The sequence below is a fragment of the Salinisphaera orenii subsp. orenii MK-B5 genome (assembly GCF_003788635.1).
Lineage (GTDB): Bacteria > Pseudomonadota > Gammaproteobacteria > Nevskiales > Salinisphaeraceae > Salinisphaera > Salinisphaera orenii.
In genome coordinates, this window is record NZ_AYKH01000034.1 from 55,471 (window position 1) to 170,813 (window position 115,343).

Annotated in this window: 92 protein-coding genes, 1 tRNA gene, 1 pseudogene, 1 CRISPR repeat array and 1 riboswitch (2 of these 96 only partly in view); of the genes and pseudogenes, 39 read left to right on the forward strand and 55 right to left on the reverse strand. The window is 67.6% G+C overall.

Annotated elements, in window-relative coordinates; genetic code table 11:
* The 12 genes from uca (SAOR_RS12425) to SAOR_RS12480 all read right to left on the reverse strand — a co-directional run.
* Nucleotides 1-1,702: the start of an urea carboxylase gene (gene uca / locus SAOR_RS12425; RefSeq protein ID WP_123631713.1), read on the reverse strand. The gene continues 1,901 nt to the left of window position 1, outside the view; only the first 1,702 of its 3,603 coding nucleotides appear in the window; its start codon is at nucleotides 1,700-1,702; its stop codon lies off the left edge, out of view.
* Between the two features lie 88 nt (nucleotides 1,703-1,790).
* Entirely contained in the window at nucleotides 1,791-2,429 is a 639-nt protein-coding gene (locus SAOR_RS12430) for an urea amidolyase associated protein UAAP2 (protein WP_123631714.1), read from the reverse strand.
* A gap of 26 nt (nucleotides 2,430-2,455) precedes the next feature.
* Complete coding sequence (locus SAOR_RS12435) at nucleotides 2,456-3,178, reverse strand: urea amidolyase associated protein UAAP1 (protein ID WP_123631715.1); 723 nt, start codon at nucleotides 3,176-3,178, stop codon at nucleotides 2,456-2,458.
* Entirely contained in the window at nucleotides 3,175-3,948 is a 774-nt protein-coding gene (locus tag SAOR_RS12440; RefSeq protein ID WP_123631716.1) for an ABC transporter ATP-binding protein, read from the reverse strand. Before SAOR_RS12440 ends, SAOR_RS12435 begins: the two co-directional genes overlap by 4 nt.
* Nucleotides 3,945-4,772, reverse strand: coding sequence for an ABC transporter permease (locus tag SAOR_RS12445; protein ID WP_123631717.1), 828 nt, complete (start codon nucleotides 4,770-4,772; stop codon nucleotides 3,945-3,947). Before SAOR_RS12445 ends, SAOR_RS12440 begins: the two co-directional genes overlap by 4 nt.
* Before the next feature lie 63 nt (nucleotides 4,773-4,835).
* Complete coding sequence (locus SAOR_RS12450; protein ID WP_123631718.1) at nucleotides 4,836-5,897, reverse strand: putative urea ABC transporter substrate-binding protein; 1,062 nt, start codon at nucleotides 5,895-5,897, stop codon at nucleotides 4,836-4,838.
* 60 nt (nucleotides 5,898-5,957) lie between these two features.
* A riboswitch (guanidine-I (ykkC/yxkD leader) is annotated at nucleotides 5,958-6,076 on the reverse strand.
* 212 nt (nucleotides 6,077-6,288) lie between these two features.
* Nucleotides 6,289-7,131 carry an HAD family hydrolase gene (locus tag SAOR_RS12455; protein ID WP_123631719.1) on the reverse strand — a complete coding sequence of 281 codons (843 nt, stop codon included), beginning with the start codon at nucleotides 7,129-7,131 and terminating at the stop codon, nucleotides 6,289-6,291.
* Nucleotides 7,132-7,274: 143 nt separating this feature from the next.
* A complete protein-coding gene (gene gfa / locus SAOR_RS12460; protein ID WP_123631720.1) occupies nucleotides 7,275-7,964 on the reverse strand; it encodes an S-(hydroxymethyl)glutathione synthase in 690 nt (229 codons plus the stop codon).
* Nucleotides 7,965-8,175: 211 nt separating this feature from the next.
* A complete protein-coding gene (locus SAOR_RS12465; protein WP_123631721.1) occupies nucleotides 8,176-10,275 on the reverse strand; it encodes a carboxy terminal-processing peptidase in 2,100 nt (699 codons plus the stop codon).
* A 271-nt stretch (nucleotides 10,276-10,546) separates the two neighbouring features.
* Complete coding sequence (locus SAOR_RS12470; protein ID WP_123631722.1) at nucleotides 10,547-11,530, reverse strand: SAM-dependent methyltransferase; 984 nt, start codon at nucleotides 11,528-11,530, stop codon at nucleotides 10,547-10,549.
* A 2-nt stretch (nucleotides 11,531-11,532) separates the two neighbouring features.
* Complete coding sequence (locus SAOR_RS12475; protein ID WP_123631723.1) at nucleotides 11,533-12,261, reverse strand: sulfite exporter TauE/SafE family protein; 729 nt, start codon at nucleotides 12,259-12,261, stop codon at nucleotides 11,533-11,535.
* Nucleotides 12,262-12,531: 270 nt separating this feature from the next.
* On the reverse strand, nucleotides 12,532-12,939 hold the full coding sequence (locus SAOR_RS12480) for a hypothetical protein (protein WP_123631724.1): 408 nt from the start codon (nucleotides 12,937-12,939) through the stop codon (nucleotides 12,532-12,534).
* 180 nt (nucleotides 12,940-13,119) lie between these two features.
* Between SAOR_RS12480 and yccS the strand changes: the two genes are divergently transcribed.
* On the forward strand, nucleotides 13,120-15,267 hold the full coding sequence (gene yccS, locus SAOR_RS12485) for a YccS family putative transporter (RefSeq protein WP_123631725.1): 2,148 nt from the start codon (nucleotides 13,120-13,122) through the stop codon (nucleotides 15,265-15,267).
* Nucleotides 15,268-15,270: 3 nt separating this feature from the next.
* Here yccS and SAOR_RS12490 read toward each other — a convergent pair whose 3' ends face one another.
* The 7 genes from SAOR_RS12490 to SAOR_RS12520 form a co-directional block, all read right to left on the reverse strand.
* Entirely contained in the window at nucleotides 15,271-15,555 is a 285-nt protein-coding gene (locus SAOR_RS12490; RefSeq protein ID WP_123631726.1) for a YrhK family protein, read from the reverse strand.
* Nucleotides 15,556-16,099: 544 nt separating this feature from the next.
* Nucleotides 16,100-16,175: transfer RNA gene (locus SAOR_RS12495), tRNA-Glu, on the reverse strand.
* Between the two features lie 69 nt (nucleotides 16,176-16,244).
* A complete protein-coding gene (locus tag SAOR_RS12500) occupies nucleotides 16,245-17,375 on the reverse strand; it encodes an FAD-dependent oxidoreductase (RefSeq protein WP_123631727.1) in 1,131 nt (376 codons plus the stop codon).
* A 19-nt stretch (nucleotides 17,376-17,394) separates the two neighbouring features.
* Entirely contained in the window at nucleotides 17,395-17,607 is a 213-nt protein-coding gene (locus SAOR_RS12505) for a hypothetical protein (RefSeq protein WP_123590000.1), read from the reverse strand.
* A gap of 6 nt (nucleotides 17,608-17,613) precedes the next feature.
* On the reverse strand, nucleotides 17,614-18,222 hold the full coding sequence (locus SAOR_RS12510) for a rhomboid family intramembrane serine protease (RefSeq protein WP_123590001.1): 609 nt from the start codon (nucleotides 18,220-18,222) through the stop codon (nucleotides 17,614-17,616).
* Nucleotides 18,223-18,430: 208 nt separating this feature from the next.
* Nucleotides 18,431-19,753, reverse strand: coding sequence for an MFS transporter (locus SAOR_RS12515; protein WP_123631728.1), 1,323 nt, complete (start codon nucleotides 19,751-19,753; stop codon nucleotides 18,431-18,433).
* Nucleotides 19,754-19,855: 102 nt separating this feature from the next.
* Nucleotides 19,856-20,218 (reverse strand): DUF427 domain-containing protein, encoded by a 363-nt coding sequence (locus SAOR_RS12520; protein WP_123631729.1) that lies wholly within the window; start codon nucleotides 20,216-20,218, stop codon nucleotides 19,856-19,858.
* Between the two features lie 220 nt (nucleotides 20,219-20,438).
* Between SAOR_RS12520 and SAOR_RS12525 the strand changes: the two genes are divergently transcribed.
* From SAOR_RS12525 to SAOR_RS12535, 3 genes are all read left to right on the forward strand, one after another.
* Nucleotides 20,439-22,070: a dihydroxyacetone kinase subunit DhaK gene (locus tag SAOR_RS12525; RefSeq protein WP_123631730.1), complete on the forward strand. Its 1,632-nt coding sequence runs from the start codon at nucleotides 20,439-20,441 to the stop codon at nucleotides 22,068-22,070.
* A gap of 370 nt (nucleotides 22,071-22,440) precedes the next feature.
* Complete coding sequence (aldA, locus tag SAOR_RS12530) at nucleotides 22,441-23,883, forward strand: aldehyde dehydrogenase (RefSeq protein WP_123631731.1); 1,443 nt, start codon at nucleotides 22,441-22,443, stop codon at nucleotides 23,881-23,883.
* Nucleotides 23,884-23,906: 23 nt separating this feature from the next.
* A complete protein-coding gene (locus tag SAOR_RS12535) occupies nucleotides 23,907-26,072 on the forward strand; it encodes a PQQ-dependent dehydrogenase, methanol/ethanol family (protein ID WP_123631732.1) in 2,166 nt (721 codons plus the stop codon).
* Nucleotides 26,073-26,141: 69 nt separating this feature from the next.
* Here SAOR_RS12535 and SAOR_RS12540 read toward each other — a convergent pair whose 3' ends face one another.
* Nucleotides 26,142-28,076 (reverse strand): sigma-54-dependent Fis family transcriptional regulator, encoded by a 1,935-nt coding sequence (locus SAOR_RS12540; protein WP_123631733.1) that lies wholly within the window; start codon nucleotides 28,074-28,076, stop codon nucleotides 26,142-26,144.
* 733 nt (nucleotides 28,077-28,809) lie between these two features.
* Nucleotides 28,810-29,295 carry a DUF6314 family protein gene (locus SAOR_RS12545; protein ID WP_123631734.1) on the reverse strand — a complete coding sequence of 162 codons (486 nt, stop codon included), beginning with the start codon at nucleotides 29,293-29,295 and terminating at the stop codon, nucleotides 28,810-28,812.
* Here SAOR_RS12545 and SAOR_RS12550 point away from each other — a divergent pair.
* The gene (locus SAOR_RS12550; RefSeq protein ID WP_123631735.1) at nucleotides 29,294-30,178 is read left to right on the forward strand and encodes an EamA/DMT transporter family protein; all 885 of its coding nucleotides are present in this window, start codon (nucleotides 29,294-29,296) and stop codon (nucleotides 30,176-30,178) included. The genes SAOR_RS12545 and SAOR_RS12550 overlap by 2 nt on opposite strands.
* Here the strand turns inward: SAOR_RS12550 and SAOR_RS12555 are convergent.
* Complete coding sequence (locus SAOR_RS12555) at nucleotides 30,151-30,606, reverse strand: MarR family winged helix-turn-helix transcriptional regulator (protein WP_123631736.1); 456 nt, start codon at nucleotides 30,604-30,606, stop codon at nucleotides 30,151-30,153. The genes SAOR_RS12550 and SAOR_RS12555 overlap by 28 nt on opposite strands.
* Before the next feature lie 109 nt (nucleotides 30,607-30,715).
* The gene (locus SAOR_RS12560; RefSeq protein WP_123631737.1) at nucleotides 30,716-31,810 is read right to left on the reverse strand and encodes a hypothetical protein; all 1,095 of its coding nucleotides are present in this window, start codon (nucleotides 31,808-31,810) and stop codon (nucleotides 30,716-30,718) included.
* 749 nt (nucleotides 31,811-32,559) lie between these two features.
* On the opposite strand from SAOR_RS12560, the gene SAOR_RS12565 reads away from it, so the two are divergent.
* The 3 genes from SAOR_RS12565 (at nucleotide 32,560) to SAOR_RS12575 (ending at nucleotide 35,609) form a co-directional block, all read left to right on the forward strand.
* The gene (locus SAOR_RS12565) at nucleotides 32,560-33,567 is read left to right on the forward strand and encodes a zinc-dependent alcohol dehydrogenase family protein (protein WP_123631738.1); all 1,008 of its coding nucleotides are present in this window, start codon (nucleotides 32,560-32,562) and stop codon (nucleotides 33,565-33,567) included.
* A complete protein-coding gene (locus SAOR_RS12570; protein ID WP_123631739.1) occupies nucleotides 33,564-34,109 on the forward strand; it encodes an asparaginase in 546 nt (181 codons plus the stop codon). The genes SAOR_RS12565 and SAOR_RS12570 overlap by 4 nt, the downstream gene beginning before the upstream one ends.
* A gap of 72 nt (nucleotides 34,110-34,181) precedes the next feature.
* A complete protein-coding gene (locus SAOR_RS12575; protein ID WP_123631740.1) occupies nucleotides 34,182-35,609 on the forward strand; it encodes an MATE family efflux transporter in 1,428 nt (475 codons plus the stop codon).
* A gap of 7 nt (nucleotides 35,610-35,616) precedes the next feature.
* On the opposite strand, the gene SAOR_RS12580 is transcribed toward SAOR_RS12575, so the two are convergent.
* Entirely contained in the window at nucleotides 35,617-35,940 is a 324-nt protein-coding gene (locus tag SAOR_RS12580) for a ribbon-helix-helix domain-containing protein (RefSeq protein ID WP_123590014.1), read from the reverse strand.
* 181 nt (nucleotides 35,941-36,121) lie between these two features.
* Between SAOR_RS12580 and SAOR_RS12585 the strand changes: the two genes are divergently transcribed.
* Together SAOR_RS12585 and SAOR_RS12590 are read left to right on the forward strand one after the other, a co-directional pair.
* Nucleotides 36,122-36,685, forward strand: coding sequence for a tat (twin-arginine translocation) pathway signal sequence (locus tag SAOR_RS12585; RefSeq protein ID WP_123631741.1), 564 nt, complete (start codon nucleotides 36,122-36,124; stop codon nucleotides 36,683-36,685).
* A gap of 10 nt (nucleotides 36,686-36,695) precedes the next feature.
* On the forward strand, nucleotides 36,696-38,282 hold the full coding sequence (locus tag SAOR_RS12590; protein WP_123631742.1) for a GMC family oxidoreductase: 1,587 nt from the start codon (nucleotides 36,696-36,698) through the stop codon (nucleotides 38,280-38,282).
* A gap of 129 nt (nucleotides 38,283-38,411) precedes the next feature.
* Here SAOR_RS12590 and SAOR_RS12595 read toward each other — a convergent pair whose 3' ends face one another.
* Nucleotides 38,412-38,672 (reverse strand): DUF7218 family protein, encoded by a 261-nt coding sequence (locus SAOR_RS12595; protein WP_123631743.1) that lies wholly within the window; start codon nucleotides 38,670-38,672, stop codon nucleotides 38,412-38,414.
* Nucleotides 38,673-38,775: 103 nt separating this feature from the next.
* Between SAOR_RS12595 and SAOR_RS12600 the strand changes: the two genes are divergently transcribed.
* Nucleotides 38,776-39,546, forward strand: coding sequence for a metallophosphoesterase (locus SAOR_RS12600; protein ID WP_123631744.1), 771 nt, complete (start codon nucleotides 38,776-38,778; stop codon nucleotides 39,544-39,546).
* Nucleotides 39,547-39,581: 35 nt separating this feature from the next.
* On the opposite strand, the gene SAOR_RS12605 is transcribed toward SAOR_RS12600, so the two are convergent.
* The 9 genes from SAOR_RS12605 to atzF form a co-directional block, all read right to left on the reverse strand.
* Nucleotides 39,582-40,880, reverse strand: a complete 1,299-nt coding sequence (locus tag SAOR_RS12605; protein WP_123631745.1) for a lipase family protein — start codon at nucleotides 40,878-40,880, stop codon at nucleotides 39,582-39,584.
* 50 nt (nucleotides 40,881-40,930) lie between these two features.
* Nucleotides 40,931-41,662, reverse strand: a complete 732-nt coding sequence (gene urtE, locus SAOR_RS12610; protein ID WP_221177811.1) for an urea ABC transporter ATP-binding subunit UrtE — start codon at nucleotides 41,660-41,662, stop codon at nucleotides 40,931-40,933.
* Complete coding sequence (urtD, locus tag SAOR_RS12615) at nucleotides 41,655-42,488, reverse strand: urea ABC transporter ATP-binding protein UrtD (protein WP_123631746.1); 834 nt, start codon at nucleotides 42,486-42,488, stop codon at nucleotides 41,655-41,657. The genes urtE and urtD overlap by 8 nt, the downstream gene beginning before the upstream one ends.
* Nucleotides 42,485-43,609 (reverse strand): urea ABC transporter permease subunit UrtC, encoded by a 1,125-nt coding sequence (gene urtC, locus SAOR_RS12620; RefSeq protein WP_123631747.1) that lies wholly within the window; start codon nucleotides 43,607-43,609, stop codon nucleotides 42,485-42,487. The genes urtD and urtC overlap by 4 nt, the downstream gene beginning before the upstream one ends.
* Nucleotides 43,609-45,429 (reverse strand): urea ABC transporter permease subunit UrtB, encoded by a 1,821-nt coding sequence (gene urtB / locus SAOR_RS12625; RefSeq protein WP_245965472.1) that lies wholly within the window; start codon nucleotides 45,427-45,429, stop codon nucleotides 43,609-43,611. Before urtB ends, urtC begins: the two co-directional genes overlap by 1 nt.
* A 126-nt stretch (nucleotides 45,430-45,555) precedes the next feature.
* Nucleotides 45,556-46,899, reverse strand: coding sequence for an urea ABC transporter substrate-binding protein (gene urtA / locus SAOR_RS12630; protein WP_123631749.1), 1,344 nt, complete (start codon nucleotides 46,897-46,899; stop codon nucleotides 45,556-45,558).
* A 57-nt stretch (nucleotides 46,900-46,956) separates the two neighbouring features.
* Nucleotides 46,957-47,631, reverse strand: coding sequence for an FCD domain-containing protein (locus tag SAOR_RS12635; protein ID WP_123631806.1), 675 nt, complete (start codon nucleotides 47,629-47,631; stop codon nucleotides 46,957-46,959).
* Between the two features lie 59 nt (nucleotides 47,632-47,690).
* The gene (gene uca, locus SAOR_RS12640) at nucleotides 47,691-51,329 is read right to left on the reverse strand and encodes an urea carboxylase (protein ID WP_123631750.1); all 3,639 of its coding nucleotides are present in this window, start codon (nucleotides 51,327-51,329) and stop codon (nucleotides 47,691-47,693) included.
* Entirely contained in the window at nucleotides 51,322-53,154 is a 1,833-nt protein-coding gene (gene atzF, locus SAOR_RS12645; protein ID WP_123631751.1) for an allophanate hydrolase, read from the reverse strand. The genes uca (SAOR_RS12640) and atzF overlap by 8 nt, the downstream gene beginning before the upstream one ends.
* A 354-nt stretch (nucleotides 53,155-53,508) precedes the next feature.
* Here atzF and SAOR_RS12650 point away from each other — a divergent pair, with 354 nt between their 5' ends.
* Nucleotides 53,509-53,985 carry a hypothetical protein gene (locus SAOR_RS12650; RefSeq protein WP_123631752.1) on the forward strand — a complete coding sequence of 159 codons (477 nt, stop codon included), beginning with the start codon at nucleotides 53,509-53,511 and terminating at the stop codon, nucleotides 53,983-53,985.
* 841 nt (nucleotides 53,986-54,826) lie between these two features.
* On the opposite strand, the gene SAOR_RS12655 is transcribed toward SAOR_RS12650, so the two are convergent.
* Nucleotides 54,827-55,288 (reverse strand): flavodoxin family protein, encoded by a 462-nt coding sequence (locus SAOR_RS12655; RefSeq protein WP_123631753.1) that lies wholly within the window; start codon nucleotides 55,286-55,288, stop codon nucleotides 54,827-54,829.
* A 380-nt stretch (nucleotides 55,289-55,668) separates the two neighbouring features.
* Here SAOR_RS12655 and SAOR_RS12660 point away from each other — a divergent pair, with 380 nt between their 5' ends.
* From SAOR_RS12660 to SAOR_RS12700, 9 genes are all read left to right on the forward strand, one after another.
* Nucleotides 55,669-56,604 (forward strand): LysR family transcriptional regulator, encoded by a 936-nt coding sequence (locus SAOR_RS12660; RefSeq protein WP_123631754.1) that lies wholly within the window; start codon nucleotides 55,669-55,671, stop codon nucleotides 56,602-56,604.
* Nucleotides 56,605-57,010: 406 nt separating this feature from the next.
* Complete coding sequence (locus SAOR_RS12665) at nucleotides 57,011-57,790, forward strand: SDR family NAD(P)-dependent oxidoreductase (protein ID WP_123631755.1); 780 nt, start codon at nucleotides 57,011-57,013, stop codon at nucleotides 57,788-57,790.
* A 10-nt stretch (nucleotides 57,791-57,800) separates the two neighbouring features.
* Nucleotides 57,801-58,997 (forward strand): acyl-CoA dehydrogenase family protein, encoded by a 1,197-nt coding sequence (locus SAOR_RS12670; protein WP_123631756.1) that lies wholly within the window; start codon nucleotides 57,801-57,803, stop codon nucleotides 58,995-58,997.
* Between the two features lie 105 nt (nucleotides 58,998-59,102).
* A complete protein-coding gene (locus SAOR_RS12675) occupies nucleotides 59,103-60,710 on the forward strand; it encodes a long-chain-fatty-acid--CoA ligase (protein WP_123631757.1) in 1,608 nt (535 codons plus the stop codon).
* Between the two features lie 172 nt (nucleotides 60,711-60,882).
* Complete coding sequence (locus SAOR_RS12680; RefSeq protein WP_123631758.1) at nucleotides 60,883-62,109, forward strand: ABC transporter substrate-binding protein; 1,227 nt, start codon at nucleotides 60,883-60,885, stop codon at nucleotides 62,107-62,109.
* Nucleotides 62,110-62,197: 88 nt separating this feature from the next.
* Nucleotides 62,198-63,067: a branched-chain amino acid ABC transporter permease gene (locus SAOR_RS12685; RefSeq protein WP_123631759.1), complete on the forward strand. Its 870-nt coding sequence runs from the start codon at nucleotides 62,198-62,200 to the stop codon at nucleotides 63,065-63,067.
* Nucleotides 63,067-64,014: a branched-chain amino acid ABC transporter permease gene (locus tag SAOR_RS12690; protein ID WP_123631760.1), complete on the forward strand. Its 948-nt coding sequence runs from the start codon at nucleotides 63,067-63,069 to the stop codon at nucleotides 64,012-64,014. The genes SAOR_RS12685 and SAOR_RS12690 overlap by 1 nt, the downstream gene beginning before the upstream one ends.
* Nucleotides 64,007-64,813 carry an ABC transporter ATP-binding protein gene (locus SAOR_RS12695; protein ID WP_123631761.1) on the forward strand — a complete coding sequence of 269 codons (807 nt, stop codon included), beginning with the start codon at nucleotides 64,007-64,009 and terminating at the stop codon, nucleotides 64,811-64,813. Before SAOR_RS12690 ends, SAOR_RS12695 begins: the two co-directional genes overlap by 8 nt.
* Entirely contained in the window at nucleotides 64,810-65,514 is a 705-nt protein-coding gene (locus SAOR_RS12700; RefSeq protein ID WP_123631762.1) for an ABC transporter ATP-binding protein, read from the forward strand. Before SAOR_RS12695 ends, SAOR_RS12700 begins: the two co-directional genes overlap by 4 nt.
* A 149-nt stretch (nucleotides 65,515-65,663) precedes the next feature.
* Here SAOR_RS12700 and SAOR_RS12705 read toward each other — a convergent pair whose 3' ends face one another.
* Genes SAOR_RS12705 through SAOR_RS12720 form a run of 4 tightly spaced genes read right to left on the reverse strand, consistent with a single transcriptional unit; the run spans nucleotide 65,664 to nucleotide 69,173 of the window.
* Nucleotides 65,664-66,305: an SAM-dependent methyltransferase gene (locus tag SAOR_RS12705; protein WP_123631763.1), complete on the reverse strand. Its 642-nt coding sequence runs from the start codon at nucleotides 66,303-66,305 to the stop codon at nucleotides 65,664-65,666.
* The gene (locus tag SAOR_RS12710) at nucleotides 66,302-66,970 is read right to left on the reverse strand and encodes a PIG-L deacetylase family protein (protein ID WP_123631764.1); all 669 of its coding nucleotides are present in this window, start codon (nucleotides 66,968-66,970) and stop codon (nucleotides 66,302-66,304) included. The genes SAOR_RS12705 and SAOR_RS12710 overlap by 4 nt, the downstream gene beginning before the upstream one ends.
* A complete protein-coding gene (locus SAOR_RS12715; RefSeq protein WP_185015676.1) occupies nucleotides 66,967-68,025 on the reverse strand; it encodes an acyl-CoA dehydrogenase in 1,059 nt (352 codons plus the stop codon). The genes SAOR_RS12710 and SAOR_RS12715 overlap by 4 nt, the downstream gene beginning before the upstream one ends.
* Entirely contained in the window at nucleotides 68,022-69,173 is a 1,152-nt protein-coding gene (locus tag SAOR_RS12720) for a glycosyltransferase family 2 protein (protein ID WP_123631765.1), read from the reverse strand. Before SAOR_RS12720 ends, SAOR_RS12715 begins: the two co-directional genes overlap by 4 nt.
* Nucleotides 69,174-70,133: 960 nt before the next feature.
* On the opposite strand from SAOR_RS12720, the gene SAOR_RS12725 reads away from it, so the two are divergent.
* Nucleotides 70,134-72,251 carry an HAD-IIB family hydrolase gene (locus SAOR_RS12725; protein WP_123631766.1) on the forward strand — a complete coding sequence of 706 codons (2,118 nt, stop codon included), beginning with the start codon at nucleotides 70,134-70,136 and terminating at the stop codon, nucleotides 72,249-72,251.
* A gap of 105 nt (nucleotides 72,252-72,356) precedes the next feature.
* Nucleotides 72,357-77,360: direct repeats of the CRISPR family, unit length 28 nt; unit sequence TTTCTTAGCTGCCTACGCGGCAGCGAAC.
* A gap of 130 nt (nucleotides 77,361-77,490) precedes the next feature.
* Here SAOR_RS12725 and cas6f read toward each other — a convergent pair.
* The 7 genes and pseudogenes from cas6f to SAOR_RS12760 all read right to left on the reverse strand — a co-directional run bounded on the left by cas6f (nucleotide 77,491) and on the right by SAOR_RS12760 (nucleotide 86,690).
* A complete protein-coding gene (cas6f, locus tag SAOR_RS12730) occupies nucleotides 77,491-78,057 on the reverse strand; it encodes a type I-F CRISPR-associated endoribonuclease Cas6/Csy4 (RefSeq protein WP_123631767.1) in 567 nt (188 codons plus the stop codon).
* A pseudogene (csy3, locus tag SAOR_RS12735) lies at nucleotides 78,057-79,097 on the reverse strand (type I-F CRISPR-associated protein Csy3). Before csy3 ends, cas6f begins: the two are co-directional and overlap by 1 nt.
* Before the next feature lie 13 nt (nucleotides 79,098-79,110).
* Nucleotides 79,111-80,061: a type I-F CRISPR-associated protein Csy2 gene (csy2, locus tag SAOR_RS12740; protein WP_123631768.1), complete on the reverse strand. Its 951-nt coding sequence runs from the start codon at nucleotides 80,059-80,061 to the stop codon at nucleotides 79,111-79,113.
* Nucleotides 80,054-81,418 carry a type I-F CRISPR-associated protein Csy1 gene (csy1, locus tag SAOR_RS12745; RefSeq protein ID WP_123631769.1) on the reverse strand — a complete coding sequence of 455 codons (1,365 nt, stop codon included), beginning with the start codon at nucleotides 81,416-81,418 and terminating at the stop codon, nucleotides 80,054-80,056. Before csy1 ends, csy2 begins: the two co-directional genes overlap by 8 nt.
* A gap of 92 nt (nucleotides 81,419-81,510) precedes the next feature.
* Nucleotides 81,511-84,873, reverse strand: a complete 3,363-nt coding sequence (cas3f, locus tag SAOR_RS12750) for a type I-F CRISPR-associated helicase Cas3f (protein ID WP_123631770.1) — start codon at nucleotides 84,871-84,873, stop codon at nucleotides 81,511-81,513.
* On the reverse strand, nucleotides 84,870-85,853 hold the full coding sequence (gene cas1f, locus SAOR_RS12755; RefSeq protein ID WP_123631771.1) for a type I-F CRISPR-associated endonuclease Cas1f: 984 nt from the start codon (nucleotides 85,851-85,853) through the stop codon (nucleotides 84,870-84,872). The genes cas3f and cas1f overlap by 4 nt, the downstream gene beginning before the upstream one ends.
* A gap of 243 nt (nucleotides 85,854-86,096) precedes the next feature.
* The gene (locus SAOR_RS12760) at nucleotides 86,097-86,690 is read right to left on the reverse strand and encodes a cupin domain-containing protein (protein ID WP_221179984.1); all 594 of its coding nucleotides are present in this window, start codon (nucleotides 86,688-86,690) and stop codon (nucleotides 86,097-86,099) included.
* Between the two features lie 242 nt (nucleotides 86,691-86,932).
* On the opposite strand from SAOR_RS12760, the gene SAOR_RS12765 reads away from it, so the two are divergent.
* The 7 genes from SAOR_RS12765 to SAOR_RS12795 all read left to right on the forward strand — a co-directional run bounded on the left by SAOR_RS12765 (nucleotide 86,933) and on the right by SAOR_RS12795 (nucleotide 94,278).
* Nucleotides 86,933-88,102, forward strand: coding sequence for a branched-chain amino acid ABC transporter substrate-binding protein (locus SAOR_RS12765; RefSeq protein ID WP_123631773.1), 1,170 nt, complete (start codon nucleotides 86,933-86,935; stop codon nucleotides 88,100-88,102).
* Between the two features lie 162 nt (nucleotides 88,103-88,264).
* Complete coding sequence (locus SAOR_RS12770) at nucleotides 88,265-89,134, forward strand: branched-chain amino acid ABC transporter permease (RefSeq protein WP_425472111.1); 870 nt, start codon at nucleotides 88,265-88,267, stop codon at nucleotides 89,132-89,134.
* Between the two features lie 56 nt (nucleotides 89,135-89,190).
* A complete protein-coding gene (locus SAOR_RS12775) occupies nucleotides 89,191-90,339 on the forward strand; it encodes a branched-chain amino acid ABC transporter permease (RefSeq protein WP_221179986.1) in 1,149 nt (382 codons plus the stop codon).
* A complete protein-coding gene (locus SAOR_RS12780) occupies nucleotides 90,336-91,118 on the forward strand; it encodes an ABC transporter ATP-binding protein (RefSeq protein WP_123631774.1) in 783 nt (260 codons plus the stop codon). Before SAOR_RS12775 ends, SAOR_RS12780 begins: the two co-directional genes overlap by 4 nt.
* A 4-nt stretch (nucleotides 91,119-91,122) precedes the next feature.
* Nucleotides 91,123-91,836: an ABC transporter ATP-binding protein gene (locus SAOR_RS12785; RefSeq protein WP_123631775.1), complete on the forward strand. Its 714-nt coding sequence runs from the start codon at nucleotides 91,123-91,125 to the stop codon at nucleotides 91,834-91,836.
* Nucleotides 91,837-91,861: 25 nt separating this feature from the next.
* The gene (locus SAOR_RS12790) at nucleotides 91,862-92,989 is read left to right on the forward strand and encodes a M20 family metallopeptidase (protein ID WP_123631776.1); all 1,128 of its coding nucleotides are present in this window, start codon (nucleotides 91,862-91,864) and stop codon (nucleotides 92,987-92,989) included.
* Nucleotides 92,986-94,278: an amidase gene (locus tag SAOR_RS12795; protein ID WP_221179987.1), complete on the forward strand. Its 1,293-nt coding sequence runs from the start codon at nucleotides 92,986-92,988 to the stop codon at nucleotides 94,276-94,278. Before SAOR_RS12790 ends, SAOR_RS12795 begins: the two co-directional genes overlap by 4 nt.
* 184 nt (nucleotides 94,279-94,462) lie before the next feature.
* Here the strand turns inward: SAOR_RS12795 and SAOR_RS12800 are convergent, their stop codons facing one another.
* Nucleotides 94,463-95,161 carry a TetR/AcrR family transcriptional regulator gene (locus tag SAOR_RS12800; protein ID WP_221179988.1) on the reverse strand — a complete coding sequence of 233 codons (699 nt, stop codon included), beginning with the start codon at nucleotides 95,159-95,161 and terminating at the stop codon, nucleotides 94,463-94,465.
* Between the two features lie 199 nt (nucleotides 95,162-95,360).
* Here SAOR_RS12800 and SAOR_RS12805 point away from each other — a divergent pair, with 199 nt between their 5' ends.
* Complete coding sequence (locus SAOR_RS12805; protein WP_123631778.1) at nucleotides 95,361-96,323, forward strand: NAD(P)H-dependent flavin oxidoreductase; 963 nt, start codon at nucleotides 95,361-95,363, stop codon at nucleotides 96,321-96,323.
* 714 nt (nucleotides 96,324-97,037) lie between these two features.
* Nucleotides 97,038-97,436, forward strand: a complete 399-nt coding sequence (locus SAOR_RS12810) for a four-helix bundle copper-binding protein (protein WP_123631779.1) — start codon at nucleotides 97,038-97,040, stop codon at nucleotides 97,434-97,436.
* A gap of 112 nt (nucleotides 97,437-97,548) precedes the next feature.
* Here the strand turns inward: SAOR_RS12810 and SAOR_RS12815 are convergent, their stop codons facing one another.
* From SAOR_RS12815 to SAOR_RS12840, 6 genes are all read right to left on the reverse strand, one after another.
* The gene (locus SAOR_RS12815) at nucleotides 97,549-98,331 is read right to left on the reverse strand and encodes an enoyl-CoA hydratase-related protein (RefSeq protein WP_123631780.1); all 783 of its coding nucleotides are present in this window, start codon (nucleotides 98,329-98,331) and stop codon (nucleotides 97,549-97,551) included.
* A 20-nt stretch (nucleotides 98,332-98,351) separates the two neighbouring features.
* Nucleotides 98,352-98,810: a MaoC family dehydratase gene (locus SAOR_RS12820; RefSeq protein WP_123631781.1), complete on the reverse strand. Its 459-nt coding sequence runs from the start codon at nucleotides 98,808-98,810 to the stop codon at nucleotides 98,352-98,354.
* A 133-nt stretch (nucleotides 98,811-98,943) separates the two neighbouring features.
* A complete protein-coding gene (locus SAOR_RS12825) occupies nucleotides 98,944-99,894 on the reverse strand; it encodes an electron transfer flavoprotein subunit alpha/FixB family protein (protein WP_123631782.1) in 951 nt (316 codons plus the stop codon).
* Nucleotides 99,891-100,637, reverse strand: a complete 747-nt coding sequence (locus SAOR_RS12830) for an electron transfer flavoprotein subunit beta/FixA family protein (protein WP_123631783.1) — start codon at nucleotides 100,635-100,637, stop codon at nucleotides 99,891-99,893. Before SAOR_RS12830 ends, SAOR_RS12825 begins: the two co-directional genes overlap by 4 nt.
* A gap of 45 nt (nucleotides 100,638-100,682) precedes the next feature.
* On the reverse strand, nucleotides 100,683-102,320 hold the full coding sequence (locus tag SAOR_RS12835) for an electron transfer flavoprotein-ubiquinone oxidoreductase (protein ID WP_342782592.1): 1,638 nt from the start codon (nucleotides 102,318-102,320) through the stop codon (nucleotides 100,683-100,685).
* 195 nt (nucleotides 102,321-102,515) lie between these two features.
* Nucleotides 102,516-103,301 carry an SDR family NAD(P)-dependent oxidoreductase gene (locus SAOR_RS12840; protein WP_123631785.1) on the reverse strand — a complete coding sequence of 262 codons (786 nt, stop codon included), beginning with the start codon at nucleotides 103,299-103,301 and terminating at the stop codon, nucleotides 102,516-102,518.
* A 598-nt stretch (nucleotides 103,302-103,899) separates the two neighbouring features.
* On the opposite strand from SAOR_RS12840, the gene SAOR_RS12845 reads away from it, so the two are divergent.
* From SAOR_RS12845 to SAOR_RS12880, 8 genes are all read left to right on the forward strand, one after another.
* Nucleotides 103,900-105,576, forward strand: a complete 1,677-nt coding sequence (locus tag SAOR_RS12845) for a long-chain fatty acid--CoA ligase (protein ID WP_123631786.1) — start codon at nucleotides 103,900-103,902, stop codon at nucleotides 105,574-105,576.
* 86 nt (nucleotides 105,577-105,662) lie between these two features.
* The gene (locus tag SAOR_RS12850; protein WP_123631787.1) at nucleotides 105,663-106,526 is read left to right on the forward strand and encodes a branched-chain amino acid ABC transporter permease; all 864 of its coding nucleotides are present in this window, start codon (nucleotides 105,663-105,665) and stop codon (nucleotides 106,524-106,526) included.
* Nucleotides 106,526-107,569, forward strand: coding sequence for a branched-chain amino acid ABC transporter permease (locus SAOR_RS12855; RefSeq protein WP_185015678.1), 1,044 nt, complete (start codon nucleotides 106,526-106,528; stop codon nucleotides 107,567-107,569). The genes SAOR_RS12850 and SAOR_RS12855 overlap by 1 nt, the downstream gene beginning before the upstream one ends.
* On the forward strand, nucleotides 107,562-108,326 hold the full coding sequence (locus SAOR_RS12860) for an ABC transporter ATP-binding protein (RefSeq protein ID WP_123590798.1): 765 nt from the start codon (nucleotides 107,562-107,564) through the stop codon (nucleotides 108,324-108,326). The genes SAOR_RS12855 and SAOR_RS12860 overlap by 8 nt, the downstream gene beginning before the upstream one ends.
* A complete protein-coding gene (locus SAOR_RS12865; RefSeq protein ID WP_123631788.1) occupies nucleotides 108,313-109,020 on the forward strand; it encodes an ABC transporter ATP-binding protein in 708 nt (235 codons plus the stop codon). The genes SAOR_RS12860 and SAOR_RS12865 overlap by 14 nt, the downstream gene beginning before the upstream one ends.
* A 76-nt stretch (nucleotides 109,021-109,096) precedes the next feature.
* Nucleotides 109,097-110,269 carry an ABC transporter substrate-binding protein gene (locus SAOR_RS12870; protein WP_123631789.1) on the forward strand — a complete coding sequence of 391 codons (1,173 nt, stop codon included), beginning with the start codon at nucleotides 109,097-109,099 and terminating at the stop codon, nucleotides 110,267-110,269.
* Nucleotides 110,270-110,378: 109 nt separating this feature from the next.
* Complete coding sequence (locus SAOR_RS12875) at nucleotides 110,379-111,410, forward strand: NADP-dependent oxidoreductase (RefSeq protein WP_123631790.1); 1,032 nt, start codon at nucleotides 110,379-110,381, stop codon at nucleotides 111,408-111,410.
* A gap of 13 nt (nucleotides 111,411-111,423) precedes the next feature.
* A complete protein-coding gene (locus SAOR_RS12880) occupies nucleotides 111,424-112,863 on the forward strand; it encodes a DHA2 family efflux MFS transporter permease subunit (RefSeq protein WP_245965474.1) in 1,440 nt (479 codons plus the stop codon).
* Nucleotides 112,864-112,904: 41 nt separating this feature from the next.
* Here SAOR_RS12880 and SAOR_RS12885 read toward each other — a convergent pair whose 3' ends face one another.
* A complete protein-coding gene (locus SAOR_RS12885; RefSeq protein ID WP_123631791.1) occupies nucleotides 112,905-114,107 on the reverse strand; it encodes an acetyl-CoA C-acyltransferase in 1,203 nt (400 codons plus the stop codon).
* Nucleotides 114,108-114,335: 228 nt separating this feature from the next.
* Nucleotides 114,336-115,343, reverse strand: the 3' portion of a protein-coding gene (locus SAOR_RS12890) for an acyl-CoA dehydrogenase family protein (protein ID WP_123631792.1). It continues 105 nt past the right edge of the window; the window shows 1,008 of its 1,113 coding nt (coding positions 106-1,113); its start codon lies beyond the right edge, outside the window; it ends in the stop codon at nucleotides 114,336-114,338.

Sequence of the window (115,343 nt, forward strand, 5' to 3'; positions counted from 1 at the left end):
CGACCAGCAGGTAGCAGCGCGCGCCGCCCGTGATCTTGCCGAGCTTGAGCTTCGTCCCCGCGGGCACGTCGAGCACGCGCCAGAGCTCGACGGGCTCGTCGTCGAGCGTGGCGGCAATCGGCGCGCCGGCGAGCACGATCTGGGTGGCGCGGTTGAAGCGCAGCGTCGGCCCGGTCAGCGTTAGTTCGAGTCCGGCGGCGTCGTCGGCGTTGTCGAGCAGCCGGTTGCCGAGCCGGAACGACCAGTCGTCGAACGGCCCCGACGGCGGCACGCCCACGTCCCAGTGGCCGGTACGCCCGGGCACGTCCTGGATCGTGGTCATCGTGCCGGGGGCCAGCACTTCGATGGTCGGCGGCGCCCATTCCAGGTCGGCCAGCCAGCGGGTATGGAAATCCGCGCGTTCGAAACGGGCGTCGCGCAGCACTTGCGACAGCCAGGTACGGTTGGTCTCGATGCCGTAGACCCGCGAGGCCTCGAGCGTGGCGGCCAGGCGCTCGACGGCCTGCGCGCGATCGTCGGCGTGGACGATGACCTTCGCCAGCATCGGATCGAACAGCGGCGATATCTCCAGCCCGGCCTCGATCGAATGATCGATGCGCAGGCCGTCGCCGGTCGGGAACGTCACCTCGGTGAGCAGGCCGGCAGAGGGGCGGAAATCCTGGTGCGGGTCCTCGGCGTAAAGACGCGCCTGTACGGCATGGCCGCTCGGGGCGAGCTCGGCGCGCAGGGCGGACAGATCCATGGCCTCACCGGCGCCCAGGCGCAGCATCCAGTCGACGATATCCACGCCCCAGACGGCCTCGGTCACGCCGTGTTCGACCTGCAGGCGCGTGTTTACTTCCAGAAAGAAGAAGCGCTCGCGTACGGCATCAAAGATGAACTCCACCGTGCCCGCGCTGCGATAATTCACCGCTTCGCCGAGGGCGACGGCGGTTGCGTGCAGTTCGGCGCGTACGGCCTCCGGCAACGCCGGTGCCGGGCATTCCTCGATGACCTTCTGATTGCGGCGCTGGGTCGAGCAGTCGCGCTCGCCGAGGGCGACGACTGTGCCCGCGCCGTCGCCGAAGATCTGGACTTCTAGATGCCGGGCGGTGGCGATATAGGCCTCGACGAACACGCCGGCATCGCCGAAGTTGCGCTCGCCCAGTCCGCGTACGGAATCGAAGGCGTGCGCGAGCTCCGCCTCGGTCTCGCAGACCTGCATGCCGATCCCGCCGCCGCCCGCGGTGGATTTGAGCATCACCGGATAGCCGATACGGGCAGCTTCGGCGGTGGCGGCATCAACGTCGTGGAGCAGCGCCGAGCCGGGTACCAGCGGCACCCCGGCGTCCTCGGCGATCGCACGCGCCTCGTGCTTGAGGCCGAAGTCCCGGATCTGGTCGGCCGTCGGCCCGAGAAACACCAGGCCGGCCTGTTCGCAGGCGGCGATGAACTGCTCGTTCTCCGATAGAAAGCCGTAGCCGGGATGGATGGCCTGGGCGCCCGATTCGCGCGCGATGGCGATCAGCTTGTCGATCGCCAGATAGGTGTCCGCCGCGCCGCCCTCGCCGAGTGAGTAGGCGGCATCGGCGGTGGTCACGAACGGCGCGTCGCGGTCGGCCTCGGCATAGACGGCGACGCTTGCGATGTCACGGGCGCGCAGGGTGCGCTGGATACGGGTGGCGATGGCGCCGCGATTGGCGATCAGCACGGTGTCGAACATGGATGACGATCCAAAGGTCGATGCGGGTCGTCCCGCCGGGGTTCGCAGCGCCGCGGGGTCGTCCCCGCGCGCGGTCAATAGCGGGCGCTCAGTCCCAGATCAGCACTTCCAGCGGCGTCGGGTTGAAGCCGCTGCAGGGATTGTTGAGCTGCGGGCAATTGGAGATCAGCACGACCACATCCATCGCGGCCACCATCTCCACGTACTTGCCGGGCCCGGAGATGCCGTCGTCGAAGTACAGCTCGCCGTTGGCGGTGACCGGCACGTTCATGAAGAAGTTGATGTTGTGGGCGATGTCGCGCTTGGTGATGCCGTACTCGGGGTGGTTGGCGATCGCCAGCATCCAGTTGTCGCGGCAGGAATGCATATGCCGCTTCTCCAGGTCGTAGCGCACGGTGTTGGACTCGCTGGCGCAGGCGCCGCCGAGGGTGTCGTGGCGCCCGCAGGTATCGGCGCTGATCGTGAGCATCACGTTGGTCAGGTTCGAGCGCAGCTCGCTGCCGGTGGTCAGGTAGACCTTGCCCTGTTCGCGCACGGTATCCATGGCGCTGTAGCGCTCGGATGGATCGGCGGCGTTGAAGAACAGGGTATCGGCGGCCTCGTTGCCCTCGACGTCGACGATACGAATCGTCTGGCCGGCCTTGACCGTGCCGATGTAATGGTCGCCGGCATCGATCAACTGGCGAAAGACCGCGTTTTCCTCGCGTTGCTGGCTTGCGATGGTCATGAGTGCTCCTTGTCGTATCGTCGGCTTCAGGCCGCGCCGAGGTAGTACAGGCGGTTGTTCTCGAAGCCACGGGCGTTTTCTTCGCAGTGGTTCAGGCAGACATCGTCTGCGGCCACGGGGGCGGCTTCGCCGAGGGCGATATCCACACCGCGCCTGGGGTATTCGGCGGCTGGATCGAGCGGGTGCGGGCAGGTATGCAGGGCCACGAGCGTGTCCATCTCGAAGCGCAGGGTTACGCTCGCGCCGGCCTGGCAGTGGCCGGCGACATAGCTCAGGTTGCCGTCGTCGTCGGCGACCACCTTGCTGAACAGATTGAGATTGGCCGCCAGATCGCGCGCGCCCAGGCCGTACTTCGCCAGTTCGATGAGGAAGCTGTCGTGGCCGGTCTGGGTGCGGTCATTGAGCGCGGCCTGGAAGCTGACCGGCTGCCAGCCCTTGTCGATCATGTGGCGAGCGTGCAGGTTGCCGCCGACGCTGTCGTGCCAGCCGAGATCGTCTTCGATAATCGAGGCGAATATGCGGCCCATATCGGAATACAGGCAGTTGCCACGGGTGAGCTTGAAGGTGTGCTGGCACTTGAGCGTGTCCGGCAGGTTGAGCCGCTCCAGCAGGTTTTCCGGGTTGTACATGAGCAGGCCGACGTTGGTGTCGGGCTCGTGCGCGGTAAGCCGCATGGTGGTGCCGCGGCGCAGGCGCAGCGACCAGTGTTGGCCGCCGGGCAGATGGGTGGTGTAGGCGGGTTCGCTCATGAGTGCATGTCCTCCTCGATTTGCTTGGCCTGGGAAGGCGCGTCCTCGCGGTTGCGTTCCACGTCCAGGTCGTAGGTGATGGTGGCGCCGTACGCCTCGGGGGCGTGCGGGTCGTCCCGCCACTTGTCGAACACCCAGACCCGCGTCCCCAGCGCGAAGGCTTCGTCGATGTCGTGGGTGATCATGAAGATGGTGAGCTGCTGCTCGCGCCAGAGGCGGGTGACCAGCTCATGCATGTCCTGGCGGATGCCGGGATCGAGCGCGCCGAAGGGTTCGTCGAGCAGCAGGATGCGCGGGCGCATCATCAGCGCCTGGGCGATCGCCAGGCGCTGCTGCATGCCGCCGGACAGCTCGTGCGGATACTTGTCGAGGGCGTTTTCCAGGCCCACTTCGGTCAGGCGTTCCAGCGCGGCCTCGCGGGCCTGACGCCGACGGCTGCCGAACAGCTTGCCCAACAGCTTCGAGCGCGACAGTTCCTCGGCGATGAGCGTATTGCCCAGCACCGTCAGATGCGGCAGCACCGAGTACTTCTGGAACACCACGCCGCGGTCCGGCCCGGGCTCGCCGGGGATCGGTTTGTCTTCGACAAGCAGCTGGCCGCGGGTGATCGACTCCGTGCCCAGCATCATCTTCAGGAACGTCGTCTTGCCGCAGCCGGACGCGCCGACGATGGTGACGAACTCGCCGGGCTCGACGCTGAAGTTCAGCCGTTCGAGCACGACGTCGCGCCCGTAGTGCTTCTCCAGTCCCTTTGCTTGCACGAGACTCATGACGCGGCCTTTTCGTCAACGTGATACCAGGGGAACGACCACCGCGAGATCCACAACAGCGCCTGATCGATGACAAAGGCGAGCAGGGTGATCCAGGCCACATAGGGCAGGATCACGTCCATCGCCAGATAGCGGCGGACCAGAAATATGCGGTAGCCGAGGCCCTCCTGGGCCGCGATCGCCTCGGCCGCGATCAGGAACAGCCAGGCGCTGCCCAGCGCCAGCCGCGTGGTCGAGATCAGGCGCGGGGTGAGCTGGGGCAGCAGCACCCGTAGCATCACCTGCCAGGAGCTGGCGCCCAGTGTCTGGGCCTTGATCCGCTGCTCGTTGGGCAGGCGCAGGGCCTCGCCGGTGAGGTCGCGAATCAGAAACGGGGTGATGCCGACGACGATCAGCACCACCTTGGCCATTTCCCCGGTCCCGAAGGCGATGAACAGGATCGGCAGGATCGCCAGCGGCGGGATCAGCGAGACCACCGTGATCAGCGGCGAGAACGGTGCCCGGAACAGCGGCAGGCCGCCGCTTAACAACCCGAAGACGAGGGCGGCGACCGCGCTGATGCCGACGCCGATACCCAGTCGCTGCAGGCTGGCCGCGGTGTCAGCCCACAGCGGGATGGAGCCGGTCCGGACGTTGGCTTCGGTGGCCATCCCGGCGAAGGTTTCGGCCATCTGCGCCGGTAGTGGCAGCAGTCGGTCGTTCGGATTCTCGGCGTGGCGGGCGTTCGAGACGCCCAGGTAGACGAAGGCGATCAGCAGAAACGGCAGCAGCGCCAGCGCCACCCGCGCGGCCCGGCGCGGCTTGAGATTGATCAGTCGCTTCATGACAGCGTCTCCGGCGGTCGAAATAAGAGCGCGGCGGGCGTTGGCCCGCCGCGGGGTCGACCGTTACCGGTTTTCGGCGACTTCTTCCGTATAGCGCGGCTCGAACCGCAGCTTGACGTTGGAGTCGCTGCCGTAGGTGCCCGCCGGCGTCTCGATGCCGATGACGTCCGGCGACGGCGCGCCCTGGCCGAGCAGGCCGTGCTTGAAGCTGAATTCGGCGACGCGCTGCATGGTCTCGAGCAGCTCGTCGTCGTTCATCAGCTCGGCGGCCTCGGCCGGATCGGTATAGAGGTGGGTCGCGTCGAGCTGTTCGCGATAGCCCGCGACGTCGGTGCCGGCGGCTTCGGCCATGATCTCGAGCGCTTCTTCGTCGTTCTTGGCGATATGGTCCATCACCTCGTACCAGGCGCCGGCCAGCGCCCTGCCGAAGTCCGGGTTGTTCTTCAGCGTCTCGGTGTTGACCACCATCATGTCCAGGATCTCGCGCGGGATCTGCTTGGATGTGTAGACGACGTGGCTGTCGGGCATCTCGTCGATCGACATCAGCTGCGGGTTCCAGGCCGCGACGGCGTTGACGTCGTCGTTGGCGAACACGCCGACGATGTCGGCATCCGAGGTGTTGACCGTTTCGATGTCGCGCTCGGTCAGGCCGACGGAGTCCAGCGCCCGGGCGAGGAAGTAGTGGGAGACGCTGAACTGCACGAGATTGACGCGCCGGCCCTCGATATCGGTGAGATCGTCGCTGCCCTTGAGCACGATGCCGTCGTTGCCGTCGGAATAGTCGTTGATCAGCAGTGCGGTCGAATCCACGCCCGAAGCCGCGGGGATGGTCAGCGCATCCATGTTGGTCATGGCGCAGCCGTCCATGTTGCCGGAGGTGTACTGGTTGACCGACTCGATGTAGTCGTTGATCTGGACCACCTCGATATCGATGTCGTACTTGTCGGCCCACTTGTCGACGATGCCCGCCTTGTCGGCATAGGCCCACGGCATCCAGCCGGCGTAGATGGACCAGCACACGCGGAAGCTGTCGCGGCTGCCCTCGGCCGCGTGGACCGGGGCGAAAGCGGAAAAGACCATCGTCACGATGGCGAGGAGAGTGGCGATGCGGTAACGGGCGGGCATGGAAAGCCTCCGGTTTGCGGCGGAAAAACACGGGGGTACCGGTAGCAGCGCTGCCTGGTGACCTCCCGGGCTTTTGTCCCGCCGTGTAACCCCGCAGACCGTGTCAGCCGGCGAGGTCGACCGCTCTCGGACCAGTCGCTGCCGATCTCTCGGCAGCCGGAACCCTAGCGTTCCATTGCATATCTGATTGTGTGGCAGCTGAAGCTGCCGATACCCGATCTATGTCGTCACCCGATACAAAGCAGGATTCCTGCCAACTTGCGTCGTTACTTTTATTTCAGCGACTTAAGGGATGGCTTCACGCTCGGAGCCGGTTTCGTCGCGGTTGGCTGTTGCGCCTTGATCGCGCGTGATGCACCGCTGCGGTGCGTTCTGCTGGTGCAGGTCATGCTCAGCGCTCGGGCTGGTCGCGCGAGCGTGAGATCCGGAGCTCCTGGGCGAGCAGATGACGCGCCAGTTCGACCAGGTCGCCGATGCTGTCGACCACGGCGTCGGGGCGGTCCGGGTGTCGGGTGGTGCCGGGGAAGATCCGGTCGAGCCATGCCTGATCCCAGCCCGCGCCGTTGTAGAACACCGCGGTCACGCCCGCACGCTTGGCCGCGATGACGTCGGTGGTGGAGTCGCCGACGTACCAGGTGTGCTCGTCGGCGTCGCGGCCGACGTTGCGCAGCGCGCACAGCAGCAGGTCGGGATGCGGTTTGCGGTGGTCCACGTCGTTGCCGCAGGTCAGGGTGTCGAACAGATCGGCCCAGCCGGTGCCGTCGACAATGGCGAGCTCGTGGTTCATGAACTCGCGGTTGCGGTTGGAGATCACGCCCAGGACGAGGCCGAGCGAACGCAGGTGCTCGAGGTGGGCCCGGATATCGGGCTCGAGCGGGGTCACCTCGCCGACGAATTTGCGGTAGGCCTCGTCGAAGGCGCCGTGCGCGCGCTGCTTGGCGTCAGGATTGTCGCCGAACAGCACCTCGAAGATGTCCGTGCGCGAGATCCTGCGCTCGGCGACGATGCGCGGGTGCAGCGCACGGTTGTCGCGGACGTACTTGACGAGCTTCGCGTCTTCGATGGTCTTGGACTGATCGGGCGAGAGCAGTTCGTCCAGCAGGCCGAGTTCGTCCAGCCGCGGCAACACGTCGTCGACGGCGTGATACATGGCGTCGTGGGTGTCCACGAGCGTGGCGTGCCAGTCGATCAGGATGACCGCAGGCGAGGCATGCGGCAGTTGGCGAATGCTCACGATCTGGCTTCGGTTTGGATCTCGGAGCGGGCGGCGGCGTGTCGGTTCCGGGCGGCAAGTGGCCGGCGGCGATCGAGCGCCGGGCCGGCCCGCCGACGGCGATCGCCGCCGGCGGATGGCTTCGAGTCGGGTTCGCCCCTGCCTCAGGCCGGCAGCGCGCCGGTTTCCTTGGCCTTGTGCGTCGAGATCGCGTCCATGAGCTCGGGGGCCAGCACGTCATAGGGCTGCAGACCGAGCTCACGCAGGCGATCGCGTACCGCGCCCATGTTGTCCGGATTCTCGCCGGTCTCGATGATGGAAGAGACGAAGGCAGCGAACTTCGGCTCCGACCAGCCGGACTCCGAGGACAGCTCGGTGTGGACGAAATCCAGACCGTGGAAGGGATGATGCCGATCCTCGATACGGCCGAACATGTGCACGCCGCATTCCTTGCAGGCGTGACGCTGGATGGCCGCGCTCGAGTCGACCACTTCGAGCTTGTCTTCGTTCTCGACTACGCTTACCGCGTCACGGGAGACGACCGCGATCAGGGCGAAGCGGGCGCCGTCCGGCTTCCAGCACTTGCTGCAGCCGCAGGCGTGATTATGGGCGGTCTGCGCTCCGACCTTGACCTTCACCGGATTGCTGCTGCAGTGGCAGCTGAGCGTGCCGCCGGCGAAGTTCTCGCTGCCGGGTTTGATGCCGTTGTCGATGGATGGATGGATCGCCGGTTTGCCGTTCACCGTGCCGCCCGATGCCGGCCCCTTCGACGTCGAACTGTCGGCCTGTGGCGGTCGTGCGGCGGTGTCGTCGTCGCTTTTGCCGGTCAGGGCGTTGATGATCTTCCTGAGCATGATTGTGCCTCCTTCTCGCAGAGCGGTTTATTGATATCGGGTGTCATCGAGCGTCGCGATCGACGCCTGTGTCGATCACGCTCGATGCATAACCACTCGTACTATCAGGTGCACGACCGCTTCTGTCCAATAGGGATTGTGCGCGCCTCGCATAACGCGCTGTTATGCGAGGCGTCGCCGCGGTCCCGAATGCGGAGACGCGGGCCGCCGTTCAGGCCGCGTCCTGATCTTCCGCCTCGGCGGCGAAGTTCTCCACCATGTCGAGCAGAATCTGGGCGCTTTCGATCTGATAGGCGTCGATCTCGTCCTCGCTGCCGGCGTTCTGCGCACGCAGCTCCTGTTCCTGCGGGGACTCGCCCTCTTCGCTTTCCTCGAACGCTTCGTAGTTCTCGAAGGGGGGCTTGCCCTTGGCTTCGCGCTGGGCGTTGGCCAGTTCCAGGCTGCGCTGCTTGATGGCCTCCTGTTCGGCGCGGCGCTCGGCCAGGTTGAGCGATACTTCGGTGCGCTGACTCTGCTCGCGGGCGAGTTCGATCCGATTGACCCGATACTGGTAGTCGGCTGCATCGGCGACGCGCGCCTCGTGCTGGCGCTCGAGCGTGTCGATCATGCCCTTGAGCTGATTCGACTTGGGGTAGACGGTCGGCTCGATGCGATCCCAGGGCAGCGCGTTCGGCAGGGCCGATTCGCCGATCTTCTCCGGGTCGACCGTGGCGGGGAAGGAGATGTCCGGGGTCACGCCGCGATCCTGGGTGCTCTCGCCGGTCACGCGATAGAACTTGGCCTGGGTCAGCTTGATCTGGCCCTCGGACAGCGGCAGCAGGGTCTGCACCGTCCCCTTGCCGAAGGTCCGGGTGCCGAGCACCAGGGCGCGCCCGTAGTCCTGCAGCGCGCCGGCCACGATCTCGGAGGCCGAGGCGCTCAGCCGATTGACCATGACCGCGAGCGGGCCGTCATAGAACGGGCCGGAATTGCGATCGCCCAGCACCTGGGTCTCGCCCTCGGCGTCCCGGATCTGGACCGCCGGGGCGGACTTCATGAACAGGCCGGTGAGCTTCATGGCCTCGCCCAGCGCGCCGCCGCCGTTGTTGCGCAGATCGAGCACGACACCGGCCACGTCCGCCTGCTTGAGTTCGCGGAGCAGCTTCTTCACGTCCTCGGCGGTGCCGTTGTAGAACGAGGGCAGGGCGATCAGACCGACCTTGACGGTCTCGCCGTCGCGTTCGAGTTCGATGATCTGCTTGCGGGCGGCCTGATCCTTGAGCTCGATCTTGTCGCGTTCGAGCGTGACCGTCTTGGTCTGGCTGTTGTCGGCGGGCGAGACCTGCAGACGCACGGTGGAACCCTTCTCGCCGCGGATGAGCTGCACGGTCTCGTCCAGACGCATGCCGACCACGTCCACGAATTCGCCGTCCTCGCCCTGGGCGACGGCGGTGATGCGATCGGTGGGCTTGAGCTTGCCGGACTTGGCCGCCGGGCCGCCGGGAATGAGCCGCACGAGCTCGGCGTAGCCGTTCTTCGAGCGCAGCTCCGCACCGATGCCCTGCAGCTGCAGGTTCATGTCGATGTTGAAGTCCTCGGAGCGCCGGGGCGAAAAGTAATCGGTGTGCGGATCGTAGCTGTGGGTGTAGGCGTCCATATAGGCCGAAAACGCGTCCACCGGCTCGGCCTGGCGCAGCTGCTTGAGTTCGTTGGAATAGCGCTGGGTCAGCCGTTTCTGGATCTCGGCGTCGTCCAGATCGTCAAGCTTGAGATTGATGATCTGATTCTCGATCTGCTGGGTCCACAGTGCCCGGCGCGCGGCCGCATCCTCAGGCCACGGCGCCTCCTCGCGGTCGACGTCGAAGCTCTCGTCATCCGTGATGTTGAAGGAGTCGATGCCCTGCTTGATGCGGGCCAGCGCCCACTGGTCGATCTGGATGCGGCGCTTCTGGTAGGTGTTGTAGATGTCGAAGGCCGCGCGCGTCTCGCCCTCCTTGAGTTCGTCGTCCAGCGCGTGTTCGTACTTGTCGCGCAGGCGCTCGATGTCGGATTCGAGAAACACGCCGCGGGTGCCGTCGAGCTCGTCGATGTAGGCGTTGAAGAACTTCTCGGAGAAGTCGTCGTCGAGCGTGACCTTGTTGTAGTGATTCTCCTGGAGCTGCTCGACGATCTCACGATCGATCTCGTCCTGATTGTCCTCGGGCTCGAGCGGCTGGTAGCCGTCGGCTTTGCCGCCGCCGGCGTCAGGCACCGCCTCGGGCGTGTCCGAGGCGCAGCCGGCCTGTGCGAACAGGGCGAGGGTCGTCACCAGGGTCAGGGCGAGTTTGCGCATGAAGAACTCGTTGTCGTTGGGGCATGTGCGAACCGCCTCGACGGATTCGCAGTCGCGGCCGCTGGGGGGCCGCTTGTGTGCAATGGTCGTGTGTACAGGCTTTATCGCGCGACGGATTCACGATACACGATCCGAACCTTTCAGCTGGACAGTTCGAGCCGGGGAAATGTTTCTGCAGCGGCTTGTTTCCGACGCGTCGAGGCCGTCGCAGGCCACAAGATGCCTGTTTTCACGCGACCGTGCCAGAGATCGGGTCCCGATGCGCTCCGGTTCAATCCGTAGTGTCGACAGCGCAGGCGGCTTCCGGGGGGCCGCCCTCGGGCAGACGGAAGAAAGTGAGCTCGTGCTTGTTGTGCGCCAGATGCAGCAGTCGAGCGCCCGGAATCGCCAGAAAACGCGCGCAGAGGGCAGCGTCGACCGGCCCCTGACACTTGACCGTGATGATGACCGCGGCGCGAGGGCAGGCCGCACACCAGTAGCGCGCCAGTTCGAGCAGCCGCTCGGGATAGGCGATCAGGTCGGAACAGATCCAGTCCACGGCGCCCACATCGGCCGCGCGCACCGCGAAGGCGTCGCCCGCGCGATGCGCGACCTCCGGCCGGTCGGCCAGCGCCGGCGCCAGCTCGGCCCGGTCGACCGAGATCACCGTGGCGCCGAGTGCGGCGAGCACCCAGGTCCAGCCGCCGGGCGCTGCCCCCAGATCGAGACAGCGATCGCCCGGGCCCGGCCGTCGGCGGGCCAGCGTCAACGCCTCCCAGAGCTTGAGATAGGCGCGGTTGGGCGGGTTGTCGCGATCCTCGACGAAGGCCGGCGTTCCGTCGGCGAAGGCGCTGGTCGTGACCGGCGAGGCGATGAGCGTGTGCCGGTCCCACAGCGTCCAGCCGCCGAGCGGCGCGGTCGGCGGATCGGCCGGGAAGGTCAGGGCGCGAAAACGGATCGGCGGTAGCCGGTCGGCGATCAGCTGCGCCCGGCGATGATGCGCCACGCGATGCAGCGTCCAGTTGCGCTGGAGTGCCCGCAGCGCCCGTGCACCGTCGCCGATGGAGTCGATGGTGATCGTCCGGGGCGCCAGCCAGCTGTTCCGGGCCCAGGCGGCCGGCCGCGCGGCGCCGGCGACGAAGACCAGATCGTCGGCGACCGCCACCACTCGCTCGCCGCGCTGCGATATCTCGTCTATCAGCGCGTCGACGTGGTCCGCCGCGGCGACGTGGATCACGTCGTGACCCGTGGGCGTGCCCGAGCCGGACGCAGCCATCCCTACGCCAGGATCAGCCGGAGCGCCGGCAGCAGCAGGATGAGCGCGAGTGCGCGGGCGAAGGTCTTCTGATTCACGCGGTAGTGCAGCCGGTTGCCGACGAGTATGCCGAGCGTGATGCCGGGCACGGTGGCCAGCGCCATCAGGGCGAGCTCACCGCTGAGCAGCCCCAGCTGCGCATACACGAGGTTCTGCACCACGGTGCCGAAGAAGAAACCCATCGTGAGCACCGAGCGGGCCAGCGCCTTCGGATAGCGCAGGCTGACGTAGATCAGCAGCGGAATCGGCGAGACGCCCACCGCGCCGACGATCACCCCCGAGACCAGGCTGCAGCCGCCGAGCGCGGCGCGCTCCGCGCTTGAGGCCGGCGGCGCCGTGCTCGGTGTCGGCGTGCGCCAGAGCATCAGCGCCACGTAGACCAGAATCACGCTGCCCAGCCCGCGTCGCAGCAGTTCCGCAGGCAGGAACGCCAGCAGCTGGGCGCCGATGACAACGCCGACGGACAGCCCCAGCGCCGCGACCGGCCCGCGGCGCCAGTCCATCTCGTGCCGGGTCAGCCAGGCGAGGATGAGGTTGGGCACCATCACAACCATCGCCACCACTGGAATGACCTCGCGAAACGGAAACAGCATCACCAGCACGGTGGCGGTGACGGTACCCGAGCCGAAGCCGGTCAGCCCCTGCGCGCAGGCGCCGGCCAGCGCGGCCAGATTGAACAGCACGATCTGCATGTCCGGGCGTCTCTCCGATGGGCGGCCGTGCAGGAGCGGCGGCGCGACAGGGTAACCGAGCCCGCCCGTCGGCGTCGTGCGCGGCCCGTCGCCTCGACGCGCATCGAGGCGGGTGACGGCAAGCCGGCGAAGAGGCCGCGTGCGGTACAGTCGGCGTCCGCTTCGGCCGTATCGGCGACCGCAGCGCCCCGGGCGCCCGGATCGATATCGGGGACTGCTAGGGTCGCCAGTGTGTGCGCAACCGCCTATGCCGCGAGACCGGCGCCACCCCTACCGCGAGTGCGAAGCCGTGAGCGACGTCGCCCCGCCGCTCGAACGGCACGATTCGCACACGAATCGGCGGAAGGCCACACGGGCGTGCCGGACGACGGTCGCGGTGGCGGGGCGGCCGTGTCCGCTGTCCGTGGCCGACAGGCGCGCCGGTGCGACGCCGTCGGCCTTGGGAATGTGGCGTGCCGGCGCCCGGCCTGATCCAGGTCGCGGATGAGTTGGATCGCAGGAGGCGAGCACGACGCCTGGCGATATCTGCCGTGCCGGCTTGCCTGGCGTGCCGCGACGGCGGATCGTGGGCGATCGCCAGCCGTGGTCGGCCGCCGGCAGCGGTTCGAGCGCGTCCGGCCGGCCGTCGCGCCCCAGAGCGCGCGTTGCGGCATGCGGAATGGCCAGCGCCTCGATCATGCCCGTGGCGCTCGCCCCGAGGCGACGGTGCGCGGGCCATACCCCGCCGCGCCGTCCGGCGGTCAGAGGGGGTTTGTGGTGCTCGAGCACGGTCCCGGCTGACGCGTGCCGGCCGGGACCGTTCCACATCCGTAGAATCGGCGGCATGATTCGACCACCACGTTACGCGATTTCACGCACGTGCGCCTGACTCGTCTGCAGCACCTGGCCGCATTCGACCGCCTGGCCGACAGCCTGCGCGTGCTCATCGCGCTGGCCGGCGTGGTGGTGTTCACGGGGCTGCGGGACGACCCGCACGAGCTGATTCCCCTGCTGCTGGGCGTGATCGCCAGCGCCATCGCGGAGACCGACGACCACTGGCGTCACCGGGCCCGGGCGCTGGCCGTGACCCTGCTGTGCTTCTCTCTGGCGGCGCTCACCGTCGAAGCCCTGTTCGGCCACCCCTGGGCGTTCGCGCCGGCGCTGTTCGCGGGCTGCTTCGTGCTGGTGATGATGGGAGCGATCAGCGGCCGCTACGCGACCATCGCCAACGCCACGCTGCTGCTGTCCGTCTACACCATGATCGGCGTGGACCAGCACAGCCAGCCCGGGGCGCCGTTCTGGCGCGAGCCGCTGCTGCTGGTGGCCGGGGCCGGCTGGTACGGGGTGCTGGCGCTGGCCTGGAACGCGGTGTTCGTGCACCGCCCGGTGCGCCATGCGCTGGCGCGACTGTACGACGCGCTCGACGCCTATCTGGACTGCAAGGCCGAGCTGTTCGAGCCGGTGCGCGATCCGGACATCCCCGGCAAGCGCATGCGCCTGGCGCAGGCCAATGCCCGGGTCGTGGCCGCGCTCAACGACACCCGGCTGGCGCTCATCGATCGGCTGGAGGGGCGATGCTCGCGCTCGGCCATGGATGCCAACCTGCGGCTGTATCTGGCCGCTCAGGATATCCACGAGCGCGCCAGCTCCGCGCATTATCCCTACCAGGCGCTGGCACGCGTGTACTTCCACAGCGATCTGCTGTTCCGCTGTCAGCGTCTGATCCGGCAGATGGGGCGCGCCTGTCGCAGCCGGGCCGAAGTCCTGCGCGTCGGTGAGCCGTTCACCGATACCGGCGGGGTGGAGCAGGCGCGCGCGGATTTCGAGGCCGCCATCGAACACCAGCACGCCGCGCCGTCGCCGGCCGGGGAGGATCTGCGCTACGCCGTCGACGAGCTGGCGGGCAACATGGCGCGGCTGGCCGAACGCGTCGGCGCGGCCCACGACGCCGCCGAGGACTGGCCCGACCGCGTGCTGCAGAACCCGCTGCCGCGCACCCCCGCCGAGTCCTGGCGGCGGGTCACGGTCCAGCTCACCCCGGCGTCGTCGCGCTTTCGGCACGGGCTGCGGCTCGCACTGGCCATGCTCGCCGGCTACGTCGTGCTGGAGCTGGTGCATCCGGATCAGGGCTACTGGATCTTGCTGACCACCATGCTGGTCTGCCAGCCGGACTACGGCGCCACCCGCCAGCGCTTCGTCCAGCGCGTGGGCGGGACCGCGCTCGGTCTGGTCGTGGGCTGGGCGCTGCTGCGTCTGTTCCCGGCACCGGAATTCCAGCTATTGCTGATGATCGGTGCCGGCGTGGCCTTCTTCGCCGCGCGTTTCCGACGGTATTTCGTCGCCGCGGGTGCGATCAGCGTGTTCGTGCTGCTGGCCTTCAACCAGGTCGGCAACGGCTTCGACCTGATCTTGCCGCGCCTGCTGGATACGGTCATCGGCGGGGCGATCGCCGCCGCGGCGATGCTGCTCGTGCTGCCGGACTGGCGCGAGCGCGAACTGCACCAGCGTCTGGCCGAGGCCCTGGCCGCCTACGGCCGCTACCTGCGCGCGATCTTCGCGCAGTACGGCAGCGGCAAGCGCGACGATCTCGACTACCGTATCGCCCGCCGCGACGCCCACAACGCCGACGCCGCGGTGAGCACCCATGTGGCGTCGGCCCTACGCGATCCGCGCGGCTCGCGCGGCGACAGCCGCGAAGCGCTCGCCGTGCTCGCCTGCGCGCAGACGCTGATCGGTCACCTGTCCACGCTGGGCGCCCACCGGGCGGCTCTGGACGCGCGTGACGACAACGCCCGGCTCGCCGAGGCGGTGACCTATGTCGCCGATAGCCTGGAGGAGGCCGGCCATGCGCTCATTCGCGGCGAGCCGATGCCGGTCGACAGCGACCACGAGGCGGCACTGCGGGCCCGTCTCGCGGCCTGGCCGGCGGACGACGACGGCACGCGACGCCTGCTGGCGATGCAGCTGCGGCTGCTCATCGACGAATTGTCGGTGCTGCGCCGCATCGGCCAGGCCCTGGTGCGCTGAGGTTCAGCCGCGCTCGGCGCGGGGGTCGTCCCCGGGCATCGGCAGGCTGGCGAGATGGAATTCGCGCAGCACCTTGATCGTCGGTCGCAGCATGAAGTTCACCGAGCCGATCACGAAGCACCAGATCGCGGCGGTCTCCAGACTCTTGTAGAAGAACAGGATCGAGCCGACCAGAAACATCAGCGCGGCGCAGAAATCATTGAGCGTGTAGAGTTTTTCGTAGATGCCGTAAACGCGGGCGTGCGTTGGGCTCGGATGCGCGCCCGGCCGGGTTTCGAAAGGTTTCATCGGCACTCCTTGGCGATCGTGTCGCGGCCATTGTAGGCGTGCGGTCACGTGAGCTGTCTTGGGTGAACCACGGAGTCGGCCGCCGCGGCGGCAGCGCGGGTCGTGGCCGGCGGCGACGGCAAGGGCCGGTGCGCGGGTTGTCCGCGTCGGCGAGCGCGCTGTGGCGATGGGCACGGCGCCTCGAAGTCGGCCGGTTCCGGTTCGGCGTCTGCCAGTCTGGCCGCCTTGCGCCTTTGTATCGGTGCAGCGGTGCCGTGGGGTCGGCGTCGTCGAACGGCTCTTGAGCACGCAAGTGTCAGCAGCAATACGACGAGAGGCAGCCCCGGGATCCGGATGCCGAGAGGCCCGGATTGTAGCGCGCTTCGCGCGCGCGACCGGCGCCGTAGAGCGATCGATGGACGACAGACGTCGGCCGGTGCGCTGCGCTTTCCCGCATCGCGGAGTGCGCGGAAGATGGGTACGGGTACCGCCAACCAGGGGCGGGGCAGTTCGGCAAACCGGGTGCTTGCCGAGAGCGGCAGAAGCGCGCATACCGCCGCGCGAGTGGCGCTCCCTACGAGAATCGAACTCGTGTTTCCGCCTTGAGAGGGCGGCGTCCTGGACCGCTAGACGAAGGGAGCGTCGCGGCGCGCGCCGCACAGTATAGCGTTGTTGCGTAATGTCTCAAGGGCTGGCGTGAACGCGCGCTTTCATTCCGGCCCGCCGCGTGATTCGACGAGCCCGTTGTAGCGGGCCACGAAGCGCCGATCGATGCGGTCCTTGATGCGCCACAGCCAGTAGCCCGCGGGCGCGATCGGCAGCCCGCGCGAGGCCACCGCGCGCCGGTCGCCGGTGCTGATCAGGGCCAGCGCGTGGCGTGGCGGGTCGAAGCGCCGCAGTCGGCGGCCTTGAACACTGCGGCGCAGATTGGCCGCGAGCACGCGCCCTTGGCGTACGGCGGTGACGCCGGCGCGCGGTGCCCCGGCCGGCGTGCTGGCGAGGTCGCCGCCGGCAAAGACCGTTTCGTGCGAGCTCGATCGCAGCGTCGCCGCGACCTGTACGAAGCCGTCGTCGTCGCGGCGCAGGCCGCTGCCGGCCAGCCACGCCGGCGCCTCGGCGCCGGCCGCCCAGATCACGCGCTCGGCGGCGATGCGGCGGCCGTCGGCGGTGACGAGCGCGCCGGGCGGCGTGTCGACGACCGTTTGCCCGGTGTGCACCGCCACCCCCGCGGCCGCCAGGGCTCGGATCAGATAACGCCGGACCGGCTGCGGGTGGTCGGTCAGCAGGGCCGGCGAACGGGTGAACAGCGCCAATCTCGGCGGTGCCGGTCGGTTCCGGCAGCGGTGGGCGAGCGCCAGCGCCAGTTCCACGCCGCCGGCGCCGCCGCCCACGATCGCCACCGGCGCGGCGCGGGTTTCGTGCGCCAGTGCGTCGACGGCCGCGAGCAGCGGCCCGGTCGGCTTGACCGCGATGGCGTGCGGCGCCGCCGCCGGCGGCCGGGGCGGCGCGCCGCTGTTCAGCGAGAGCCGGTCGTAGGCCAGCGTGCGGCCCCCGTCCAGCGTCAGCCGCGCGGCGTCCGCGTCGAGGCCGGCGGCGGCGGCGCGTATCCATCGGGCGCCGGCGTAGCGGGCCAGTCCGATCAGGTCGATCTCGATCTCGGTGCGGCGGTAGTGGCCGGCGATCCAGCCGGGCAGCATGCCGGAGTAGATCATGCGCGCCTGCGGCTCGACCAGGACGATCTCGAGGCCCGGCAGCGGCCGTTGGCCGAATGCCCGCAGCACTTCGACGTGGGCGTGGCCGCCGCCGACCAGCAGCAGCCGCTTCCGCGCTGTCGTCGTCATTGGCGGCCGGGCGGGGCGTTCATCGGAGTGCCGCCATGCCCTCGGTGCTCAGCCGCCAGAGGATCAGCACGGCATAGATCGTCACCAGGGCGATGCAGACCAGCGTGATCGTGCGCGGTCCCTTCTGTTCGGGCACCGGCTCGCCGCGCAGACGCCGCAGGCGGATGATGACCAGACGCACGGCGAGCCAGCCGACGAACGACAGGATCAGCAGGCCGAGGAGCAGCTTCATGTCGGCTCAGCCGCCGGACAGCGGCGCCGTCAGCCGCTCGACGAACAGCCCGGCGAGCCGGGGCTCGAGGCAGAGCGCGAATACGACGCCGAAGGCCGCTCCCCACAGATGCGCGCTGTGGTTGATGTGGTCGTGGCCGAAGCGGCCGGCATACAGGCCGTAGGCCGTGTAGAGGCCCGCGAACACGATTGCCGGCAGCGGAAAGAAGAAGACATAGATGGTCGACCACGGCGCGATCAGGATATAGACGAACAGCACCGCCGAGACCGCCCCCGAAGCGCCCAGGCTGCGGTATCGCGAATCGTGTCGGTGGGCCAGGTAGCTCGGCAGGATGGCGACCACGATCGCGGCGAGATAGAACAGCGCGTAGCCCGCCATGCCGATGTAGCGGGTGAAAAACCCCTCGATCGCGCGGCCGAAGAAGAACAGCGTGATCATGTTGAACAGCAGGTGCGGGGCGTCCGCGTGCACGAAGCCGTGGGTCAGCAGCCGCCAGGCCTCGCCGCGGTTGACCGCGGGCGGCCAGAACAGCAGGCGTTCGAGCTGGGTCCGGTTCTGGAACCCGGTCATGGACAGCGCGCAGGTCAGCGCGATCAGGGCAATCGTGATGGCCATGGGCGTTCTTCGGCTGGAAACGACGAACCACCGACGACGCCGGCGGCGCTCCGATTATACGGGCGCCGGCGTCGCCGGGTGTCTTGGTAGCGTCCTGGTTGGCGTCGAGAAGGCCGGCCGGTCCGTTCGCGCGCCGCCGCCGTGCGCCGGCCGCGCCGCGGTTCGCTTGGCCCCGGCGTAACCGGTGTCGCGGCCCCTGGCGTGCGCGCTAGCGCTTGACCGCAGAGTGCGCGCGCCCGGCCGCGCCGAGCATGATCTTGCCGATGCGCAGCCCCGCCTGGCCGGCGGTCTCGCCGCGGTGGAAATCCTCGTTGCGCGGGTCGAGCTCGTAGAGATGATGACCGCCGTGCGGCGAGGTGGTCACATAGTCCACGCGCTCGGCCTCCGGCACGTCGGCGCGCTTCTGCAGGCGATACAGCAGGTACACCGCCAGCAACAGCAGGAAGCCGGTGTTGGTGAAGAACAGGCCGTTCGGGCCCGCCCGGTCCATGACCGAGGCGGCCACCACTGGGCCGATGCAGCTGCCGATGCCGTAGGCCAGCAGCAGCGTCGTGCTCGCGGCCGTGATCTGATGCGTGGGCATCTGATCGTTGGTGATCGCCACCGCCACCGGGTAGAGCGCCGCCGCCAGCCCCATGTAGAGGCCGACCATGCCGATGAGGGCGTACGGATGCACCGTGCCCATGGCCGGAATGGCGATGCTCGCGCCGGCGGCCACGGCCAGCACACCGAACAACACCCGCCGGCGATTGAAGCGATCGCACATCCGCCCGACCGGCCAGGCCGCGACCATTGCGCCGATGATGGCGCTGGCCATGAACAGCGACACGCGGTCGGTGCTCAGGCCGACGCGGTCGGCGTAGACCGGCGCCATGGCGTAGAAGGCGCTGGTGAGCAGGCCGCCGATCAGGGAGCCGCTCACGCCCACGGGCGATATCTTGTAGAGCCGCTTCAGCGAGATGCGCTCGGCGTCCTCGGTCGCCGGTGCGTGCATGCGCGTCAGCGACAGCGGGATCACGGCGAGCGTGACCAGGATCGCGGCCAGCGTGTACGGCAGGGTCGAATCCGGCGAGCCGATGTTGATCAGCAGCTGTCCCGAGGCGGTCGAGAGGAAGAACACGACCTGATACACCGCGAACAGGCGCGCCCGGTTCTCGTTGGTCGCGCGGCTGGAGAACCAGCTTTCCATGACGATCATCAGCCCGGCCATGGCGAAGCCCGCCAGCCCGCGCAGCGCGGCCCAGAGGGGGGCGTTCACCGCCAGCGGATAGATCTGGATGCTGACCGCCAGCGTGGTCGCGAACACCGCGAAGGCGCGGATATGGCCCACACGCTCGACCACGCGTTCGGCGAAGACCGTGCCGCCGACGAAGCCGATCGAATAGCAGACCATGATCCAGCCGATCAGACTGGTGGAGAAGTTCTCCATGCTCAGTCGCAGGCCGAGCAGCGTCATCAGGAAGGCGTTGCCGGCGACCAGCAGCACGATGCTGGATATCAGGGCGATCAGGGACGTGGCCAGTTTCGTCATGGCGGAACTCGAAGAGCGGCGAAGAGGGCGTCGCCCGTCCGGGGCGGCGCTGGATTGTGGTTACGGTATCGGCGGCAGGCGCGAGACCCTGCCCCCGGGGCGTCATGCGCTTTCGACGTGCAGCCTCAGCTGTGGATGATCGAAGGCCACCCGACCGGCGATGGCCGCGACGGCCTCGATCGGCTGCCTGTAGACCCAGGCGGCGTCCTCGAGCGTCTCGCCGCCGGGCAGCTGCAGATGGTAGTACTGCGCCTCGCCCTTGTGGGGACAGTGCGTGCGTGTGGCCGAGGGATTGAGCCGGTCCGGGGCGATATCCGCGTGCGGCAGGTACCACCGCGTCGGATAGCCGCGTTCGTGCAGCGTGATCGCATCGCGCGAATCGGCCAGCAGCACCTCGCCCGCGGACACGCGAACCCGTACCGGGGCTGCCTCGAGATGGATGCGATCATCACGCTTCGCCGCCATGGCGCTGCTCCGGCCGGAGAATAGGGAACGCGCGAGCGCACACCGGTACGCGCGTACGCTAAGAATTGGTTGTCCACCACCGGTTTTCAAGACGCCACCGCGCGCTGTCATGAAAGTTTCTTGGCGTATCCGCGCGCGGTGGCCGCGGGCCGGGCCGGCGCTGCTAATCTGACGCCCTTTGGGGCGGCGGCCGATAGGGCCGGAACGACAGGAGCAGCGCATGGATTTCTTCTACAACCGGGCCGAAGATGTCGTCGACGAGGTCCTCGACGGCTGGAGCCGGCTGGCGCCGACCGCGCGCAGCGCGCGCGCCTCGGGCGTGCGCGTGATCGTCGATCGCGACTGGTCGCGCGATCACGTGGCCGTGCTCTCCGGCGGCGGCGCGGGCCACGAGCCCGCGCATGCGGGCTTCGTCGGTCGCGGCATGCTCGCCGCGGCCATCGCCGGCGATCTGTTCACCTCGCCGAGCGTGGCGGCGGTGCTCGCCGGCATCCGCGCGACCTGCGGGCCCGCGGGCTGCCTGCTGGTCATCAAGAACTACACCGGCGACCGGCTCAATTTCGGCCTGGCCGCCGAGCGTGCCCGCCGCGAGGGCTATCGGGTGCGCTCGGTTATCGTGGCGGACGATATCGCGCTGGCCGGCACCGACCAGCCGCGGGGGCTCGCCGGCACCGTGCTCGTGCACAAGATCGCGGGGCACGTGGCTGCCGACGGGGCCGATCTGGACACCGTGGCCGACACCGCCCAGCGCGTCTGCGACGGCCTGTGTTCGATCGGCCTCGCCCTGTCCAGCGCCACGCTGCCCGGGCATGCCATCGATCCGCGCGCGCCGGAGCTCGGTCTGGGCATCCACAACGAACCGGGCGTCTCCGCGGTCGCGCCGAGGAATGCGGCCGAGGCCATGGCGCTCGCGCTCGAGCCGCTGCTCGCGGCCGCCGACGCCCGTTTCGGTGCGGACGTACCGACGGTGGTGCTGCTCAACAACCTGGGCAGCTGCTCCACTCAGGAGATGGGCGTGCTGCTCGACACGCTGCTGAGCCGACTGCCGGCGGCGCGCGTGGCCCGCCTGATCACCCCCGCACCGGTGATGACGTCGCTGAACATGCACGGTTTCTCGGTCACGCTGCTGCCCGCCCACGACGACTTCATCGAGGCGCTGGCCTCGCCGGTCGCGGCCATCGGCTGGCCCGGCATGCATATCCCGCATGCGGTCGAGACCTTCGAGCCCGAACTCGACACGCGGGAACCGGCACGGACCGGGCGTCGCGATGCGGCACGTGAAGATGCGATCCGCGCCGTGGTCGATGCCCTGATCGACGCTCGCGACGAGCTGGATGCCCTGGATGCGAAGACCGGCGACGGCGACACCGGCGCGACGTTCGCCGCCGGCGCCCGGGCGGTCGCGGCCGCGCTGGACGCGGGCGCACTGGCCAGCGGTGACGACGCCGGTCTCGCCGAAGGCATCGGCGATATCCTCGCCCGCGACATGGGCGGCTCCGCCGGCGTGCTGCTGTCGATCCTGGCGACGGCGACCGGCGCCGGCCTGAACGAGGGCCGTGACTGGACCGCGGCGCTGGCTGTCGGGGTCGAGCGCATGCGCCACTACGGCGGTGCCGCGCCGGGCGATCGCACCTTGCTGGATGCGCTGATGCCGGCCATCGAGGCTCTCGCCGACAACGGCGATCTGACCGCCGCCGCGGCGGCCGCGCGCGCCGGCGCCGATGCCACCGCGAGGATGACCGTGGCCCATGCCGGGCGTGCCGCCCAGGTGCGCGCCGACGCCCTGACCGGCGTGACCGATCCGGGCGCCGAGGCGATTGCCCTCGTATTCGAGGCGATTGCCCCGAGCTAGACGCAACGACTGTTGCGCCAAGTGGGACAGTTGTTGCGGCCGGGCGTCGCGATGCAACAGCTGTCGCGCTGCACGGCGTTCGGGCAGCGATTCGTTCCGCTTAATAAATATCAATAAATTCATTAAGATATTTGATTTTATTGTGCCGGTTTCGTGTCTCTTGATGTAATCCGCAAGCTGGCATGTGCCTTGCTCCTGTCTCTGCTGAATACAAGGCGGCCATCGTGAGTTGCCACGAATAACAAGGCGTACGAGGAGATTCCTTCAGCCCCACCGGTTTCGCTGCATCTGCGATGGCTGCTGGTAAGCCATGTCGCGCTCTTCCTCGCTCGTCTCATGTTTTGGATTGCAGCAAACAGGAGCGCACGACGTGAACGATTCCGATATCTGTCAGAACTACATCGGCGGCGCGTTCGCGGCCGCCGGCGGCGAGACGATTGCCGTCGAGAACCCGGCGACCCAGACGACCCTCGGTCATATCCCGGACAGCGACGTGGCGACGGTCAATCGCGCTGTCGCCGCGGCGCGCGCGGCCCAGCCCGCCTGGGAAAAGCTTCCGGCCATCGAACGCGCGGGTTACCTGCGCCAGATCAGCGCCAGGTTGCGCGAACGCGTGGCCGAGTTCGCCGACCTCATAGTGCGCGAGCAGGGCAAGGTTCGCGCGCTTGCCGAAGTGGAGGTGAACTTCACCGCCGACTACATCGACTACATGGCCGAATGGGCGCGGCGTATCGAGGGCGAGGTGATCGAAAGTGACCGTGCCGGCGAGAGCATCTTCCTTCTGCGCAAGCCGGTCGGGGTGGTTGCCGGGATCCTGCCGTGGAACTTCCCGTTCTTTCTGATCGCGCGCAAGATGGCGCCGGCGCTGGTGACCGGCAACACGGTGGTCATCAAACCCAGCGAGGAAACGCCGCTCAACGCCTACGCGTTCGCCCGGCTCGTCGCCGAAACCGGTCTGCCGGCCGGCGTGTTCAATCTCGTGGGCGGCCGCGGCGCGAGCACGGGCGATTCCATGTGTTCGCATCCCGACGTGGGGCTGATCACTTTCACCGGCAGCGTGGCCACGGGCTCCCGCATCATGGCCACGGCCGCGAAAAACCTCACCCGGGTGAATCTGGAACTGGGCGGCAAGGCGCCGGCGATCGTGCTGGCCGACGCCGATCTCGATCTGGCGGCGAAAGCCATCTGCGATTCGCGCACGATCAACACCGGCCAGGTCTGCAACTGCGCCGAGCGAATCTACGTGGAGAAAAGCGTCGCCGAGCCGTTGGCCGAGAAGATCGCCGCTCATCTGAAGGCCACACGCTATGGCGATCCATCGGCCGAGAATGAGCTCGACATGGGCCCGCTCATCAACAAGGCCGGGCTGGACAAGGTCGTGTCCATGGTCGAGCAGGCCAAGGCCGACGGCGCAACCGTGGTTACCGGTGGTAGCGCGTCCGATCTGGGCCAGGGCTATCACTACCTGCCGACGCTGCTCACCGACTGCCGCGCCGACATGTCGATCATGCGTGACGAGATCTTCGGCCCGGTGCTGCCCATGCAGACCGTGGATTCGTTGGATGAGGCGATCGCGCTCGCCAACGACTCCGACTACGGCCTGACGTCGTCGATCTACACCACGAACATCAACGCTGCGATGCAGGCCGTGCACGCCCTGCAGTACGGCGAGACCTATATCAACCGCGAAAACTTCGAGGCCATGCAGGGCTTTCATGCCGGCCGGCGCAAGTCGGGCATCGGCGGCGCCGACGGCAAGCACGGCCTCTACGAGTTCATGGAGACGCATGTCGTCTACATGCAGCACGGCTAATCGGACCGAGGAGAACCATCCCAATGAAAATAAACAGATCCACCGCAACTTTCGCCTGGCGGCGGCGAGCCATCGTCGCGCTGGCGCTGGCCGCTCTCTGGCAACCGGCCCTGTTCGCCGAAACCGGCGGCGGGGAGCGGCCGCCGGCCGATGTCGACGGCCAGCGCATCATCAACGCCGATGACGAACCCGGTAACTGGATGAGCACCGGGCGTACCTACGACGAGCAGCGCTATAGCCCGCTCGACGACATCGACGCGGAGAACGTCGGCGAACTGGGTCTGGCCTGGCAGTACAAGCTGGACGTCGACCGCGGCGTCGAGGCCACCCCCATCGTGGTGGATGGTGTGATGTACACCACCGGGGCCTACAGCATTGTTTATGCCTTCGACGCGGCGTCGGGCGAATTGCTCTGGAAGCATGATCCCAAGGTCGATCGCACCCAGGCCGCCAACTTCTGCTGCGGCGTAATCAATCGCGGCGTGGCCGTGTGGAAGGGCAAGGTATTTCTCGGCACGCTCGACGGGCGCATGGTCGCCATCGACGCAGAGACCGGCGACGAGGCCTGGTCGGTCGATACCATCATCGATCACGATCGCAGCTACGGCATCACCGGCGCTCCGCGCATCGTCAAGGACAAGGTGATCATCGGCAACAGCGGCGCCGAATTCGGCGTGCGCGGCTATATCACCGCCTACGACACCGAAACAGGCGACCAGGCATGGCGGTTCTTCACCGTGCCGGGTGATCCGGCCGAGCCGCAGGAAAACGAAGCACTCGAGATGGCGGCCAAGACCTGGCACGGCGACGCCTGGATCGAACAGGGCGGCGGCGGCACCGCCTGGGATTCCATGGCCTACGATCCGGATCTGAACCTGCTCTATGTCGGCGTTGGCAACGGCTCGATGTGGAACTACAAGGCGCGCTCGGATGCCAAGGGCGACAACCTGTTCCTGTCGTCAATCGTCGCGATCAACCCGGACAACGGCGAGTATGTCTGGCATTACCAGACCACGCCGGGTGACGCCTGGGACTTCACTGCCACCCAGCATATGATCCTGGCTGATCTGGAGATCAACGGTGAACAGCGTGATGTGATCATGCAGGCGCCTAAGAACGGCTTTTTCTACGTACTTGATCGCGAGACGGGCAAGATCATTTCGGCCGAGAACTATGTGCCCGTCAACTGGGCCGAGAAGATCGATCTCGAAACCGGCCGGCCGGTGTTCACCGATCACGCCAAGTATTGGGAGCAAGATGAACCGGTGCTGGTCAAGCCGGGTTTCTGGGGCGGCCATAACTGGCATCCGATGTCCTACAACCCGAACAGCGGGCTGGTCTACATTCCCAAGCACGAGTTCGAAGTCACCTACAAGGATGTGAGCGATCCGGAATGGACGTCGCAGAAGGGCTTCTATCAGCTCGGCACCGAGGCCGCGGCCATGTCCGACGACGCCGAGGAGATGCAGGCCTGGGCGGATCGCTGGACCGGCGGACTGCTCGCCTGGGATCCGGTCAAGCAGGAGAAAGTGTGGGAAGTGCCCCACAAGACCATCTTCAATGGCGGCACGCTATCGACCGCGGGTAATCTCGTGTTTCAGGGTACGGCCGACGGGCGAGTCGTCGCCTATCGGGCAACCGATGGCGAGAAGCTCTGGGAATCGCCGGCCAACAGCGGCGTCATGGCCGGTCCGGTGACCTACATGGCGGATGGCCAGCAGCACGTCACCTTCATGGTCGGCTGGGGTGGCGCGTTCTCGACGTTCGCCGGTGGCCAGTCCAAGAACGCTGGCGTGCGGCCCTATGCCCAGGTGCTCACCTTCAAGGTCGGCGGCGACGAGACACTCGCCGAGCCGGATTTCCCGCCACTGGCCAAGCCGGAACCGCCCGAACAAACGGCGAGCGCCGCGGATATCAAGGCCGGCAAGGATCTCATGAACGCAAACTGCAGCCAGTGTCACGGCATGAATGCGGCCAGCGGCGATGTCACCCCGGATCTGCGTCGGCTCTCGGCCGAGACCCACGAGCAGTTTGCGGCCATCGTCATGGGCGCGCGTCTGAACAAGGGTATGCCGTCTTATGCGGGCGTCCTGGATCCCGAGGAAATCGAAAAGATACACGCTTACGTGATCAAGCGCGCCAACGACCTGCTCGACGAGAACTACGGCGGCGAGCCGGCCAGCAACTGAGCCCTTCCGCCGGCCCGTATTTGAGCCGCGTCCTGTGACGCGGCTCTTTTTTTGCGCCGCGCTTACGGTTCAGTGGCGGTATTTGGGGGCGACGATATCGAGCCGCGCCATGCGCCGATAGATCGTCGATCGCGCTACGCCGAGTTCACGCGCGACTTGGGTGACGTTCCACTGGCAGCGCCTGAGTCGCGCGATCAGCGGTGCATGCGATGAATCGGGTTCGGCATCGGCCGGCCCGGGCGAAACGGAGGATGTTGCCGTGCCCGGCGCGTTGGCCGCAGTATCCCGAGCGCTATTCGGCAGATCGTTGGCGGTGATGCCGTGTTCGTCGGCCAGTGCCAACGCAAAGCGCAGCACGTTACGCAGCTCGCGGATATTGCCCGGCCAGTCGTGGGTGTGCAGCACGGCTCGGGCTTCGGCCGTGATCGATGCGGGCGCGGCCAGCGCCCGGGCTTCGGTGACGATCACACGATCGATCAGCCAGTCGAGATCGGTTCTCTCGCGCAGTGCCGGCAGGGTCAGCGTGCCCCCGGCCAGGCGATAATAGAGATCCGCGCGGAACGTGCCGGCAGCGATTCGCGCTTCGATATCGCGATGGGTCGCAGTGATCACGCGGACATCGAGTGCGATCGGCGTGTCGCTTCCCAGCGGCAGAACCTCGCGCTCGGCAAGCACGCGCAGCAGCCGCGTCTGAAGATCGAGCGGCATGTCGCCGATTTCGTCGAGAAAGAGCGTGCCGCCGTCGGCTTGTACGAACCGACCGGTCATGCCGTCGCGGCGCGCGCCGGTGAATGTGCCGGCGGCATAGCCGAACAACTCGCTTTCGATCAGCGACTCCGGCAGCGCGGCACAGTTGATCGCGACGAACGGCTGGTTGGCGCGCGGGCTGGTGGCGTGTATGGCACGGGCTAGCACTTCCTTGCCACAGCCGGTTTCACCCTGGACCAGCAGGTCGATGGGTTTAGCCGCGAGCCGGCGCGCTTGATCGGTCAGGGCCATCATCCTCGGATCGTCGCCCGCCATGGTGTGTAGCGCGTCGGCGCGATGCGATGCGATCGGTACCCGTGTCGCGGCGGCGCGGGCACGGCGTGGCTGTGTCAGCGCAGCGTGGAAATCGGCATCGTGCCAGGTCGTCAGCCGGCCGAGGCTTTCGGCCTGGCGTAATGCATGCACGCGATCGCGGCCGTCGCGAAAGAGGGCGCCGATGCCGTGGCCCACGACGCCGCGTTCGGCGTGCGGATCGAAGAGTCGGCGCGCGCCGGTATTGGCACCCACGACGCACCCGTCGTCGTCCAGCGCGAGCATCAGATCGGCGTGATGGTCGACTAAAGCCGCCGAACGGCTCAGGCGCAGCAGCCAGCGATCGCGAAAATGATGGCCGAAATAGCTGTCTTCGATCAGGCGTGCATAGAGTGAGGTCAGATGGCGCGCGAGGTGTTGGCTGTCCCGTGCACCCGGCATGGAAAGTGCCGAGATATCCAGCACCGCGGCCACGCGACCTTGTGGATCGCGCAGCGGCGCTGCGGTGCAGCTCAGGTCCAGGTTGCCGGCGTAAAAGTGATCGTCGCGGTGACAGGTCAGCGTGCGTTGTTCGGCAATACAGGTGCCGATGCCGTTGGTGCCGACGGCGGCCTCGTTCCAGACCGTGCCGGTGCGAAGCCCGGCTGTAGCGAATGGGGAATCGGCGCGGGTGTCGCCCAAGCATTCGAGAGTTGCGCCCTGGGAATCGGCGAGCATGGTGATGTAGCCCAGTGGCGCGATGTGCGGATACAGCTGGTGCATGCCGGCCCGAGCGACGTCGAGATAATGGCCCACTCGTTCGCGTCGCTCGCGCAATTGGGCCGCATCCAGCTCCGGAATGCCCGGATTGCGCCCGGGGGCCAACCCGTGGTCGCCTGCACAGCGCAGCCACGACTGCTGTATCAGTCGCTCGCCCTGTTCCTGCGCGACGGCCTGCCCGGTATCGAGCACCCGGCGGATGATTTGGCTGTGAGGCTGGGTCATGGTGGCTTGTATTTCTGCCGTGAGGGTCTGCACCGTGTTGTACTATTCCGGCTGCCGGGCGCCGCTGCAAGCCACGGTTGATGTTGTGAGTCGGCTTGGCAGCCCGTTCCGCGCGATCCAGCGTCCTAGCGCAATGTGATCTTCCATGCCTGTCTGGGGTAATGCTTACGTCAGTCCAGCCTTGCGTACTTAAATGATGCCGCATTGGACGCGACTGTCGGGAGGCGCGCACATCAACTCGCTTCAAGCTTTCGTTCGACGCAACCGAGCCGGGCCTGGTCGAAGAACATCGTGTCGCCCACGAAAAGCTCGGAGCCCGAGCACGACGTGGGCCACTGTTGCCTCGGTAGCCGTGTGGCGGATCTGTTTGGCTGCGGTAAACCCGGCTCGGACGGGAAAACCGTCGACCTTGAGACCGGCCGCGGCAGCGGCGCCGTGATTGCTGCGAGGTTGACAGGCCTCGGTTGCCTACCCGCAAGGCGTGGAACACGGCGTCGACGTGGGCCGGCAACGCCGGTGTGTTCCGGTAGGCCATCGCCCCGCGCATCGTCGCTTGATGGAAGCGACGTTGTTAACGCCTGTCCAATGCCTTGGACGCCCGCAAGACCCTGCATGTCGGTGCGCCTCTGGCGACGAGGGGTGGCCGGAGTGGCCAGGGTGGGGTGGTCGGTGAAATGTTGCCGATAAGCTTGAACAAGTACCAAGAGCCAAAAGGCGTCAACGCGCGGCCGGCTCAGCCGCGGTAGCGATAGCGCAGGTGCTCGTCCTTGCTCGGGCCGGCGATGTGCCAGATCAGGTCGAAGCCGTTGTCCACCAGCTCCAGCCGGGCCCGGTAGCGGTCCGCGCCGCAGTGGTGGGCGCGGCAGCATGCGAGCGCGCCGTCGCCGGCCGGGGCCAGTTCGAACAGCGGTACCGGCCGCTCGCGGCCGAAACGCTCGTGCGCCAGCGACAGCCGATCGCCGGACCGCTGCCAGTGGTAGACGTTGCGAAACGCCACCGCGCGGTCGTGACCGGCCGGCACGAAGCTGCCGTGCTCGTGCAGGCGGATGCCGTCGGCCTCGCTCACGGCCTCGATGCGGGCCTCGCCGTGGCCGCGCCAGCCGGTGCCCGATCCGGGTCCGGGGGTCGCTTCGAAGCACAGGCGTTTCAGCCCGGCCAGACGTCGCCACGTCTCTATAATGGGCGCGCTGTTTTCAGACGACGGGGCCGATCCCGGCATGGCGATACTCGTGGGTGTGACGGTGCTGTGGGCGTTTTCCTTCAGCCTGATCGGAGTCTATCTGTCCGGCCAGGTCGATAGCAGCTTCGCCGTGCTCACGCGCATCACGCTGGCGCTGGCGGTGTTCGCGCCGATGATGCGCTTCCGCGGCATCGGCCGGCGGCCGGTGTTGGGGCTGATGGCCGTGGGCGCGCTCGAGCTGGGGCTGATGTATTTCTTCTTCTACCACGCGTTCACGCTGCTCAGTGTGCCCGAGGTGCTGCTGTTCACCATCTTCACCCCGGTTTACATCACCCTCATCGAGGATCTGCTCGCGCGGCGTTTCAGCCCCGGCTATCTGGCCACCGCCCTGGTCGCGGTGGCCGGGGCGGCGGTGATTCGCTACACCGAGCTCGGCTCGGACTACTGGGCCGGCTTCGCGGTCGTCCAGGGCGCAAACCTGTGTTTCGCCGCCGGGCAGGTGGGGTATCGCCGGCTGGCGCCGCGGCTGCCGGCGGACGTACCGCTCCACGCTCTGTTCGGCTGGTTCTTCGCCGGCGCCTGGCCGCTGGCCGCGCTGCTGTTTCTGCTGATCGGCGATCGCACCATGCTGCCGACGACCGGCCTGCAGTGGGGCGTGCTGCTCTGGCTCGGGCTGATGTCGTCGGGGCTGGGCTACTACGCCTGGAACCGCGGCGCGGTCCGGGTGGACGCGGGCACGCTCGCGGTCATGAACAACGCGCTGATTCCGGCCGGTCTGGCGGTGAATCTGCTGATCTGGAATCGCGACGCCGATCTCGCGCGGCTGGCCGCCGGGGCGGTGATCATCGTCGCGGCGCTGGTGATAAATCGGATGTGGGTGCGCCGGCGGGCGCCTCAGCCGGATTCCGCGTCCGCCGGCTGATCGAGCGCGTCGGTCAGCCTATCGAGGAGGGCGTGCAGCCGGACCACCTCGGCTTCGCCGAGACGGGCGTTGAGCGCCTGCTGGGCCCGTTTCCAGCAGCGCTGCGCCTCGCGGCGTCGGGCAGCGCCGTCCGCGGTGGCCGCGATCAGGCGGCTGCGCCCGTCCGCGCCGCTGTGGCGCGTGATCCAGCCCTGGCGTTCGAGCGTGTTCAGGGTGCGGGTGAGCGTGGAGTTGTCCAGATGCATGCGCTGCGCGAGTTCGCCCGCCCGCAGCGGGCCGTTGACCACGATCTGCGACAGCAGCGAATACTGGGTGCCGCGCATGCCGGCGGCGGCGAGATATTCGTCGTAGTGGCGGGCGACGACGCGACCCAGCTGGTGCAGCTTGAAGTTGGTGCAGCCCTGTGGCCGTGATGTCTCCGTATCCATCACGTCATTGTGCGTGTCGCCGGCGGCATGGCAAGCCGCCGGCCGCCGTGCGGGCTCATCCGGCCGCGGCTGGCGAGGCGCTCGATCCTCGATCGGCCGCTGGTCGGCATCAGCGTTTCGCATCGATGGCCCCGGTGTCGGCGCAGCGTGCCGAGATCACCTGCAGCGCGCCCAGCCAGATCAGCGGCACGATCTCGATGAAGATGCGCTGTTCGACCAGGCGGCCGACCACGACCGCGAACAGCGCCAGCGGCAGAGCGAAACCGATCAGGGCCAGCGCCAGCCGGCGGTCGAGATGACGGCGCCAGACCAGCAGCGGCAGGTACAGGCCGGCCGCAAAGCGGGCGATGTAGGTCAGCGCATACAGCGGACTCGACAGTGCGACCAGGTTGTAGATCAGATGGAACTCGTACTGGGTGTCGCCCAGATGCGCGTTCGGGTTGACGTTGTCGGCGAACAGCCACTGCAGCGGCAGCTGAATCGCCGCGAACAGCACGGCCTGCGCGGCGAGAAAAGCCGCCCAGTGCGAGAACGACAGCCGCTGCCAGAACAGCAGCGCGACGAACGGCAGCAGGAAGACCGTGGTTTCGCGGTTGAGCGTGGCCACGGCGAACACGGCCAGATAGGCCGCGATGCCCGCCGCGTGCGGCCGTTCGGCCAGCCGCGAGAGCATGAGCACGAGCGCGAGCGTGAACACCGCCGCCGGGAGATCGTAGACGTAGTAGTAGATCGCACGCGGTGTCCACGTGCCGAGGTCGAGTATGTCGTCGCTGGCCGAAAAGGACTGCGTGATCTGCAGATCGGGCGTGATCAGATGCAGCAGCATCGGAATGACGACGGTGAAGGCCAGCAGCCGTCGCGAGAGCGTGTTTTCGCCGATGCCGAACTGCGCGAGTGCGCGATAGGCCACACCGATCAGGGCCATCCAGAAGCCCATTTCCATGAGGCCGAACAGCAGGGTTTCGCCCAGGGGCGCGACAGCCTGGATACTGGCGGCCGCGGCCGGCAGCAGCACGCGGTGCTGGAAGGGTTCGACCGCGTTGAAGTCCACCAGCCGGGCGAACGTGGTCAGCTCGAACGCCTCGGTCGTCGTCAGTCGCAGACACGTCAGAAACAGCGCGATCAGTCCCGCGCCCAACAGCCATAGAAGCCGTTCGGTACGGGCATGGGCCGCCGGCGAGCGAGGGGCGACGGATAGAGACATGGCGAGGCGGCGGCCGAGCGGTGTTCGATTACGAAAGCAATAACGCCTGCGACCGCGCGGAAGTTCCACTCAGCCGCTGCGCGCCCCGCCCCCGGCATTCGCGCCGTTTCAGTCTAGCAGCACGGCGGCGCGAGGAATGTGATTTGCGCGCGGCCGGTGGCTTCGACGACACCGCCGGCGTCATCGTCGTGCGGTTGACGCGCTGGCGGCGGTGTCGTGGATGGCGGCCGGTGTACCGGCTGAAGTCGTCCCGGAGGTGACCACGCTGTGCCGGCGCGAAAACGGCAAGTGTGACGCCCATCGATTCGTCGACGCAGCCTTCCGCCTGCGTCCGCTGAAGTCGCAGGCTGCGGCTGGCCAGCATGCGCCGACTTTTGCGGAAAAGACCGGCGCGAGCGCGTCGAGGCGTGTCGCGATGCGGTGCACACCGAGGCGTCGATGGCGACGCCGGCGATCCGGCTGGCCAGCCGTTGTGCGGGCACCGGTTCGGTCGCGGTCTTAAGCCAGTCGTCGCCTCGGACGGTGCCCGCGCCCACGGCGTCGGTGGCCACGACCACGTAGTCGCCGTTGGCCGCGGCGTCGCCGCAGCGCGTGGCCATCGCGACCCGGCCGGGAGCAACAGGATGAGCGCGATCGTCCGACGCATTGTTTCTGCTCGTCGGGCCGGGGCCGTACCGCTCCGGGCGCGGGCGAATCGCCGTGACCTGCTATCGTTTCGGGCTCGTTCGAATCACCGTGTCGGAGATTGCATGAGAGCCGCCATCCTGAAACAGCCGGGGGGACTGGAACGCATCGAGACCGTGGAACGCGCGGCGCCGGAGCCGCGCGACGACGAACTGCTGGTCCGGGTGCACGCCAGTTCCCTCAACTATCACGACTATGCGGTCGCCAACGGCAGCATTCCGACCGAGGACGGCCGCGTGCTCTTGTCCGACGGCGCCGGTGAGGTCGTGGCGGTGGGCCGAGACGTCGAGGCATTCGCGGTCGGCGATTCGGTGATCTCGACCTTCTTTCCGCACTGGACGGATGGCCCGATCTCGCCGGCCAAGCGCGCCGGCACGCCGGGCGATCGCGGCCCGGGCATGGCCGCGGAGTACGTCGTCGGCCCGGTCGGCGCCTTCACCCGCGCGCCGGCGGGCTGGTCGCACGCCGAAGCGGCGACGCTGCCCTGCGCCGCGCTGACCGCCTGGCGCGCGCTCATGGTCGAGGCGCGCATCAAGCCGGGCGACACCGTGCTGACGATGGGCACCGGCGGGGTATCGATATTCGCGCTGCAGTTCGCCCGCGCCGCCGGGGCGCGGGTGATCGCCACCTCCGGTTCCGACACCAAGCTCGAGCGTCTGCGCGCCCTCGGCGCGGATCACGTGATCAACTATGCCGCGGACCCCAAATGGGGCAAGACCGCGAAACGGCTGACCGACGGTCGCGGCGTCGACGCGGTGGTCGAGATCGGCGGCCCGGAGACCCTCGGCCAGTCGATCGCGGCCTGCCGCATGGGCGGCCATATCAGCCTGATCGGCGTACTCACGGGCGTGGCCGGCGAGGTGCCGACCGCGCTGTTCTTCTACAACAACCTCCGCATGAGCGGCATCACCGTCGGCAGCCGGGCCCAGCAGCAGGACATGGTGCGCGCGATCGAGGCCAACGACATGCGGCCGGTCATCGACACCACGTTCGCGCTCGACGAGCTGGCCGACGCTTTCCGCCATCAGGCCGCCGGCCGGCACTTCGGCAAGATCGGGGTCTCGATCCCGTGAGCGCGTCGGCGCCGCTCGAGCCCGGTTGCCGCATCGCGCTGCTGGCTACCGGCGGTACGCTGGAAAAGCGCTACGACCCGCATGCGGGCACGCTCGCGCTCGGCACGCCGGTGGTCGAGGAGCTGCTGGCCACGCTGGTCCAGCCGGACGTCGCGGTGGACGTCGAGCGCGTGATGGCCGTCGATTCGCTGGATCTCGACGACGCCGGGCGCGATGCGATCGTGGCTGCCGTCGACCATCGCATCGCCTCCGGCGACTGCGATGCGGTGATCGTCACCCACGGCACCGATACGCTCGCTGAGACCGCCGCCGCGCTGGTCGCCGGACTGAAGGCGCCGGCGGTGCCGGTGGTGCTCACCGGGGCGATGGTGCCCTGGGCCTGCGCGGGCAGCGACGCGGCCCAGAATCTCGCCCAGGCGCTGATGGCCGCGCGCCTGCTCGCTCCGGGCGTGCACGTGGTCTTTCACTCGCGGGTCGTGCCCGGCGAGCGGGTGGTGAAAGACTACGCGCGTCTCACGCTCGTCGACGGCCGCCCGGGCTGAGGCGGTCCCGGCGGGCGTGGCACGGTCGGATCGGATGACGGGCAGGTCTGGGCGCCCGGAGGCGGCCGGCGCATGAGCCGGGTCGTGCGCAATCTCACCGAGGGACCGATCGTCAGCGCTCTGGTGCGCCTGGCCGTGCCGATCGTGTTCGCCAATCTGCTCCAGACCGCCTACCAGCTGATCGACACCTTCTGGGTCGGCCGGCTGGGTGCGGCCGCGGTGGCCGCGGTCTCGCTGAGCTTTCCGGTGATCTTCTTTCTCATCTCGCTCGGCCTGGGCCTGGCGATCGCCGGCACCATCCTCGTGTCCCAGTACAGCGGCCGCGGTGACACCGTCCAGGTCAACCGGGTCGCGGCCCAGGCGCTGGTCGGCGTCATCGCGCTGTCGCTGGTGCTGGCCGTGGCCGGGGTATTCATCGCAGCGCGGCTGGCGGCGTTTCTCGGCGCCGACGCCGAGGTGCTGCCCATGGCCACGGCCTACATGCGGGTCTCGTTCGTCGGTCTGCCGTTCCTGTTCGCCTATGTCATCTTCCAGTCGCTGATGCGCGGCGTGGGCGACGCCGCCACGCCGCTCTACATCGTCACCGGCACGGTGGTGCTCAATTTCTTTCTCGACCCGCTGTTCATCCTCGGCTGGGGACCGATGCCGGCGCTCGGCGTCTCCGGCGCGGCGCTGGCCACGGTGGTCACCCAGGGGCTGGCGGCGGTGGTGGGGCTGTGGATGCTGTTCTCGGGCCGCTACGGCATCGCCCTGCGCGCGCGGCATCTGCGTCCGGATCCGCGGCTGCTGTGGCGTCTGTTCAAGCTCGGCGCGCCGTCGGCGGTGGAGCAGTCCACACGCGCGCTGGGACTGATGCTCATGACCATTCTGGTCTCCGGCTTCGGCACCGTGACGCTGGCCGCCTACGGCATCGGCACGCGCATGCTCAGCTTCGTCATCATCCCGGCGCTGGGTCTGTCGCAGGCGACCTCGGCGCTCGTCGGCCAGAACATCGGCGCGGGCAAGATCGCGCGCGCCGAACGCACCACCTGGCTGAGTGCGGTCGTGGCCCTGGTCACCTTGTCCGCCTTCGGGGTGCTGGCCTTCATCTGGGCGGAGGCGATCGTGGCGGTGTTCGTGCCGAACGCGCCCGCGGTGATCGCGGAGGGCGCGACGTTCGTGCGCTTCACCGCGCTGGCCTATGGTCTGATCGGCGCCCAGATCGTGATCACTGGCGGTTTCCGCGGCTCGGGCAACACCCTCGTGGCGATGGCCATCGCCCTGATCTCGCTCTGGATGCTGCAGTTTCCGCTGGCCTGGCTGTTGTCCGAGCGCACCGGGCTGGGAGCGCTGGGCATCTGGATCGCCTATCCGGTGCAGAACGTGCTGACCGCGGCGATCGCCGCGATCTGGTTCGCCCGCGGGACCTGGAAGCGACGCCAGGTCATCGAGGCGGATGACCCCGAACGCGCCGCCGCCCGCTATAGGCCCGGAACGCTGACAAACACGACACTGCGCTGACCGGCTTTCAGGCGGTCTCGATGTCTGCGTTGGCGGGTGTCACCTGGGCCGGGCGCGCGTCGCCGCCGGCATCGCAGCGACCGAGATGGATCGCACAGACGACACGCAGCATCGAGGCGAGATTCGCGACCTCGCCGCGCTCGGAGACGATTTCACTGTAGAGCTCGCCGATGAATTCGGATACGGAATAGCCCTGCTGGCCGGCCAGCGCCTCGAGAATCCGCCAGAACTCGTGTTCCAACCGGACGCTGGTCACGCAGCCGTGCAGACGGATCGAGCGGGTGGTGCTGCGATAGCGCGCCGGGTCCGCCGATGCGTAGATATGGCACATGTCTCCTCCGGATTGCGTTTTGTCCGCAATTTGATCGTTAGCGGTCTGAAACTAACGCTCGCGCCGGTCGTCGGCAATGTAGTAGGCGGGTGTTACCACCGCCCGGGTCGCCCGCGCTAGCCTCGAAGTCGAGACAAAGAGACGGACTTGAGTCCGCCGTGGACGCCGAGGAGATCACACCATGTCCGATCATGCCGTATCGCGGCGCGCGTTTCTGCGCGCCGGCGGGGCCGTGCTCACGGGGACGCTGGCATCCACCAGCGGCGTGCTGGCACTGATCGCGCCGTCGACGAGCTGGGCGCTGGAACTCGAGGCCCTCGACGCCCATCAGGCGGCGACCGTGCTGCAGTTCACCCGGCACGTCTTTCCGCATGATCGCCTGGACGACGCGGTCTATGCACTGGTCGTCAAGGATCTCGATGCCGGCGCGGCCGAGGACCCGACGACTCGCCGCATGCTGACCGACGCCGTCCGTCGGCTCGACGAGGCCTCGGGCGGCGAGTGGCTGTCGCGCAGCGCGGCCGAGCAGTTCGTTCAGGTCCAGGCGATGGAGGCCACGCCGTTCTTCGCCAAGGTCCACAGCACGGCGGTCGTGTCGCTCTACGACAACGACATGGCCTTCGCCCATTTCGGCTATCCCGGCAGGAAGGGTGATCCGGGCTATATCCATCGCGGATTCAACGATCTGCACTGGCTGCCCGATCCGCCGGACGGGGCCAGCGGCCCCGTCCCCGAAACGGCCTGAGGAGGCGAGCATGGATATGTACGACAACCGAACGACTTTCGCCGCGGACGACGACGGCGTCGTGGTGGTGATCGGCTCGGGTGCGGGCGGCGGCACGCTGGCCAACGAGCTCGCGCAGAAAGGTGTGGACGTGGTGCTTCTCGAGGCGGGCGGGCTGCACACCACCGACGAATTCATCGCCGACGAATGGCCGTCGTTCAGTCAGCTCGCCTGGACCGACACCCGCACGACCACGGGCGACTGGCGGGTGGCGCGCGATTTTCCCAATCTGCCGGCCTGGATCTGCAAGGCCGTCGGTGGCACCACGGTGCACTGGGCCGGCGCCAGCCTGCGCATCGAGCCGCACGAGTTCCGCGCCCGCAGCACGTACGGCGATCTGGCGGGCGCCACGCTGCGCGACTGGCCGCTGTCTGCCGACGATCTCGCGTCCTACTACGACACCGCCGAGAAGAAGCTCAACGTTACACGGACCAACGGCCTGCCGGGCCTGCCGGCGAACAACAACTTCAAGGTCATGCATGCCGGGGCGACACGCCTCGGTTATGAGACCTGCCACACCGGTCGCATGGCGATCAACAGCGTCAACAAGGACGGCCGGAATCACTGCATGCAGCGCGGCTTCTGCTTCCAGGGCTGTCGCTATGCCGCGAAGTGGTCGACGCTATACACCGAAATTCCGGCCGCACTGCAGACCGGCCGGGTCGAGCTGCGTACCCGCGTACACGTCGCGCGCATCGAACACGACGACAACGACCGCGTGACCGGCGTCGTCTACTTCGATGCCGACGGCCGCGAGCGGCGTCAGGCCGCGCGGGTAGCCGCGGTGGCCGGCAATTCGATCGAGACGCCCCGGCTGCTGCTCAATTCCGAGTCGTCACGATTCCCCAACGGTCTGGCCAACGGTTCGGATCAGGTCGGGCGCAACTACATGCGCCATACCACCGGCACCGTCTGGGGCGTGTTCGACAAGCCGGTGGAGATGTACAAGGGCACGACCATGGCCGGCATCGTCCAGGACGAGGCGCGTCACGATCCGAAGCGTGGGTTCGTCGGCGGCTACGAGATGGAAACGATCTCCCTCGGTCTGCCGTTCATGGCGGCGTTCTTCAACCCGGGCGGCTGGGGCCGCGGTTTCACCGAGGCCATGGAGCAGTATCGCCACATGGCCGGGATGTGGCTGGTGGGCGAGGACATGCCGCAGGCCGACAATCGGGTCACGCTCAGCAGCGAGGCCAGGGACGCTTTCGGTCTGCCCGTCGCCAACGTCCACTACACCGATCACGCCAACGACGTCGCCATGCGCGAGCACGCCTACACCCGGGGCGCGGCGATCTACGAGGCGGCGGGTGCGACCCGCACCTACCGGACGCCGCCGTATCCGTCGACGCACAATCTCGGAACCTGCCGTATGAGCGAGCGCGCCGCGGACGGCGTCTGCAACGGCCACGGACAGAGCCACGAACTGGCCAATCTGTTTATCTCCGACGGCAGCCAGTTCACGACCAGCGCGGCCGAGAATCCGACGTTGACCATCGTCACGCTGGCGATACGCCAGGCCGATTACATCGCGGAACGAATGCGCGCACGGGCGATCTAGCTAGCCGGCGGGTGATGGACGGGCGATGACCACGCCCCAGCATCATCCGCTCGAACCAAACCGTGGCCCGGTACGTCGAGGCCCGGCCGTGCTGCGTGGCCGGGCAGCTGCTGCTCCGGCCCGGCTCGTTCAGTGTTCGCGCAGGGCGCGGATGAGTTCGTCCTTGCTCATTTCCGAGCGCTGGCCGATGCCGATCTGCTGCGCCTTCTCGTAGAGCGCATCGACCGACCAGTCCTCGTATTCGGGATGCCGCCCGCCCTTCTGACCGGCGGCTTCGCGGTCGGTATTGGCGATGCGCGCGGCCTTTTCCTTGCTCATGCCTTCTTCGCGGAGGGCGTCGTACTGCTCCGGATCCTTGATCCGGCGGTTATCGTCCCGGCTGTCGCTCATGTCATGCTCCAATGTTCCACTGGCCTTCATTGTGGCGGGCCGTCCGCAACGGGGAACTCGTGAAACTACCTAGGCAATCCCACGGCCGGGCGAGGGCGCGCGCATGACTGCGGCCGACCCGGATCTCCAGATCCACGCCGCCAACGAGAGGGGGCGGGACTATGTCGTGGGCGACATCCACGGCTGTTTCTACATGCTCGACGCGCTGCTGGCGCGCATCGGCTTCGATGCGACGCGCGATCGGCTCTTCTCGGTCGGCGATCTCGTCGATCGCGGGCCGGACAGCGAGCGCGCCGGGGAATATCTCGACCGGCCCTGGTTTCATGCGATCCGCGGCAATCACGAGGACATGCTTCTGGACGCGGTCGCCGAGGGCGGCGAGGCGGCCTCGCTCTGGCGCATGAACGGCGGCGGCTGGTTCGATGCTCTGGATGCGGCGAGCCGGGCGGCGTTGACGCGCCGGGTCGCGGCGCTGCCGCATGCGATCGAGGTCGCGCTGCCGAGCGGCGGCTGCGCGGTACTCGTGCACGGCGATCTGCCCGGCCGGGACTGGCCGGCGCTGCGGGCCGGGCTCGCCGCGGGTACGCTGCGCGAGGACGATCGGGTGGCCATGGTCTGGGATCGCGAGAGCGCCCGCCGGATCGAGACCGGCCGCGGCGGGGTCGAGGTGACCGGCGCGGCCGTGGTGTTCCTCGGCCATACCCCGATGCCGGCCCCGATCGCCTCGGCCAACACGCGCTGGATCGATACCGGCGCCTTCATGGGGCGCCGCCTGACGCTGGCCGAGCTGGCCGCCGATGGCCGCGTCTGGTCGCTGGCCGCGGATCTGGAGGACTGCGAACACGACTGGCGGCACGTCGGCACGCCGGGCTGATGCGCCCGGCTGATGCGTAGCGTCGATGCGGCGCGTCATTCGCCGCCGGTGAGCGAGGCGCAGTCGCTGGGCGGCGGGCGGCCGGCGAAGCGTTCGTCCAGCCAGGCGACCGCCGCGCCGGCGTGCGTGACCGCGGCACTGATGTGCTCGCCGAAGGCGAGATCGAAGCGCACCGGCACACCCGCGCGGCAGTAGCGCAGCGCCAGGGCGAGGGCGTCCGCGCGGGGCGTCACCTGATCGAACCGGGCGTGATAATAGAGCAGCGGCGCGTCGAAGCCGCGCTGACCGAGCGTGTTGGCGGCGGCGACCCGCGCCAGCGCCGGCTGCTCGAGCGGTTCGTCGACGGTGGTGTATTCCGCGAAGGTGTCGAAGCTGTAGCCCGACAGCAGCGGGTCCTTCACCCAGGCCAGCTCCTGGCCGACGCAGCTCTCGGCCAGATCCGCGAACATCGCCCGGCCGTGCGCGTTGAGCAGCGCATCGACGTCGATCTCCTCATGGGCCCGGCTCAGCCCGATCACGGCCGCGAAGTACAGGCCGGCGAACAGGCCGCCGTCGATATGCCGTGCGGTGCCGACGAGATCGGCCGGCGGGCCGCCGGCAGCCACGCCCGCGATCGGCAGCTCCGGCGCGTAGTCGGCGGCCAGCTCGGCCGCCCAGAGACTGGCGAAGGCGCCGCCCGAATAGCCCCAGAGCGCGACCGGCGCCTGCGCGTCGATCGGCGTGTCGGCCAGCAACGCCCGCGCCGCGCGGATGCCGTCGAGCACGCCGTGGCCGGCGTTGGGCCCGGCCAGGAACTGGGCCTCCGGGCCCTCGTAGTCCGGCAGCACGACGATCCAGCCGCGGCTGAGCGCCTTGTTCATCAGCCCGTGTTCGACCATCGAGCCGGACAGGATCTCGCGGGAGGGCGCGCAGCGACGCGTGAGCGCATCGTAGGCCACCTGGTAGGACAACAGCCGCGGTTCGGGATCCGCGGGGATCAGCACCGTGGCCACGTTGATTTGGGGGCGGCCGTGGGAGTTCGTGCTGCGGTAGGCCACCTGCCAGGCGCGTGCGTCGACGTCGAAGAAGTAGTAGGCCTGTGGCGCGATCGGCCGGTAGCGCAGGATCATGCCCGGCGGGGTCGCGGCCAGTTCGGCCGGCAGGCCACGGGCGTGGAACGGATCGTCGTCGGGCTCGGCGAACGGGGCGGCCGGTGCCGGATAGGCCGCGGCGCCGGCTGCGACGGCCTCCGGCGGCATCGCCGCGCCGACGGCGGGCGGCCGCCCGGCGCAGCCGGCGACCTGGGCCAGGACCAAGGCCAGGGACAACAGCAGACCGGCGGCGGGCCAACGCAATCGCGACTCCCATTCAGGCCGCCGCGACCGCGGCGGCGCGATCGCCGAGACTATACGCTCAGATGTTTCTGCACCAGGTCGTCGGTGAGGGCGTCGATCTCGCCCTCGGCGACGAGCCGGCCGTTCTCGAGAATGCGGAACTCGTCGGCCACGCGCCGGGCGAAGGGCAGTTTCTGCTCGACCAGCAGCACGGTGAGGCCGTCCTCACGGTTGAGTCGTTCCAGCGTGTCGCCGATCTGGGCGACGATGTTCGGCTGAATGCCTTCGCAGGGTTCGTCGAGGATCAGCAGGCGCGGCTCGAACACCAGCACGCGCCCGATCGCCAGCTGCTGCTGCTGGCCGCCGGACAGGTCGCCGCCGCGGCGGTTGCGCATCTCCTTGAGCACGGGAAACAGCTCGTAGACGCGTTCGAGGGCGTTCGCCGAGCGATCCGCACGCACGTGCACGCCGAGCTGCAGATTCTCGGCAACCGTCAGCTGCGGAAAGATCTCGCGCCCCTGGGGCACGTAGCCCACGCCCAGGCGGGCGCGCCGGTCGGCCGGCAGCCGCAGCAGGTCGGTGTCGTCGAGCCGGACCTCGCCCCTGGCGTGCACGAGCCCCATCACGCACTTGAGCAGGGTGGTCTTGCCCATGCCGTTGCGGCCCATCAGGCAGCTGATGCGCCCGGGCGTGACGGTCATGTCGACGTTCCAGAGGATATGGCTGCCGCCGTAGTATTGGTCGAGCCCGCGCAGGGTCAGGCTCGCGGCCCGGCGGTCGGGCGTGGTTGCGGCATCATTCACCGAGATAGACCTCCACGACGCGCGGGTCGTTCTGGATGGTGTCCATGGGCCCTTCGGCCAGCACCCGGCCCTCGTGCAGCACGGTCACGGTGCGCGCGATCGAGCGCACGAATTCCATGTCGTGCTCGACGACCACCACCGAGCGTTTGCCGGCCAGACGGGTGAGCAGATCGGCGGTGCGTTCGACCTCCTGGGGCGTCATGCCCGCGACCGGTTCGTCGATGAGCAGCAGCTCGGGCTCCTGCATGAGCAGCATGCCGATCTCCAGCCACTGTTTCTGGCCGTGGGACAGGCTGCCGGCGGCGTCGTGCCGGCGCTCGGCCAGGCCGACGAGCTCGAGCGTCTCGTCGATATGCGCGGCCTGTTCGCCGGACAATCGCGCCAGCAGCACCGGCCAGACGCCGCGCGCTCCGGCCATCGCCAGTTCCAGGTTCTCGTGCACGGTATGACGCTCGAACACGGTGGGCTTCTGGAACTTGCGGCCGATGCCGGCCTGGGCGACGCCCGGCTCGTCGAGGCTGAGCAGGTTGATGTTCTGGCCGAACCAGGCGCGTCCGGCGTCGGGGCGGGTCTTGCCGGTGATCACGTCCATCATCGTGGTCTTGCCGGCGCCGTTGGGGCCGATGATGCAGCGCAGCTCGCCGGCGTCGACGTAGAGCGTGAGCGCGTCCAGTGCCTTGAAGCCGTCGAAGGACACGGTGATGTCCTCGACGTAGAGGATGGTGCCGTGGCGCACGTCCGGCTTCGCCCCCGCGGCCGGGCGATTGACGAAGTCGAACACCCGCGAGCGATCGGAAAAGCTTTCCAGCAGGGCCGGTGTTTTCATGACGGCTCCTTTCGGCGCATCCGCCGGCGTAGTTGCGACACCAGGCCGACGATGCCCTTGGGCAGAAACAGAGTGACGGCCACGAACAGGATGCCCAGCGCATAGGGCCAGATCTCCGGGTAGGCGCCGGTCAGCCAGGTCTTGGCGAAGTTGACCGCGCCCGCGCCGAGCGCGGCGCCGTAGAGCGTACCGCGCCCGCCGACGGCGACCCAGACCACGGCCTCGATCGAGGCGATGGGCGAGAACTCGCTGGGATTGATGATGCCGACCTGCGGCACGTAGAGCGCGCCGGCGACGCCGGCGAGCATCGCCGAGACGGTGAAGATCCACAGCTTGTAGTACGCCACGCGGTAGCCGGTGAAGCGGGTGCGGCTCTCGGCGTCGCGGATCGCCTCGAGCACACGCCCGAGCCGCGAGGTGACGATGAAGCGGGCGATCAGGAAACCGAGCAGCAGACCGACGCCGGAGGCCACGAATAGGGCGTTGCGGATGCCGTCGGCCGACAGCTCGTAGCCCAGGATATCCTTGAAGTCGGTCAGGCCGTTGTTGCCGCCGAAGCCCATCTCGTTGCGAAAGAAGGCCAGCATCAGGGCATAGGTCATCGCCTGGGTGATGATGGCGAAATACACGCCGGTCACCCGGGAACGAAACGCCAGCCAGCCGAAGACGAGCGCCAGCAGACCCGGCACGAGTACGACCATGGCCATGGCGAAGGGAAAGAGATCCATCCCGTGCCAGTACCAGGGCAGATGCTCCCAGTCGAGAAAGACCATGAAATCCGGCAGCACCGGGTTGCCGTAGACGCCTCGGTCCCCGATCTGGCGCATCAGGTACATGCCCATGGCATAGCCGCCGAGGCCGAAGAACGCGGTATGGCCGAGGCTGAGGATGCCGCAGTAGCCCCAGATCAGGTCGATGGCGACCGCGAGCAGGGCGTAGGTGAGATATTTGCCGATCAGCGCGACCGTATAGTCGGTCACGTGCAGGGCGCTGGCCTCGGGCAGGTAGACGTTGCACAGCGGGACCGCCACCGTCAGCGCGATCAGCACGACCACGAAGATCAGGCTGCCGGTATCGCCGAGCATGCGCGTGAGTACGGGGCCGTGATTGGAATGACGCATCACGAGCCCTCCGCCGCGCGGCCTTTCTGCGGGAACAGCCCGCGCGGTCGCTGCTGGATGAACAGGATCAGGAATATCAGCATCAGGATCTTGGCCAGCACCGCGCCGGTGTGCGGCTCCAGGAATTTGGTGAGCACGCCCAGCGATAGGCCGCCCACGAGCGTGCCCCAGAGATTGCCGACGCCGCCGAAGACCACGACCATGAACGAGTCGATGATGTAGGCCTGACCTAGGTTGGGGCCGACGTTGGTCAGCTGCGAGAGGGCCACGCCGGCGATGCCGGCCACGCCCGAGCCCAGGCCGAACGTCAGCGCGTCCAGGCGCTGGGTACGGATGCCCATCGCCCGTGCCATGTCGCGGTTCTGGCTGACCGCGCGTACCTTCAGGCCCAGCGAGGTGCGGTTCATCACGAGGATCAGCGCCGCGAACACGGCCAGCGAGAAGGCGACGATCACCAGCCGGTTTTCGGTGAGCGCGAACATGTCGTTGAAGTGGAGCTGGCCGCTCATCCACTCCGGCGCGGACACCGAGCGGTTGAGCGGCGTGAACACGGTGCGCACGAGCTGCTGCAGGAACAGGCTGACGCCGAAGGTCGCCAGCAGCGTCTCCAGCGGGCGGCCGTAGAGCCACTGCACGATCGAGCGTTCGATGAGGATGCCGACCAGCCCGGAGACCACGAACGCAGCGGGGACCGCCAGCACCAGCGCCAGCCCGACGTGGCCGGGCAGCAGCTGCTGCATGACAAACGCGGTGTAGGCGCCGAGCATGATCAGCTCGCCGTGGGCCATGTTGATCACACCCATTACGCCGAAGGTGATCGCCAGGCCAATGCCCGCGAGCACCAGGATCGAGCCCAGGCTCAGGCCGAAGAACAGCGTCTCGAGCTGGTCGTAGACGCCGCGCCACCAGTCGATGCGCTCGACCTCGGCGGCGACCGCGGCCCGCAGTTGCGCCTGGTCGCGGTCTTCGGTGTCCTCGGGAATGAGCAGTAGGATGTTGTTCAGACGGTTGTAGACCATCTGGTTGAAATCGCCCGACAGCCGTTCGACGGCCGCGAGCTTGGCGGCGTTGTCGCCGGTGTTGAGATCGTTGATCGCCAGCGCCCGGTCGATCGCCTCGAGCACGGCGTCGTCGTTTTCCTCCGGGCGGTGCGCGCGCAGGGCGTCGGCGGCCGCGTCGTCGAGTTTTTCGGTCATGGTCTCGACCGCGGCCAGACGCGTCTCGGCGTCCTCGGCCTGCAGGCGAAGTTGGGCCTGGCCGGACTCGATGCTGCCGCGCAGGCCGACGTTGGTGCGCACCGGCTCGAAGTCGCGGGTGGCGGCTTTGCCGGCGGCCTCGAAGGTGATCGGGTCGCGCAGCACATAGGTTTCGTCGCGCTCCTCGGCGGCGACGAAGACCCGTTGATCGGATTCGCGCACGACGAGCCGGTTGTCCGCGAAGGCGGTGAGCAGTTCCGGGGTGTGCGCGTTCGGATTCGCGACCAGGCGGTTCAGGATGTCGCGTTTCTCTGGATAGCTGGCGTCGGCGAGCTCGGCGATTGTCGCTGCGTACTCGGTGCTGTCCTCGTCTTCACCGGTGTCGGCTCCGGGCTCGGATTCGCCATCGGCGCCGGCTTGCGCCTCGGCGGTATCGCCGGGTTCGTCGCTCGCCTGGGCGTCGCGGCCGCTTTCGACCGTCGCGTCATTGGCGGGCGCGGGGGATTCGGACGTGGCCGGCGTTGCCTCGCTCGCGTTCGAATCGGTGTTCTGGCCTTCGTTCTGGCCGTTGTTCTGCGCCAGGGCGCACGGCGCGAGCGCGAGCACTGCAAGCAGCGCCAGCACGGCGGCGGCCGTTGTTCCCCGTGGTGTGCATGTCCGCATGATGGACTCGGTTTTGGCTGTGAAAGACACCGGACCCGCTCGGGCCCGGTGTCGCCTCTGTGGATCGAGGTCAGGCCGTGCGGGCCGTTATTCCTCGTCCTCGGCCATGTCGCTCATCTGTCCACTGCATTCCTCGGTTTCGGTGTTGTAGTGACCGCAGTCGAGCTCGACCCAGTCGGCCTTGAGCTTCTTGCTGTCCGGCAGGAAATCCGACCATGCGTCGCCCGGGATTTCCTCGTCGGTCTCCCAGACCACCGAGAACTGGCCGTTGTCGGTGATCTCGCCGATGTAGACCGGCTTGGTGATGTGGTGATTGGGCAGCAGCTCGGCGGTGCCACCGGTGAGGTTGTCGACCTTCAGGCCCGGCAGCGTGTCGATCACCGTATCCACATCCGTGGTACCCGCCTTCTTGACCGCCTTCACCCAGAGGTTGAAGCCGATATAGGTGGCTTCCATCGGGTCGTTGGTCACGCGGTCGTCGTCGCCGGTGTACTCGTGCCAGTTCTCGATGAACCGTTCGTTGGCCGGCGTATCGATGCTCTGGAAGTAGTTCCAGGCCGCCAGATGGCCGAGCAGCGGATCGGTATCGATGCCCGAGAGTTCCTGTTCGCCCACGGAGAACGCCACGACCGGAATGTCCGCGGCCGAGATCTGCTGGTTGGCCAATTCCTTGTAGAAGGGCACATTGGCGTCGCCATTGATGGTCGAGACCACGGCGGTCGGCTTGCCCATCGAGCCGAAGGCCTTCACCCGTGAGACGATGCTCTGCCAGTCCGAATGGCCGAACGGCGTGTAGTTGACCATGATGTCCGAGTCGGCCACGCCCTGATCCTTCAGATACTGCTCGAGGATCTTGTTGGTCGTGCGCGGATAGACATAGTCGGTACCCAGCAGCACCCAGCGTTCGATGCCCACCTGATTCATCAGGTAGTTCACGGCCGGGATCGCCTGCTGATTGGGCGCCGCGCCCGTGTAGACGATGTTGCGCGAGGATTCCTCGCCCTCGTACTGCACCGGGTAGAACAGCAGCCCGTTCAATTCCTCGAACACCGGCAGCACGGACTTGCGCGAGACCGACGTCCAGGTGCCGAAGACCACGTCGACCTTCTCCTGGGCCAGCAGCTGGCGCGCCTTCTCGGCGAACAGCGGCCAGTCGGATGCGGGGTCCACGACCACCGGTTCGAGATCGCAGCCCAGCAGGCCCCCCTTCTCGTTCTGCTGCTTGATGAGCATCAACGCGGTGTCCTTGAGCGTGGACTCGCTGATGGCCATGGTCCCGGACAGCGAGTGCAGCACGCCGACCTTGATCGGGCATTCGACATCGGCGTTGGCGTTGGCGTCGGCGGCGTGGGCCGAACCCAGACCGCCGGCAGCCAGCAGCGCCGGTGCGATCCAGCGCGTGATGAGCGTGTGTTTCGTCCAGTTCTTCATCGTGATGTCCCCCTGATGTGACGGGTGGTGGCGGATGATTTCGTGTGTTGTCACGCGTCAGGCCGGCGTATCCGCCAGCGCGGCCCGCGCCTCATAGAGCCCTTCGAGCGTGATCTTTCGAACTTCGCGTCGGCTGGCTTCGATATGCGCCGCCAGCAGGCGCTGCGCGGCGGCCGCGCGCCGGTCGGCGAGTGCCGCGAGAATCGCGGCATGCTCGTCGTAGGTGGCGGCAATGCGTGCCGAGACGGTGAAGTCCAGCCGGCGGATCACGCGGATGCGTTCGGTCACGTCGCGGTGCATACGGGCCATCTCGTCGTTGCCGGCGGCGGCGACCAGGCCGGCGTGAAACTGTTCGTCCAGATGCCAGGCCCGCGTGCTGTCGGTGGTGCGCCGGGCCGTGGGCACCTGCCAGACGGCCTCAAGCTCGGCCAATGCGGCGGGCCGCTCGGCGCGCGCGCAGAGGCGACGCACGGCGGCGCTCTCGATCACCACACGAACCTCGTAGAGTTCGTCGAAACGGGCGAAGTCGAAGCGCCGCACCTGCCAGCCGCCGCCGGCCGGCGTTTCGACATAGCCCTCGCGCTGCAGGCGGAACAGGGCTTCTCGCACCGGCGTGCGGCTGGCGCCCACCCGTGCGGCGATCTCGTTCTCCGAGAGTCGGTCGCCCGGCATCAGCCGGAAATCGAAGATGTCCGCCTTGAGCCGGTCGTGCACGCGATCGGCCAGCGGCATCCGGGGCCGGCCCGACGCAGCGGGTTTGGCCGCAGCCGTGTTGCGGGTGGCCGGCGTGCTCACGCGGCCGCCTCGTCTGCGATCACCAGCAGCGCGTCGCCGGCCGAGACCAGCGTGCCCTCGCTGCAGCGCAGGGCGCGGATCACGCCGGCGGCCGGGGCGTCGACCGCGAACTCCATCTTCATCGCCTCGACGACGAGCAGGGTGTCGCCCGCGGCCACGCGGTCGCCCTCGGCGACGTGCAGCTTCCAGACGTTGCCGGACACGTCCGCGCTCACGGCTTCGCCTGCGACCGTGTCCTCGATTGGCGCGGCGGCGGGGCCGGCCTCGGCCTCGGGTTCGGCGTCGGCCTGGGCCTGCCAGTGTTCGACTTCCTTCGCGAAGGCCGCGCTCTGGCGTTCGCGAAACGCGGCAATGTCGTCGGCGTTGGCGTCGAGAAACTGCCGGTACTCGGCGAAATCGAAGACCTCTTCGGTAATCTCAGCGTGCAGCCGGCCGGCCCGGAAGTCCGCGCGCATGTCGGTGAGCGTGTCTTCGTCTACCGGGTAGTAGCGCACCTGGTCGAAGAAGCGCAGCAGCCAGGGCTCGCCCGGCGCGAACTGTTCGTTATGCCCGAACTTGTTCCAGATCGGCAGGGTACGCCCGACCAGCTGATAGCCGCCCGGCGAGTCCATGCCGTAGATGCACATATAGACGCCGCCGATGCCGACCGTGCCCTCGGCGGTGTAGGTACGTGCCGGGTTGTACTTCGACGTGACCAGGCGATGGCGCGGGTCGATCGGTACCGCGCAGGGCGCGCCGAGATAGACATCGCCCAGGCCCAGCACCATGTAGCTGGCCGACAGGATCGTCTCGCGTACCTGCTCGCGCGTGTCCAGACCGTTGATGCGCTGGATGAAGTCGACGTTGTTGGGCAGCCAGGGCGCGGTGTCGCGCACGGACTGGCGATAGCGGTCCACCGCGTCGAGCGTGGCGCTGTCCTCGAAGGCCAGCGGCAGATGCAGCACGCGGGTGGGCAGTTTCAGGTCGTCGACTTCGGGCAGATCCGCCTCGAGGGCGACCAGCGCGTCGACGAGATCGGCCTGATGGATCACCCGGCCGTCGTAGTTGACCTGCAGCGAGCGCACGCCGGGCGAGAGTTCGAGAATGCCCTCAACCGGGTGCTTCTCCAGTGCCTGCATGAGCAGGTATACGCGCAGGCGAAAACGCAGATCGAGTTCGTTGGGCCCGTATTCGATCAGGATGTAGCGATCGCCGGCCTGGCGATAGGCCACCGCCGGGCGGCTGCCCGCGGCGGGCCGCTCGGCGAGCACGCAGGGCGACACGGTGTCCGCGGGCGCCGGAATGGGCAGCGTCTCGCGCGTGTCGGCCACGGCGAGTGCGTCGCAGGCGGCGTCCTGCTCGTGCTGGCGGGCGGTGGCTTCGTCGAAGCCGAGCGCCACGAAGCGGATGGTGTCGCCCGGCGAAACCTGGCCGACCTTCCACAGTTCGGCCGCAGCGATGGTGACCGGGCACACGAAGCCGCCCAGGGACGGGCCGTCGCGGGTCAGGATCACCGGCATGTCGCCGGTGAAGTTGATGGAGCCGACCGCGTACTCGGTGTCGTGGATGTTGGAGGGGTGCAGCCCGGCCTCGCCGCCGTCCTCGCGGGCGAAGGTGGGCTTGGGCCCGTTCAGGCGGATGCCGAGACGATTGGAGTTGTAGTGGACTTCCCAGTCGGTGGCGAAGAAGGCCTCGATCGAATCCTGCGTGAAGAAATCGGGCGCGCCGTGCGGGCCGTAGAGCACGCCGATCTCCCAGTGCGTGGGATAGTCCGGCACGAGCGCGGCGGGCGCGGCCTGCGGCTCGCGGGTGGGCGCCGGCGTGGGCGCGTTGGGTCTGGAAGCATCGCAGATCGCGAGCATGTCGGTCGCGCGCAGCGGTCGGCCGGCATGGCCGCCGAACTGGCCGAGCGCGAAGGTCGACTTGCTGCCCAGATAGTCGGGCACGTCGACACCGCCGAGTACCGCCAGATAGCTGCGACAGCCGGCCTCGGCCTTGCCGACGACCAGCGTCTGGCCGGCCTTGGCTTCGACCGGCGCCCAGAAGTCGATCGGGGCGTCGTCGAGCGTGGCCGGGGTGGTCGCGCCCGTGAGGGCGATCACCGCATCGGTATGAAAACGTATCGTCGGCCCGAGAATGGTGCACTCGATCCCGCCCGCGGACTGGTCGTTGCCGACGATCGCATTGGCCAGGCGAAAGGCATAGTCGTCCATCGGCCCGGAGGGCGGCACGCCGATATGCCAGTAGCCGGTGCGCCCGGGATAATCCTGGATCGTGGTGTAGGTACCGGGCTTGACGATCTCCAGCACCGGCGGCGCGTAGGCGAAGTCGCCCAGGAAGGCGGTCGATACCTCGCCGGCGGCGAATCGTTCGTCGGCCACGATTTGGCGCAGATAGTCGAGATTGGTGGCGATACCGGACAGCCGCGTGGCGTCGAGCGCGTTGGCCAGCCGCGCGAGCGCTTCGTCGCGGGTGTCGCCGTGCACGATCAGCTTGGCGATCATCGGATCGAAGTGCGACGACACCTCGGTGCCGGCGGCCACCCAGGTATCGACCCGGACATGATCGGGGAACACGACTTCGGTGAGCACGCCGGGTGAGGGCGCGAAATCGAGCGCCGGCTGTTCGGCATACAGGCGCACCTCGAAGGCCGCCCCCTGCGGGTTCGCCTCGAAAGCGGCGAGATCGGGCGGCGTGCCGGCCGCGGTCTGCACCATCCATTCGACCAGGTCCACGCCGGTTGCGGCCTCGGTGATCGGATGCTCCACCTGCAGGCGCGTGTTGACCTCCAGAAAATAGAACTCGTCGCGCGCGCCGTCGTAGATGTATTCCACGGTGCCGGCGGAGCGGTAGTTCACCGACTCGCCCAGACTCACCGCGGCCGCCATCATGGCGTCGCGGGTGGCCGCGGGCAGATGCGGCGCCGGCGTTTCCTCGACGACTTTCTGGTTGCGCCGCTGCAGCGAACAATCACGCTCGCCGAGGGCGACGACCGTACCGCGGCCGTCGCCGAAGATCTGGACCTCCACGTGGCGCGCCTTCTCAATGAAGCGCTCGAGAAACACGCCGTCGTCGGAGAAATAGTTCTGGCCGAGGCGCGCGACCTTGTCGAAGGCGGCTTCCAGCTCGGCTTCGTCGTTGCAGCGCGACAGCCCGATGCCGCCGCCGCCGGCGGTGGACTTCAGCATGACTGGATAGCCGAGTTCGGCTGCCGCGGTCTTCGCGTCGTCAAGGCTGTCGAGCAGGCCGGTCCCGGGAGCCAGCGGCACGCCGGCGGCCTCGGCGAGCTCGCGCGCCGTGTGCTTGAGGCCGAACTGTTCGATCTGCTCGGGCGTCGGCCCGGCAAAGGCGATGCCGGCAGCCTCGCAGGCGCGGGCGAAGTCGGCGTTCTCGGAAAGAAAGCCGTAGCCGGGCAGGATCGCCTGCGCGCCGGATTCGCGTGCGGCTTTCAGCACCGCGTCCACGTTCAGATAGCTTTCGGCCGCGGTATCGCCGCCGAGCGCGATGGCCACGTCAGCGGCGTCCAGATGGGTGCTGTCGCGGTCGCTGTCGGCATAGACCGCGACGCTGCGAATGCCCATCGCCTTGAGGGTGCGCGCGCTGCGTACGGCGATCTCGCCGCGGTTGGCGATGAGGACGGTGTCGAGTTCAGCCATGGTCGTTCGCCTTTGCTTGCTGGTCTGCGATATAGGCGCGCCAGCCGCCGTATTCGGTCACGTCGCGCGCGGTGTCGGCGGCCCAGCCCTCACAGATGAAACTCTTGACCTCGCGCCCGTCGGCCAGCGTCAGCGTGCCGATGCCCAGCGGCGCCGAGATGAGGGCGACGAACGAGCCGAAGGCCGTCACCGGCACGTCCCACAGCTCGACCTCGATCGCGGCGCCGCCGCCGGCGGGTTCGCGGATCAGGCCCGGTTTGGGCGGCGTGGTGCCGGCAAGCGCGAGCAGTCGGTATTCAGGCGCGGTCGTGGTCTGTTCCACGAACCGCGCGTCGCGTTCGGTGAGCTGCCCGTTCAGCGGCATGCCCCGCAGGTGCGCGCCGACCACCGCGAGCCGGATGTGATCCGGCGGCGGTTCCGGCGACGCGACGTTCGGAATCGCGTCGGCGGGCCGGTCGCTGTTGCCCAGCGGCCAGCGCCGGTGGTTCTGCCAGTCGCGGCCGAGCGCGGCGAGACGCGCGTCCTGCCAGGCCGGGGCGATCAGGGTGATGCCGGCCGGCAGGCCGTCGTCGCGAAAGCCGCCGGGCAGGGCGAGCGCGCAGCAGTCGAGCAGGTTCACGAAATTGGTGTAGGTGCCGAGGCGGCTGTTGCGTTCGATCGGCTCGGCCGCGATCTCGGCCTGGCTGTATATCGTCGGTGCCGTCGGCACGATCAGGGCGTCGATCGGCGCGAACGCCGCGTCGGCCGCGCGCCGCAGCTCGGCGAGGCGGTATTCGGCGCGAAACGCATCGACCGCGCGGGGTGCGCGGCCCGCGGAAATGATCTCGGCGACGGCGGGGTCCGCGTCGGCCGGGTGGGTGTCGATGAATTCGCCGACCGCGGCGTAGCGCTCGGCGATCCACGGCCCCTGGTAGAGCAGGGCGGCGGCCTCGGCGAACGGCGCATAGTCGATCGTCACGATCTCGGCGCCGAGCGCGCGCCAGTCGGCGACGGCGGCTTCGAAGGCTTTCTGTGCGCGCGCATCGCCGAAGAATTCCGGCGAATCCGGCACGCCAAGCCGCCAGTGTGTCGTCGTCCCCGGTACCGCGGCCGCCGGCGCGGGGCGCGGTCGGGCATAGGCGTCGGCGGGATCGAAGTCGATCAGCACGTCGGCGACGCGGTCCGCGTCGTCGACCGTGAGCGTGAACAGCGACACGCAGTCCAGCGTCCGGCAGGCGGGCACCACGCCGCGGGTGCTGATCGCGCCGCAGGTGGCCTTGAGGCCGACGATGTTGTTGAAGCCCGCCGGCACCCGCCCCGATCCGGCGGTATCGGTGCCGAGCGCGAAGGGCACCTGGCCGAGGGCCACGACCACCGCCGAGCCCGAACTGGAGCCGCCGCTGATCATGCGCTCGTCGAAGGCGTTGGGCACTGCGCCGAAGGGCGAGCGCGTGCCCACGAGGCCGGTGGCGAACTGGTCGAGGTTGGTCTTGCCGATCAGCACGGCCCCGGCCGCCTGCAGGCAGGTGACCGCGTGGGCGCTGGTTTCCGGGGTGTAGGCGAAGGCCGGGCAGCCGGCGGTCGTCGGCAGGCCGGCGACATCGATGTTGTCCTTGACCGCGAACGGCACGCCGTAGAGCGGCAGGCGATCGATATCGCCGTCGACGGCGGCCAGGCGCTCGCCCAACGCGGCGAGCTGGCCCGCCAGATGGCTCTCGTCCGCGACGCATATCCAGGCGCTGTCGTCGGCCGCGATGGCACGGCGCAGTGCCGTCAGGTGTGTCTCGGGCGTCGCGTCACCGCTGCGGTAGTCGGCGAGCCAGTGTTCAACGGTGAGTGGCGGCATCGGTCTGCATACGAGGATGTATACAACGACTGAAGCAAGCGCTGTGCCACATCGATCTCAAAGCCAAAGAACGTCGATCCGGCCCCGCTGTGGGCCCTGTCGTGCGGCCTCGGGTGGCATCGGCTGCGTTCTCGTGGTGCAGATGCCTCACGAGGGTGCGGCGCGCGGGCCCGGGCGACGCCGCCGCCCGAGACGAGCCCGGAGCGTCGGGCCACGCCGGTCGATGCGCCCTCTGGCGGCCGGAAACGTGTACCGGAAACGGCCGGATGTATCGCGGGTATTGCAACTCCGCGGCGACTGGCCGATATATCTCTTCAATGGCGCACTCAACGACGCCGCGAGGCGATATGTCGCGTGGAAACGCCCACTCTGAAAATTGAAATCGCCTGTTGGCACGATCGCGAACGCCCCGCGACCGGTCGGCGCCTGTTGGTCGGCGAACCCGAAGCGGCCGGTCTCAACCGGGCCGGCTACGACGCGCGCATGGCCGCGCTTGCGCCGGCGCCCTCGATCTGGGCCGATGACGCCGAGCCGAACGTCCTGATGCGTCGCTACGAGCTTCAGCTCGATCGCATGCCCGCCTCGGTGTTCGGTGCCCTAACCGGCCTCGCGCAAGAGCCGGGGCTGGTCCTGCTCGTCGAACGGGCCTGGATCGGCAACGTGCTGGCGCGTTATCTGCGCGACTGGGCCGCGCGTACCCCGCGCATGGAGCGGCGGATGAACCGGGCCTGGCAGCAGTCCCGCCACGCCGCCCAGGTCGTGTTCGACGCCATCGATCCGTCGCCCGACTCGGCGCCGCCGACGCGTGGCGACGGTGATCAACGCTCCTGAAAACGCTAGGCGAACGCCGGGCGAGCGTCTTGTGGGCTGCCGTACGTCGCGTCCTTCAAGGCCCGAGCTATCGATCGCCGCGCGCCGCGATCGAGCTGTGCGACGGCGCAGGGGGACAAGAAGAATGGTTCATGGGGGCCGATCCGGAAGACATGAGCGCCCATGAAATTCACAAGGTGCGGCCACCCCGCGTTGTCGCGTGCGGGTGCCGAGGTGAGGGCGCGGTGCGCACGACGCCTCGTTCTGCCGTCCCAAAGTGCCGGGCGCGGGCTCGCATGACGTGTTGGCCGCGCCCGGCTCGGGCGGCCCGACCGCCGGGCTCTTGGCGCACGCGATATGGGCCCGGACGACAGGCGCCGTGGCCGGACGATGTCGCCGCGTGGGGCGAGCACGACGTGCATGTCGCAGCCCCGGCCCCGCCTCGCCAACCCGTGAGGCGTGTTGGCGATATCGCCGCTTGTCGCGCGGTGCGGGTCTCCGGGACCTGAAACCGGCGCCTATCGGGGCAGGTGGGGTAGACCGCCCGCCGTTGCGCGACGGGCACGGCGGATACCGGTCGGCGGAAGGCGTGAGCCGTGGCGCCGACTGCGCCCGCACGATTTGGCCTACGGTGGGCAGCAGTCGTGGCCGCGCGAATCGCACCGCCGTCGACGGCGATGACGAGTCGGGTGTCGAGCGTCCATGCGGCCACGCGGCGGGCGTGTCGCGCCGCGGGACAGAGAAATCGGCCCCGTTGGGCGTCGGCTCGACGGCGATGTCCAGAGCGCGTCGCGACCAGGGCCGGCACCACCGCTTGGCCGGAGCACGGCCCGGGTGGCCGCGCGATGCGTATCGCCGGATTCTAGAAGATGCCGGCCTCGAGACCCGCGGCGAGCGTCAGCCCCAGCTCCTCGCACTGGGTCTCGAAGGCGTCATCGAAGGCGCCGCGGCAGATCAGCGGATCGCACACCGCCTTCCAGCGCAGGCCGGTGGTGATGCTGGCCACCGCGCGTTGCGTGCCCGTGCCGTCGCGGCCGGCGCGCACGTACAGGGCGTAGGGCAGCGCCTCGGTGTGGTCGATGCATTCGTAGTAGATGCGGTCGAAGAAATCCTTGAGTGCGCCGCTCATGTACCCGAGGTTCTCCGGCGTGCCGAGCACGACGGCGTCCGCTGCCAGCACGTCGTCGGCGCCGGCCTCAAGCGGCGCGATCCACTCGGCCTCGACCTCGGTGACGTCCGGATGGCGCGCCCCGCGCAGCACGGCCTCGGCCAGGCGGCGGGTATTCGGGGAGGGGGCGTGGGCGACGATCAGCAGGCGTTTCATGGCCTCAGTCTAGGGGCTGTCAGCACGTCATACGAGCGCCGCGTTGGCGAACGCACATCGTGTGCGGCAAGGCGTGAGTCGCCGGTCGTGGCGCGCCACGATCGAGACTGACAACGTCGCAGCGCGCCCACGGTTGTTATGAGCAGCCCAACAGGTCGGACCAAGTCCGGGGTGCACTCCAGACTTGTCGCACGCTGGCGCAGAGTGACTGCGCGGCGCGCACGACGCCGCGTCTTGCCGCCCATAATCAATTTTCAGGAAGCGCTTGGCTCGAAGTCGCATGAAACGTTGACAGGCTTCGACCGCCCGGGGCCAGGGCGATGGCGAGGCCGGGTCGTCCATAACGAGAACGCCGCAGCTGCCTGTGTATCATTCAGGCCATGAATATCCGTGACATCGACCTGAACCTGCTCGTCTTCCTCGATGCCCTGCTGCGCGAGAAGAGCGTGACCAAGGCCGCACTGGCCATGGACATCAGCCAACCGGCAATGAGCAATGCCCTGCGGCGGCTGCGCAAGCTGCTGGGCGATCCGGTGCTGGTGCGCACGGCGTCCGGCATGCAGCCCACCGCCCGCGCCGAGGCCCTGCGGCGGCCGGTGCGCAACGCGCTCTCCCAGATGGAGGCCGCGATCGCGCCCAACCGCGCCTTCGAGCCGGCCACCGCCGAACGCCTGTTCACCATTCTGATCACCGACTACGCCGCCTCGGTGCTGATGCCCCGGGTGGTCGGGGTGCTGGAGGAGGAGGCGCCCAACATCGCGCTCAATATCCTCTCCGCGGGCAGCGATGCCATCGACCAGGTCGAGCGCGGCGAGGCCGATTTTCTGGTCAACCGCTTCGGCAAGCTGCCGGCGAACTTCCACCAGCAGCGCCTGTGGAGCGACCGCATGGCCTGTCTCATCCGCAAGGACCATCCGGCGCTGCTGGCCGCCGGCGGCGAGCTGACGCTGGAGACGTTCCTGTCGGAGAAGCATATCCTGATCACCCAGACCGGGGTCGGTCTGAGCCGGATCGACGAGGTCCTGGCCGACGCCGGCCGCTCGCGGCGGATCAGCGTGCTCACCCGCCACTACCAGCTCCCGCGCGAGCTGGTCGCCAACAGCAACATGATCGTGGCACTCCCGGCGCGCATCGCCCGCTACCAGGCCCGGCATCTCGGCTTGGCCGTGCTCGAGCCGCCCCTCAAGCTGCCGGCCTTCGACATCGGCATCGCCTGGGGCGCGCTCGACCATCACGACGTTGCCCACCGCTGGTTGCGCGAACGCATCGTCACCATCGCGCGCGAGGCACTCCAGCAGGGCCCGCACCACGCCTGACGGCTGCGGTGGTCGACGGCTGTGGCGGCAGCCGGCCGCGCGTGCGGCGCGGGCCCGTGCCGGGTCGCCGCGGCACGGCGGTACGTCGAATGGGAGGCCATACGCGGTGGGGCAGGCCGATGAGGGCCGGGCGGCCGGTCGCGGCTTCGTTCGCGGTAGCGCCGACACGACGCCGTCGGACCGGCTGCTGTACGCGAGGGCGCGGGACGCGTCGGCAGGCAATCGCCTGCAGCGGATCGCGGATGCCCGAACCATCGTGCGGGCGCTTTCAGTCGGGCCGTCCGGAAGCGATCGACGGCGGCAGCGCATGAAGGCAGCGTTGGTCTGAGACCTTGGTCGCAGGGATGCGCTTTCGTGATTGTAAATTTCGAGCGTTCGCTATATTTTTAATCCGAGGAGGAAACGCATGACCGACAGCCCCAACGAACGATTCGATCTCACTGGCCGCGTGGCCCTGATCACCGGCGCCGGCGGCGGCCTGGGCGCCGGCTTTGCCGAAGCGCTCGCCGCGGCCGGCGCCCGGACCGTGCTGTGCGCACGCCGCGAAGGCCCGCTCGAGGCGGTCGCCGAACGCATCCGAGCTGCGGGCGGCGAGGCGGCCGTGATCCCGATGGACGTGGCCGACAGCGGCTCGGTCGCGGCCGGCTTCGACGCCGCCGAGGCGCAGTTCGGCACTGTCGACGTGGCGGTCTGCAACGCCGGCATCGCGATGGCGGGATTCGCCATGGACATGCCCGAGGCGGACTGGCTCAAGACCATCGAGGTCAATCTCAACGGCTGCTGGCGCGTCGCCATGGAGACCGGCCGGCGCCTGCGCGCCGCCGAGAAGTCCGGCAGCGTGATCAACATCAGCTCGATTCTGGGCCACCGCGTGGCCGCCGCGGTCGCTCCCTATGCGGCGTCCAAGGGCGCGCTGGAACAGCTCACGCGCAGCCTGGCGCTGGAATGGGCGCGCTACGGCATCCGCGTGAACGCGATCGCACCGGGCTATATCGCCACCGATCTCAACCGCGAGTTCTTCGAGAGCGAGCCGGGGCAGAAGATGATCAAGCGCATTCCGCAGAAGCGCCTCGGCGACGTCGACGACCTGGTCGGCGCGCTGCTGCTGCTGGCCTCGGACGCCGGGCGCTACATGACCGGCTCGACCATCGCCGTCGACGGCGGCCATCTGCAATCCTCGCTTTAGGACGCATTCCATGGACTTCAGCCTTCCCGCCGAGATCGAGGACTATCGCCAGCGCATCCGCGCTTTCGTGGAGGCCGAGCTGATCCCGCTCGAGGCGGACCCGGCGAACTACGACGCCCACGAGAACATCGCCCCCGACGTGCTCGAGCGCATGAAGGCCAAGGCGAAGGACGCCGGCCTGTGGTCGCTGCAGATGCCGCGCGCCCGCGGTGGGCAGGGGCTGTCGATCGTGGGCATGGCCGCCTGCTACGAGGAGATGAACCGTTCGATCTTCGGGCCGGTGGTGTTCAATTCGGCCGCGCCCGACGACGGCAACATGATCGTGCTGGAGCGTGTCGGCACCGAGGCGCAGAAGGCGTGGTTCCTGCAGCCGATCGTCGACGGCGAGGTGCGTTCGTCGTTCGCGATGACCGAACCGCCGCCCGGCGCGGGTTCCGATCCGACCGCGATGCGCACTACCGCCACGCGCGACGGCGACGACTGGGTCATCCACGGCCACAAGCACTACATCACCGGCGCGGGCGTGGCCAAACACTTCATCCTCATCGCGCGCACGTCGGAGGACACCCGCAAGGGCCTGACCGCATTCCTGTTCCACGCCGACGATCCGGGCTGGGAGATCGTGCGCCGCATCCCGATCATGGGTCCGGAGGAGCACGGCGGGCACTGCGAGATCCGCTTCGACGGCCTGCGCATTCCCGACCGCAATCGGCTGATGGCGGTCGGCGACGGGCTGAAGGTCACCCAGATCCGCCTGGGCACGGCGCGGCTGACGCATTGCATGCGCTGGCTGGGGCTGGCGCGGCGGTCGATGGAGATCGCGGCCGATTATGTCGCCGAGCGCGAGGCCTTCGGCGTGCGCCTGGCCGATCGCGAGGGCGTGCAGGGCATGCTCGGCGACGCCGCGATGGCGATCCAGACCGGGCGCCTGCTGACCATGCACGCGGCGTGGCAGCTCGACCAGGGCAGCTTCGCGCGCAAGGAGGTCTCGATGGCCAAGGTCAACGTGTCCGAAACGCTGCACCAGGCGGTGGATACGGCCATTCAGCTCAACGGTGCGCGCGGCTATTCCAAAGACACGGTGCTGGAATGGATCTATCGCTACGCGCGCCAGGCGCGGCTGGTCGACGGCGCATCGGAGGTGCACAAGATGGTGTTTTCGCGCACATTGATGAGCGAGGGCGCCGACTTCTGGCGCTGGGACTGATGCCGGCGACGCGCAGGACATAGCAGGACAGCCCGGCGGTACCGCGCCGCCAGAACGCGCGGGCCGCCTTGTTCGACAGGACAGGGCCTTTTCGGAGGAGATCCCATGGCACAGGCCGACTACGAGCAGCTGGCGCGCAATCCGGCGAACCATTCGCCGCTCACGCCCGTGAGCTTTCTCAAGCGCTCGGCTTATATCTATCCCGAGCGCACGGCGGTCATCGACAGCGACGTCACGCTCACCTACCGGGCGTTCGACGAGCGCTGTCGGCGGCTGGCCAGCGCGCTGTCCGAACGCGGCGTCGACAAGGGCGACACGGTCGCGGTGCTCTGTCGCAACACCCACGAGATGCTCGAGGCCCGCTACGCGATCCCGATGCTCGGCGCGGTGATGAACCCGATCAACACGCGGCTCGACGCGGCCACCATCGCTTTCATCCTCGAGCACGGCGACGCGAAGCTGCTGATCTGCGACCACGCCTTCGGCAAGGAGGCCGGCCCCGCGCTGGAGCGCCTCGACACGCCGCCCGAGACGGTCGTGGTCAGCAGCCACCACGGTGCGACCGGCGAACTCTACGGCGAACCGTATGAAGACCTGATCGCGGACGGCGACGCCGCCTTCGACTGGGACAAGGTCGCCGACGAGTGGGACGCGCTCACGTTGCTCTATACCTCCGGCACCACGGGCGATCCGAAGGGCGTGGTCTATCACCACCGCGGCGGTTATCTGGCGGCCATGAGCAACGCCATGGCCTTCAACATGACCGCCGATTCGGTCTATCTGTGGACCCTGCCGATGTTCCACTGCGACGGCTGGGGCTATGTCTGGTCGGTGACGGCGGCCGGCGCGACCCACGTGTGCCTGGACCGGATCGATTCGGATCTCATCCACCAGCGCATCGAAGCGTTCGGCGTGACCCACATGTGCGGCGCGCCCATCGTGCTGAATACGCTGCTCGGCGATTTCGACGCCCGCGGCATCACGCTGAGCGCACCCGCGGCGTTCGCGCTCGGCGGCGCGGCGCCGCCGGCCACCGTGATCCGCAAGGCCCAGGAGATCGGCTTCGACATCACCCATCTCTACGGGCTGACCGAAACCTACGGCCCGTCGGCGCTGTGTGTCTGGCAGCCGGAATGGTCCGAACTCGAGATCGATGCGCTGGCCGGGCGCATGGCCCGCCAGGGTGTGGCCAATTTCGCCATCGACGACTTCACCGTGCTCGACGTCGACGGCACTCCCGTGCCCCACGACGGCGAGACCATCGGCGAGATCTGCATTCGCGGCAACACCGTCATGGCCGGCTATCTCAAGAATCCGTCCAAGACGGACGAGGCTTTCGCCGACGGCTGGTTCCATTCCGGCGATCTGGCCGTGACCCATGCGGACGGCTATATCGAGATCAAGGACCGCGCCAAGGACATCATCATCTCGGGCGGGGAGAACATCTCCAGCCTCGAGATCGAGGAGGTGCTCTACCGCCACGAGGCGGTGGTCGAGGCCGCGGTGGTCGCCCAGCCGGACGACAAATGGGGCGAGACCCCCTGCGCCTTCGTGACTCTGCGCGCCGACGCGGCGCTCGACGAGCGCGCGCTCATCGATTTCTGCCGCGAGCATATGGCCCACTTCAAGGCGCCCAAGCGCGTGGTCTTCGGCGAGCTGCCCAAGACCGCGACCGGCAAGATCCGCAAGAACGTGCTGCGCGAGCAGCTCTGAGGGGCGTCTGCGACGAATGGACGGCCCATGAACGCGCATCGATGCGCTAAAGGTGGAACCGCGACGCCCACCGCGAGATAGACGGGGCGTCGCGCCGGAACACATCGGCCGATCGCCCGCGGCGGATGTGCAACAGAAAACATCAACGGGTGCGCAACGAGGAGAAAACGACATGGCTTCGACAGCAATTCGGCGCATGGCCGTGGCGGCACTCGCCGCGGCCGGCATCGTCGGCAGCATGGCCGCCCAGGCGGCCGAGGATCCGATCAAGCTCGGCGCGGTGTATATCCGCTCCGGCAGTGCCTCCAGCTACGGCGCGTTCGCCGAGCAGGGCATGAAGCTCGCGATCGAGCAGATCAACGACAACGGCGGCGTGCTCGGGCGTCAGCTCGAATACGAGATCGAGGACAGCCAGGGCAACTCCGGCACCGCGATCCAGGCCATGCGCAAGCTGGTCTATCAGGAGAACGTCGACGCGCTCATGGGCATCGACAGTTCCGGCGTGGCCCAGGGCGTGGCCTCCACCGTGCCGCAGCTGCAGACGCCTCTGATCATCACCCACGCCGCCACGCCCGACGTGACCGGCAAGATGTGCAACGACTACGTCTATCGCTTGAGCGTCAACATCGTCCAGAACATGCGCGGCGCCGCCGAGATCGCCGCGGACAGTGGTGCCAAGCGCTGGACCACGATCGGTCCGGACTATGCCTTCGGGCGCCAGTCCTGGGACTTCTTCGGCCAGGCGCTCAAGGAAAAGAATCCCGACGCCGAGCTGATGAGCGAGACCGCCTTCCCGCGCTTCGGCGCCGAGGAGTTTACGCCCTTCATCAACAGCATCATGGACGCCGATCCGGACGGCGTGCTGATCTCGCTTTGGGGCGGCGACCTGGTCAACTTCGTGCGTCAGGCCAGCGACCTGGGCTTCTTCGATCAGGACATGGAGATCATGTTCACCGTGGGTGCGGCCACCGAGGTGCTCGACGCGCTTGGCGAGCAGATGCCCGAAGGCGTCTGGCTGGGCACGCGCTACTGGTTCGATGCCTACGACAACCCGACCAACCGCGACTTCGTGGCGGCCTACAAGGAACGCTACGACAAGGCGCCGAGCTATAACGCGGAAGGTGCCTACGCGGCGGTCTACGCCTACAAGGCGGCCATGGAGAAGGCCGGTACCACCGACGGCCCGAAGGTCGCCGAGGCGCTGTCGGGGATGAGCTTCGATTCGCCGATGGGCGAGATCACCTTCCGTGCCGGAGACCATCAGACGCTGGTCGGGCCCACCTGGGGCAAGGCCGGGCCGATGGACGACGAGTTCGGCATCCGCAGCCTCACCGACGTGCACGTGTTCGACGGCAAGGACGTCACCCCGGCGGTCGAGGAGACCGGCTGCTCGCTCTAGTCGCTTGGCACGCAGACGTCGCGGCCCGGCTCGCACCGGGCCGCGGCGCCCTGCGTGATCGTGCCCCTGCATCGTCGGGAGACTCGACATGACCGCATTCTTCACCGCCTTGCTCAACAGCCTGGACATCGGTCTGCTGCTGTTCGTGATCGCGGTCGGGCTGAACATCGTGTTCGGCGTGCTCAACGTCATCAACTTCGCCCACGGCGCGCTGTACATGATCGGCGCGTACCTGGGCTTCAGCCTCATCGCCATGCTCGGCTGGCCGTTCTGGGCCGCGCTGATCGTCGCGCCGCTGGGTGTGGCCGCCCTCGCGGTGGTCCTCGACCGGCTGGTGCTGCGCTTCATCTACGGGCGTGAGATCACCGACAGCCTGCTGCTCACCTTCGCGCTGTTGCTCGTGCTCAACGAGTCGGTCCGCATGATCTGGGGCTCGGGCATCCACGTGGTCGAGCCGCCGGCGCTGCTGGCCGGCACGCTCGAGCTGCCGGGCGGCGTGCTTTACCCGGTCTACAACCTGTTCGTGATCGGCGTGGGGCTGACGATGCTCGCCGGGCTCTGGGCGCTGTTCAACCGCAGCCGCGTGGGGCGCATCATGCGTGCGGCCTCGCTGGATCCGGACATGGCCAAGGCGCTGGGCATCAACACGCGGCTGGTGGTTACCGGCGCCTTCGCCTTCGGCGCCTGGCTGGCCGCGGTCGGCGGCGTGGTCGCCGCACCCATGCGCGCGATCGATCCCGGCATGGGCGACAAGATCATCATCGAGTCGTTCATCGTGGTCGTCATCGGCGGCCTGGGCAGCTTCCCGGGGGCGCTGATCGGTGCGCTCGTGCTCGGCGCGATCCATGCGTTCGGCGGCCGCTATTTCCCCGAGGTCAACATGGTGCTGCCCTTCATCGGCATGGCGCTGGTGCTGCTGGTCAAGCCCAACGGCCTGATGGGCAAGGGAGCGGCGTGATGAAGAACGCTATCGTGCTGATCGTGCTCGCCGTGGTGCTGGCGGGCCTCGTCGCGCTGCCGTGGGTGGCGCCTTATTTCTATATCTTTCTGGGTACCGAGGTGCTGATCCTCGGCCTGTTCGCGGCCAGCTTCAATCTGGTGTTCGGTTACAGTGGCATGCTCAGCTTCGGCCATGCCGCCTTCTACGGCATCGGCGCCTATGCGACCGCGCTGATCCTGCTGCATCTGGAGTGGCCGTTTCTGGCCTGCCTGGTCGTGGCCATGGGCGCCGGTGCGCTGCTCGCGCTGGTCATCGGTTTTCTCAGCGTGCGATTGGACGAAGTCTATTTCGCCATGCTCACGCTGGCCTTCGGCATGATGGTCTTCGCCGTGGCGCACCAATGGCGTTCGGTCACCAACGGCAGCGACGGCATCGCCGGCTTCATGCTCGGCGATTTCGCGCCGGGAATCGACTGGTCGCTCGGCGACCCCGCCGTCTACTATCACGTCGTGCTCGGCGTGGTGGTGGTCGCCGCGGCGGTGCTGTATCTGATCTGTCGCTCGTCGTTCGGGCTCATCCTGCGCGCGATCCGCCAGAACCCGGAGCGGGTGTCCTTCTGCGGGCTGGACGTGCGCCGCTACCGACTGGCCGCCTTCACCGTGGCCGGTGCGTTCGCGGGGCTGTCCGGCGCGCTGATGGCGCCGTTCCTGCGCGTGGCCAGCCCCGAGATGCTGCACTGGTCGATGTCGGCCGAGCCCGTTCTCATGTCGATTCTCGGCGGCACCGGCTACTTTCTCGGACCGTTCTTCGGCGCCGCCGTCTTCGTGCTGCTGGAAAGCTGGATCACCGGCTTCACCGACGCCTGGATGCTGGTGCTGGGCGTGATGCTCGCGCTGATGGTCATGTTCTTCCGCCGCGGCGTGCTTGGCACGCTGCTCGACTGGGTGCAGGGCAACCATGACTGATACCACCACCACCAACGAATCCGGCCCGGTGCTGCAGATCCGCGATCTCAGCCGTCGTTTCGGCGGGGTGGCCGCGGTCTCCGGCATCGATCTGGACGTCGCGCCGCGCGAGACCGTCGCCATCATCGGCCCGAACGGCGCCGGCAAGACCACGCTCTACAACATGGTCTCCGGCCGCCTCAAGCCGACTACCGGCACGCTCACCTTCGAAGGCCGCGACATCACCGGGCTGGCGCCGCACCGCATCAGCCGCCTCGGCGTGTCGCGCTCGTTCCAGATCAACAACATCTTCACTGAGATGACGGTGCGCGAGAACGTGGAAGTCGCGCTCACCGCCCTCCACGGCTGGGGCAAGCGCTGGTTCAACGTCGCCACCCGCGCCAAACCGCTGCAGGACGAGGCCGATACCCTGCTCGAACGGCTGTCCCTGAGCGAGCTCGCGCACAAGCGCGCCGGCACCATCAGCTACGGCGACAAGCGCCTGCTCGAGATCGCCGTGGTGCTGGCCACGCGTCCGCGCCTGGTACTGCTCGACGAGCCCACCGCCGGCATGACGCCGCAGGAAACCAAACGCGTCACCGCGCTCATCAAGAGCCTCGCCGAAAGCGGCGACTACACCTTCCTCATCACCGAACACGACATGGACGTCGTCTTCGGGGTGGCCGATCGCATCCTGGTCATGCACCGCGGCGAGGCGCTCGTCGTCGGCACGCCGGCCGAAGTGCGCGACCATCCGGAGGTGCGCCGCGCCTATCTGGGCGAGGAAGACGAAGAAGACGCCGAGGAGACCGCGTCATGATGCTCGAACTCGACGACGTGCATACCTACTACGGCGAAAGCCACGCGCTGCAGGGCGTCACCCTCCAGCTCGCCGAAGGCGAGACCGTCTGCCTGCTCGGGCGCAACGGCGCCGGCAAGTCGACCACGCTCAAGAGCATCATCGGCCTCACGCCGCCGCGCCGCGGGCGCGTCGTGTTCGAGGGCGACGAGATCCAGCGCAGGCCCGCCCATCGGATCGCGCGCATGGGTATCGGCCTCGTGCCCGAGGACCGGCGCATCTTTCCGGGCCTGTCGGTGCGCGAAAATCTCGACGTCGCCCAGCGCAAACGCCGCGGCGAGACGCCGAAGTGGTCGATCGAACGCATCTTCGACAACTATCCCATGCTTGCCGAGCTCGCCAACCAGGACGGCGCGACCCTGTCCGGCGGTCAGCAGCAGATGCTCGCCGTCGCCCGCTCGCTGATGACCGAACCGCGCCTGCTCCTGCTCGACGAGCCCAACGAGGGCCTCGCCCCGGTCATCGTCAAGCAGATCGGCGCGCTCATCGACGACCTCGCCGCCACCACCACCATCCTGTTCACCGACCAGAGCGTGCACTTCGCCCTCAAGCACGCCAAACGCGCCTACATCCTCGAAAAAGGGCGCATCGTCCACGAGGCCGGCGCCGCCGAGCTGCGCGAGGATACGGCCACGCAGGACCGGTTTCTATCGGTGGCCTGAGCCCGCGGCCGGCAGCCCGCTGGGCTGTCCCGGATCGGTGTGGTGTCCACGGCCGTCTTGCCGGCACGGCGCGATTCGCGATCCCGCGGCGCGCATCGGGCGCTCCGGCGCGTACGGGCCGGAGCGCGTTGTCGCGTTGGCCCGCTCGATCAGACGCCGAACGGGCCGGGCCCGGCGTCCGGGCGGTTCCACCGCGCGGGGCGTGTCGCGACGAAGCCCTCGACGTGCCAGCGTTGGCTGCCCGCGACGTAGCGACGCTGCCAGGCGCGGCCGGTAGAGGCGAGAAAGCGGGCGTGGATGCCGGCGGCGCGCTGGGCGTTGTCGTGGAACTCGACGTGGTGGTGCGCGAGCACGAGACGCCCGCCGGGCACAAGCACGCGGGCCACGTCGCGCGCGAGGCGATCGAGCGCGCGCGGTGCGAGGTAGTACAGCAGTTCGGCGATCACCACGGCCTCGTAGCGCAGGCCCGGAAACGCCGCGGGCAGCGCGATCTCAAAGGCCTCGGCATGGGCGTGGCCGGCCAGCGCGGCGCGGGTGAGCCGAGTGGCGCTCGCGCTGCCGTCGCAGGCGTGCAGATGCAGCGCGCGCCGGGCGAGCGTGCGGCTGTTGGAGCCGTTGCCGCAGCCCAGTTCCAGTAGGCGTGCGTGTGGCCGGGTGCCGAGCGCGCGCAGGATGCGTCCACGCTTGATCGCTTCGTCGCGGGCGGTGAACGTCTGCCAGGGATCGGCCGTGGTACGGAATTTGGCCTCGAAGCCGGATAGGTCGATGGCGCGGCGCGGCGAAGCGCTCATGGCCGGCTGCCGAAGACTTCGACCGGCCGGCCGAAACGGGCGAGCAGCGCGGGCGTGATCGTGAAGCCGTCCGGATCGTCGTCGACGGCATCGATCTGGGTGCGATAGCGCCGTAGCGCGGCCTGCTTCATCGCCGCGCGTGCGCCGAGCGTCCGGCGCCACAGGCGGCCCGCCGGGCGCGGCCGGTGCGGTGTCTGGCGCGGCCAGACCAGATAGGACAGGCGCGCGATCGAGGCCGGCCAGGCCCGGGCGACGGCCCGCGCGACGGCGCGATGATCGGCGTGGTTGTCGTGGCGCGAGGGGGTGACGATCAGATCCGGGCGCGGCCGGCGGGCGAGATCGCGAGCCAGGCGCGCGGTCGTGGCCGGGCCGTCGAAGCCGAGCGCGCCGTCGGCATAGCCGAGAAAGCGCAGATCCTGACGGCGCACGCCGGCGCGGCGCATCACCTGACGCGTTTCGCGATAGCGCGCGGCGCTCAGGCGCGCCGGCGGAAATCGCCGGCTGTTCGGATGCGAGGCGCGCCCGTCGGTCACGAGCGTGACGTCCACCACCACGCCGCGCCGGCGCAGTGCGACGATCAGGCCGAAGGCGCCGATGGCTTCGTCGTCCGGGTGGGGGGCGACGACGTGGGCGCGGGCAATACGGGCCGGCAGCGGCGACCTCACAGCGAGGGCTCGATCGTGCCGTCGGCGGCGGCCGCGCCGACCTGCACGCGCTGGGCGTCGGGGGCGGGCTGGCGCAGATAGACCATGAGATCGGCCATATGCGCGCACAGCGGGTCGGTCTCGAAGAACGCCGACAGGCCGACCGACTGCTGGGTCAGGTGGAGCGCTTGTTCGCCGGCGTCGAGCACGCGGCTGCGCGCGCTGGCCACGCGGGCGGGATGGCTGGCCGCCGGCGTGTCGAACAGCTGGGCGGCGGTGTCGCGACAGACGCCCGCCGCGCTCGCGGCGACGTCGTAGAGGCGCCCGAGCCGCGCAGCCTGATGGGGGTCGCCCGCGCGCCCGCGCGCCACGAGGTGATCGCGCACGCCGTCGAACAGCCCGGCGATGCCGCCGGCCTGCACGGCCACGAACCGCAGCGCGCCCGCGCTCAGCCAGGGCTCGTGCTCATAGTCGCCGGGGGTGCCGATGACGGCGTCGCGGGCGCCGAGCGGCGCGTCGTGCCAGCGCACGAGATGTGTCTCCGAACGCTGCATGCCGAGCACCTGCCACCAGTCGCTATCGATCGCCGGCGGCGTGGCGTCGAGGTCCACGACCAGCAGCTGCTTGGAATCGCTGTCGGCAACATCCGCGCTGACCAGCGCATGCGTGAGCAGCCCGGCACCGGAGGCGAACGCCTTGCCGCCGGCGAGCCGCTCGCCGTCGAAAGCCAGCGGCTCGCCGGCCAGCGGCGCGTTCCAGACGCCAAAGCAGGCGCCGGCGCGGGCCTTGGCGTGCAGCGCGGTGGCGGTCTCGGTGTCCGCATAGCGGGTGATGATCTGCAGCGCGTCGATATGGCCTTCGAACAGCCGGCCGAGCGGCAGATCGAAGCGCCCGGCCGCGTAGAGCCGGCGCGCGAGCGTCAGGTACGCAGTCAGATCGCGCGGATCGCTCAGTGCGAGGCCGGTCTGCAGGCGGGCGATGCCCGCGCGCATGTAGGCGGCATTGGGCTGCGTGGCGTCGAGGTCAGCCAGTGCCACGGTATCGGCGCGGGTCGGTTCGTCGGGCAGAGCGCTCATGGGCTTGGACATGCGTGTTCGGTTTCCAGGGCGTGCAGGCGGGTCTCGGCCTGATCGAGGGCGATCTCGTCGGCGGCGCAGGGGTCGGGCACGACGGCCATCACGAAGGCCTCGGCGTTGTCGCAGGGCGCGGCGAGGCGGCGCAGTTCGTCGGCGTCGATCGCCAGCAGCGTAGCCAGTTCGTCACGGATCGCGGTCTCGTGCAGGGCGGCGAAGGCCCGCCGCGCCGCCGCCGCGCGGCGAAAACGGGCGAGCGCGGCATCGGGCGCTTCCACGCGCGGCGGGTTGCGGTCGGCCGCGCGGGTACGCAGCGTCTCGGCCAGGCCCGCGTCGGCCCGCCCGATCAGGCGCGAGGAGGTGGCCACGCGTACGGCGCGGTCGTGGCGCACGCGATAGCCCGCGCGCCGCGCGGCCGTCACCAGCCGCAAATCCTCGTGCGCGGCGATGTCCTCGAAGCCGCCGAGCGCTGCGTATACCGCGGCCCGGAAGGCGAGGCTCGCGCCGCCCTGCGACGGATGCGAAGGCGCCGGGTCGTGCGGCAGCGGATCGACCGTGCGCTGCAGACAGCGCAGGCGCTCCCAGTAGCGTTCGACGCGCCGGTGCGCTTCGCTGGGCGCGGCGTCCGGGCGCTCGATATAGCCGGCGACCACATCGACCGCGGCGAGCGCATGCCGGTTCGCGGCCAGCCAGTCGTCGGCGGGCACGCTGTCGGCGTCGGTACTCAGCAGAAAGGCGTCGTCCGGCGCGGCGTCCGCCGGGCCGCCACGGGCCAGCGTGGCGGCGCCCAGCGCCATCGCGGCGCGGCGCGCGCGCCCGGCGCTGGCCGGCTGCTGGCGGGGTATGCGCTGCGTGACCACGGCATAGGGCAGCGCGGCGGCGCGCTGTTGCACGTAGCGCGCGCCGCCATCGCTGCAGCCGTCGAACAGCAGACAGAGCACGAAGGTGTCGTCGGCCACGGTCTGGCGCGCCAGGGCGTCGAGCAGGGCGGGCAGATGGTCGCGTTCGTCGCGCACCGGTACGCAGACGGCGAGTGTCCACGCCGGCGCGCGGATATCGCGTGTCGGCGACGCGTGGTCCGGCGCGGCATGGGCCAGCCCCGCAGCCGGCATGGGCTGTCCGGTGTCGCGCATGGCAGGCGGAATGGACATGATGAGGCACGATACCCCGCTTCTCGCGGGCGGTTAATGCGTAGTTCTGCGGGCCGTTCGGGCGGGCCCGCGATCATGGGCGTCGGTCGCGAAAGACTCATTTGGATCAAGCCGCTATCGAGCGGGCCGTCATGTTCGAGCCGCCGCGGGCGGTTGTCGACGAAGCGCGAGTCCGTCGCGCACCCGAGTTCGACGCGGAAACGCGCCGCAGAACCTGCCACGCCGCGCGTATCGGCCGATGCCGGATGGCGTGGCCGCGCCGGCGCCGTTCAAGCTCGCGACGGTGAGGCCGGAACGGCGGGGTCGATCATCGCCCGGTCGGGGTGCGCCATCAGCCGGCCGACGCTGGCGGGGCGACCGGCCACAGCGGTATAACGGCGCGACGGCGCGGTCGGCGCGGGCCGGGTGTCGGTCGCGAGGGGAGGGTGCCTGACGGCGCAGATGGTGGTCGCGGCGTCTTGTTCGAAATAGTACGGATTTCCCGGGGCCGTACTTCCGGCTAGCTTGAGCGCATGATTGATGCGCCGAGCCATTCCGATCGCCTGGTCGGCACGTATCTGATCGTTCGTCCGACCGACGGTTGCGTTCGGCTCGTCGCCGCGACGGGCCGGTACGTGCGGGTAGCGAGCGGGCGGGGAACGGCGAGCACGACCGCCCGGTCGGGCGACTATCGGTGTGCGGCGGCGCGCGGGGCGGACCGGCGTTCGCGTATAGCAAGCGGTTGCCGTCGGCGCGGGCCGGGATACACATCTGGGCCCTGTACGCGGCGTTTCCGGCACAGACCGGGGCGGCCACGGAGCGCGTGTCGACAGCCCGCGTGGAACGCTTCCGGCCACGGGGCCGTGGCCGGACGGCGGCGAAACGATGGTCGCCCCGGCCATGAAACCGAACCGACATGATCACGGTCCGATGACATCGGGCCCAGGCCCGGGTACACGGCGAGACAGGAACCAAGCGCCCATGTTCATCATGCACATCGCCCTGCAGGGCTGTCTGCGCGCCCACGATGTCGAGTACGGCATCACCGCGGATACCGGCGGTCACATTCGCTACCTGCTCGAGCTCGTTCAGGCCTCCGCGCGCGATCCGGACGTGGAGCGCATCGAGATCGTCACCCGCGCCTTCGAGGCGGGTTTCACCGACGGCGACTATCGGCGCGGCTGCGAATACATCAACCCCAAGGTGCGCATCGTGCGCCTGCCCACGCCGGACCCGGGCTATCGCCCGAAAGAGCAGCTCTGGGACCAGCTGCCCGCGTTCGCCGACGCATTGGACGACCATATCGACGGCCTCGAGCGTGGCCCCGATCTGCTCCACGCGCACTACGCCGACGCCGGCGAGGTGGCCGCGCGCCTGAAGGCGCGCCGCGGGCTGTCGTTCGTGTTCACCGCGCATTCGCTGGGCCGGCCCAAGGTGGGCTACGCCGCGGCCATCGGCTCGACCCGGGCCGATGCGATGACGCCGGCGCTCGAACGTCGTATCGGCTTCGAGAATACCGCCCTGCGGGAGGCGGATCTGGTGATCGCCTCCTCGCGCGACGAAGCCGAGCTGCAGTACGCCGACTATCCGGACTACGTGCCCGGGCGCATCCGGGTGATCCGCCCGGCCAGCGACCTGCAGACCTTCGAGCGTGCCCGGCCCACCGAGCGCGTCGAGCGCATGCTGGGGCGCTTTCTCAGCGAGCCGGACAAGCCCGCGCTGCTGGCAATCGCGCGCCCGGTCACGCGCAAGAATCTGGCGAACCTGATCCGGGCCTACGGCGAATCGCCGGCGCTGCAGGCGCGCGCGAATCTGGTGATTCTGGCCGGCGGGCGCCAGTCGCTCGACGCCCTGGAGCCCGAGATCGCCGACAACCTGCGCGAGATGCTGGCGCTGATCGACCACTACGACCTCTACGGCCGCGTGGCCTATCCCAAGCAGCATCGCGGCGCCGACGTGCCGGCGGTCTATGCCTGGGCGCGCGAACGCCGCGGCGTGTTCGCGAACGTGGCCTTCAACGAGCCGTTCGGCCTGACCCTGCTCGAAGCCGCGGCCAGCGGCCTGCCGGTGATCGCCACCGACAGCGGCGGCCCCAACGACATCATCGAGCAGTGCGACAACGGCGTGCTGGTCAACCCCTGTGCGACCGATGCGATCGCGAAAGCCGCGCGCGATATGCTCGGCGATCCCGAGCGCTGGCAGCGCTACGCCGACAACGGCCGCCGCGCGAGCGCGATCTTCGACTGGCCGCGGCACGTGCAGCACTACCATCGCCTGATCAGACGACTGCTCGGCCGTGCCGATACCGCCCGCGAAGTGCCGCGGCGCACGCGCTACCGTGCCCCGGCCGACGCTGCGCCCGAGGCGCTGCTGATCTGCGACATCGACGGCACGCTGGTGGGCTGCAGCCACGGTATTCACGACTTCAACGGCTGGCAGCCCGGCCAGTCGCGCATGGCGTTCGGCGTGGCCACCGGCCGCAGTTTTCACAGCGCGCTGCAGATCCTCGAGCAGTCCGATATCGACTGGCCGCGTTTTCTCATCACCTCGGTCGGCGCGGAGATCCACTGCCTGAACGCCGACGGCGTGACCTATCGGCTGGATACCGACTGGCAGGCGCATATCGACGCCGGTTGGTCGCGCGAGGCCATCGTCGACGCGCTGGCGGAGCTGTCCGAGCTTACGCCCCAGAGCGCGCTCGAACAGCGTCGGCACAAAATCAGCTATCTCTGCCCGGGCGGCCTCGCGATCGCGCCGAAGATACGAGGCGTGCTCGCCGCCCGCGGTATCGAAGCCACCGTGATCCACAGCCACGACCGCTTCGTCGACGTGCTCCCCGCACGCGCCTCCAAGGGCGGCGCCGTCGCCCATCTGGCCGCGAGCCACGGCATCCCGCACGCGCGCGTCTACGTCGCCGGCGACTCCGGCAACGACATCGAGATGCTGCGCGCGCTGCCCTGCGCGATCATCGTCGCCAATTACCGCGACGACCTCACCACCGTCCCCGGCCTGGACCACGCCTACCTCGCCCGAGCCGACCACGCCCGCGGCGTGATCGAAGGCGTCGAGCACTTTCGCGCGCGGAGTAACGTGTCGTGAGGTAAAGGCACGGCCGCTGGGTGTGAGCGGCAGCACCAACGGACGTGCAATTGCAGATTTTCAGGCAGCGAACGTCCGGCTCGGCCTCCTGCGTCACGAGGCGCTTTTCTTAGCTGCCTACGCGGCAGCGAACCTGCGCGTGTGGGACGCGGGCTGGCCGGAATCTTTCTTAGCTGCCTACGCGGCAGCGAACAGGTAGATGTTGCAGACGCGGTTGCGCGGGATTTTCTTAGCTGCCTACGCGGCAGCGAACGAACCACCGCTGGCAATCGTTCGAATCCCCTTTTTCTTAGCTGCCTACGCGGCAGCGAACGTCACCACCACCACCATCGCGATCGAGCGCAATTTCTTAGCTGCCTACGCGGCAGCGAACGCGTCGGATACGCTCTCGAACGCCGGGCAATATTTCTTAGCTGCCTACGCGGCAGCGAACCTGCCGCGCCGCGTGACCGTGATCGCGGTGCATTTCTTAGCTGCCTACGCGGCAGCGAACGCGAGCTCGCGGGCGCTCGCGCCGGAGTGGTATTTCTTAGCTGCCTACGCGGCAGCGAACCTGATCACGGCGCCGGGGTCGCTCACGGTGCCTTTCTTAGCTGCCTACGCGGCAGCGAACCGCGCCGTCTCCGGCCTGCCGGCGCACGTGGATTTCTTAGCTGCCTACGCGGCAGCGAACGAATGCAGGCTCAAGATCAGCTGCGCCATCTTTTTCTTAGCTGCCTACGCGGCAGCGAACGCCATGCCTGATCTGCTGACCGCCCGCCAGCTTTTCTTAGCTGCCTACGCGGCAGCGAACGCATGCGGTCAATAGCATCGAGAGCGCGATCATTTCTTAGCTGCCTACGCGGCAGCGAACTATGCCAGCCGGAGCAGCCGCAGCGAATCCGTTTTCTTAGCTGCCTACGCGGCAGCGAACTCACAGTGCAGATTTGATTTCCTGCACGGGCTTTTCTTAGCTGCCTACGCGGCAGCGAACGAGACGCCGAGCAGCCGCTTTTTGAACTCGGATTTCTTAGCTGCCTACGCGGCAGCGAACCGGCCGCGTTTGCGCAACTCGCCGGGGACGCTTTTCTTAGCTGCCTACGCAGCAGCGAACGACGTGGCGCGCATCGGGTATGACCCGGTGACTTTCTTAGCTGCCTACGCGGCAGCGAACGCGGTGAACTCCGGGGCGTTTCCTTGGGTGTTTTTCTTAGCTGCCTACGCGGCAGCGAACGGAAATCAGGTCGATTTCGTCGCTCAGGTCTTTTTCTTAGCTGCCTACGCGGCAGCGAACCACCGCTGGCAATCGTTCGAATCCCCTTTTTCTTAGCTGCCTACGCGGCAGCGAACCCGTCATACGTCACGTGGTAGAGCCAGCCGTCTTTCTTAGCTGCCTACGCGGCAGCGAACGCCTACGGCGTCTCGGATTTCATCGTCGTGTCTTTCTTAGCTGCCTACGCGGCAGCGAACGACATGCCGATAGTGGCTGCCGTCGACATCAATTTCTTAGCTGCCTACGCGGCAGCGAACTCGCCGGTCTGGCAGGACACCCTGGCGGTGACTTTCTTAGCTGCCTACGCGGCAGCGAACCTGGGCGTGCTCGGTCTGCCAGTAGTCGGTCCTTTCTTAGCTGCCTACGCGGCAGCGAACTGCACGGGGATGGGCGAGGGGGTCGCGCAGCTTTTCTTAGCTGCCTACGCGGCAGCGAACTCATCACTCGCACCCCGGGCCGATCTGGTCCGTTTCTTAGCTGCCTACGCGGCAGCGAACGCGCGAATGGGGCTTTCACTGCCCCAACGGCTTTTCTTAGCTGCCTACGCGGCAGCGAACGCCGGACATCTCCTCCAGCTCGCCGTCGGTCATTTCTTAGCTGCCTACGCGGCAGCGAACGAGATGCACAAGCAGCTGGGGGAACTGCTCGATTTCTTAGCTGCCTACGCGGCAGCGAACGGCGCCCTGTCCGGCCACGCCGGCAAGCGCATTTTCTTAGCTGCCTACGCGGCAGCGAACCCCGATCGGATTGTCGTCGGACAGAACGGCTTTTTCTTAGCTGCCTACGCGGCAGCGAACACCAACAAAGCGATCTCAGCAGACAATTTAGATTTCTTAGCTGCCTACGCGGCAGCGAACCGTTTATGGGAATACGTCAACACCTTTATTAATTTCTTAGCTGCCTACGCGGCAGCGAACCTCGGACCCGCGACCAGATCGCGAGACATTCATTTCTTAGCTGCCTACGCGGCAGCGAACGACTCATACAAGCACCCCGCGCTACCCGGCCCTTTCTTAGCTGCCTACGCGGCAGCGAACTCGTATCCGTTCATCGATTTTCAAGACGAGCATTTCTTAGCTGCCTACGCGGCAGCGAACCCGGCGGCGGCGGTCATGCGTTCGATGTTCATTTTCTTAGCTGCCTACGCGGCAGCGAACGGCGCCGAGTTGGTCGCGGCGCATGCGGACTATTTCTTAGCTGCCTACGCGGCAGCGAACCTGCAGGGTTCGCGGGTCCATGTGTCCGAGCATTTCTTAGCTGCCTACGCGGCAGCGAACGAAGAGCGTGACGCCGTGGCCGCTCTCGCCAATTTCTTAGCTGCCTACGCGGCAGCGAACAGCGCGTGGCAGAAGCTCCAGCGTAACGCGCTTTTCTTAGCTGCCTACGCGGCAGCGAACCGCTTCAGCAACAGTTTGCCACCGCCGCACAGTTTCTTAGCTGCCTACGCGGCAGCGAACACCAGCGTTTCGATCAGCTCCGCGCGGTTCTTTCTTAGCTGCCTACGCGGCAGCTAACGCGTCGATGATCTGGAGTTTGTCGGCAAACAGTTTCTTAGCTGCCTACGCGGCAGCGAACGCTCGAACAGCCCGACGCCCGACAATGACCTTTTTCTTAGCTGCCTACGCGGCAGCGAACTCGATGCACCTGTGCGAGCAGTTCCAGGCGATTTTCTTAGCTGCCTACGCGGCAGCGAACCAGCCGCCTACGGCATCCTCGACGGCGCGGCATTTCTTAGCTGCCTACGCGGCAGCGAACGTCGGCGGCGTACTGATCGGCGGCGCGTTTCATTTCTTAGCTGCCTACGCGGCAGCGAACCACCGTACGTCACGGGCAGCAAGAAGATTCTCGTTTCTTAGCTGCCTACGCGGCAGCGAACGCCCCGATTCGGAGGTCGAACTGTAATGCGATTTTCTTAGCTGCCTACGCGGCAGCGAACTCCATGAATCGCCGGACGCGGTCGTAATGTTCTTTCTTAGCTGCCTACGCGGCAGCGAACTGCAACTCATGGCCGACGAGGCGCGCCGGCGTTTTCTTAGCTGCCTACGCGGCAGCGAACGGACTGCCGCGGGGCCCTGCGCCATCGCGGCCTTTCTTAGCTGCCTACGCGGCAGCGAACGACCAGCTGACCGCGGATATCGCCCGTCTCGTTTTCTTAGCTGCCTACGCGGCAGCGAACTTTCAGGACGCGGAGGCCATACGGCGGAACAATTTCTTAGCTGCCTACGCGGCAGCGAACTCATGCCCGCGACCGCTCGAGATCCGGGGTACTTTCTTAGCTGCCTACGCGGCAGCGAACCGCGATCTACCGTTCACCGCGACCCTCGCCAATTTCTTAGCTGCCTACGCGGCAGCGAACCCCTCCACGCCGATGCCGAGGCTCGCGAGAATTTTCTTAGCTGCCTACGCGGCAGCGAACGCGAGCAGCTGGCGGTGCGCGCCGGGGTGGCATTTCTTAGCTGCCTACGCGGCAGCGAACACCTCGGCATCGCCACTGGAGCTGTTGCGGATTTTCTTAGCTGCCTACGCGGCAGCGAACTATCGCCCCTGGACGGCCCCACACGGCGTGCTTTTCTTAGCTGCCTACGCGGCAGCGAACGGGCGGGATATGGCACATGCCTACAAATTCGTTTTCTTAGCTGCCTACGCGGCAGCGAACATCATCTGAAAAAGGTGCGGCGACAATCGTTATTTCTTAGCTGCCTACGCGGCAGCGAACGCTCACCCGCCCATTCGACACGGCGTGCCACTTTTCTTAGCTGCCTACGCGGCAGCGAACCGCTCGGTTTCGGCATCGACCAGCAGGACAAATTTCTTAGCTGCCTACGCGGCAGCGAACCCTTGCTGCCTGGCGGTCTTTTCGCTGTATCCTTTCTTAGCTGCCTACGCGGCAGCGAACCTCATGGTGATCTAGCGCCGACTCGACACACTTTTCTTAGCTGCCTACGCGGCAGCGAACGATGGAAAAACTCGGGTATGGGTGGGCCTACCTTTCTTAGCTGCCTACGCGGCAGCGAACGTCGTCGTGGCCGACTGGACGGATCATAATCATTTCTTAGCTGCCTACGCGGCAGCGAACGTTGTCGGGCGTTGGGTTATTCGATGCGTCTTTTTCTTAGCTGCCTACGCGGCAGCGAACTTCGATCGGTCCGGGCTGGCGTCCTCGCCGTATTTCTTAGCTGCCTACGCGGCAGCGAACCTCAGGACGAGCTCGACCCCGCGACTGAATATTTTCTTAGCTGCCTACGCGGCAGCGAACCCGGACGTCGAACGGGCCTACGAGCGGTTCCATTTCTTAGCTGCCTACGCGGCAGCGAACAGACCGCGTTGAATCCCACACATCGGCCTCGATTTCTTAGCTGCCTACGCGGCAGCGAACTTTGCTCTAGCCGGTCTTGGTCGTGGCTCTTGTTTCTTAGCTGCCTACGCGGCAGCGAACCTTAAGATTTCGAGTCTCGCGTCGGTTTTTCCTTTTCTTAGCTGCCTACGCGGCAGCGAACGATTTCTGCTTTGTGCTCATGAGCCTCGTTACTTTCTTAGCTGCCTACGCGGCAGCGAACCAGGCCGAGCGTCTGTGGGCGATGCCTTGGAGTTTCTTAGCTGCCTACGCGGCAGCGAACGCTGGCCAGTTGTAAAGGATTTCTTTACTGCTTTTCTTAGCTGCCTACGCGGCAGCGAACGCTGCGATCAGTGCACGCTCATGAGCGTCTCTTTTCTTAGCTGCCTACGCGGCAGCGAACAAAAAGCCCCATCAAGCGGGGGAGCACTTGATTTTCTTAGCTGCCTACGCGGCAGCGAACGCGCGGGAGTCTCGAATCTGACGACTGCGTTCTTTCTTAGCTGCCTACGCGGCAGCGAACTAGAGACATATATTTACAAGCTATTGATTTTTAAAGAACGGCGGCAGTACAGGCGCATTTCCCCCTATTTATCGGGGAAGCGCCAAGTGACTGATTTATAGACTATACGTTTGGACGCTGAGAAAAAGGGTCAAAACCATGGGATGGTCGCGCCACGACTGAGCCCGTATGTGTTGAATTGGCCAGGTTCGGGATTCGGCTGAACGGGGCCGTGCTCGATGAACAGACTGAAACGTTGGCCGGTGCTTGTACTGCGTATCTGTACGAACGGTAGTGACACGCGTTGTTCGACGCTGTCGGGGATGCGTTCCAGGACGGTGGCTTCTGACTCGTTGTGCCGGCGCATACGCCGTCGCCGCAGACGTTCTGCATTGGTCTTGAACTGCCGCCGCGATACGGTGCGGTGTGAAGCATCCGCAGGGGCCGGCGCTACTTCGCCGATCTCGGCGTATTCCCGCATGCCGCCGAGCCAGGCGGTGGCCATGAGTGAATCCAGGTCTGTTGGCGTGGCATGGATACGTAATCGGTTGCCAATGTCTCGCGGTTGCAGTCGATGGGCCGGAAAACTCACGCCGATCGCGCTCGCATCGAGCGCGACAAGTCGGCGATGCAGTTTCGAGAACAGGGCGCCCATGAGTTGGCCTGCGGGAAAATCCGGGTCCGGCCGAAGCTGGATGTCGACGTAATGCGATGTCATCAGCCGCCCTCCCCGAAGACGCCGCCACGGATCAAGGTGGCCATGACGAAATGCTGCTGTTCCGGCGCGGGCTTTTCGTCCTTGAGCATCCAGCGATCGAGCAGCGTGTAGAAGTCGACCTTGGCTTTCGGCTGACGGTAGGCGGTGCCTTGTGTCGTGACGGATCCGTAGGGTTCGACCGCGATCGGACCGAGCGCGTTGCTGTCGGCGTCCGGGTATTAGGTGTCGACGGTGCGCAGGGCGTTGCCGAGTTTCTGTGAATGCATGCCCGCAATGCCGTCGACAGAGTAGAGCGTCTTGGATTTGTCACCACGGCTGCGATCGAGGATGAGCTCTTGCGATGGGAATACTTCCTGACCAGCGCCGACGCGGGCGAAGGCGGTAATCTCGAACAGGGCATACTGTTCGCCCGCCAGCCCGTCCGCGATCTGTGCGGCCAGTGCGTCCACGGATGACTGAGCGGCACCGTGGGCCTCGAAACGGCGAAGATCGAAGGCCAGTGCATCAAATGTCCATTCATATTCGGTCTTGCCCTTCACGAGCTGGCGAACACGGACTTCGACTTCTTCTGCCACCAGCCGGTTGCGCCAGAGGAAGCGGCCGTTGGCGATATTGTGGGCGTAGCGCTGTGCGAGCGTGCCGAAGCCGTGCTCGGATGCGTAGCCGGTTACGGCTTCCGACAGACGTTGTTCGTACGCGGCGTTGTTGCAGGCGGAAGGTTTGCCGGCCCCGCCGAGCACGCGCAGGCTGAACCGGGCCTTGAGCGTGTCGGCGTCGTGCGGGAGAGTGGCGACGTCCACCGTCTGCAGATTCGGGTTTTCGATCGCCGCGTCGAGTTTAGCCGGGTCCTGGTCCTTGGCCTTGAGTCGGTTGGAGATCGTGCCGCGCACGGATTTTTCGCGCAGTGTCACCGCCGGCCAGTCGGCGCTCTGGCCGCGGGCGTCCCAGTCGCCGGCATGAAACAGGGCGTCGGATGGGTCGAGCTTGCGCTCGAAGGCGAGTACGGAAGCGGTCTTGGGTGCGTCGTCTTTCTTGGCCATGATGATTCTCCCCCTAGGAGTGTTTGTGGTCGCGATAGTCGTTGTTCAGGCGATACACGCCGTGCTCGAGGTCGTTGTCGACGTACCAGAGCAGTGACTCGGGTCGATCGAGACGGTGTGGACTGACCCACTGGCCGATCGAGTACAGGCTTTCGACAAAACGAAACGGTGTCGTCGCGTCGCGCGCGTTGGCGACTTCACCGGGCTCGTGGGTACTGAGCGTGCCGTAGCCGATCGGAATGGGTACATGCCACCCCGGTGTGCTGCGGACCTCCCAGCGATGCGCGCCGTCATCTGCGTCGATGACGCACTGGTGGTGGAGCCGGGCGAAGTCCAGCCAGGCATCGAGACGCGACGCGCCGGGGGCCGTCGTCTGGAGCGCGTCCAGACGATCGGTCAACGCCTGCTCATTCAGCACGAGCGCAAAGCCGGGCAGTAGTCGGCTGCGGTGCTTTCGAAACATGGCTTCGTATTCGTCGGCATCGTCCGGCATGGAGACGAGCTGTGGGTGGCGCTTCGTGTCGTTACGGGGAATCACGCTGCCGCCGGCGATGCGCATGCCGTGCACGATGTCGTCGATGCCCTCGGCGATGTGTGCGGTGCGACCCTTGTCTGCCCTGCAGTTATCGCCGCTGACGGCGAATACGAGGCTGATGTCCATGTGCATGCGGCCCTCTTCGGCGATGGCCGCGGTGTCGCCGTCCTTGTTCACGGGGTTGCGGGTTAGATGAAACTGCTGAAGGTTGTAGCCGGCGGATGAGGACAGGATTTCGTGGCTGTGACACACCACGCCGATCTGTTCGAGTTGCAGATAGAGATCGTCCGGCAGCTTGCGTTCCAGCGCATGCATGAAGCCCACGAAGGCGCTCATGGCCGGAAATCCCCAGGTCAGCGGGCTGGAAATGGCGTTCGCGTTCTGTACCCGCAGCCGGGGCAGAATCAGAAGGTGGCGGGGCTTACTCATCGTCGAATACCTCGGCGAGCGCGGCGAGTTCTTTCTCGAGCTGCGCCTGCCAGTCCTTGCGAGCGCTCTCGAGTGCATTCCTGACGTTGGTGTCGTTTTCGGCCGCTCTCGCGAAGTGGCGATGTTCCGCATCGCCCATGCGCAGTTTCCGATGGCGGTCGAGGCGCGCGTTCAGCCAGCGGCTGAAGTCCTGGCACATCTCGGGTAGCCATTCGGTTTCGACCAGGGTCTCGGCGAACTCGCGGTCCATTTCTGCGCGATGCGGGTCGAGCCAGCACTGTTGTTCGATGGGTAGGCGGCACTGCCAGTCGTCGGTCCAGCCCGGCGGCAGTTGATGCATCTCGCTCGTGAACACGATCAGCTCGTCGACGAGTTCCGCAGTGAGCTGATCGCGATAGTCGCGCGTGTGCATGTTGCGGGTCGGGTCTTCGGCCAGGAAAGTGCCGAGTTCGCGGATCGTGGCGCGCACGTTGCGGCGTCGGCCATAGGCGTTGAACGCCGAGGACGAGCGGATCGGTGCGACGGCGCGGGATCGCCAGAGCGGCGGCGCCGATCCCAACAGATAACTGTTACCGCCGCGTTCGCTGTTCAGCTGTGAAATGTTCTGCGGTTTGCTGCCGCCGAAACGCTGCACGGCCAGGCCGGGATAGTCGCAATACCCGGTTTCGCTGGGCTGGTCCTTTCGCCGTGCGTCGCGGGCCGCTTTCGCTTCGTCCGAAAAGCGGTCGCGATTGATGGTCTGGAAGACGCGATGGGCCAGCGAAGTTGCATAGAGCGGTGCCAGCAGATGGAAGTCGTCGTTCACGGCCGGGTCGTCGCCGACCAGCCAGAACAGTTGCTTGCCGCGCGTATGCGATGCGTACCGGCCGCCCGGCTCGGTGATCGTCGCAAACTGCTGCATACGCTCGCGACCGGTCTGGGGGTCGTCGCTCAGGGCGGCTTCTAGATCCGGATCGGACTGTTCGACGCGTTCCAGGAGCGTGCGACCGTCGACGTCGATCTTCAGGAACTTGAAGACGTCCAGAGCGGCGGCGTTGCCGACCACGTCCACCGTGAATTGGTCACCGAGCAGGTCGGTGCCGACGACAGCGCCCGGCCGCGGGGCGCCGGGCGGCGCGTACACGCTGGAGCCCTTGGCGTCGGGATGAATCGGTTTGAGCGAGTGGGTCACCACCTGGAGCTGGGCCACCCGTCGGGCGGCGTCCGCGAGCCAGTGTTCGTAATCGAATTGGGCGACCAATGCTTCGTGCTTCGGGTCGTCCTCGGCGAGCTTCTCGACCTTTCCTGCCAGGCGCTCGCTCAAGAATTCCTGAATGGTCAGACGTAGTTTTTCTGTTTCATTGGTGCTGCCCCGCATATCCCCTCGCGCACGCGTTGTTGGTCGATGACTCTGTTGTCCCAAGACTAGTCATCGGCTGGGTCAATGCATGACCTTTGCTTTCTCGCCGATCATGTTTTTCTGAAACCCAGTAGCGGATGCGAGAGCCAACCGTTCTCGGAGGCATCCATCTGAATCGTTCCGAACAGGCGTGCGCACTGCTCCAGGTCCATGTCGCGTGCCTCGGCAAGGGCCGCGAGCTCGGTCATGTAGTCGGCGTTCGCCCAGGGCGTGATGCGTTCGGCAGTCAGCGTCTCGTCGCCGATGCGGCGATTGAAGCGGCCTTCGACCGCGGTTTCCTGGGGTGGGCCGAACTTCTGCGGCTCGCTTTGTACGAGCTGATAGTCGGTTTCGTCCTCGTTGGGCAGGAGCACGAGTTCGACCTGCGCGGCGGTCTGCTCACGAAAGCGTTGCTGCTGTGCGAGGACGCCGGTAAGCCACAAGTCGGGGCGTGAATAAGCGCTATGGGCGGCGAGTGCCGGCGCGGCTGGTGCGCTGCGTCGGCGGCGACCTCGGCTCGGTTGTGTCGGCGCCGGCGCCGGCGCTGTCGCGGGCGCGAGCAGGTCGTCGGCCATCCGGGCGTGCTCGAGATCCACCAGGCTGTGGCGGGCATCGAGTGGTTCGCGAGCCACCAGGCGCGGTCGTGCGTCGATGATGCGGTATTCGTCTTCGGCCAGCAGTTGGGAGAGGGCGTGGCTCGCAAGTCGGTGGTCGCTGTCCTCGAAGCCGGGGCGGCGGAACACCGGTTCACCCGGCTCGGCCGTCAGCGCGCGCCAGTTGCGCTCCAGCAGGATGATGTTGTCGTGTTCCGCCTCGCCGAGGCGATGACGACGCACGCGCCCGGCCAGCTGGATGATCGAACGCATGGAGGAGGGCTCGACCACGGCCCAGTCGTAATCGTGGTCGCGGCCGACCTCGGTGACTGGAGAGCCGAGCACGATGAACAGCTGATCGGGTTCGGTGGCGTGGTCCAGATGGCGGCGTATGTCGGCGAGTTCGTAAACGGCGGCCGGGTCTCGGCGATCCAATGCCGCATCCAGCCGGGTTTCGATGGCCGAGCGCGCCAGTAACGGGAACTGGGCGTGATAGACGCACAAATGAAACCGGACCCCGGGCGGCGCATCGAGGGCATAAAGCGCCCGGGCGATATCGAAAAGCGGGCCGATATTCGCCATGCGGATGAGACCGAAGCTCACGCGGTGGCCGGTGTGCGGATCGGTTTCGTGATGGTGCTCGTGCAGGGCCATCGCATGGGTTTGAAGCGCTTCGGCGAACTGTCGCGGAAGTTCGTCGCGCTTCGAACGCGCGACACCGAGCTCGGTGATCCTGGCGCGGCGATGTGGCATCGCCTTCGACAGCGCGGTGGCGCGACGCGCGGCGAATGCGTCGTGCCGGGCGCGGAACGACGCGCTGTCTGAACAGTCGTGGTGCACGCGATCATGCTCGTCGAACCAGGCGCAGCAGATGTCCAACGGTTGGCCCGGCTCGCCGCGGTTCTTCTGGAACTCCGCGCGTCCGGCGCGATAGGCGCGAAACAGGCCTTCGACCATCGCCGGCGGCAATGTGGCGGAGGACAGGATGAGCCGGGAACCGAGCAGCCCGGTCCAGTAGACCAGCCGACACAGCGCAGGCATGTCGCTCTGGCCGAAATCGTCCGGCTCATCGAGGATCAGGTCGGCCCCCATCAGGCGGAGCATCGGCGCGATCTGGCCGCCACCGCGGAGGCTCTCGGTGGCCGGCATCAGATGATCGATGGTGCAGACCAGGATCGGCGCGGCGATCAGCGACCGTGCATGCGGGGATTTCACGACCCGTGACAGCAGCGGATGCTCGTCGATGCGGCCGTTGAAATGAACATAGCTGTCGCTATCGAACAGAGGTTCCGCCGAGCTGCGGCCCTGGGTATCGAGTTCGGCTTCGCGATGATGGAACAGCGCGCGGCTGGCCTGTCCGCCGACGCGAATCGCGAGATCGTCGCTCGATAGATTGAGATCGCGCCGATAGGCGCTGCCAGTCTGTAATGTGAGCGTGCGTAGCCCCAGGGCGATGGTGAAACGCGTGCCGCGGTCGGGATCGGACAGGGCGTAGCAGATGCGGCCGTTGGCCAACGTCTTGCCGCAGCCGGTCGAAGCCATGTTGATGCCGAAGAACCCCTGCCGCTCGCTGCGATCGCGCAGAGACGCGCTCAGGTCGAACGCCCGATCCTGCCAGCGAAAGCGTGCGTCCTTGCTGCGCCTGCGAAAGCCCTTGTGACGGGCGATTCGCGGTAGCGCGGCAATGGTGTCGGGCAGACGATGGCTGATCGCACCGACCTCCCGGGTGACGCCCAGCAAATGATCGTCGAGTCGCTGCGCCAGCGCGTTCTCGCTGTCTGTGTTGGCGAACAGGGGAAAGTCGGTATCGCCCGCCGTCGGGCGATGGCGAGCCTGATCGCTCAGGCTGGAGTAGTGATGATCCGCCAGCATCAGACACAGCCGCGCGATATGCAGCGCGTACGGGTTGTGGATATCGACCGCGGCGAGCGTCGATCGACGGGCAAGGCTTTGGCGCGCGATGCGGGTGGCGCGCTTGCACCACGCATGGCTACGGCTCGGCAGACCGTGCGGGAACGTCCAGTACGGCGCGATCGTTGCCGCATCGTCGGGCGCATCGATTTCATTCCAGCCGGCGTGGATACCGTCCGGCAGGTCGGGAATCGAATCGGCGTTGTCCCGCGTGGACTTGCGGCCGATGCGTTGCTGCGCGTCGTTTTCGTCGTAGCTGGGCAGCACGGGCAGACGATGATGACTGATCACGAGCCAGCCCACCGTTCGGGCGATGGGCGGCAGGTCGGTTAACGGTAGGGGCGTATTCCTGTTCTGGCCGTCCCTGACGAGGACGCTCAGCCAATGCGCTTCGTCGATGGCCTCGGGCTTGCGTAGCCGGGCCAGCCAGTCGGCGTCGCCACTGTCGCCCACGAATGCCTGCAGCAGCCTGAGCGATATCCATTCGTGTCGATAGCGATTACGCTCGATGTTCTTTCCCGTGAGCTTGTCCTGAAACGCCTGGCAGGCCTTGCCGAAATCGTGGAACAGGGCGGCGAGCGAGGCGAGCAGGTGAATATCGGTGAGGGTATGCCAGTCGTTTTCGTCACGGCTGCGCAGAACATCGCTGCGCGTGGTGTGGGTCGGGACCGCGCCGCGAAAGTTGAATTGCGACGCGTCACCCACGACCCACAGCAGTTCGCTGTGATCGCGTCCGCGTATCCAGTGGCAGGCCACGGCCGTGTTCTTGCGCGCGTTCTTGCGCAGCATCCGGCGCAGGGTGTCGAGGCCCGCTTTCGTGATCGGAGTCTGCCAGGTGCGTTCGCCGCGGCGCTCGGCGAACTGATCGAGGACTCGGCGAGTCTCCTTGAGCGCGTTCTTGCGACACTGCGAGACGAGGACGACGTTCATTCCGAAGCGGCCCGGCGTGCCAGGTCTTCGGCGACGCGTTTGATGGTATCGATCATGCCGTCGAGCGCTTCCACCTGGGTCAGGCGCTGGATACAGGCCTGGCGGAACTCCTGTTCCTCATCCCCGCGTACAGCCGAAATGAATGCCTGCGGCAGGATGACGCCGTCCTTGATCAGGTCGGCCACGTCGAATACCAGGCCGCCGCGTCGTGTCTTGCCGTGGAGCACGGCCAGTCCGTGCGGCAGCCCCAGTACCCAGCACGCAGTTGCGGCCAGCCCGTACGCCAGATAGTTGCCGTGATCGAGAAACCGGTTCGCCGGATCGGTGCCGCTGCCGCGTTTCGCACGGGTGAACTCGCCGTAGTCGACACTCCCGGCAGCGAGCTTGAAAAGGGTGCGGGTCAGGCGGGCCTCGAGCGTTAGCAGTTCCGTGGTGTCGCGGGCGTTGTCGATCGGCGGAAGCTGCGCATCGACTGCCGCTTCGAGCCTGGCCTTGTCGACGTTGAAGCCGGCATCGGGTAAGGCACGGTCGGTGGTCCAGAGCGTGCGGATCGTTGCCAGACGCGATCGTTGAAACGCTTTCGCCGCTTCCAACCTGAGTGCGTCATCGAACCAGAAACGTACCCAGTGCTGCAGGTACTCGGTGGGCCGATATTCGCTTTGCGGCGTCAGCCAGGCAACGTCGACGTCGACTTCCGTCGCCGAGAACAGCGGTGTGCCTCCGCCGCCGCAGAATCCGACGAGCACGCCGGCCTTGGCGAGTTCCCGCATCGCCGCCTGCGTGATCGATGTGCCCGTGCCGAGGAGAATCGACGTCGTATTCGCGATGGGAATATTCCAGTATCTGGATTCACGCCCTTCGTCGGTGACGTACGAAACCCGCCCGCCTTTGACCAGCACACGACAGTGCTGCAGGTAGTACAGGTTCGCGCGCTTGGAGTGCAGGATCGTTTTCAGATCGCTGGGCGCGAGATCTTCCATGCTGTCTCCCCCGGGTCCCCACGGGAACAAGCCTCGCCGTAGAACCGGCATGCATGCAAATCCCGTGGTCACGACGGCTGCGGGGCGTTAGGTCAGCGGGGCGTCGTCTGTGGGGGTGCGGCTCCGGCTGCGCGGGGCGGTGTCCGTCGCGGCGTCATGCGACGGCGTTGTGCACTGTGCGCCGTGCTGGTGCAGTGTTGCTTCGTTGTCGCGCAACGATCCGTCGTGTGGGGCCGCTTGGCGTCAGAACGTGACGGGGGTGTTGATCCAGAGCACGCGCGCGACGACGTGGCCGGGGTTGTAGTAGCGATGCTGCTGCGTGGAGGCGAAGACGAACGAGTCGCCCGCCTGCACGTAGTAACGTTCGCCGTCGACGGTCAGCTCGATGCTGCCTTCGAGGACGTAGCCCAGCTCTTCGCCTTCGTGGCTGATGGCGCCGTCGCTCTCGGCGCCGGGCTCGACGATGTGGATGTTGCCTTCCAGCCGCGAGTCCGGGCTGGTCGGGGCGACGCGTTCGAGGATGATGCGGCCGCCGTCGCCGCCCTTGCGCAGCGTCATCAGTTCGCGCGCGCCGGCGCGCTGGACGATGGTGTTCGTGCGTCCGGCCTCGAACAGCGCGGCGATACTCGTTTCCAGCACGGCCGCGATCTTGTGCAGCACGCGAAGGGAGGGCGCGGCGTGACCGGTCTCGATCTTCGAGATCATGCTCTCGGAGCAGCCCGCACGGCGGGCGACTTCGCGCATGCGCAGGCCGCGTGCCAGCCGCAGGTAGCGGAGCCGGATGCCCAGTTCGCTGTCCGCGGCCGGGTGGGCTGGTTCGCCGAGTTCGTTGTTCAACCTGTATCTCCGCCGATCTGGCCGCTCATGGTACCGAAGCGGGCGTGTGTCGCGGCGCCGCGCCCCGGGGTGACGACGCGTCCGAGCCATCGTCTGGCACGAAAGTTGTATTTCCATTTATTCAAGTGCATGACCATAGTTCAAGGCATGATGTGGGCCAGCGGTGTCCTCCAGAGCTTGTACTGGGTGGTTTCATGCCGCTGTTTTCGAGTCGAACGACTCAATCGCGAGGGAGTGACGCTATGAAATGGGGAATGATCAAGGGGGCCGTCGCCGCGAGCGCCGTGGCTCTGAGCCTGGCGGCCGGGCCGGTGCAGGCCAAGGAGACGGTGAAGATCGCGTTCATCGGGCCGTTGACGGGCGGCGCGTCGTCGATCGGACTGGGCGGGCGCAACTCGGCGCAGCTCGCCGTGCAGCTGCGCAACGAGGACCCTGATACCGAGTACGACTACGAGCTGGTCACGCTCGACGACGCCTGCAAGCCCAACGTCGGCGTGCAGGTGGCCACGAAGGCGGCCGCGGATCGCGAGATCGTCGGTGCGATCACGCAGTACTGCTCGGCGGTGGCGATGGCGGCGGTCAACGTCTACCACCGGTTCCAGCTGCCGGTGATCGTCTGGGGGGCGGTGCTGCCGGACATCACCTACGGCAACGACTACCCCGAGGTGCATCGCGTCAACGGCACCATGATCAACCAGAACGAGACCGCGGCCCGGTTCATGACCGACAAGGGCTACGAGAAGTGGGTGATCATCCACGACACCACCGACTACGGGAAGGGGCACAACAAGTACTTCTCGAAGTCGCTGAAGGCCAACGGCGGCGAAGTGCTGGGTACGTTCGGGGTGTCCGCCGATCAACAGGATTTCACCGCGGAGCTGACCGAGGCCAAGTCCATGGACCCGGACGTCATCTACTTCGGCGGGCTGACGCCGGTGGGCGTGCGCATCCGCCGCCAGATGGAGCGCCTGGGTATCGACGCCCAGTTCGAGGGGACGTCGGGCATCATTTCCGATTCCTACATCGATGGCCTCGGCGATCTGGCCGAGGGCACGGTGGCCTTTCTCGAAGGCGCGCCGCTGTCGAAGCTGCCGGGCGGCGACTACTTCAAGGCGCAGTACGAGGAGGCGGGCTTCTCCGAGCCGGCCGAGGCGTACGGCCCGTTCGCCTTCGCGGCGACCGGCCTGCTGATGGACACCATCGAAGAGGTGGGACCGGATCGCGCCAAGGTCACGAAGGCATTGGCCGAGGTCGATGACGCCGACTCGATCGTGGGCAAGATCCGCTTCGACGAGCACGGCCAGAACGAGGTCGCGCAGATCACCAAGTACGTCGTCCAGGACGGCGAATGGGTGGTCTGGGAGGACAGCGAATACGCCAGCGGCGAGCGCAGCCTCACGGGCGCTGAATAGCCCTGTCTTCCTTCGGGTCGACGCGTACGCGCCGCGGTCGTTGCAGAGAGCACGCCCGCGGCGCCCGGGCGCGTCGGCTGTCATGAATCGCTGTCAATCGAGGAGCCCATCGTGGACGCAGCACTGCTGAGTCAGTACGTCGTCAACGGCCTCATGCAGGGCATGATGTACGCGCTGGTGGCCGTGGGGTTCACGCTGTTCTTCGGCGTGCTCAATGTCATCCAGTTCTCTCACGGCGACGTCCTCATGGTGGGCTCGTTCGTAGGGTACAGCGCCATCATGGGCGTGATCGCCGTCGGCATCGACAACCCCTATATCGCACTGGCGGCCGCCCTGATCGCGGCCGTGACGCTGGTCGGACTGCTGGGGGCGGTGATCGCGCGGCTGTTCGTGTTGCCGCTGCGCTCGTCGCCACCGCTGAACACGCTGCTCATCACGCTCATGCTGGGCACCGTGCTCAGAGAGAGCGTGCGGCTGTTCTTTCCGCACGGTTCGCACCCCAAGCGCTTTCCGCCGCTGCTGCCCACCGATTCGATCGCGATCGGCGGCTTCGATCTGCGCGTGGACAGCGTGATGCTGCTGATCGCCGGTCTGCTGGTGATCGTGGCGATCCATCTGGTGATCAACCGGACGCGGCTGGGGCTGGCGATCCGCGCCGTGGCGCAGGACGAGGAGACGGCGATGACCATGGGCATCAATTTCCGCTTCGTGGTGCTGGTGACGTTCGTGATCGGCTCGGCCGTGGCGGCCTTCGCCGGGATCATGAACGGGCTGTACTACAACGAGATCAACTTCAACAGCGGCCTGCTGCTGGGGGTGATCGGCTTCGCCGCGGCGATCGTGGGCGGCCTGGGCAGCATCTACGGTGCGATTCTCGGCGGCTTTCTGTTCGCCGCCCTGCAGACCGTCGGCGCGGTCGCGATGCCGTTCGACAGCGCCTACAAGGACGTCTTCGCGTTCACGGTCGTCATCGCGCTGATGGCATGGCGGCCGACGGGGCTGATCGCGGAACGCGTGAGCGAGAGGGTCTGATCGTCATGGACAACGTTTCTCAGGCATCGGCCGCCCGGCGCCCGGATAGCCCGCAGGTGATTACTTCGCTTGTCATGGGGCTCGTCGGCGGCGCGCTGCTGACCGGATTCGCGGCCTGGTTCCTCAAGGCCGAAAGCGAATACGTGGTCGGCTTTCTGTTGCTGCTCGCGGTCGTGGGCGCGGTCGCCGCCTCGCGCCTGGGCGCGCTCGATCGCATCGGCGTGGCCTTCGGCGCATACGAGAAGAGCCTCTATGCGATCGTGATCGCGGGCGTGCTCGTGCTGGCCTGGATCTTTCGCCAGGACCATTTCACGCTCCTGATGATCACCACCGTGATGGTCTACATGCTGGCGGGGCTGGGCCTGAACGTGCAGTTCGGCTATCTCGGGCTGATCAATCTCTCGGGCGCGTCCTTCATCGGCGTGGGTGCCTACACTTCGGCCGTGCTGACCATGCACAGCGCGATCCCGCCGCTGCTCATCCTGCTCATCGGCGGGGTGCTGTCGGCGCTCGTCGGCTGTCTGCTGATCCTGCCGGTGCTGCGCACGCGCGGCCACTATGCGGCCGTGGTCACGATCGCCTTCGCGATCCTGTTCGAGAGTTTTCTCAAGGTGAACGACATCCTCGGCGGGCCCCAGGGGCTGCCGGTCGGCGCGATGTCGTTGTTCGGCTGGAGCTTCAACAACCCAATCACGTTCGGCGGCTTCCAGGCTTCGTTCTACATGAACTACCTGCTGCTCACGCTCGCGGTGCTGGCGCTGGCCTTCGCCCTGGTCAGACGGGTCGAACGCTCCTGGATCGGGCTCAGCATGGACGCCGTGCGTCTCGACGAGACCGCGGCCGCCTGCTACGGCATCGGGATCCGCCGTTGGAAGGTCCTCGGCTTCACGCTCGGCAATTTCCTGATCGGCGTGGCCGGCGCGATCTACGGCATGATGCTCGGCTTCATCGCGCCGGCCAATTTCGGGTTCAGCGATTCGCTGATCCTCGTGTCCATCGTGCTGCTCGGCGGCATCGGCAATCCCTGGGGGCTGGCGCTGGCGAGTGCGATCGTCGTGATCCTCCCGGAGAAGCTGCAGATGATCCAGGAGTACCGTTTTCTGCTGTTCGCCTCGCTGGTCGTGCTGGTTCTGCTGTTCCGGCCCGACGGTCTGCTGCCGCGCGGCATGCGCAACTATCTGCCCGGCCGAAAGGTGGCGCCATGAGCGAATCCGACACGCTTTTGTCCTGCACCGACGTCACCCGGTATTTCGGCGGTCTGCTCGCGCTCGACCATCTCGATCTGGATGTGCACCGGGGCGAGGTGCTGGGGCTGCTGGGGCCGAACGGCTCGGGCAAGACGACGTTCTTCAATGTGCTCACCGGCATCTATGCCTTCAGCGAGGGGCGTGCGGTGCTGGCCGGGCGCGACGTCACGCGCGATACCGCGCAGGCGGTCTACAAGGCCGGCGTGGCGCGCACGTTCCAGCGCTCGCGGCTGTGCCTGTCGCTGTCGTTGTTCGACAACATCATGGTCGGCAATCACAACCGGCTGAGCCTGGGGATGACGTTCAATCTGCTGCGCCGGCGCGCCTTCGCGCGCGAGCTCGAGGCGAACTTCGCCGCGGCTCGCGATCTGGTCGAAGTGTTCAGCCCCGCGCTGGCCGACCGGATGAACGAGCCGGTGGCGAACTTTCCCATGCTCGACCGCCGCCGCATCGAGATCTGCCGGGCGCTGATCAGCCGCCCGAAGCTGCTGCTGCTCGACGAGCCCTCGGCCGGCATGACGCACGAGGAGACCCATCAGCTCATGGACGACATCCTGGCCGTGCGCGCGCACACGCCGGAGCTGGCGATCGTGATCATCGAGCACGAGACCAGCGTCATCGAGCGCATCACCGACCGATGCGCGGTACTCAACTTCGGCAAGAAGATCTGCGAGGGCAGCTACGCCGAAGTCATCGAAAACGAAGAGGTACGCGAAGCGTATCTCGGTGCGGCGTAGAACCATGGGCGATAAAACACTCGACATCGAGAATGTCTACACGGCCTACGACAAGGCCGACGTGCTCGAGGGCGTGTCGCTGAGCGTGCGTCCGGGCCGCATCACCTGCCTGCTCGGGTCGAACGGTGTCGGCAAGACGACGCTGATCCGTTCGATTCTCGGCCTGACCGCTCCGCGGGAGGGCCGCATCACCTTCGGCGGGCGCGACATCACGGGCATGTCGACGCACCGGGTGATCGCCACGGGCATCGCCTGCATTCCCGAAGGCCGCAAGGTCTTTCCCAAGCTCACCGTGACCGAGAATCTGCGCATCGGCGCCTACCAGGTGAAGGCCGAAGCCGCGATCCGCGAGCGCATGAACGAGGCCTACGAGATCTTTCCGCGTCTGGCCGAGCGGCGTTCCCAGCTCGCGGGCACGCTCTCGGGCGGCGAGCAGGCGATGCTGTCGATCGGCCGCGGGCTGATGTCGTCGCCCGATCTGCTGCTCATCGACGAGCCGTCGCTGGGCCTGTCGCCGCTGTTCGTCAAGGAGAACTTCAACGTCATCCAGCGCATCAACGAGCGCGGCGTGACAGTGTTCCTGGTCGAACAGAACGTGCGCCAGACGCTGGCGATCTCGCACTACGGCTACGTGCTCGGCAAGGGGCGCGTCGTGGCCGAGGGCGAACCCGACACACTCACCGATAACGAAGAGGTCAATCAGGCCTACTTCGGCTGACCCTGGCCGCGAGGAGTTCGTACCCATGCCATCCACCGATCCCGTAGCGCTGACCCAGGCGCTCGTCCGCTACAAGACCGTCAATCCGCCGGGCGAGGAGCATGACTGCGCCCATCATCTCGGCGATATGCTCGCGGCCGCCGGCTTCGACGTGACCTATGTCGATGCCGGCGAGAGACGCACCAATGTCGTCGCCCGCCTGGGCAACGGCGCGGGCACGCCGCTGTGCTTCACCGGCCATATCGACACCGTGCCGCTGGGCGCCCAGCCCTGGCGTGTCGACCCGTTCGGCGGGGAGGTCGTCGACGGCCGGCTCTACGGCCGCGGCGCCACCGACATGAAGGCCGGCGTGGCCGCGTTCGTCGCCGCCGCGATCGACCACGCCGACGCGCTGGCCGCGGGCCCGGGCGTGGTGCTGGTGATCACCTCGGGCGAGGAGACCGGCTGCGACGGCGCCTTCCATCTGACCGAACAGGCCGGCGTGCTCGGCGAGGCCGGGGCGATGGTGGTGGCCGAGCCCACCAGCAACCAGCCGCTGGTCGGCCACAAGGGCGCCCTGTGGCTGCGCGCCTTCGCACGCGGCGTCACCGCCCACGGTTCAACGCCGGAGCACGGCGACAACGCCGTCTACAAGGCGGCGCGCATGGTCGGCGCGCTGGAACGCTTCGACTTCGGCCGGCCCGCCCACGAGGTGCTCGGCCGCGACACGCTCAACGTCGGCACGATCGCCGGCGGCATGAACATGAACTCCGTGCCGGACGTCTGTGAGGTCGGCATCGATATCCGCACCACGCCGGGGGCCTCGCATGCCGACATCCGGCGCGATCTGGAAGCCGATCTCGGCGGCGATCTGGCCGAGCTCGAGACCCTGGTGGATCTCGAAGGCGTCTGGACCGATCCGGGCGACGCCTGGGTCGCCGAGGTCTATGCGGTGATGGCCGAGATGCTCGGTGAGACCCCGGTGCCGCGCGGTGCCGCCTTCTTCACCGACGCCTCGGCGCTGACGCCGCACTACGGCGACATCCCCACCGTCATCCTCGGTCCGGGCGAGGCCGCGCTCGCGCACCAGACCGACGAATACTGCGTGGTGGATCGCATCACGCAGGCCAAGGCCGCCTACGCCACGCTCATGCAGCGCTGGTCGGCCGCGTGACGGCCGCATCCGCCGGCGCGTGCGACGCGCTCACGGCCATGGTCGACGGCACGCTGACCAGCGAGCGGCTGGTCGGCGACTGCCTGGCCCGCATCGACGCGCGGGAAGCGGCGATCGGCGCCTGGGCGCATTTCGACGCGGAGGCCGCACGCGCAGCCGCACGCGCCTGCGACGACGGCGCGCGCGGCGGGCTGCTGGCGGGGTTGCCGGTGGCGGTCAAGGACGTCTTCGACACCGCCGACATGCCGACCGCCTACGGTTCGCCCATCTACAGCGGCCACCGACCGCAGGCGGATGCCGCAGTGGTGGCGCTGATCCGGCGTGCCGGCGGCGTGGTGATGGGCAAGACCGTGACCACCGAGTTCGCCATGTTCGCCCCCGGCCGGACGGCCAACCCGCACGATACGGCGCACACGCCCGGCGGCTCGTCGAGCGGCTCGGCGGCCGCCGTCGCCGATGGCATGGTGCCGCTCGCGCTCGGCACCCAGACCGCCGGTTCGGTCATCCGGCCGGCGTCGTTCTGCGGCGTGGTGGGCTACAAGCCGACGTTCGATTCGATCTGCCCGACCGGCTTGAAGAACGCCGCCTGGACGCTGGACACCGTCGGCGTGTTCGCCCGCGATGTCGCCGATGCCGCGCTGTTCGCCGGCGTGCTCGATGGCCGCCGATGCCGGGCCGATGCGTTCGACGCCTCGCGTCCGCCACGCCTGGGGCTGTGCCGGACGCCGCAGTGGGCCGCGGCCGACGCCGATACCCGGACTGCGATGGCCGAAGCCGAGCGGCAGGCGGCCGCCGCCGGCGCGACGGTGTGCCCGATCGATCTGCCGCCCGAATTCGACGCGCTGCTGGCGGCCCAGCACACGATCATGGCCTACGAGCTGGCGCGTACGCTGGCCTTCGAGTTCGATACTGCGCCCGACCGTATCAGCGCTGAACTCGGCACGATCCTGGATGAGGGACGCGCCATTCCGGCGCGCGACTATGCCCGGGCACAGCAACGTCGCCGTGTCTGTCAGGCGCAGCTCGACGGGATCTTCGCGCAGGTGGATGCGCTCATCGCGCCGAGTGCGCCCGGCGAAGCGCCCAGACGCACCGCGGGCACGGGCGATCCCGTGTTCAACCGCATCTGGACGCTGCTCGGCACGCCCTGCGTGAACGTGCCGGGGCTGACCGGGGCCAACGGGCTGCCGGTGGGGGTGCAGGTGATCGGTGCACTGCACGAGGACGCGCGTACGCTGTCGGCCGCGCGCTGGCTGGAAGCCACGCTTTCGGGGGCGACCGCGGGCTGACGCCGCGGATCAGCGGGCTCGTCGCGCCGCCAAACGCGGCCGGCGCGACCGGATGGAACAGCGGCCCCCGCGTCGTGCGGTCGCCTGCGGGAGGGATCCGGCGTGGCCGCGCCGGCCGCGCACTCGCGCGGGGATGCGGGTCCGGCGTCGCCGGCCGCACGACTCGGCGTCCGGGAGGGACGGATCACGCCGGTGCGTGCTGCAGATACCGCTCGAGGACCTCCCGCATCGTTTCGGCGTAGGTCGTCACCGACGTGCCCTGGTCGTGATACTTGCCGCGCTTGAGATACCAGTCCTGAAGCATGGCCTTGATCAGCGAGGCCAGCAGACGGGCGTCGACGGGACGGAACGCGCCGGCCTCGATGCCTTCGGCGATGATGTCGTGGTAGACGCGCTCGGTCTCGCGCTCGATGGCCACGGCGTCGCGCTTGCGCGACTGTGCCAGGTGCCGCGCCTCCATGTAGGAGAAATAGAACCACGGCCGCATGAGCTCGCTGAGAAAGAGATGGCTCTTGACCGCGACATGCAGTTTCTCGTGCGGGTCATCGATGTCGCGGGTGAAGTCGTGGAGCGTGCGCCGGGTGAGCATGAAGCCGTGGCTCTGGATCAGGCCGACGAGATCGTCCTTGTTGCGGATGTAGGCGTAGAGTCCGCCCATGCTCAGGCCGGCGTCGGTGCACAGATCGCGCAGGGTCATGCCGGTGAAGCCCTTGGCGTTGGCCAGCCGCAGGGTGGAGTCGATGATGCGCACGAGGTTGCGCACCGCCACGTGTTCCTTCTTGATGCGGATCAGGTCGCGGTTCTGGCGATAGAGCGTCGTGCAGATGTCCGTTTTCGAGACGCTGACGATCTCCTTGAACTGGTCGAAATCCAAATCCGCCACGATGGTGCCGCTGCCTCTTGTTTGTACCCGTCGGATGGGCGCACAGCCTAGCGTCTGTGGCCCGGCGGCGACACTCGGGCCATGTGGCATGGGCCGGAAAATGGGCTGGAACGACGGCTGATTGCAGAACGCAATTCCACAAAGCGCCGCGATTTGCTAGGTTCTCGTCTGCTTTTATCCGTATACAAAAGGAAACAAGATGTCGCTGCTCGAGGAGCTCCGGGGCCAGATGCGCCTGCCCGTCATCGGTTCGCCGATGTTCATTCTGTCCAACCCGGACCTGGTGATCGCCCAGTGCCGCAGCGGCATCATCGGCGCGTTCCCGGCGCTTAACGCGCGCCCGGCCGACCAGCTGCCGGTCTGGCTGGAGCGCATCACCACCGAGCTGGCCGCCGCCCGCGAGGCCGATCCAACGGCGAAGATCGCGCCGTTCGCGGTCAACCAGATCGTGCATTCGTCCAACGACCGGCTGGAGCAGGATATGCAGGTCTGCGCGGATTACCGGGTGCCGATCATGATCACCAGCCTGCGCGCGCCGCACGCGGCCGTCGAGGTGGCCCACGACTACGGCGGCCGGGTCTTTCACGACGTCATCAGCGTGCGCCACGCGGAGAAGGCGATCGAGGCCGGGGTCGACGGGCTCATCGTGGTCTGCGCGGGCGCCGGCGGTCATGCGGGCACGCTCAGCCCGTTCGCGCTGGTCTCGGAGATCCGCCGCTTCTGGGACGGGCCGCTGATCCTGTCGGGTGCGATCACCCGCGGCGAACACGTGCTCTCGGCCCAGGCGATGGGCGCGGATCTGGCCTATATGGGCACGCGCTTCATCGCCAGCACGGAGGCCAACGCGGCGCCGTCCTACAAGGAGATGGTGACCACTTCGAGTGCGAAGGACATCGTTTACACCAACCTGTTCACGGGCGTGCACGGCAACTATCTGCGCGGCTCGATCGAGAATGTGGGCCTGGACCCGAACGATCTGCCCGAGTCCGGCAAGGATGCGATGACCTTCGGCTCCGACCGCGACGAGAAGAAAAAGGCGTGGAAGGACATCTGGGGCGCCGGGCAGGGCGTCGGCAACGTCGACGACATCAAGCCGACCGGCGCGATCGTCGATCAGCTCGAGGCGGAATACGAGGGCGCCCGCGCCCGTCTGTCGCTCTAGAGGCGCCGGCGGGTACGGGGTCGCCTTAGACGCGATCCGTGCCGGCCCGCGTCGAGCGCCGTGGGCCTCGGCCGACCCTCCACTGGCGCAGGGCGGTCTTGGCCGTGCCCGCGTGACAAGACCCGGCGCGGAGAACGTCAGGCGCGACCCGTGTCGCCCCGGCGGCCTTCGCCGCTGCCGCGGCGAAGGCCGGGCCTAGCGAAGTGCTGTAGTCGCCCCGCGCCGCAAACCTCCGGGTGCGCGGCCGTTCGTGGCGGCGGCAGTCGTTGCACGCCGTGTGTGCCAGCGCGAGCCTGCCGGCACGCCGAAGCGCGCCGCCGGTGACCGGCCCGGCCCGTCCTTCGATGCCAGTGCGGCGCTGGTGTCGCCCTGGAACTGGCCCGGTCGATGCCGGACTCATGCCGCGTTTCGTCCGGGGCGTCGGCGCGCGGGCGATCGGGCCCGTGACGATCGGCGCCTCGGCCGCTCCGGGCGTCCTGTTCTGTCGTGGCCGTTTCGCCTGTCATGAGCGCCGGGCGGCGGTGTCGCGTGTCCGGCTCCGTAGCACTGCCCATATACCGGCGCGCCGCCCTCGGTTTTCATGCCCACACACGACACGCCGCGGTGGCCGAGCCGCCGCGGCCGAACCACTTGCGGTGCGTCGCTCGGGCGCATCCGCTGCCACGGCACTGTCGATAACGCCGGTGGCGTGGCGGCCCATCCAACGGAGTCATCATGCAAATCGAAACCATGCACAAGACGCATCCGAAACCGGTGTCCTTCCAGGACGAGCTCGCCGATTGCCTGTCGGCCTGTCTCGAGTGCGCGCATACCTGCGCCAGCTGCGCCGACGCCTGCCTCGCCGAAGACAGCGTGGCCGATCTGCGCGGCTGCATCCGCACCGATCTGGACTGTGCCGACATCTGCACCGCGACCGCCCGGGTGCTGTCGCGCCAGACCGCGTTCGGCGAGTCGCCCGCGGCCACGCAGGTCAAGGCATGCCGTGACGCCTGTCAGAAATGCGCATCGCACTGCGAGTCGCATCGGAGTCATCACGCGCACTGTGCGCACTGCGCCGATGCCTGCAACGCCTGCGCGGCGGCCTGCGACCGGCTGCTCGGCGTGATCGACTAATCGACCGCCTGGCCGCCTGCGGCGGTCCGGCATCGGGCCGCCGAGCGACAGGGCCCCTGCGTGATCGCGCAGGGGCCTTTTTCGTGTGCGCCGTCGGAGTGGCCGTCTCGGTTCAGCCCTTGCGCTTGAGGAAGCGGTTCATGATCTCGCGGACTTCATCGGAGACCAGGCGCTCGCCGAAGACTTTCGCCTCGCGGTCGATCTGACCGTCGACGTCGTCGCTGCCCAGCCCCGCGCGCATGAGCTGCTTGGTCAGGCGCACGGCTTCCGGCGGCTTGGCGGCGAGCCGCTCGGCGAGCGCCGTGGCGTGCTCGCCGAGCTCGATCGCCGGCACCCGGTAGGCGATCAGGCCCATGCGCTCGGCCTCGGCGGCGTCGAGGGTGTCGCCGGCCAGCAGCAGGCGGGCGGCGTTCTGGCGGCCCACGAGCTGGGGCAACAGGAGGCTGGAGGCGGCCTCGGGCACCAGCGCCAGGTCGATGAAGGCGGTATAGAAGCGGGCCCCGTCGGCGGCGACGACCAGGTCGGCGTGCAGCAGCAGAGTGGTGCCGATGCCGGTCGCCTGGCCCTGGACGGCGACCACGACTGGCTTGTCCAGCGCGCGCAGGGCCTTGATGAAGGCCAGCGCCGGACCGGCCGCGCCGTCCTCGCGTTCATGTGGATCGACGTTGGCGAAGTCCGCGATGTCGTTGCCGGCGCAGAACATCTCGCCCTCACCAGCGATGAGCACCGCGCGTACATCGTCGCTGTCCGCGGCGTGATCCATGCACCGGCGCAGATCGGTGTACATCGCCCGGGTCAGGGCGTTGCGCTTGTCGGCGCGGTCCAGGGTCACGTGCAGGACCTGAGACTCGGTCCGGGCGCGGATGTGGCCGCTTTCGAGTTCGGGTTCGGACATGGTGGTGCGGGCCTCGGCGGTCAGAGAATGTAGAGCAGCAGACTTTCGGCGATACAGGCGGGCTTGTCACTGTCTTCCAGCTCGATGGTGACCTCGTTGCAGATCATGTAGCGGCCCTCGCCGCGTTCGTCCACGGATTTCAGCCGCACGCGCGCCCGCACCCGGTGGCCCACCGGCACTGGCGCCATGAAGCGCACCTTGTTCAGGCCGTAGTTCACGCGCGTGGATACGCCCTCGACGCGGTAGATGTCGTTGACCAGCGGCGGCAGCAGCGACAGCGTGAGAAAACCGTGCGCGATGGGCCCGCCGAAGGGCGACTCGCGTTTCGCGCGCTCGACGTCGACGTGGATCCACTGGTGGTCGTCGGTGGCGTCAGCGAAACCGTCGACGCGCTGCTGGTCGATGGTCAGCCAGTCGCTGGCGCCGATCTCTTCGCCGGCAAGCGCCTGCAGTTGTTCGATGTTGTCCAGGGTTCGCATTGGATTCTCCTCTTTTTTCAGTTCGTTCCGGCGCCCGTCAGGCGGCCGTCGGGCATAAAAAAGCCGGCTGCAGCGCGCCGCGGCCGGACCGCTGCGCGCCGCCAGCCGGCGGCTCGTGGCCGGGCGGCCATCGTCAGCCGATCTTTTCTTCCAGTTCCGGGATGATCTTGAACAGATCGCCCACGAGGCCGATGTCGGCGACCTCGAAGATGGGCGCCTCCTCGTCCTTGTTGATGGCCACGATGGTCTGGGCGTCCTTGATCCCGGCCAGATGCTGGATCGCGCCGGAGATGCCGAAGCACATGTAGAGTTCCGGCGAGATGATCTTGCCGGTCTGGCCGACCTGCATGTCGTTGGGCACGTAGCCGGCGTCGACGGCCGCGCGGGACGCGCCCACGGCAGCGCCGATCTTGTCGGCCAGGTCGTAGATGACCTTGAAGTTCTCCTCGCTGCCGACGCCGCGGCCGCCCGAGATGACCTTGGGTGCGGTCTGCAGGTCCGGCCGGTCGCTGGAGGCCTGCTCCAGATTCACGAAGCGGGTGTGGCCCGGCAGCTCCGCGTCCAGCGACAGCGTCTCGATCTCGGCGCTGTTGCCGCCCGGCGCGGCCGGATAGGAGGCACAGCGCACCGAGGCGACCAGCACCTGATCCGTCGGGGCGGCGACCGTGATCACGGCGTTGCCGGCATAGATCGGCCGGTCGAACTCGTGCGCCGAATGCACGCTCATGATGTCGGTGACCATGGCCACGCCGAGCTTGGCGGCCACGCGCGGCATCAGGTCCTTGCCGAAGGTCGTGTTCGGCCCGAGCACGTGGCTGTACTCGCCCTGCTGGGCGGCGGCCACGATCTGCGGCGTCAGCAGGGCGGCCATCGGATGCGCGTTGGCGGCGTTGTCGGCCTGCAGCACCCGCGACACGCCCTCGATCTGCGCGGCCTCGGCGGCCACGCTCGCGCCGTCTTCGGCGAGTACCAGCACGTCGATGCCGGTGGGCGACATCTGCTGCGCGCAGGCCACCGCGCGGGCGGTGGACTCGTTGAGCGAACCGTCCAGATGGTCGGCGATGATCAGAATCTTGTTGCTCATACCAGGCCCTTTTCCTTGAGTTTGGCGACCAGCTCGTCGACGGACTCGACCCGTACGCCCGCCTCGCGCGTGGGCGGCGGGGTGGTCTTGAGCGTCTCCAGCCGGGCGGCGGCTTCCACGCCGAGATCATCCAGGCTCATGTCCTCGATGGGCTTCTTCTTCGCCTTCATGATGTCCGGCAGCTTGAGATAGCGCGGCTCGTTCAGGCGCAGATCGGCGGTGATCACGGCCGGCAGGTCGACCTCGATCGTCTCCAGGCCGGCGTCGATCTCGCGCGTGACCTTGGCGGTCTCGCCGGACAGCTCGATCTCGGAGGCGAACGTCGCCTGCGGCCATTCCAGCAGCGCCGAGGTCATCTGGCCGGTCTGGTTGGAGTCGTCGTCGATCGCCTGCTTGCCCATCATGAAGACCTTGGGCTCTTCCTTCTGAGCGATGGCCTCGAACACCCGTGCGGCGGTCAGCGGCTGGACCGGCTCGTCGGTCTTGATGTGGATGGCGCGATCGCAGCCGAAGGCCAGCGCGCTGCGCAGCTGTTCCTTGGCCGCGTCCGGGCCAATGGTCACCGCGACCACTTCCTCGGCGGTGCCGGCTTCCTTCCAGCGCATCGCCTGTTCGACGGCGATCTCGTCGAAGGGGTTCATGCTGTGCTTGACGCCGTTCTCGACCACGCCCGAGCCGTCGGGCTTGATCTGGATGCGCACGTTGTAATCGATCGCGCGCTTGACGCTCACCAGTACTTTCATGTGTCGTCCTTTTTGTCGCTGTTTCTCAAAGACATCCGATCGCGGCTACATCGCCGAATACTTGGGCCCGCCGCCGCCTTCCGGCGGCACCCAGGTGATGTTCTGTGCCGGATCCTTGATGTCGCAGGTCTTGCAGTGCACGCAGTTCGCGAAGTTGATCTGGAAGCGCGGGTTGCCGTCGCCGTCCTCGACCACCTCGTAGACGCCGGCCGGGCAGTAGCGCTGCGCAGGCTCGGCGTATCTGGGCAGATTGTGCTCGATCGGGATCGACGGGTCGGTCAGCTTCAGATGGCAGGGCTGATCCTCTTCGTGGCCCGTGTTGGACAGATGCACGGACGACAGGATGTCGAACGACAGCTTGCCGTCGGGTTTGGGATATTCGATTTCCTGGCACTCGTCGGCCGGTCTGGTGGCCGCGTGGTCCGGCGTGGTGTCGTGCATGTTCCAGGGCGCTTTGCCCTTGAACCAGTTCTGCTCGATGTAGTTGAGCGCGCCGCCCTTGAAGGTGCCGAACTTGTGCAGCGAGGCGCCGAAGTTGCGGCTGGCGTAAAGCTCCTCGTAGGCCCAGCTGTTTTTGAAAGCGTCCGTGTAGCCGGTCAGTTCGTCGCCGCCTTCGCCGCCACCGGCCAGCGCCTCGGCCGCGGCCTCGGCGGCGAGCATGCCCGACTTCATGGCGGTGTGGTTGCCCTTGATCTTGGCGAAGTTGAGCGTGCCGGCGTCGCAGCCGATGAGTGCGGCCCCCGGCAGCGTCATCTTCGGCAGCGAGTTCAGCCCGCCCTTGGTGATCGCGCGCGAGCCGTAGGACACCCGCTTGCCACCCTCGAGATACTTGGCGATCTCGGTGTGGTGCTTGAAGCGCTGGAATTCCTTGAACGGCGACAGATAGGGGTTTTCGTAGTTCAGGTCCACGATCAGCCCCACGGCGACCATGTTGTCCTCCAGGTGATAGAGGAAGGAGCCGCCGCTGCCGGACGTATTCAGCGGCCAGCCGGCGCCGTGGATCACCAGGCCGGGCTCGTGCCTGTCGGGGTCGATCTCCCAGATCTCCTTGAGGCCGATCCCGTAGTGCTGCGGGTCGACGTCGGCATCGAGGCCGAATTCGCGGATCAGACGCTTGCCGATATGGCCGCGGCAGCCCTCGCCGAACAGCGTGTACTTGGCGCGCAGCTCCATGCCGGGCACATGCCCGTCCTTGGGCTCGCCGTTCTTGTCCACGCCCATTTCGCCGGTGACGATGCCCTTGACCACGCCGTCCTCGACGATCGCGTCCTGGGCGGCGAAGCCGGGATAGATCTCGACGCCGAGTTCTTCGGCCTGTTCGGCCAGCCAGCGGCCGAGCTGGCCCAGCGAGATGATGTAGTTGCCGTCGTTGTGCATCGGCGCCGGCACGAACGCATTGGGCATCTTCTTCGACTTGGTCTCGCCGGTGAAGAAATACACTTCATCGCGCGTGACCGGTACGTTCAGCGGCGCGCCTTTTTCTTTCCAGTCGGGGAAGAGCTCGTCGAGTGCGCGCGGCTCGAACACCGCGCCGGACAGCAGATGGGCGCCGACCTCCGAGCCCTTTTCGACGATGCAGACCTCGAGATCGGGACTTTTCTGCTTCAGTCGGCAGGCTGCGGACAGCCCGGCCGGTCCCGCGCCGACGATCAGCACGTCGTACTCCATCACGTCACGTTCGATTTCTTCAGTCATGCGTTCTCGCTATTGGCTGCCGCGCGGTCTCGCGACGGGCGCCCCGGCTTCCGGCCGCCGGAGCCGCCGCGGACGAGACGCGAGAGGTTGCGCAATGATGGCAGCGATGGGCTCAAAACTCCATTTGCGACAGGACCCGTATCGACGACCGGGCCGTTTGTGATGCGGGCGCGCATCGGTCGGCTAGAACTTCATGCCGGGCATGTTCAGCGACGCCGTGTTGCCGCCGTCCACGGCGATCGCCTGGCCGGTCATGAAGCTGGCGTCGTCGCTGGCCAGGAAGGTGATGACGGCGGCGATCTCCTCCGGCCGTCCGTAGCGCCGCAGCTCGCAGCGCGAGCCCAGCTTGTGGGTCTTGTCATGGGCTTCGGCGTAGTCGAAGACCGGCTGGGTCATGCCGGTCTTGACCAGGCCGGGGCAGACCGCGTTGACGCGGATGCCGTGCTCGCCCAGATCGCATGCCGTGGTCTGGGTCAGGCTGATGATGCCGGCCTTGGAGGCGCTGTAGGCGTTGCCGCCGGCGCCGGATCGCAGGCCCGCCACCGAGGCGGTGTTCACGATCGCCCCCGCTTCGCGCGTGCGCATGTGGCGGGCGGCGGCACGGGTGCAGTGCAGCGTGCCGAACAGGTTGACGTCGACCACCTGGCGCCAGGTGTCGGTCTCGTTGGCGTCGACCGCGGAATAGTCGCGGCCGGAGATACCGGCGTTGTTGCAGAGCACGTCGATGCCGCCGTGGCGCTCGGCGATGTCGTCGATCAGGGCGGTCGCGGCGGTCTCGTCACAGACGTCCAGCACGCGGGTCTCGACGTCGCCCGCATCGAGCGCATCGCCGATCCGTTCCAGGGCCTCGGCGTCGCGGTCGACCGCGATCACCCGGGCGCCTTCGGCGGCGAACCGCTGCACACAGGCACGGCCGATGCCGCTGGCGGCACCGGTGATCAGCACAACGCGTTGATCGAATCGTTTCATGGTGGGAACAGCGCGCTTGGACGGACTCACGGATTCTACTCCTGCGAATCGAGGCGTCAAATTAAATGAAACTGTGTTTCGCTTGGTGTAATTCCGTTGGCGGCCAGACCCGAACGGTCAGGTTGACGCCGTTCAGACGGCGAGGCGGCACCTTCAGGCTCGATAAGTATACTGTATACATAAATAGGGCGCTGTCCAGCCCGCGCGCCCACTTGTCATCCTTCGGTCCTGCGATGCAGTCGGCGCAAAGTCGGCTGCCGGGGTCAACGCCCGCGGCGATCCCCGTACGCCATCGGATGCTTTCGAGACAGCGACTGACGCTGGCCGACTGTCTCCGGTCGGCCCGACGGTGCTGATCTAACGACGATAACGCGCCTGAAACGCTCTTTTGCAAGATGCAGCGACTGTTGTCGGTGTGAGTGTCTTGTGCGAGAGACACCGATTCGGGAAGTGAAATGCGGTTTCAAAATACAGTTGACGCCCGTGGGGTGGCGTGGCAGCTTTGATCGAAACAAGCATAACCAGCGATGGCGGCCCGGGCACTGCGACCCGATAAAACAACAGCCCGCCCATCGTCGATATGAGGAGGAGAGTCGCGATGGCGGAGCGTCACGTGTCCGCTTGGCCGGCGGGATTGCCACGGCATCTCAGTCTGCCGAGAACGAGCCTGTACACCAATCTCGAGATATCGGCGCGCCGGTATCCTGATCAGCCGGCCATCGTTTACTACGGTCGCGTTCTGACCTACGCCGAACTGCATGACGAGGTCGAGGCGCTGGCGGGGCATCTCCGGCATCTCGGCGTGGTCCGCGGCGATCGCGTGCTGCTGTTCATGCAGAACGCACCGCAGTTCGTGATCGGCTACTACGCCATCCTGCGCGCGGACGCGGTGGTCGTGCCGGTCAACCCCATGAACCGCACGGCCGAGCTCGGCCATTATCTGGCCGACACGCAGGCCGCGGTCTGTCTCTGTGGCCAGGAGCTGTTCGATGCGATCGAGCCGCTGCTGGGCACCGAGGCCCTGACCGACGTCATCGTGACGGCCTATCGCGACTACATCGACCCGCGCACCGACCTGGACCTGCCGGCCGAAGTCGCCGCGCCGCGCCGCGCCCTGGAGCGCGCCGGTGTGACCGACTGGCAAGAGGCGATCGCGGCCGGACACGCGCCCGGAACACACACCGCCGGGCCCCAGGATCTGGCCGTGCTGCCCTACAGTTCGGGCACCACCGGGGCGCCCAAGGGCTGCATGCACACGCACGCCTCGGTGATGGCGACCTGCGTGCACGGGGCCCACTGGATGCACAGCACCACGGAGTCGGTCACCCTCGCCACGCTGCCGTATTTTCATGTCACGGGCATGCAGGGCGCGATGAACTCGCCGATCTACGGCGGCTCCACCATCGTTCTGATGACGCGTTGGGATCGACGCACCGCGGCCCGCCTGATCGAGCGCCATCGCGTGACCAACTGGACCAACATCGTGACCATGGCCATCGATCTCCTCTCCGACCCCGAGATCGATCGCTACGACCTGTCCAGCCTGAACAACATCAGCGGCGGCGGGGCGGCGATGCCCGAGGCCGTCTCCGACAAGCTCATGGCGCTCACCGGGCTTCGCTACATGGAGGGCTACGGTCTGTCCGAGACGATGGCGGCCACACACATCAACCCGCCGGATGCGCCCAAGAAGCAGTGTCTGGGCATTCCCGTGTTCGATGTGGACTCGCGCATCATCGACGTGGATACCGGCGCGGAGCTGGGGGTCGGCGAGGTTGGCGAGATCGTCAGCCGCGGCCCGCAGCTGTTCTCCGGCTACTGGAATCGGCCGGACGAGACCGAGGCCGCCTTCATCGAACTCGACGGTGCCCGTTTCTTCCGCACCGGCGATCTGGGCTATGTCGATGCGGAGGGTTATTTCTTCATCGTCGACCGCGTCAAGCGGATGATCAACGCCTCCGGCTACAAGGTGTGGCCGGCCGAGGTCGAGGCGCTGATGTACGGCCATCCGGCCATCCGTGAGGCCTGCGTGATCTGCACTCCGGACCCGCGGCGCGGCGAGACCGTCAAGGCCTGCGTGGTGCTGGCCGAGGGCGCCGACCCGGTCACGCCCGAACAGATCATCGCCTGGTGCCAGCAGACCATGGCTGCCTACAAGGTGCCGCGGGCGGTGGAGTTCCGGGACGCCCTGCCGCGTTCGGCCACGGGCAAGGTGATGTGGCGGGCGCTCCAGGAAGCTGAATACGACAACAGCGGTGCTGGCGCTCCGGCCTAGAGGCATGCGGCCGCGCTCGTCGCGGCCACGATAACGATGCGAGGCGCCGGCGGGCGCCATCGTCGTGAACCGGAGGAGAATCGAGCTTGGAACTGTTCATACAGCAAATCCTCAACGGCCTGACGCTGGGCAGCATCTACGGCCTGGTGGCCCTGGGGCTGACTTTGGTGTACGGCATTCTGCACGTGCCCAACTTCGCCCACGGCGCGCTGTATATGGTGGGCGCGTACGTGTGCTACTTCGCCATGGTCGAGCTCGGCCTGAACTACTGGGTCGCCATGGTGGCCGCGGCCGCGGTGGTGGCGCTGCTGTCGGTCCTCTGCGAGCGGCTGGTGTTTCATCCGCTGCGTCACGCGCCGCCGATTCACGACAAGATCGCGGCCATCGGCATCCTGCTGTTTCTCGAGGCGGTGGTGCAGATGCACTGGGGGGCGGACTTCCGCCGTATACCCACGCCTTATAACGAGATCCTGCGCCTGGGCGAGCTCACGCTGCCGGTCCAGCGCCTGCTGATCATCGGCGGCGCGTTCGCGCTCATGGGCGCGCTGCATCTGTATCTGAAAAAGACGATGACCGGCCTGACCATCATCGCCATGGCGCAGAATCGCGAGGGCGCCTTCCTGGTCGGGATCGACGCCAACCGGGTGGCGATGATGACCTTCGCGATCGCCGGCGCGCTGGCCGCGATCGCCGCGAGTCTGTTCGCTCCGATCAACCTCGTCTATCCGGCGATGGGGCATCTGGTACTGCTCAAGGCCTTCGTGATCATCATTCTCGGCGGCATGGGCAGTATTCCGGGCGCGATCATCGGCGGTCTGATCATCGGCTTCGCCGAAGCGCTCGGCGGTTTCTACATCTCGAGCACCTACAAGGACGTGATCGCCTTCGTGCTGCTGGTGGTGATCCTGTCGATCAAGCCCACCGGCCTGTTCACCAAGGGGGTCCGCTGATGAACCGCGCCATCGATTTCTTCCTGAGTTCGACCATGCGCTGGCTGCTGCTGGCCCTGGCCATTGTGTTCCCGCTGGTGGTCACGAGCGAGTATCTCGTCTACGTGATGGCGCTGGCCTTTGTCTGGGCCATCGCGGTCTACGGGATGAACATCATCACCGGCTACTGCGGGCAGCTGAATCTGGCCCACGGCGGCTTCTTCGCCATCGGCGCCTATGCAGTCGCGATCCTGACCGTCGACCACGGTTGGCCCTTCTGGCCGGCGTTTGCGATGGCGGGCGTGTTCGGTGCGGTGTTTGGTCTTCTGGTGGGCGTGGTGTCACTGCGGCTCAAGGAGCACTATTTCGCCATCTTTACGTTGTCCGTCGGCTACATCATCTATCTGTTGATCGACAAGTGGGAGGAACTCACCCACGGCTCGCTTGGCATCATCAGCATCTCGCCGCCGGAGGGCTTCGGCCTGGTCGACTTCACCCAGACTGTGCCGTTCTACTATCTGGTGCTGGCCTTTCTTGCGTTCGCGATATGGATCACGCGACGGATTTCAGAGTCACTGCTCGGGCGAACCTTCCGCGCGATCCGCATCAGCGACGATCTGGCCCAGTCGCTGGGCATCAACCTGATGCGCAACAAGGTGCTGGCGTTCGTCATCTCCACCGTGTACGCGGCCTTCGCCGGCGGGCTCTATGCCGGCGTGGTGCGCTTCATCGGTCCGGAGCAGGCGAACTTCATCCACACCTTCGACATGATCGCCTACCTGCTGGTCGGCGGCTTCGGCACCCTCATGGGACCGCTCGCGGGTACGCTCATCGTGACCTGGCTCACCCAGGCGGTGCAGGGGCTCGAGGAGTATCGGATGATCGTGTTCGGGCCGCTGCTGGTGCTGCTGGTCATCTTCTTTCCAAAGGGGATTGTGGGCACTTTCCTGAGCTGGCGTGGACGCCGCCTGGCACGCCAGGCCCCGCGCGGCGACCGCGCTTCTCGTACGGGTGGGTCGGAGCCGACCGCCGATCAATCGCAGGGAGCGCGCAACAATGCTTGATATCCGCAACCTCACCAAGCGCTTCGGCGGTCTCGCCGCGGTCAACGACGTGAGCGTCGAGTTCCCCGCAAATCAGATCAACGCCATCATCGGTCCCAACGGCGCCGGCAAGACGACGTTCTTCAATCTCGTGGCCGGCGCGATGGCGCCGACCGAGGGCGTGATCGAGTACAAGGGCCGGAACCTGGCCGGCGAGGCGCCGGATGCGATCGCCCGTCTCGGGGTCGCGCGCACGTTCCAGACCACGATGCTGTTCGAGGAATCCACGGTCCTCGACAACCTCATCGTGGGCCATCGGCTGCGCACCGGCTCGAACCTCTGGGACGTCATCGTCAATTCCAGGCGCCTGAAGGCGGACGAGAAGCGCTGCCGAGAAAAGGCCGCGGAGACGCTCGAGTTCGTGGGCCTGTCGCATATCGGCCATCGCTATATCGCCGACACCAGTCAGGAGGAGCGCAAGCGCGTCGCCTTCGCGCTGGCGCTGGCCACCGACCCGGAGCTTGTGCTGCTCGACGAGCCGGCCGGCGGCGTCAACCCGGAGGAGACCGACGGGCTCATCAACCTGATCCACAAGATGGTCGAGCACGGCGTCACCGTCTGCCTGATCGAGCACAAGATGGACATGATCATGCGCATCGCCGACAAGATCATCGTGCTCGATCACGGCGAGAAGATATCCGAAGGCACGCCGGACGAGGTCAAGAACGATCCCGTCGTCATCGAAGCCTACCTGGGGAAGGAAGATGCTGAAGCTTGAGGGCGTCGACGCCAAGTACGACAGTTTCAAGGCGCTGGACGGCATTTCGATGTCGGTCGAGCCCGGCGAGCTGGTGGTGCTGCTGGGCGCCAACGGCGCCGGCAAGACCACCCTGTTCAACACCGTCAGCGGCCTGATGAAACCGGCCGCCGGGCGTATCAGCATCGACGGCAAGGACGTGACCGGGCGCAAACCTTCGGCGCTGGTCGCCGCGGGCGTGGTCCAGTGCCCGGAGGGGCGCAAGCTCTTTCCCAGCATGTCCGTGCTCAAGAATCTGCGCCTGGGCGGCTATGTGCATCGGCGCGATCGTGCCGGCATGCACAAGACGCTGGAGCAGGTGCTCGCGATGTTCCCGATTCTCGACGAGAAGAAGGACGAGCCGGCCGGTTCGCTCTCCGGCGGCCAGCAGCAGATGGTGGCGGTCGGGCGTGCGCTCATGGGCCGGCCCAAGCTGCTGATGCTCGACGAGCCGTCGCTCGGTCTGGCGCCGCTGGTGGTCAAGCAGGTCTTCGAGACGGTGCGGCAGATCAACGCCGAAGGCACCACGATCCTGCTGGCCGAACAGAACGCCTACGCCGCGCTCAAGATCGCCAATCGGGCCTACGTGATCGAGAACGGCCGCCTGACCATGCAGGGCGACCGCGAGGAAATGCTCGGCAACGAAGCCGTGCGCAAGGCCTATATCGGCGCTTGATGCCGGCCGGCCGAGCGCGCGTATCGAATCAACCGCTGTACACAACCAACCCTGGATAGAGAGGGGGAGATCAGAGATGACATTCACCAAGACAATTCGTCGCGTGGCGGCGGCCACCGCCCTGGCCATGGGCCTCGCCGGCGGAGCGCATGCCGCCGAAACCGTCAATATCGGCTTCACCGGGCCACTGTCCGGCGGTGCGGCGCTCTACGGCGAGAACACGCTCGAGGGTCTGCGCATGGCCGTGGAGGAGATCAATGCCGACGGCGGCATCGACGTCGACGGCACGCAGTACGAGATCAACATCGAGAGTCTCGACGACATGTATTCGCCCAGCCGTGCCGCGGTCAACGGCAAGCGTCTGGTCCAGCAGTCCAACACGCCGGTGGTCTTCACGCCGCATTCGGGCGGCACCTTCGCGCTGCAGGCCTTCAACGAGCGCGACGGCTTTCTGATCATGTCCTACACCTCGATCCCCTCGGTGACCGAGAAGGGTAATGAGCTCACGGTCAAGATTCCGCCGAACTTCACCGATTACGTCGAACCGTTCACCAAGATCGCGATGGAACGCTTCGGCAAGAAGCTGGGCGTGGCCAACGCCACCCACGACTATGCCAAGTACTGGACCAAGGCCTTCGTGCCGGCGTGGAAAGAGGCCGGTGGTGAGGTCGTGGCCAGCAACCCGATGGACTACAACAAGTCCGCGGACTTCTATACCGGCGTGAGTAAGGTGCTGTCGGCTGACCCGGACGTGCTCTTCGTCGGCGGAGCCTCCGAGCCCACCGGTCTGGTGGTGCGCCAGGCCCGTGAACTCGGCTTCGAGGGCGGCTTCGTGGTCATGGATCAGGCCAAGATCGACGAGGTCGCCAACGTGGCCGGCGGCATGGACGCGGTCGAGGGCGCGGTGGGCGTCACCCCGCTCGCGCATTCGGACAACCCGGGTGCTGCGGACTTCGTCGAGAAGTACAAGCAGGAGCACGACAACGTCGCGACCTCGGAGACCGCCTACAACTACTTCGCCATGCATCTGGTCGCACGGGCGATTGAACAGGCGGGCACCGTCGACGACCCGATCGCGATCCGGAAGGCGATTCCCGAAGCGCTGGCGGACCTTCCGGCCGAGTACAATCCCTACGATGTGCAGGAGATCAGCGACGACGGTGATCTGATCATCGACGCCGAGGTGGCCGAAGTGGTCGACGGCGAGATCGAGCTCCGCCGCATCTCGGATCTCAAGGACGACGACTGAACGCGTCCGTAGCAAGGATCGACGAGGAGCACCTGCGGGTGCTCCTTTTCGTTGAGTGATCGGCGATCGCCGTCCGGCGGCGACCGCCCGCAGCCATGAGTACGCAGCAATGCGCGTGAACCGACAGATCATCCTCGCCCGCCGGCCCACCGGGATGCCCGACGACAGCAACCTGGTGATGCAGGAGGGCGCCGTTCCCGAGCCCGACGAGGGCGAAGTGCGGGTGCGCACCATCTATCTCTCCCTGGACCCCTACATGCGCGGACGCATGAGCGCGGCCAAGTCCTATGCCGCGAGCGTGGCCGAGGGCGCGGTCATGGAAGGGGCGACCGTGGGCCGGGTCGACGTCTCCCGGCATCCGGACTTCGAGGCCGGCGACTACGTGCTCGCACACGGCGGCTGGCAGGACTATTCGGTCCAGCCCGGCAAGGCCCTGCGCCGGCTCGATCCGCAGGTCGCGCCCATCACCACCGCCGTGCACGTGCTCGGCATGACCGGCTTCACCGCCTATGTCGGGCTCGACGAGATCGGCCGGCCCGAATCGGGCGAGACGCTGGTGGTCTCGGCGGCCGCCGGCGCGGTGGGCCAGGTCGTCGGCCAGATCGGCAAGATCCGCGGCGCGCGGGTGGTCGGCGTGGCCGGTGCCGATGACAAGTGCCGGCACGTGGTTGAGGCCTACGGCTTCGACGCCTGTGTGAATTATCGTGACGACGACTTCGAGGCGCAGCTGGCCGCGGCCACGCCCGACGGGATCGATGTCTACTTCGAGAACGTCGGCGGCGCGGTGTTCGATGCCGTCGCGCCGCGGCTCAACGATTTCGCCCGCATGCCCGTCTGCGGCCGCATCGCGCACTACAACGACACCGAGGCCCCGCCCGGGCCGGATCGGCTGCCCGGCTTCATGGGCCAGGTGCTGGTCAAGCGTCTGTTGATCAAGGGTTTCATCCAGTTCGACTATCGCCACCGCCACCGCGATTTCCAGCGCGACATGAGCGCCTGGGTGGCCGAGGGCCGGGTGACCTATCAGGAGGACATCGTCGACGGCCTGGACAATGCGGTCGACGCCTTCCAGGGACTGCTGTCCGGCCGCAACCGCGGCAAGATGCTGATCCGCGTCAGCGACGACCCGACCCGCGGCTGACCGGACCACGCCCGTGAGCGAGGCGTTCGCGGTCGATCGGCTGTTCGCCCGCCACGGGCCGGCCTACCGCTGGTACGCGACCGTCACGGTCATGCTCGGCACCCTGTCCGTGGTGCTGGCCTCGACCATCATCAACGTCGCCGTGCCGGCGATCATGGCCCGTTTCGCCGTCGCCCAGGACCAGGCCCAGTGGCTGGTCACGGCGTTTCTGGCGGCCATGACCGTGGGCATGCTGCTCAACGCCTGGGCGATCGCGCGGCTGGGGTCGCGCCGCGCCTTCACGCTGGCGATGAGCGTCTTCATCGCGGCCTCGCTGGTCGGTGGCCTGAGCCGACATTTCCCCGTCCTCGTGGCCGCGCGCGCGGTTCAGGGGCTGACCGCGGGCATGATTCAGCCGCATGCGCTGATCGTGATCTTTCAGGTGTTTCCGGTGGCGCGCCGCGGCCAGGCGATGGGCATCTACGGCATGGGCGTGATCCTCGGGCCGGCGGTGTCGCCGGCGCTGGGCGGCGTGCTGGTCGATGCCATCTCATGGCGGGCGACCTTCTTCGTGGTGCTGCCGGCCTGCGTGCTCGCCCTGGGCATGGCCCGGCGCTTTCTGCCCGCCCACGGCGGTACCGCCCGCAGCCGGCTCGACTGGCCGGGCGTGGTGCTGCTGGCGGCGGGCATGGTGGCCACGCTCTGGATGCTGGCCGCGCTTCAGCGTCGCGGACCGGGCGACGCGCTGGTGCTGGCCGGCATGGTGGGCGGGCCGCTGCTGCTGGTCGCGTTCGTCCTGCGTCAGCGCCGGGCCGCGGAGCCGCTGTTCGATCTGGCGCTGTTCCGGGCGCCGGGCTTCGGGGCCGGTTTCGCGTTGTCGATCGTGATGGGGGCGGGCCTGTTCGCGACGACCTATCTCACCCCACTGTATTTTCAGCAGGCCGCCCACATGAGCCCGACGGCGGCCGGTTTCATGCTCTTGCCGGCGGGTATCGCCATGGCGCTGGTGTTTCCGCTGGCCGGTCATCTCAGCGACGGCCGGGCGTCGATCGCGGTGATCGCCACGGGGCTGGGCCTGTTCATCGGCGCGACGGTGCTGCTCGTGGCCAGCAGCGGGACCACGGCCGCGGTCTGGCTGATCGCCTGGGCCGCGCTGGCCCGGGTGGGCATCGGCGCGATGATGCCGCCGGTGACGACCGCGAGCCTGCGCCTGCTGGAGGGGGCCGCGATGGACCGCGGCTCCGGCATCATCAATTTCGGACGCCAGTTCGGCGGCGCGCTGGGGGTGAACCTGTGTGCGGTGCTGGCCCAGTACGTCAACGACGCGCAGCTGCATGCGGGTACAGCGGTCAGCCGCGCCGCCGCCCACGAGGCCGGCTTCGACGCCGCGTTCTGGGCCCTGGCCGGCCTGTTCGCACTCGCGTTCTGGCCGCTGGCCCATATGCGCCGTTCGCGCCGGCGCGACGCCGGCTGAGTGCGGCGCGACGGCGTCTGGCCGTCGCGCCCGCCGGATCGCTAGAAGACCTCGAACAGGCCGGCGGCGCCGATGCCACCGCCCACGCACATGGTGACCACCACGTACTTCGCGCCCCGGCGCTTGCCCTCGATCAGGGCATGGCCGGTCATGCGGGCGCCCGACATGCCGTAGGGATGGCCGATGGCGATCGAGCCGCCGTCGACGTTGTACAGGTCCGGATCGATGCCGAGGAAATCGCGGCAGTACAGGCACTGGCTGGCGAACGCTTCGTTGAGCTCCCAGAGGCCGATGTCGTCGACCTTGAGACCGTAGCGCTCGAGCAGCTTGGGCACGGCGTAGATCGGGCCGATGCCCATCTCGTCCGGGTCGCAGCCGGCCACGGCCATGCCGACATAGGCGCCCAGCGGCTCGAGGCCGCGGCGTTCGGCCTCGGCGGCCTCCATGAGCACGCTGGCCGACGCGCCGTCGGACAGCTGCGAAGCGTTGCCGGCGGTGATGAAGCGGCCCTCGGCGACCTCCATGCCGTCCTTGAACACCGGCTTGAGCTGCTGCAGGCCCTCCAGCGTCGTGCTCGGGCGATTGCCTTCGTCCTTGTCGAGGGTGACCTCCTCGTCATGGACCTCGCCGGTCTCCTTGTCCATGACCTTCTTGACCGTGGTCAGGGGCACGATCTCGTCGTCGAAGCGGCCGGCCTCCTGCGCTGCGGCGGTACGCATCTGCGACTGATAGGCGTACTCGTCCTGGGCCTCGCGCGACACGTTGTAGCGGTCCGCCACGACCTCGGCGGTCTCCAGCATCGACATGTAGATGTCCGGACGGTGGTCGACCAGCCACGGGTCGCGGGCCCGGTGCCGGTTGTAGTGCTCGTTCTGGACCAGGGAGATCGACTCCAGGCCGCCGCCGACGATGACGTCCATGCGGTCGTTGACGATCTGCTTGGCGGCGGTGGCGATGCCCATCAGGCCGGAAGCGCACTGGCGGTCGATGGTCATCCCCGGCACGGACGTCGGCAGGCCGGCGCGCAGCGCGCACTGGCGGGCGACGTTCTGGCCGGTGGCGCCCTGCTGCAGGGCGGCGCCCATGATCACGTCGTCGATGTTCTCGCCCTCCAGCTTCGCGCGCTTGAGCGCGTGCTCGATGGCGTGGCCGCCGAGAGCCTGGGCCTGGGTGTCGTTGAACGCGCCGCGATAGGCCTTGCCGATCGGGGTGCGGGCGGTGGAAACGATAACGGCTTGTCGCATGGGACTCCTCATTGATGCATCGGAAGCGGCGGCACGAACGCGGTGTCGATGCCGCCGGTGGGCGGGTTCGGGTGGTCTCGGGGCCGCAGCCGGCTGGCACCGCGACGGCCCGCGGCCGGGTCTCGGTCATCGTGCCACGCGCCGGCGCGCAATCGGGCGCGCAACGATCGGCGCCGGGCGTATCGTGGCCGGTCGCGAGCCGGGCCGATCGGTCGGAGGCGGCGCAATTCAGTATCCGCGGGCGCGGGCGAAGGCATCGGTGCAGTAGCGATCGCCGCCGAGCGTGTGGCCGGCGGCGCGCGCCCGTTTCATGAACAGGCCGATGTCGAACTCGTCGGTCATGCCCATGCCACCGTGCATCTGCACGCCCTCGGCCGCTGCCACGCGGGCCACGGCGGCGGCCTTGGCCTTGGCGGCCGGGACCATCGCGTCGGCGCCCGGCTCGTCGCGGTCGCAGGCCTCGAGCGCTCGGAACGCAAGCGCCTCGGCCATCTCGATCTCCACGCTCAGATGAGCGGCGCGGTGCTGCAGGGCCTGAAAGCTGCCGATGGCGCGCCCGAACTGGCGGCGTTCGTGCAGATAGCCGAGCGTCCGTGCGAACACCTCGCGGGCGATACCGACCAGTTCGGCGGCGAGCACCGCGCGGCCGGCGCGCAGGCTGGCGTCGAGAGCGGGCCGCCCCGCGCCGAGCGGCTGCGCCGGCGTGCGGTCCAGCGTGATGCGGGCGCAGCTGCGGCTGTCGAGCAGCGGCGTCGACTCGATCGTCAGTCCCGCCGCGCCGGCCTCGACCGCGAACAGGCACGGCCCGTCGCCGTCGCCGTCGCCGTCGTCGGCGGACACGAGCAGCAGATCGGCCTCGGCGGCGTCGCTGACCAGCGTCTTCTCGCCCTGTAGATGCCAGCCGCCGTCGCCGCCGGCCACGGCCCGGGTGGCGGGATCATGCGGGCGGTGATGGCGGCCCTCGTCGCAGGCCAGGGTGGCGATCGCGCGGGCGTCGGCGAGGGCGGGTAGCCAGCGCGCCCGGAGGGCGTCGTCGTCGGCCGCGCCCAGCGCGGTGGCCGCGAGTACGGCGCTGGAGACATAGGGCGTCATCGCCAGCCGGCGGCCGGCCTCGCGGGCCACGAGCCCGGCCCCGACCAGGCCGAAGTCCATGCCGCCGTGGGCCTCGGGCACGAGAATGCCGGTCAGGCCGGCCTCGCCCATGGCCTGCCACAGCGTCTGGTCGTAGCCGCTGTC

Excerpts from the sequence above, each read along its gene's own strand:
- gfa (WP_123631720.1), bottom strand. The coding sequence starts at position 7,964 with ATGCTCAGGAAGATCATCAACGCCCTGACCGGCAAAAGCGACGACGAC.
- cas1f (WP_123631771.1), bottom strand. The coding sequence starts at position 85,853 with ATGGAAGATCTCGCGCCCAGCGATCTGAAAACGATCCTGCACTCCAAG.
- SAOR_RS12780 (WP_123631774.1), top strand. The coding sequence starts at position 90,336 with ATGAGCGAATCCGACACGCTTTTGTCCTGCACCGACGTCACCCGGTAT.
- SAOR_RS12820 (WP_123631781.1), bottom strand. The coding sequence starts at position 98,810 with ATGCGAACCCTGGACAACATCGAACAACTGCAGGCGCTTGCCGGCGAA.
- SAOR_RS12815 (WP_123631780.1), bottom strand. The coding sequence starts at position 98,331 with ATGTCCGAACCCGAACTCGAAAGCGGCCACATCCGCGCCCGGACCGAG.
- SAOR_RS12785 (WP_123631775.1), top strand. The coding sequence starts at position 91,123 with ATGGGCGATAAAACACTCGACATCGAGAATGTCTACACGGCCTACGAC.
- SAOR_RS12670 (WP_123631756.1), top strand. The coding sequence starts at position 57,801 with ATGGACTTCAGCCTTCCCGCCGAGATCGAGGACTATCGCCAGCGCATC.
- SAOR_RS12560 (WP_123631737.1), bottom strand. The coding sequence starts at position 31,810 with ATGTCTCTATCCGTCGCCCCTCGCTCGCCGGCGGCCCATGCCCGTACC.
- SAOR_RS12840 (WP_123631785.1), bottom strand. The coding sequence starts at position 103,301 with ATGAAACGATTCGATCAACGCGTTGTGCTGATCACCGGTGCCGCCAGC.
- SAOR_RS12575 (WP_123631740.1), top strand. The coding sequence starts at position 34,182 with ATGAGCCGGGTCGTGCGCAATCTCACCGAGGGACCGATCGTCAGCGCT.
- SAOR_RS12555 (WP_123631736.1), bottom strand. The coding sequence starts at position 30,606 with ATGGATACGGAGACATCACGGCCACAGGGCTGCACCAACTTCAAGCTG.
- SAOR_RS12500 (WP_123631727.1), bottom strand. The coding sequence starts at position 17,375 with ATGACGACGACAGCGCGGAAGCGGCTGCTGCTGGTCGGCGGCGGCCAC.
- SAOR_RS12565 (WP_123631738.1), top strand. The coding sequence starts at position 32,560 with ATGAGAGCCGCCATCCTGAAACAGCCGGGGGGACTGGAACGCATCGAG.
- SAOR_RS12590 (WP_123631742.1), top strand. The coding sequence starts at position 36,696 with ATGGATATGTACGACAACCGAACGACTTTCGCCGCGGACGACGACGGC.
- SAOR_RS12665 (WP_123631755.1), top strand. The coding sequence starts at position 57,011 with ATGACCGACAGCCCCAACGAACGATTCGATCTCACTGGCCGCGTGGCC.
- SAOR_RS12545 (WP_123631734.1), bottom strand. The coding sequence starts at position 29,295 with ATGCCGGGATCGGCCCCGTCGTCTGAAAACAGCGCGCCCATTATAGAG.
- csy2 (WP_123631768.1), bottom strand. The coding sequence starts at position 80,061 with ATGAGTAAGCCCCGCCACCTTCTGATTCTGCCCCGGCTGCGGGTACAG.
- uca (WP_123631750.1), bottom strand. The coding sequence starts at position 51,329 with ATGGCTGAACTCGACACCGTCCTCATCGCCAACCGCGGCGAGATCGCC.
- urtC (WP_123631747.1), bottom strand. The coding sequence starts at position 43,609 with ATGCGTCATTCCAATCACGGCCCCGTACTCACGCGCATGCTCGGCGAT.
- SAOR_RS12525 (WP_123631730.1), top strand. The coding sequence starts at position 20,439 with ATGGATTTCTTCTACAACCGGGCCGAAGATGTCGTCGACGAGGTCCTC.
- SAOR_RS12770 (WP_425472111.1), top strand. The coding sequence starts at position 88,265 with ATGATGTACGCGCTGGTGGCCGTGGGGTTCACGCTGTTCTTCGGCGTG.
- SAOR_RS12720 (WP_123631765.1), bottom strand. The coding sequence starts at position 69,173 with ATGTCCATTCCGCCTGCCATGCGCGACACCGGACAGCCCATGCCGGCT.
- SAOR_RS12520 (WP_123631729.1), bottom strand. The coding sequence starts at position 20,218 with ATGGCGGCGAAGCGTGATGATCGCATCCATCTCGAGGCAGCCCCGGTA.
- SAOR_RS12855 (WP_185015678.1), top strand. The coding sequence starts at position 106,526 with ATGAACCGCGCCATCGATTTCTTCCTGAGTTCGACCATGCGCTGGCTG.
- SAOR_RS12860 (WP_123590798.1), top strand. The coding sequence starts at position 107,562 with ATGCTTGATATCCGCAACCTCACCAAGCGCTTCGGCGGTCTCGCCGCG.
- SAOR_RS12515 (WP_123631728.1), bottom strand. The coding sequence starts at position 19,753 with ATGACGAAACTGGCCACGTCCCTGATCGCCCTGATATCCAGCATCGTG.
- SAOR_RS12725 (WP_123631766.1), top strand. The coding sequence starts at position 70,134 with ATGTTCATCATGCACATCGCCCTGCAGGGCTGTCTGCGCGCCCACGAT.
- csy1 (WP_123631769.1), bottom strand. The coding sequence starts at position 81,418 with ATGCGGGGCAGCACCAATGAAACAGAAAAACTACGTCTGACCATTCAG.
- SAOR_RS12510 (WP_123590001.1), bottom strand. The coding sequence starts at position 18,222 with ATGGCCATCACGATTGCCCTGATCGCGCTGACCTGCGCGCTGTCCATG.
- SAOR_RS12595 (WP_123631743.1), bottom strand. The coding sequence starts at position 38,672 with ATGAGCGACAGCCGGGACGATAACCGCCGGATCAAGGATCCGGAGCAG.
- SAOR_RS12550 (WP_123631735.1), top strand. The coding sequence starts at position 29,294 with ATGGCGATACTCGTGGGTGTGACGGTGCTGTGGGCGTTTTCCTTCAGC.
- SAOR_RS12475 (WP_123631723.1), bottom strand. The coding sequence starts at position 12,261 with ATGCAGATCGTGCTGTTCAATCTGGCCGCGCTGGCCGGCGCCTGCGCG.
- urtA (WP_123631749.1), bottom strand. The coding sequence starts at position 46,899 with ATGAAGAACTGGACGAAACACACGCTCATCACGCGCTGGATCGCACCG.
- SAOR_RS12635 (WP_123631806.1), bottom strand. The coding sequence starts at position 47,631 with ATGCCGCTGGCCGATCGCGTGCACGACCGGCTCAAGGCGGACATCTTC.
- SAOR_RS12875 (WP_123631790.1), top strand. The coding sequence starts at position 110,379 with ATGCGCGTGAACCGACAGATCATCCTCGCCCGCCGGCCCACCGGGATG.
- SAOR_RS12830 (WP_123631783.1), bottom strand. The coding sequence starts at position 100,637 with ATGAAAGTACTGGTGAGCGTCAAGCGCGCGATCGATTACAACGTGCGC.
- SAOR_RS12685 (WP_123631759.1), top strand. The coding sequence starts at position 62,198 with ATGACCGCATTCTTCACCGCCTTGCTCAACAGCCTGGACATCGGTCTG.
- SAOR_RS12465 (WP_123631721.1), bottom strand. The coding sequence starts at position 10,275 with ATGCGCAAACTCGCCCTGACCCTGGTGACGACCCTCGCCCTGTTCGCA.
- SAOR_RS12655 (WP_123631753.1), bottom strand. The coding sequence starts at position 55,288 with ATGAAACGCCTGCTGATCGTCGCCCACGCCCCCTCCCCGAATACCCGC.
- SAOR_RS12690 (WP_123631760.1), top strand. The coding sequence starts at position 63,067 with ATGAAGAACGCTATCGTGCTGATCGTGCTCGCCGTGGTGCTGGCGGGC.
- urtD (WP_123631746.1), bottom strand. The coding sequence starts at position 42,488 with ATGAAAACACCGGCCCTGCTGGAAAGCTTTTCCGATCGCTCGCGGGTG.
- SAOR_RS12675 (WP_123631757.1), top strand. The coding sequence starts at position 59,103 with ATGGCACAGGCCGACTACGAGCAGCTGGCGCGCAATCCGGCGAACCAT.
- SAOR_RS12580 (WP_123590014.1), bottom strand. The coding sequence starts at position 35,940 with ATGTGCCATATCTACGCATCGGCGGACCCGGCGCGCTATCGCAGCACC.
- SAOR_RS12585 (WP_123631741.1), top strand. The coding sequence starts at position 36,122 with ATGTCCGATCATGCCGTATCGCGGCGCGCGTTTCTGCGCGCCGGCGGG.
- atzF (WP_123631751.1), bottom strand. The coding sequence starts at position 53,154 with ATGCCGCCACTCACCGTTGAACACTGGCTCGCCGACTACCGCAGCGGT.
- SAOR_RS12470 (WP_123631722.1), bottom strand. The coding sequence starts at position 11,530 with ATGGCTGCGTCCGGCTCGGGCACGCCCACGGGTCACGACGTGATCCAC.
- SAOR_RS12705 (WP_123631763.1), bottom strand. The coding sequence starts at position 66,305 with ATGAGCGCTTCGCCGCGCCGCGCCATCGACCTATCCGGCTTCGAGGCC.
- SAOR_RS12505 (WP_123590000.1), bottom strand. The coding sequence starts at position 17,607 with ATGAAGCTGCTCCTCGGCCTGCTGATCCTGTCGTTCGTCGGCTGGCTC.
- SAOR_RS12715 (WP_185015676.1), bottom strand. The coding sequence starts at position 68,025 with ATGAGCGCTCTGCCCGACGAACCGACCCGCGCCGATACCGTGGCACTG.
- SAOR_RS12540 (WP_123631733.1), bottom strand. The coding sequence starts at position 28,076 with ATGACCCAGCCTCACAGCCAAATCATCCGCCGGGTGCTCGATACCGGG.
- SAOR_RS12680 (WP_123631758.1), top strand. The coding sequence starts at position 60,883 with ATGGCTTCGACAGCAATTCGGCGCATGGCCGTGGCGGCACTCGCCGCG.
- SAOR_RS12845 (WP_123631786.1), top strand. The coding sequence starts at position 103,900 with ATGGCGGAGCGTCACGTGTCCGCTTGGCCGGCGGGATTGCCACGGCAT.
- SAOR_RS12480 (WP_123631724.1), bottom strand. The coding sequence starts at position 12,939 with ATGATCGAGGCGCTGGCCATTCCGCATGCCGCAACGCGCGCTCTGGGG.
- SAOR_RS12535 (WP_123631732.1), top strand. The coding sequence starts at position 23,907 with ATGAAAATAAACAGATCCACCGCAACTTTCGCCTGGCGGCGGCGAGCC.
- SAOR_RS12810 (WP_123631779.1), top strand. The coding sequence starts at position 97,038 with ATGCAAATCGAAACCATGCACAAGACGCATCCGAAACCGGTGTCCTTC.
- SAOR_RS12765 (WP_123631773.1), top strand. The coding sequence starts at position 86,933 with ATGAAATGGGGAATGATCAAGGGGGCCGTCGCCGCGAGCGCCGTGGCT.
- SAOR_RS12600 (WP_123631744.1), top strand. The coding sequence starts at position 38,776 with ATGACTGCGGCCGACCCGGATCTCCAGATCCACGCCGCCAACGAGAGG.
- SAOR_RS12790 (WP_123631776.1), top strand. The coding sequence starts at position 91,862 with ATGCCATCCACCGATCCCGTAGCGCTGACCCAGGCGCTCGTCCGCTAC.
- SAOR_RS12870 (WP_123631789.1), top strand. The coding sequence starts at position 109,097 with ATGACATTCACCAAGACAATTCGTCGCGTGGCGGCGGCCACCGCCCTG.
- SAOR_RS12450 (WP_123631718.1), bottom strand. The coding sequence starts at position 5,897 with ATGCCCGCCCGTTACCGCATCGCCACTCTCCTCGCCATCGTGACGATG.
- SAOR_RS12805 (WP_123631778.1), top strand. The coding sequence starts at position 95,361 with ATGTCGCTGCTCGAGGAGCTCCGGGGCCAGATGCGCCTGCCCGTCATC.
- SAOR_RS12825 (WP_123631782.1), bottom strand. The coding sequence starts at position 99,894 with ATGAGCAACAAGATTCTGATCATCGCCGACCATCTGGACGGTTCGCTC.
- SAOR_RS12865 (WP_123631788.1), top strand. The coding sequence starts at position 108,313 with ATGCTGAAGCTTGAGGGCGTCGACGCCAAGTACGACAGTTTCAAGGCG.
- SAOR_RS12695 (WP_123631761.1), top strand. The coding sequence starts at position 64,007 with ATGACTGATACCACCACCACCAACGAATCCGGCCCGGTGCTGCAGATC.
- SAOR_RS12490 (WP_123631726.1), bottom strand. The coding sequence starts at position 15,555 with ATGAAACCTTTCGAAACCCGGCCGGGCGCGCATCCGAGCCCAACGCAC.
- SAOR_RS12445 (WP_123631717.1), bottom strand. The coding sequence starts at position 4,772 with ATGAAGCGACTGATCAATCTCAAGCCGCGCCGGGCCGCGCGGGTGGCG.
- SAOR_RS12435 (WP_123631715.1), bottom strand. The coding sequence starts at position 3,178 with ATGAGCGAACCCGCCTACACCACCCATCTGCCCGGCGGCCAACACTGG.
- SAOR_RS12885 (WP_123631791.1), bottom strand. The coding sequence starts at position 114,107 with ATGCGACAAGCCGTTATCGTTTCCACCGCCCGCACCCCGATCGGCAAG.
- SAOR_RS12430 (WP_123631714.1), bottom strand. The coding sequence starts at position 2,429 with ATGACCATCGCAAGCCAGCAACGCGAGGAAAACGCGGTCTTTCGCCAG.
- cas3f (WP_123631770.1), bottom strand. The coding sequence starts at position 84,873 with ATGAACGTCGTCCTCGTCTCGCAGTGTCGCAAGAACGCGCTCAAGGAG.
- SAOR_RS12700 (WP_123631762.1), top strand. The coding sequence starts at position 64,810 with ATGATGCTCGAACTCGACGACGTGCATACCTACTACGGCGAAAGCCAC.
- SAOR_RS12660 (WP_123631754.1), top strand. The coding sequence starts at position 55,669 with ATGAATATCCGTGACATCGACCTGAACCTGCTCGTCTTCCTCGATGCC.
- cas6f (WP_123631767.1), bottom strand. The coding sequence starts at position 78,057 with ATGACATCGCATTACGTCGACATCCAGCTTCGGCCGGACCCGGATTTT.
- SAOR_RS12440 (WP_123631716.1), bottom strand. The coding sequence starts at position 3,948 with ATGAGTCTCGTGCAAGCAAAGGGACTGGAGAAGCACTACGGGCGCGAC.